This window comes from Parabacteroides sp. AF17-3 (assembly GCF_003635445.1).
Lineage (GTDB): Bacteria > Bacteroidota > Bacteroidia > Bacteroidales > Tannerellaceae > Parabacteroides > Parabacteroides goldsteinii.
In genome coordinates this window covers 293,201-408,543 of record NZ_QTMM01000001.1, presented here as the reverse complement: position 1 = coordinate 408,543, position 115,343 = coordinate 293,201, and the positions used below count along the sequence as shown (strand labels likewise).

Below are 115,343 nucleotides of genomic sequence, written 5' to 3'. Positions count from 1 at the left end.
CCATGCCGGTACAGGAAGAAGTGATTCCTTTCTTGCTGGGAGAAGACAACGACGTAATTGCATTGGCACAAACAGGAACAGGAAAAACAGCCGCTTTCGGTCTGCCCATCCTGCAGAAGATCGATGTGACAAGATATCAGCCTCAAGCACTCATACTTTGTCCCACCAGGGAACTTTGTCTGCAAATTGCCGACGACCTGAATGATTACTCCAAATATATCGACAACCTGAAGGTGTTGCCGGTATACGGAGGTTCCAGCATTGAAAGTCAGATCAAGACGTTGAAACGTGGCGTACATGTAGTGGTAGCGACACCGGGACGCCTGCTCGACCTGATGAACCGTAAGACAGTCGATCTGGGTACGATCCGGAACGTTATTATGGACGAAGCGGACGAAATGCTGAACATGGGATTCACCGACAGCATCAATGCGATTCTGGCTGAGGTTCCCCCCGCACGTAACATGTTACTCTTCTCCGCTACAATGCCGCAGGGTATTGCCAGCATCATGAAGAAGTACATGAAGAATCCGAAAGAGATCGTTATCGGGAACAAAAACGAAGGTAACAAGAATATCAAGGATATCTACTATATGGTTCGTGCACAGGATAAATACCTGGCATTGAAGCGTATTGCCGACTTCTATCCGAACATCTACGGTATCGTTTTTTGCCGTACCCGTAAGGAAACACAGGAAATTGCCGACAAACTGATACAGGACGGTTACAACGCCGATTCGCTGCATGGCGAACTGAGCCAGGCGCAGCGCGACTATGTGATGCAGAAGTTCCGTGTTAAAAACATTCAGTTGTTGGTTGCTACCGATGTCGCTGCCCGCGGACTGGACGTGGATGACCTGACTCACGTAATTAACTACGGTTTACCTGATGAAGTAGAATCTTATACTCACCGCCGTGGCCGTACAGGTCGTGCCGGCAAGACTGGTATTTCTATTTCCATCTGCCACGTAAAGGAAAAAGGTAAGATACGTCTGATCGAGAATATCATCAAGAAGAAATTCGAAAAAGGTGAAATGCCGACCGGACACGACATCTGTGAAAAGCAGCTTTTCAACCTCGTCGACCAGATCGAAAAAGTGAAGGTGGACGAAGAAGAGATCGCAACACTGATGCCGCAGATCTATCGTAAACTGGAATGGCTGGACAAGGAAGACATCATCAAACGTGTTGTTTCGCTGGAATTCAACCGTATGATCGACTATTATAAAGATGCTGACGAGATACAGGAAGTAGACGAACGTTCGGCCCGTCTCGACCGTGCAGAACGCGGCGAACGCCGTGCCCACAATGCAGAAGAAGGTTTCTCACGCTTCTTCCTGAACTTCGGCAAATCAGACGGCTTATATCCGAACCAACTGATCGAACTTGTCAACAAATGCGTACCGGGTAAGGTTCGCATCGGCAAGATCGACCTGCGCGACAACTTCTCATTCTTCGAAGTAGAGGAAGGCGAAGCACAGCGCGTAATGGACAGCATGAACGGTTTCGAGATCGAAGGACGCCGCATCTCCGTTGAGCCTGCGCAGGGCAAAGGCGAAGGCAGAAGCAGCCGGGGTGGAGGATTCAGCCGTGGAGGAAATAACTCACGCGGTGGCAGTGGTTCCAGAGGCGGTTATAAGGGTGGCGGTGGCTATAAAGGCAAACGCGACGGTGGTTTCAGCGGCAGCACAACCGACAGACGCAACAGCGAAAAACCGTGGAGACGTGAAACGTCAGACCGCAATGCCCGTAAGAAAAGATATTAATCTATAATTATAGATAACAAAAAGAAGGGGCGGATCGTAATAGATTCCGTCCCTTCTTTTTATTTCAGATCAACCATTCTGCAACACATCTTCTTTTTCCGGAGCATTCGGCTCAGGAGTCGAAGCCGGATCAAACGGATTGAAGTAATAGATACCTAATGAATCCAGATATTGCAGGAAAACAGGCAACTTCTTCATAAAGAGACTGCATTCTTTTACCTTGGCAGGTGTCCAGCCATCTTCGGCAACAGCGACAAGGCGGGGGAAAGTCATAAAGTCCAGACGTTTCTCATCTGCCACACGTTCCGTCCACAATGAGAACTGTAAGCCCATCACCTGGTCTTCATAATCTTTCGTCAGGTGAATAATAGGTTCCGGGAAACGGTAGACATCTTCGATCGCATTATAACCGTTCCACAGACGGCCCACCTTATGTTCGCCATACTGGACAAAGTCTGCATAAAACGGACGGCGCGGTGTCATAATCACATTGTAACCATTCTCCAGCGCTTTTACCAGCTGGTGTTTACGGTCATGACGCCACCACATCACAATTGCTTTATCGGGAGAAACACCGGCATCGATGATTTCATCCCAACCGATCATGGTTTTACCTTTAGAGGCTACAATATCGGCTGCGCGTTTCACGAAATAGTGCTCCAGTCCGGTTTCATTCTGCAATCCTTTATCTTTGATGAACTGCTGGATTTCGGGATCGGTAAACCAGCTCTGGTTACCGTAATGAACCTCATCCCCACCGATATGGATATATGGAGAAGGGAATAAAGAGACGATTTCATCGAGAACATCGCTGATAAACTGGTAAGTCGTCTCCTTGCAGGGGTGGAAAGTAAAACCGTCCCATTTGCCTTCGCCGCCACCGGACAGTTCCGGATAAGAACGGCTGACAGCGGTAGCATGTCCGGGCATATCGAATTCCGGCACTACCATAATATGACGTTCTGCCGCATAAGCCACGATCTCCTTTATCTCTTCCTGGGTATAAAATTTAGCCGAGGCTTCCGGATCATGCCAGTTACCGATAGCACCGACAGAGGTCAGCTTCGGATATTTCCTGATCTCGATACGCCAGCCCGGTTCGTCGGTCAAATGCCAGTGGAAAATATTCATACGGAGGGAAGCCATAATATCCAGATATTGTTTCACCTTCTCCTTACCGAAGAAATGACGGCTTTCATCCAGCATAAAACCTCTCCAGCCATAACGGGGCTGATCTGTGATCTTACAAGCTCTCACTGTTCCTTTTCCAAAACGGGCCAGTTGTTTCAGGGCCTCTTTCGCATAGAAAAGGCCGGATTCCGAAGAGGCTTCCAGTAAAACGGATTCCTGACTGACTGTTAATGAATAAGCCTCATCCGGCATTTTCAGTTTTTCATCCAATACCAGTCGAACCGTGCCTTTGGAAGGTGTTCCTGATAAACCCAGTCCTTTTAGTTCAGACTGTAGTTTTTTAGCCAATTCATCGGCATATCCGCCATTCCCGCTGATCGGGGAAGCCGTGCCGATTGTAAACGATCCTTTGCCTCCCGAAACCTTCGCCGGTGTGGGGAACAAAGCAAGTTGTGCAAATGCCGGCAAAGCAAGAAAAGCCAGCAATACTACAATAGATAATAGTTTTCTCATGGGATTATAATTGTTATGTTATCGTACACACCTTAGATTTGGGCAAATATATGCAATTATTCCGATACAGTTTGTATCTTTAGCCATTAAATCAAATGACAAACACATGAACAGATTGTTTCTCTTTACTCTTACACTTATCTGCCACTGTCTGATCACAACTGCGCAGGAGATTGAATATGCCCAACCGGTCAACACACCGGAAAGTTGCACTAGTATTATGGTCGGCAAGAAAGCCTCTGCCGACGGCTCGGTAATGACCAGCCACACTTGCGACGGAAATTACCGTACCTGGATGGATATTGTTCCGGCCGCCACCTATGACCGCGACACGACCGTCGCCATCCGGAACGGACGGATGCATACGGAATATCCGGGCGACCAGACCAACGTCGAGTTAAAAGGAACCATCCCGCAGGCCCGTTCCACCTATCAGTTTTTGAATACCTCCTACCCTTGCCTCAACGAAAAACAACTGGGCATCGGCGAAACGACCATTTCCGGACGGAAAGAACTGATTAACAAGAAAGGCATGTTCATGATCGAAGAGTTGGAAAAGATCGCTCTTCAACGCTGCACGACTGCCCGCGATGCCATTCGCCTGATCGGTGAACTGGTCAAAGAACACGGCTATGGCGATTCCGGCGAATGTCTGACAATTGCCGACCCGGATGAAGTCTGGATATTTGAAGTCTTCGGTGAAGGGCCGGACAAAATCGGCGGTGTCTGGGCAGCTGTCCGCATTCCGGACGACCATGTCAGTGTATCGGCTAATATCTCCCGCATATCTACTTTGGATTTAAAGGATAAAGACAATTATATGGCGTCCGCCAATGTCTTCGATGTTGCCAAAAAGATGGGATTCTGGGATGGGAAGGAACCGTTCCGTTTCTGGAAGGCTTACAGCGGAGGGAATTATTTCGGCGAACCGAAATCGTTTAGCCTGCGTGAGTTCTTTATCCTGAACAGCCTTGCTCCTTCCCTGAAGCTATCGTATGATTCGGAAGAACTGCCATTGAGCGTAAAACCGGATAAGCAGGTAGCCGTAACCGATGTAATGGCGCTTTTGCGTGCAACCTATGAAGGGACAGACTGGGATACAACCAAAAATCTGAAAGTCCCATCCAAAAAGAAAGACAGTTCGGATAAAGATTCTATCACCAGTCCGGCAGCCAATCCCTGGATGACGACCGATATGATCAATATGTTGAATGAAGTAAAACCCAGGACGGTCGACCGCAACCGTTTGGTAGCCGTTCCCCAATGTTCTTACTCCCATGTTATCCAGTTACGAAACTGGCTGCCTGATGCAGTCGGAGGGGTTGCCTGGTTGTCTTTCGACAATCCGGGACAGAGCCCGCGTATTCCTATTTTCTCCGGTTCCACCGCACTTCCTCCGAGTTTCGGTATCTGCGGACAGCATCGCCATCGTACCGATGCCGCCATCTGGTCGTTCCGCGAAGCCAATAAACTGGCAACTGTACGCTGGGGACTGACAAAAGAGAAAATGCAAACAGCCATCGCCCATTTCGAAGAAAAAGGACAAACAGAATTACCTTTTGTTGAAGCTCAATACAAACAAATCCAACAAACGAAAGGCGATGAAGCTGCAAATGCTTATCTGACCGGCTATACTTCCGACTTTGCCGGCGCCGCCATGCAACGCTGGCGCGAAATGGCTGACGAGTTCTGGAAAATGTTTGCACGAGGTTTCTAAATAACGATTACAAACTATTAAATCATATTTTATGAAAGCATTATTCATATCCTGCGCCTTGCTACTTTCCGCACTCAGCGCATTCGCCCAAGGCTATCAGTTTACCGAAGTCGTGACAGTTCCGGCTACCCCGGTAAAAAATCAGGCAGCCACCGGTACTTGCTGGTGTTTCGCCACCACCTCATTTATGGAATCGGAGTTATTACGCATGGGAAAGGGAGAATACGACCTCTCTGAAATGTTCATCGTACGCCAGAAATATATGAACCAGTTACAGGATAATTACCTGCGACGTGGCGAAGGAAATATCGGACAAGGCAGTCTGGCACATACTTTTAAAAATGCATACCGTCAGGTAGGAATCGTTCCCGAAGAGGTTTACAAAGGGATCAACTACAATTCCGAACGCCACAATCACAGCGAAATGGCTCAATATATGAAAGCTATCGCTGATGTTGCGGTAAAAAATAAGAAACGCAGCCCTGAATACGACAAACTGATACAAAACCTGTTCGATACCTACCTGGGACAGCTTCCGGCTACATTCACTTACAAAGGGAAAGAATATACTCCCAAGACATTTGCTGAATCCCTGGGACTGAATATGGACGATTACATCGAACTGACGAGCTTCACCCATCATCCGTATTACGTAAAATTCGACATCGAAGTACCGGACAATTGGGAACATCAGCTTATGTACAACCTGCCACTCGACGAAATGATCGAGACAGTCGATTATGCCCTGAACAACGGTTTCACCGTATGCTGGGACGGTGATGTCAGCGAAAAAGGCTTCTCCTTTAAGAATGGCGTAGCCATCAACCCGGAAGTAAAGAAGGTGGAAGACCTTTCGAATACCGACCGTGCCCGTTTCGAAAAGATGGACGAGAAAGAGCGCCTGGAAGAAGTATACAAGTTCGAACAGCCGTATCCGGAAGTAAAAGTAACCCCAGAAGTCCGTCAGGAAGGTTTCGAAGCATTCGTGACTACCGATGACCATCTGATGCATCTGACCGGTATCGCCAAGGACCAGAACGGCACCAAGTACTACATCACCAAAAATTCATGGGGCACAGACCGTAACAAATTCGGTGGCTACCTGAATATGTCGGAAAGCTTCGTCCGCGCCAAAACCATTTATGTAATGGTTCATAAAGACGCGATCCCGAAGGCTATCAAAACAAAATTAGGCTTATAAAAACAATTAGGGAACGCGGAAGCTCGCGTCATCCGCGTTCCTTAATAGCCATATACGACTCAATATAAGCAGACAACATACCTGTTAGACAATACGGCATATTTATAAGAGTAAAACTCTTGCTTTCGGAAATCTTAATTTCTTCCTGGTGATAAGGTCCTGCATACAAACGAATCGCCAAAGATGCTCCGGATAAATCCATATACATCAGCAATGATTTCAAATGTCCGGTAGCTCCCGCTTTCACTTCCACAGGTATATGGCCATAAGCAGAAGGATATAAGAAATCAACCTCTGCATTGGAAGTTTTTTGCTCTCTTATCCAAAACTGAAGAGGTTGCAGATAATTATCAGAGTGAGCAATCAGTTCCTGCCCTACGATATGCTCGGCAATCCTTCCTTTATAAAGATTATTCAAGTCTTTAGAAGTAAACACTTCTTTCTGTATATTAGAGAAATAGTTAAGCATGCCGGTATCCAATACCTGTAAACGAGGTGACCGTTTAATATCAGGGGTAAAAGGAAGCATCGTCTGCGTTGTCGGATAAGTAAGATGCAGAATTAACGCCTTACGCAAAGTACGCATCGCTTCTCCTACTTCTTTCGAAGAATAAGCCGATTCCCCGAATCCGGCAAACTTGATGCGCTCACCCGCTTCCGCAAAACAAGAACGGATACAATGGCGCATCACCTGCATCTGATTCGTTGTTTTCGCATACTTCTCCACATCATCCAGGTAAGACAGAAGAAGCGAATCATATACAGGTTTGACCTGCGATAAATCCTTTGTGACTACATAACGATACACCGCTTCAGGCATTCCTCCTACCAGCGTATAGGTATGAAATAGCTGCATCAATTTATCAACCGCATAATCAGGAACCGGAACTTGACGATAGGCATTCAATGCATTCCTTTCGCCCAAAGCTTCCAAAAATTCACCGAACGTAAACGGATACATATAAAGATAATCCACACGCCCTACCGGAAAACTGACATCCCGATCGAAAAGCGATTCCAACAAAGAACCGGCAGCAATCACATGATATTCCGGATATTCTTCATAAAAATAGCGCAGCATATTCAAAGCAGACGGGACTTCCTGAATTTCATCTATAAAGATTAATGTATCAGCCTTCCCCTTTTCGCCATCTTTCAAGAAAAAGATCCGATCAACTATTTTGTGTATATCACGCTCTCCCTCAAACGATTTTGCATCATCCGTTTCCAGATTCAGGTAAATAAACTGTTCGTAATTGACAGCGAACTGCTTCACAGCCGTAGTCTTTCCTACCTGTCGGGCTCCCCGCAAAACCAACGGTTTCCGGAAAGGTGACTGGCTCCATGCCTTTAACTTATCTTCTATGTTTCTTCGAAATTCCATATATCATACTGTTATACAATGACAAAGATAACAATTATATTCAGCAAAGGCACAAAGTAAGGGTAAATTATGCGCTCAAATGGAACAAAGTAGGGGTAAATTTGCTCTGATAAAGAAACAAAGTAAGGGTAAATTTCAATCCGAAAGAAAACAATACTCAGTGATATGCCGGTACTTTTCCACTTTATCAATCAAGATAGAGAAGAAAGACGGCTGGTTCGGAGCATCCGGATATCCCTGGGTTTCGATAGCGATACCGGCACTGGCATAATAAGGAGTACCCCCCTTTCCAATATCCGTTCCGTCCATAAAATAACCGTTATATACCTGCACAGATTGTTGATTTGTATAAATATCCATCTTTCTTCCGCTGATTTCATCTGATAAACAAGCAGCAAAATTCAATTCTCCACCACTTTCTCCGTCCAGAGCATACGCCAGGGAAAAACCTTTGCCTTTTTGTATTTGTGAATGTTCTTCTGTCAAAGACGAAGCAATAGTGTGGGGCAAACGGAAATCCAGCAAGGTACCGTTTACAGGTAATAACCGGCCCGTAGGGATTAATTCATTATCACATTCAATGATAGCGGAAGCATTCAGGGTTAGATTGTGAGATAAAACATTCTTTTTATCCGTAATACCAGAAGATGATTGCAGGTTAAAGAAAGCATGATTCGTGAGATTGACAGGTGTTAGGCGGTCGGTTGTTGCTTCGCACTCCATCCGCAGGGTATTATTATCTTTCAGCAAGTAAGTCACCTTTACTTCGAGGTTTCCCGGATAGCCTTCTTCCCCGTTTGGGGAACAGGTTGTAAATTCAACAGCTTCCTCTCCGGAAGGAGTGACAAACAGGCGGGATTTCCAGAAACGATTGTGAAAAGCGGCCATTCCACCGTGCAAATGATTGCGGACAGGTTTTCCATAGGCATCATTGGAAGCCAGTAAAAACTCTTGTCCCTCTAAGGTAAAACGGGCATTATTAATTCGTCCGCAGACACGGCCCACTATCGCACCATGATATTGCTCGCCTGCCGTCAAATAGCCGTCGAGCGTATCGAAACCAAGGAGAATATCCCCCATACAGCCATCACGGTCGGGTGTCCACATACTCACCCTACGGGCACCATAATTGGTGAATTGGGCGACAAGGCCATTACGGTTCTTTAGTGTAACCAGTTCAGCGGAAGAGGTTGAACCCTCTCCGCTGAATGCTGATGCAGACAATAAATTCATCTGACAAACCATGTATTATTGTTTTACAATCTTAAATATACGGCTTTTGAATGCTCCGTACAAGGGAAATTCCACTCCGATATTCATCAACTGACGACCGGCATAAAGACCATCCATACCTTCAATCCGGTAAGAGGTATCAGGTTCCAGACCACGCAGCTTTACCTTTTTAGAACGTTTGGTTTCCGGTATGGCATTATCCGGATATTCCGCCAGATTATATACAAATACAACTGATTCGGATTTTGGTTTATTGACGAACTGGAGTACGCTCCGGTTATGTTCGTAAGGCGATATCAGACGGTAATGATCACCTTTGTGAACTGTTTCACGGATTTCTTTATAAAGAGCAATCTTCTCACGGGCAACCTCTTTTTCCTTATCAGACCATTTCGTAATATCATAACCAACACCCAGGACACCGCACAGGGATACATCGAACTTAAATTCAAGCGGATGCCTCTGGTTATGCCAATCTTCCTGCGTCACCCAGCTAATCATTGAATTAGACGGGAAAGCATTCAGGAAAGAATACTGGATAAACGTACGTTCCACCGGGTCGGTATTGTCGCTTGCCCAGCAGAAATCGGTACGGGCCATCATACCCAAGTCTACCCTGCCGCCACCTCCGGCACAGTTTTCAAACCATACTTCCGGGAATTCCGCACGCAATGTTTCAAACAAACGGTACAGGTTCTCAATGTATTTAATACGAACGGCCCGCTGTTCATCGGTCGGAGCCGACAGAAATCCAGGTTCCGTCACCCCTCTGTTCATATCCCATTTGATAAACTTGATATTGTTTTCACGTAACAACGTAGAGAAGCAGCTATATAAATACTGATAGACATCTTCACGTGCCAGATTCAGCATCAACTGGTTACGGGTTTCATGCCGGGTGCGGTTCGGATAATGGAACACCCAGTCGGGATGCTGGCGGTACAGGTCACTGTTCGGATTTACCATTTCCGGCTCTATCCAGATACCGAAATCCAGTCCCAGAGCATTGATTTTCTCGATCATCGGTTGCAAACCGTTAGGGAATTTATTCTTATCGACCGTCCAGTCACCCAGACCGCCTTTATCGTTGATACGCCCTTTAAACCAACCGTCGTCAATAACAAAGACTTCAACGCCCAAATCTTTTGCGATCTTTGCCAAAGCCAGCTGATGTTCTTCATTCACATCAAAAGTGGTAGCATACCAGCTGTTATATAAAACCGGACGAACCTGATCGCGATGAGAAGGATACAGAACTTTCTCACGGGTAAACGAAGCCAGGTTCTGCGAAACACCTTCCATCCCCCGGTTGGTATATCCGATCATCATTTTAGGAGTGGTAAAACTCTTTCCGGGCTGTAGAACCAACAACTGGTCCCAGAAATTTATTCCTCCGGTAACCTGAACTTCGCCGGGAGCATATTTCTCAAAGTCCATCCGCCAGTTGCCACTATATTGTAACGAGCCGAACCATACTTCGCCGCAAGTCTCCTCCTGTTCGCCTTCGGGTCTGATTGCAAAGAAAGAAGAACCGTACGAACGCAGGTCTTTTGTCTGAATCGTCTTCAATCCCTGTGTCAGTTTGGTTACATTCATTTGATATTCATAGCCCCATCTGCCGGACAGATGCGTCAGCTCATAAGCGTTCTTCGGAAGAAAGAACGTTCCGGACTGGGCATTTTCTATTTTAATATTCCCTTTCTTTCCGGTATTCTTTATTTCTACCCATTTCTCAAGCAAATCGTATTCCGGCAGAACACGGATATATTCGGTAACAGCCAACGGATAATAGTTATCCTTCTGACGGATAACCAATGTGGCATACCCATCCTGCGTCAGCATTTCCGACCCTTCGTAAGTGAGTTCTATATCCCTTACCCGGTCTTTAAAAACGGCTTCCAGCATCGGTGTCGTAGCAGAATAACCGCCACGGACAGTTATTTCTTCTCCCAGCGGATTCCGTAGCATGTCCGGATTCTGACTTTTATCGCCAAAATAGAACATATTCACCTTTCCCTGATCCGAAACACGGATCTGATAGATAAAAGAACGTGTTGCCAATGTCCACGACTTTCCGTCGCTGCCGGCAGTAACAGGAGATTGCTGTGCCCAAGTCATCCCTGCCATTAAAGCAAATAATACGATAAACAGCTTCTTCATAAGTTACATCTTTACATTAATCAATAAATATCTTCCGGATTACTTGCTCCCGAAGAGAGGCCGGATTTAAACAATTGAGCCAAAACATCCGATTCCATCGCACTTGACGGATCAAACGAATCACTTTTCATATATTCAAGCAAACTAAAATACAACTGCCGGGCTTCCGGACGCTGTTCCCAGTCCGACAATATATCCATTGAGCAGAAAAGCAATTTTCCTTCACCTACTTTTGCTTCAAACAGGTTTGACAAACGGCGGTTATTAGCAAAGTTATCGACAACTTCCACCAAAGGAGTCACGGACGGCAAAGTATCCATAACAATCGTTTTTGATTGCTTCAGCAGCGACCACCATTGCCAATCGGTATAATTGCCTGTCGGGAAATGGGCGAATGCCGGATGGGACGCATCACAAAGGATTCCCATCGAACCTGCCTGCTTCGGAAAATGAACCGGACTCCAGAATACAGGGACAAATTTACCTTCCAACCCTTCTATCTTTTTATAGTCCGGATTATATAAAACCTTCTTTCCATCGGCAAGCGCCTTCTGAGTTTCCCGTAAATCACGGGTAACAACGACATCATCCTTCACCGGATTCAATTGGGACGGATATACCCAAATACTCCATTCATTCTTATATGGAGTATTATCCAAAGCAACGGACAGGAGTAACCGAGCTGCTTCCTGCTGCGCCAACGGACAGGTAATCGCTTCCGGCAATCTATTCAACCCGATTGACAGCGAAGGGCAGGACATCATGCCTTTTCCTATTTCTTTTCCTTTTTCATCTTTCAGTATCCAGGAAACAGACTGATCTTTCAGTTCTTTATCTGTGAAATTAGCAACTTCGACAGACGCCGTAAAAGATTCCCCACTCGTATAAACTGCTTTCGGGAAACGAACCAGAGGTGTTACCGGCGAACAGGCCTGACGGAATGTTTCTGCATCAGTTACACCTTTGCTATCCCAAAAGGCATCCAGCAATCCGACTAAAGCAGTTCCCTGCCCCGGGAAGTCATGCAGGTCCAATAACTGGAAACCGCTGCAACCTGCCGTTTTCATCGCACGTTCAATCTCTTCTTTATATAAGATAGCCGCCAGATAACCGGATGCTTTCAGGTAATCGTCAGCCTTATCCAATAAGCCTTTTTTCTCCAGTTCCTGCTTTACGCCTTTAAAGTTTAAAGGATCCAGGACTCCGGTATATTTATCTATCTCTTTCAGGTTAGGAAAAACAGAATATTGCCCGATCTCATGAGTAACAAGCGGAACATTCATTCCTTCGACAGAAGCGATATAGTCCTTGTCGAACGAAGGAGACTGGGAATCGAATACCCCCTGGCCACGTACCCAACCTTTCTTAGTCCATTGCGTGATAAAGAAATCGTCATCCGGTTCAGGCCAGTCACCATGTCCTCTTTCAAATGTAAAAGAAGTGGTTGTATATAAATGTCTCGGGTCCTGTTCTTTGGTATGCTTCAACAATCGGGATAAGAATTCAAAATCCGGTTGCAGTTCATTCCCCAGGCTGAAGAAACAGAAAGAGGGATGATTGCCATACTCTGCAAGTATACGGTCAGCTTCAGCATACAGGAAGTCGTTTGTATGAGAATCTTCTCCCACTTTTACCGACCATAGGGGAAGCTCTACCTGCAAATAGAATCCCAATGAATCTGCCACCTGGAAAGCGGCTTCGGGCGGACACCAGGAATGGAAACGCAGATGGTTCAATCCCCATTCGCGAGCCGTAAGGAACACTTTCTTCCATCCTTCCGGTTCCATCGGAGGACGTCCGGTCAGCGGGAAGATACAACATTCGAGTGTTCCTCGCAGAAAGACCTTATTTCCGTTCAATAGCAGGTCCGATTGATTCCGGCTGAATTCGCGCATGCCAAACTTTGTACTCCTTTCCGTTTTAACCGAACCTGCATTTACCTCTAAATCCACTTTATATAAAACGGGGTTAAACTCATTCCACATTTCTATCGAGTCCCCCATTGAACAGGTTAGATTTACAAGGTTTTCGCCTGATTGAAAATCCACTTTTTGTTTAAGGACAGATACGACCAATCCACTTTTTTGATTTTCCACCTTTACCGAGAGCAAACCTTCTGTAGCTTCACCCGTATTGGAAACTTTTCCCTTTATACGGATTTGTTTACCTGATACGTCCGGATAAACCTGCAAATCTTCGATGGAAAGGGCTTCTTTTGCTATCAGAGAGATATCGCCGATTATACCGTTCCACATAATCTGTGTTTCGTTGGTATAAGCATGTGCCATATCGTTTACAGTAATATCATGTTGTTTCCTGTTGTCCACACGAATCGTCAGTTTGTGTTTACCGGGCGTCAGATAACCGGTCAGATCGAATCGATGCGGACTTATCAGGCTTTCACAACTTCCCTGCACAGGGTTATCATCTACCCAAACAGAAGTTTGCCAGATAACACGTTCGAGTTTTAGTTCTATAGACTTCCCCTCCCAATCCGATGGAATGGATACTTCCCGCGAATACCAGGCCGGACCGACATAACTGTTTTTACGAGTCAGATGAAGAATCTGCGGCTTCTCCACTGAAGGGGGAAGCGTATTCGGAATGCCGTATCCCGCTTCATCGGTCGTTCCCGGCAGCTGTATTTTATCAGCAAATGAACGTTCAAACCATTTCTCCGTTATCCCGACATCCGTACTGTCCATGGCAAACTGCCACTTGCCTGCCAAAGAAATCTCTGACGATGGCTTTTGGCAAGAAGTCAGCAACATCAGTGTTATACATATAGATAAAAAAAACTTCAACATATTTATTATTTCTTCTTTAAATGAGTATCTCCGAAAATGCCATAAAAAACCAGTTTTTTCAAGAGGCATGAACAATGCTGTTCCGATAGCACGAACAACGTTGTTCATATACCGTGAACAGTACTGTTCATACACTATGAAAAGCACTGTTCATGCCATCGGAAAAGATCAGATCATCTTCTGATGTATCTGAACTCCCTGATGGTTATTATCCATTTCAGCAGCGATATTGAAATATTTCATTGCTTTCTCGTTATTACCTAATCCCAAGTGGCCTAATGCCATCAGGTAATTACAATGGATACGGTTCTTTTTATTCATATCATCTTCCCATATCTGTAAATCAGGTAAGGATACAGCGAAATAATCCATCTTAAATACATCATACAGATGCTTTTCGCCATAAGAAATCAGGTTATTAAAGCGTCCGCGAGCTTCTTCTTCACGTTCCAACTTACGTAAAGCCAGTCCCTGATAGAATATCTTATCCGGTTTCTGATCGTTATAATACATAGCGGCAGCCGGTTGGCTGTTTCCGATGCTGGCGGCCAGGAATAATTCCATCGCTTCTTCTTTACGTCCCAAGCCGGACAGAGCACAGGCTTTATAATAATTAAAGTCGTTTTCCTGTGCACCATATAGTTTGCCTTCGCCCAGATTATGCGGATAGATGAAACATTCCTCAATCAAGGCCAGAGCTTCTTCATATTTCTTTTCAGCTAATAACTGCTTTACTAATTCTACACGAGCCAGCTGGTATTGTGCCGGGACCTTGCCTTCTCCCCCTTCCCACGGATGGAACTTACGGGCATCGATCATACGGATTGCTTCTTCATATTGTCCGAGTTGATTCAGTAAGGTGACATATTCCAGATACAGGTCATCACGCTGGAAAGCTATGTCTTTATGCTTTTTAAGGAAAGCCAGACGATCTTCATGCGAACGATTCAGGCGTTTATACAACTGATCGAGCTCCATCAGGATACGGGCATCCGTCATATCGAGCGCAAAAGCCTTTTCAAGCAGAGTAACCGCCTCTTCCTGCCTATTCAGCTTATTGAAATAAGCCAGGGAAAGGTTACGCAAGACGGTCGGGAAGGTATCATCCTGCTGCATGGAAGTCTCCCAGCAGGTGATTGCTTCCGGATACTGACGCTTGTCGTACCACAAATTACCCAGATAATACAAGGCTTTCGGAGTTTCTGTTGCAAACCCGATAACAGACTGTAGAGCAAGAATTGCCTCCAATACATTGGGGAAACAACAATCAGGCAATTGCTGTTCCGCTTCACGGATAGCTGCCAAGGCCTCTTCTTTACGATCCAGTTGAATCAGGAACCAGCTTTTATAATAATGAAGCATAGTCTGTCCCGAAACATTTTGGCCGATAGCCGTTTCAGCCGCCATCAATGCTTCCTCCCAACAGCCGGCAGATGCATAATCCAAGGCCAGTTCTTCATAATTATGGGCCTCCGGACGCATCAGAGCGAGCAATTCTTTCAGGTCAGCCTCAACTCCGGTAATCAGATATTTTTCAAAACCACAACCGAAATTAAAACGGTCGATATGCAGGGAATCCTCAATCAAAGCCAGTGCCTCATCCTTCCGTCCCAGATGGCGAAGGATAGCCGCTTTCAAATGGCGTCCCCGCAGATTATGCCAGTTGCGAAGTAAGGATTTATCTATTTCATAGAGAGCCTCTTCCCAATCCCCGCGTGCTGCCGATAACTGAGCCAGGGAATAGTAGCCGGCATCCTGCCAGGCTGCATTCCAACAGGCTTTATAGAAAGAGTCATATGCTTCTTCTGTTTTCCCCTGATATTTCAAAGAAAGACCCAGATTATATAATGGCTCGCCATCATAAGGATTCGGATTACGTTCCGTCAGTGTTTTCACCGCCTGTCGCAGATAAGGTTCTGCCTTGGCAAACTGACCTTTACGAATCAACCACAATCCCATCGCATTATTATTACGTACATCGGTCGCATCACGGCGAAGTGCTTCTTCATAATAATCGGTTGCCGAATAAGTGGCATGGCGGTATTGTTCCAGATGTAAGCCTGTCAGATACAGCTGTTCGGTGGTACGCACATCTTTCGGGTCAAGAGCCGCTTTGGCGGGTTCGGGTACTTCCTTAATCACATCGGGTTCCGGTTCCCAGTATAACATCTGCTTCCCTTTTGCGTTACGGATACAGACTTTCACATCGCACAAATCTGCAACCGGAACAAATTCCTCCAGTATATTTTCGGGAGTAATATCACGGGTAATATCCAGACAAACCTCTCCGGATTTCTCCACGACAATATGCAAATCATTCTGCACGGACGTAGCGAAAACTTTTAATAAAGCGCCCTTTCCATCGGGTTCCAGGTTCATCAGAAGGTCGGAAGAGGCATTCTTCACCACACCCAGTTCGCGATAAGGCATGAAGTATTGGGTAAACGTTTTTTCTTCATAAGGCTGAAGCCAGGTGAAGTCAGGCTGGTTGTCGGTATAGACACCGGTCATCAGTTCGATATAAGGGCCGTCGGAATCTGTCAGGTTACGATCCCAGGCCTGTCCGAAATCGCCATTACCCCAGGTCCATTGCTTCTTACCCGGCGAGATATGATGGTTTGCCACATGAAGCACACCGGCACGTGTATCATTCTCATATCCCCCCACAAAATTATAGTTGGAACGGATTGCCATATAAGAGGTAGGAACAGGGATATTCTTATAACGGGAAATATCCACTCCTGCCGAATAATCCATCTTATAGTAAGTACCGGTAGCAATCGGATAGCGTGACACATCACGTTTACCATGATCGAACACGGCATTTACATCGGCAGGGAACACCGATTGATAGGCATCATTTACGGCCACAGCCGGATTCGCCCACCAAAGGAAAGTCTGCGGTATCGGTGTCGGGTTATACAGTTTTCCCTGAATCTCCAGGACAGCCCGTCCCGGACGAAGGGTAAAACCGACCATCCCTTTCTGATGGAACATACGTTCACGCTCGCTCACCCAAACGATGGCACTGCCGTCGGCACAACGTTCGATCGTATAATCGATCGGCAGGAACGTACTCGGACGATGATGTTGCGGCCAATTGAACTCGATTCCACCAGAAATCCACGGACCGGTCAAACCGACCAAAGCCGGTTTAATCACATGGTTATAATAGATGAAATGGCGGTTTTTGATTTTATCGTATGCCATCTGTACACGTCCGCCCAGTTCCGGGAGGATCATAACTTTGATATATTCGTTTTCAAGATAAACAGCATGATAACTCTTTTCTTCGCAGGTATCTTCAATCTTTTCCACTACCGGATAAGGATACACAACTCCGCTACTTCCCTGGTAAACACGCTTCTCCAGGAACATCGGATTCTTTTCGGCTTTGCCAATACCGTAAGTAGGAAGAAGGATATCTTCTTCCCACACTTTCACATTTTCACTCATTTCAGTATATTTATTTTGTTAATTCTTTTTCCAGTTCTTCCAATGTTTTTCCTTTTGTTTCAGGAAGTTTTGCACGTATAAAGAAGAATCCGCTCAAACAGATGGCACCATACAACCAGAAGGTTCCGGAAGCACCCACCGCTTCATTCAATATCGGGAAAGTATAAGTCAGCAGGAAGCAGGCCGCCCACAGGAAGAATGTGGAGATAGCCATTGCCATCCCGCGTATCCTTACAGGGAATATCTCGGAAAGAACCACCCAAACCACCGGTGCAAGAGACATAGCATAGCAGGCAATCGCCATCACTACCAGCAGAAGCATCGGCCAACCGCTTACTTCAAAGAAATAGCAGGTTCCCAATATTCCATAGATAACAGCTAGTCCTGCCGAACCGACGAACATCAGGCTTCGTCTACCCCATTTGTCAACCGTATAGATGGCAACAAAAGTAAAGATCACATTAGTCACCCCTGTCACTACAATATTCATCAAGACATCCGACACCGCATAACCGGCTTCCGAAAATATCTCATGAGCATAATTAAAGATCACGTTGATACCGCACCATTGCTGGAAGATCGCTAATACGATTCCGATAATGAGCACGTTCCGGACACCCGGCTTTAACAGAGCTCCCCAGTTTACTTTTTCTTCTTTCTTATCGGTCAGTTGCGCCAGTTCATCCAACGTCTGATCGGCATATTGTTCTCCGCCGATACGTAACAGGATAGCCCGTGCCTGAGTCGTCTTTTGCACGGTTGCCAACCAACGCGGACTTTCAGGAATAATAAAAGAAAGGATAAAGAACAATCCGGCCGGAATCAGTTCTGCCCAAAACATCCATCGCCAGGCCCACTCGATGCTGTTGGCACTCAGCGTTTCACCTCCCTGTGTAAAGTACTCTCCGATTTGCCAGTTAGCCAGCTGCGCCATCAGGATACCCAAAACAATCGTCAGCTGATTCAGGGAAACAAACTTTCCCCGGACAGAGGCCGGAGCGACCTCAGCAATATATACCGGTGAAATGTTCGAAGCGATACCGATACCGAACCCACCGACTATACGATAAATGATAAACCAGTTAAAACTATTGACCGCCCCCGTCCCGTAGGCAGACAGTACAAAAAGGAAAGAAGCGATAATCAACATCTTTTTTCGCCCGTACTTATCACTCCATTCACCGGAAAGCAACGCACCGGCCAGACAACCGATCAGGGCGCTACTCATCGCCCACCCACGAAGGGCAGCAGAGCCTTCAAGTCCGAAAAAGGGTTCATAAAATATCTTGGCACCTCCGATCACTACCCAGTCGTAACCGAATAATAATCCGCCCATAGCTGAGACCAGGCAAATAAGTAATAAGTAAGCTGTTGTTCGCTTCATGACATTAGTATTAAAGTTATGGTGCAAAGAAACAGGTTTCCGGCTAATAGTGAAATAGATAAAACCGGCTTAGGGATGGACAATCTTTCGATTTACATTCCAAAAATAACAAGATATAATATAAATAACATATCTTTGTGCACATCTATAAATCCAGTATCATGATCAAACTCAAAGACGGTTTTAGCGGAGAACGGGCCCTTGTATTACCTCAGTCTATCGTACAAGAGATGGAGAAAGACGCGCTTTCATCGATCCTGCACATTACGGACATCGGTTATTACCCGAAGGCCCTGCATCATTTCCGTGAACGGAAAGAGCCGATCTGCCAGTTCGTCTTCATTTATTGTATAGAGGGAGCCGGATGGTTCCGTTGCGGCGACCAGGAATATAGGGTCACAGCCAACCAGTATTTTATCCTGCCAGCCGGAGTTACGCATGCCTACGGTTCGGATGATACGAATCCCTGGACCATTTACTGGATACATTTCAAGGGGAAGCTGGCCTCTTACTTTGCCGGTCAGGCCAGCCGTCCGATCGAAATAAAACCGAGCGTCCAATCCCGGATCAGTAACCGAAACGATCTTTTCGAAGAGATATTCCGCACATTGGAGATGGGATACAGCCATGAAAACTTATTGTATGCCTGTTCTGCTTTTCATTATTACTTAGGTTCTTTACGCTATCTCCAACAATATCGTGAAGCAGCCCGTAACGAATCGGATCAGAACGATATCGTTACCGCTGCCATCCACTATATGAAAGAAAACCTGGAAAAGAAAATAACATTAGCAGACCTGGCTACCCATATAGGCTATTCCCCTTCCCATTTTTCCGTCCTGTTCAGCAAGCGTACCGGATATGCCCCCCTGACTTATTTCAACCAACTGAAAATACAACAGGCTTGCCAGCTACTGGACTTTACGGATATGAAGGTAAACCAGATCTGTTATAAAATAGGGATAGAAGATACCTATTACTTCTCCCGATTATTCAGCAAGGTGATGGGGATGTCACCGAGGGAATATAAGAAGCAGAAGAAAGGATAGATTAATCTTCAACGCTACTACCCCACCAATCTTTATTGGGTATGAACGTTTTAGACAACTGTTGTTTTCGCTGATCTTCCAGATGTTGCAACGTCACTGTTTGTTGCTTCAGTTTATATTCAGCTTCTTTTACCGGATTATATTGGGGATCTGCAACCGGATACCTGGCTCCGGCTTCTGTCAGCCATACAGATAACTTCTGACTCAAAAACTCCACTTTATCCGGATATTGTGCATTCAATGGTTCCGATTCCGTTTCATCTATCTTCAGATTATACAATTCGTTTCTCCCGTCTTCATAATAATGAATCAGTTTCCAATCACCGTCACGAATTACGGAAGAGGGTTCACCACCTTGGTTCCCATAATGAGGATAATGCCAATACAGTGCCCTCGACGGAAGTTCTGATCCTTCCAATACAGGTATCAGACTCCGCCCATCGACATGTTGCTCTGGTAATAACGGCAAACCTGCATACTCAAGGATAGTTGGATAAAAATCCGTACCGATAGCAGGAACATCGGTCGTTGTTCCGTGAAGCGGACAGTCCGGATCCTGAATAATAAACGGGACACGCAAACCGCCTTCCCATTGACGACCTTTTCCACCACGCAACGGCAAACACGATGTCGAATAATTATCGCCGGAAGACACGCCTCCATTATCACCGGTGAAAATAATCAATGTATTTTCCATCAATCCCAATTCTTCCAGTTTATCCAATACCACACCTACCGCGTCATCCATTTGTTTGATCAGACCGGCATAAATCGGATTATCCTGTCTCTGCCGAACCGGTAATGTGCGGTCTACCTTAAAACCTTCCGGAGCTATCCCCATCGAGTCGGCTTTATTCCGAAAGTAATTCCAGTTTTCTTCCGTGGTCTGGATAGGACCGTGCACGGCATAAAAAGACAAATAAGCAAAGAAAGGCTGCTTTTTGTTTTTCTTCGTTTGTTCTCCTATAAATTTAGATGTTTCTTGTGCCAACCTCATGGAAAGATTTTCTCCTTTCGGACCATCCGGCAATTTAGGATTCTTATAAGGAGAGAAGTAACCTCCGACAGGACTACCGGCTTCGAAACCACCGATATTGATTTCAAAGCCATGATCTTCCGGAGTAGATCCTTCCCCTCCGATATGCCACTTGCCTGCCATAAAGGTTTTATAACCATGTTGTTTTAATGTTTCCGGCAATGTCTGTTCTTCCTGGGACATTTTCCAGGCATACTCAGCCGGAAGCAGTTTGGAATGGCGGCCCATTTTACGCCATGCCTCTCCCGAAGCTTCTCCGATCCAGTTGGTGATACCGTGGCGGGCTGGCGATTTACCGGTCATGATACTGGCACGTGACGGGCTGGACACCTGGCAGGCAGCATAGCCCTGCGTAAACATCACTCCCTGCCGGGCAATCCGGTCGATATTCGGAGTTTCGTAAAACCGACTGCCCCCACAGGAGGTATCATTCCAACCGTAATCGTCTACAAGAATAAACAAGACATTACGAGGTTTCTCTTTGGCTTGCATAACAGATGCCGACAGAAGTCCGACACCTGTACAACATAAAACGAATAAATTGTTTTTCATGACATTCATTATATTTTTCAGAATAAGACGTTAGTATGAATAAATGGAAAAATCGGCAATGACAGGAAGATCCAATGATTCTCCGATTTGTAATCTGAGAGCAGAAACCTCTACGGGGTCTATCTCCTCGATCCGTTTATGTCCGATACAACTTCCCGTAGCCAAAGTTTTCCATTTTCCGTTCACTTTTCCTTCCACCTTATAGCTACGGACACGTTCACCTTGGCGAATGTCTTCTGCAATGACAATGGCATTGATCTTTGTCGTTGCAGGCAATTTCAACTGTAAACGCTTCCCTTCTCCTTGGGTTGTAGCTATCGGGTTCCCAAAACGACGTTGTATTTCTTCACCAAACTCTTTCAGGCGAGCCACATCCACATCCGGAAGCAATCCTCTGTCATCCGGCGTTACTCCTAAAATCAATGTCGAATTACGGCCCACCGAACCATGATACATTTTCATCAGATGCTCCAACGGAAAGACATGTGCATCGTCTCCCGGCTCCCAGAACCACTCATGACGGCCGTTATAACCTCTCAACGGGGCATCCGACATGGCAGGCATATAGTATTTACCCTCCGGATCACCTGTTTTCAACAACTTAAAATTATCCTTGAAGATTATATCCTGGCTTTTGGAATGGGAATAAGGAAATGGAAATGTTCCCCAGCAAGGATAAGAAACCGTTCCCGACTCGGAACCTCCCCAGCGGATATCGGCACGTTGGCTATTGTGATAGAAGATTATATTCTTTTGGTATTTCTCTACAATCGGAAGGATATCTGCTCCTCCCAACTCCGGACCATGACCTCCACCATCATACCAAACGATAACCAAGTCACCATAACGGGACATCAACTCTTCCGTCATACCTTCACACATTTTATTATAGAAGGCCTGTCGGTTTTCCTGAAATTTAGTACCGTCTTTAGGCATCATGAAATCATGTACTCCCAGAAAAGAATTCCAACGGATACCGATATAGATACCCGGCCGAACGCCATATTTCCGGCAAGAATTGACGAAATCACGAACAATATCCCCCTTGCCGTCTTTCCACTTTAAAGCTTTCATGCAATACGGGTTCACATCCGACTGGTAAAGGGCAAAACCGGTTTCATGGGTTGCCGTAAGAATAGCTATTCCGGCCCCCATTGCTTTTACCGAACGAATCCACTGATCCGTATCCAACTGTTCCGGATTGAAGATATTTATATCAGGAATCGGGGTGATACGGTTATAAGCCTGGTTATATTTGACTCCGTCGAACACATGCAAGTCGTAAGAAACAAGAACCGCTAATTCTGCGTCTTGCCAATCCAATTGGGCTTGGGTCGGCAATGGAAGCATTCTTTCTTTCACTTGCCCGTTTACAGACAAAACCAAGAACAACAACAAGAACAATAATTCAATTTTCTTCATATACTATTTATCTGTTTTTTATTTCATCTATATCTTTCATAATTAAGGCATCCCCAAAGACTTATTGGCCGACTTCGACAAGGGGATAGAGGCATTCACTGATTGCAGGTATTCACGCAACTCTTTCCGCAAAACCTCCGCTTTCGCCGGTTCCTTTTCTATCAAATCGGTCGTTTCACCTATATCCTCTTTCAAGTTAAATAACTCCGCCCGTTGGTCGGCATAATGCCAGATCAGTTTCCAATCCCCTTTACGGATGACACTGTACGGATCGTTTATGTCATAAATATGCGGATAATGCCAGAAGAAAGACCGGTTCTTGTCCATAGACTTCTTCCCTTTCAATAAAGGAGAGAAATCACGACCGTCTACCGTTTCCATATTTTCTGCAAATTCCGTTGCCGAAGCCAAAGATAAAATAGTGGGATAAATATCTTCTATGATAACCGGAACGTCACAAACCGACCCCGCCTTCGTCATTCCCGGCACCTTTACCAACATCGGCACACGGATACCGCCTTCGTAAGGCGTTATCTTATGTCCCCTGAGCGGGGGATATTTTTTAGCTTGGCGCGGTTGCCCGTTGTCCGACATAAATATGATTATCGTATTGTCTTCAATCCCCAAACGACGGACATGTTGCATCAGGTCACCCAAAGACTTATCCATGCTTTCCAACATAGAGGCATAAATAGCTTCGAAATCCGTCAGACCCATCTGCTTGTATTTATCCAGAAAACGGCTGTCTTCTTCCCACGGGGCATGAATAGCATAGTGGGACATATAAAGATAAAACGGCTTTTTCTCATCTACCGCCTTTTCCATCTCACGGGTAGCCTCCAAAGTCAATGCTTCAGTGAGATTAATATCTTTGCCATGATACTTTTCCAATCCCGGAACATCCCATTCAGCACCTCCTTTTCGAAAAGCGGCACTGAAATTACGTGTCCCATGATAACTACCCGGACCTCCGGCTGCATGCCCTGCTATATTGACATCGAATCCCAGGTTCAACGGTTCTTCGCCCGGTGTCCCGATAGCCCCCCAATGGGCTTTCCCGACATGTATCGTTTTATAACCTGCCTTTTTTAAGACGGAAGGCAGTGTTTCACGCACATATAAAGCATGTTTAACGCCGGGTTCCATGGACATGCCGTTTACGTTCCATTCCGAAACGGCCACCTCTTCATTCTTTGTATGCCGGTCGGGAGATTTATCCTTAAACAATGTCCAGTTCGTCACTTTATGCCGGGCAGCATTCTGCCCGGTCATCAAACTTATGCGGCTAGGTGAAGACAGAGGACAAGCATACGCTTGGGTAAACTTTACTCCCTGCAACTCCAGACGCTCCATATTGGGCGTATTGTAATGGTTGTTCAACCAAGTTCTTTCCGTATGGAAGGCGACAGAGGTCTCCTGCCATCCCATATCATCTACCAGAAAGAAGATGATATTAGGCTTCTCCTGAGCCATCAAAGGGGAAACTCCCATCATCGAAAACATCAATCTTGTGCAAATTTTCTTCATATTTTATCTTGTTTATCTTTTATACATCAGATCTATACCTACCGGATAATGATCCGACAAATAATCCGTATCTTCTTCATTATAAATAAACGCATCTGTCACCTCTTTGGCAATCAAAGGCGTTGCAAGTATAAAATCTAACCGTTCACCTACTCGTTTTCGGACTTCTTGATGTCGAGACAAATACATCAATATAGCAGTTGGAAATGTTGTTCGCTTATCTTCGGGAACATAACGTCGGCAAACATCAATGAATGGCAATGACAAAAGTCTTGAAATAACAGAATAATCAAAATTTCCATCCAATAAATTATGACTTTGTTTTCCTCCGTATTTCATTAACAACTCAATAGCATTCGCTTCCATATAATCTGCATCAAATGGAGAATGTGCATTCATATCTCCCATCAAAAAGCATTTATCTAATGCCTTTTCTTTTATATATTGAACAATAAACCCAGCTTCTGCACGACGTTTATCTGTATCTCCCGGATTCAAATGAGTAACCAAAATATCATATCCATAAGTTTCCACATGCAATAAACCATGTCCACAGTTTTCTAGCAATTTTGCTTTAAGATTTATCGGTTTTTTTGAAGTAATCCCGACCGGATAACCATCCTCCTTCAATATAACAGCATAAGGGTGTCCCCATTGTTGTGCCATTACCAATAAACTTTCTTGAGTAAAGCCACACAATTCCTGTAATGCTAATATCTCAGGATCTTGTTTTCTGATCCATTCCACAAAACGGTTCTGACGGTCTTTGTCTTTTTTCCAATCAAAACCATTAAACACATTGTATGAAATAATCCTTATTTTTTCATACCCTTGTTCCCAATGCCGCTCATAAGTCCGTTGAATTTCATTTTGAGCTTTTAGTGATATTCCCAAAAAGATATTTAAAAAAAAGATACAAATGATATTTTTCATAAACATAATTATTTCAATTTCAACACATGTACAATTGTATGATCATCTCCATTCATGTTGAAGCCGGAAGGGACATACAACCAGGCAGGTTCTCCATTTTCCATTAACGCCTGCGGGCGTTCAAATTTAGGCATTTTTCCATAAATACCTTTCGCATTTTTCAATCGGTCTTTCCCTACATAATATTCGAACGGATAAAAACCGGCTTCTTTTCTGTCAAAAGTAATGCCGTCATCCGAACTCCACAAGATACCTCCTCCTTCATTCAGTATACCATGGTTGTCGGTAGTCAGTAAACAGATCTTGTCTTTCCAGATAAAGGCATATCCGTCTTCTATGGCTAAATTGTTACGGGTGACAGGTTCGGGATACATCACATAGGGACCTTCGATATGTTCAGCAAAAGCGACCCCCATTTTAGCTTTATTCGATTTGAAGTAAAGCAAGTATCCCCCTTTGGGGTGTACCAGCAGGGCGGGATTGACAACACCGTTACCGGCATTATTAGTCCAATGATCCGGGTTAGAAGAGGGAGAAAGGATACAACCATCTTTTCCAACCTTCTTCCACGGACCGTTCAAGTTATCAGCTATCAACATGCCTATCTTTTGATTTTTAGGATGAGGCGGTTGTTTGTAATTATCGTTAGAAATGTAGAGTAAAGCATATTTGTCTCCCACTTTATGGATGGCCGGGTTATGTATGCCGCATTTATCCCAAGTTTTTTTCCCTGTCCCGGTAAGCACGACATTCAAAAAGCGAAAAGGACCTTCCGGTTTATCGGCTATGTAATGAGCTATTTCGCTATGCGAACGCCACCCGGGATCGAACTTGTGCTCTATTTTCCAACGGGTAGCAAACAGATGTATCTTACCGTCTTCACCTTTAATGGGCGATGAGCCCCATACGTGGTAACCGGGTTCGTCAATGGCTATCCCTCGAAACTCCCATCGGTCAGCCAAAACCTTCTGTTTCTCTTTTGGCTCCGTTAATTTAAAGAATACGATAAATGCATCATTTCCTTTCTTGACACCGAAACTAAGCAACGTCGGTACTCCGTTTTCCACATACACAAAAGGACGTTCCATCCGGTCCACTTTCATGACTGTACCATCTTTCAACGGGACTTCTTTTTTACAGACCTCGTAATGTTTAGCTTTTTGCCAGTTGACACCGTCTTCAGAAGTTATCAATCCGATAAAATTACCTCCATGCGCATGAAAAATGGCATAATAGCGTTTCCTGTTTTTGTCGTACCACATGGATACATCTTCGGTGGGTATATCGGCAAAAGCCGGTTTATCTTCCAATCGGAATGGACCGGTAGGACTATCGGAAGTTCCTATCGCCTGTATTAAACGAGGTTTACTGGATTTTACATCGTCACCTTTAATAATCAGGTAATACTTACTATCTTCTCCCCGACATATTGCGGGATTGACCGTTACGGTTCCGATAGGACCGTGAGGTTCTATCATAGGTTTGTCCATTCTTTCCCAAGGCCCTTCCAGCGATTGTGCCATAGCGACACCAGTCCGTTGATTAGAACGCAACAAAGGCCAGTATTTGTGTGAATATCCTGTTTTAGCAGCTTCGACCAGATCGTTTTCCGACAACTTTTCTTTACCGGTATTGGTGGAAGTATAATACATATAATAATTATCGTCGAATTTCTTTACTTTTACATTATGGGCCGTGACGCTATCCCAATATCCTTTTCGGGCTTTCAGGACGGTTTTGCCCATTCTGTAAGGTCCCTCCGGTTTGGAAGCTGTAGCATGTGCTATTTCAGAGTGTGTCAACCAAGAGTAAAAACCGATGGATTTAGGCCATCGTGAATAGAACAGATGGTAAGTTCCGTCATCGTCTTTGATGATAGAATTACACCAGTTATAGTACGTGGAATCATGCACGAACAACGCTGGGTCGGCAGGTTGTATCATGGCCGACAGGTTGAGGTCGTCGGTTGATTGGGCAAAAGCCGAGATGTTTAGCATAGAAGCTAAAATAGTTAATATCAGATATTTTCTTTTCATGGTAGAGATGAATTTGTTTTTATTGTTTTAAAGGAACTATCACTATATAAGCATCGTTATCTTTTTTTACGGCAAGCGATAAAGCTATAGGCTTGTTATTTTCGTTGAAAACAAAAGGACGTTCCATCCTATCGGGAAGGATATCCGGATTTCCTCCGGTTTGGGCGATACGTTTGTTCATGACTGTAAAATCGATGGCCTTTTGCCAATTTACTCCATTGATTGATGTCATCATTCCTATATAAGTGTGCGCATGAAAAATGGCATAAAAACGTGCAGAAAACTGGTCGTACCACATAGACACATCTTCGGTATCCCAATCTTGGATAACAGGTTCTGGCTGTATCTTAAAATCACGGTCCGGATAATCAGAGACAGCAACAGCCTGGTTACGTTCAAATTTAGTAGAACCAGGCTTATCTCCTTTGATAATAAGATAATAACGCTTATCAGGGCCTTGAGTGATAGCCGGATTTACAACTAACGTTTCGATGGGACCGTTTGGTTCCAACAATGGTTCTTTGTTTATGATCCATTTTCCATTTAAAGAAGAAGCTGAAGCGACGAATGTACGTTGATTGACACGTAAAGGTTTCCAATTCGGATGAGAGTATCCTGTCCGGGCTGTTTCTGTCATTTCTTTGTCTGTTACATCACGTTCCATTTTTGTACTACAAAAATAGAGATAATATTTCCCATTAAAATATTTAATTTTAGGGTTGTGGGCGGTTATCATATCTCCGGCTTTGTATTGCTTTTTATCCAGATCGATAACCGTATTCACATATTTGTAAGGTCCTTCCGGGCGGTCGGCTATCGCATGGGCTACTTTAGAATGTGTCAACCAAGCATTAAATGTTTTCGAACGTTCCCAACGAGAATAAAACAGATGATACTTTCCATCGTCCCCTTTTATAATAGAACTGCACCAGTTATAATAATCAGGATCGCGGAAGATGTTATCTTCGCTGACAGGAGTTGTTTTGTCAGATAGCGTTACTTCTGCTTTAACCGTTTCATCTGGCCAAAGAGCTTCTCGTCCGGTTTCTTTAAAATAAGGCCGTTGTGCATTCACTTCGCGTAAATAAGTACCTAACTCTTTGGATAACGTTTCAACCAATTCAGGTTCTTGTCCGGCCAAATTATATTTTTCACCGATATCTTTCCTAATATTGAACAGCTCTTTCCGAGCATCTTCATAATAATAAATCAGTTTCCAGTCGCCTTTACGTATGGTACAAGTAGCCCCGATACCTGGTCCTGTTGGTCCCCAATTATTTGGAAAATTCCAATAAAGCGATCTACCTATACTAGGGTTAGGCCCTTTTCTTGTGAGCAAAGGAACAAAACTTCTTCCGTCTATCGTTTGCGGGACATCGGGAGTTTTAAGTTGTGCCATTTCCAACAAAGTAGGATAAAAGTCTTCTATGATCAGATAATCGTCGCAACATGTCCCAGGTTTGACAACTCCCGGCCATGAAACAATCATCGGTTCACGGATACCCCCCTCATAGGCCGAACCTTTGCCACTGTTGAGCGGGCGATTATGGGTATGTAATTTCCCTCCCAAGGCGTTAGTCGCACTCAATCCTCCGTTGTCTGACATAAAAAGAATGATGGTATTTTCGTCCAAATTATTCTTTTCCAAATAATCCATCAAATCACCTAAACTTTTATCCATACCTTCCACCAATGCTGCGTAGGCAGCTTCTTTTTCATCAAGACCCAGATCTAAGTATTTCTGGTAGAAACGTTTATCTTTTGCAACCGGAACATGCACTGCATAGTGTGACATGTACAGGAAAAATGGTTTTTCCTGTTCCCGTTTATCCAACTGATCGATAGCTTCACGCGTAAGAGCTTCTGTCAAGAAAACATCGGTTCCATGATATTTTTCAAGGCCGGGAACTCCCCACACGCTTTTCTTGCCATCAACCAGTTTGTTCCCATAATTTTCTTCAGCGAGATAAGAACCGGGACCTCCGCAGGCATGTCCGGCGATATTCACATCAAATCCGATGGCAAGCGGATTCTCCGCAGGTGTACCGATGGCCCCGAAATGAGCTTTTCCGCAATGAATGGTATAGTATCCACCATCTTTTAATGCTTGTGCAAGTGATAAAGCATAACAAGTTCTTTCTGTTTCTTTAACTGGAGAAAGACCATTTACATTCCAATCCGGATAACCCAACAAATGATGTTTACTGTCTACCTCCTGATTCTTATAAAGTGTCCAATTAGTTACTCTATGTCGGGCAGCATTCATACCTGTGAATAAACTCACCCGCGAAGGGGAACTTACACTGCAAGCATAAGCCGAGGTAAACTTCATTCCTTGTTTAGCCAGCCGTTCCATATTAGGAGTATGGTAACGGCGGTTCAATTCGGTTTGTTCTTTCCAAAAAGGCAGCGAAGTATCTTGCCATCCCATGTCATCTACTAAAAAAAGGACGATATTGGGTTGTTTTTGTTGTGCTTCCATGCTTATACTTCCGGCAAGGAGAAGGGAAGTGGTTATAAAGGAACATTTGTTCATAATAAAACGATGTTTAATTGAATGTTTGATGTGTATTTTGTAACGAACCTCGTTACAGCCCTATAACGAGGTTCGTTAAGGAGCGGTAACTCGATTAATTAAGGGGAAGTAATCAATCGAGTTACTGCACTATAACCAATCGAGTTACTCAATAACTATTTTCCAATCATGTTTCGAACCGTCTGCAGAAGAGATACGATAAGTAAACTCTTTGGCTGACAGATCTGTTACGATACCAGCTTTAGGTGTACCGTTGATAGGTTCGACTAAAGTTCCTTTGTGATAAATGCGGAATCCAGCATATTTCAAATCTTCACCAGCTTTTAACTTCACCTTCGCCACGAAATCAACAGAATCAATAACGGCCGTTCCATTGGAAATCGTGATATTGCGGACTCCAGTGACAGCCAACGGGGTTTCGTTCTGATAATATTCCTGCAATTTAACCTCATCGTCTGTTTCCAACTTTATTATTTCTACATTATCAATGTAAGCATGGTCACCCCATTGGCTCATATCCATTTCAATACGCGGTTCGCAAGAGAAAAGGAATGTAGAACATGTAATGATACAAGCAAATAATATCTTTTTCATACTGTTATCTTTATTAGTTATCAATACCATCCCGGGTTCTGTTCAAGCGTAACCCCGGCTTTTTCTTCATATAATAAAATTTCACTTCTCGGGATAGAACTCAGATAGTCCCTGTCCGGATCGATGTAATACCCTCTTCCGCTATTCGCTTTAAAATCTGCGTTTTTGTAGAGAGGGTTAATCCATCCGTCAATTGCATCGAAGTTTTTTCCTTGAGCAAGGAGAACTTCTTCCGGTTTTTTCCAGTCAAAACCGTCGGCTAATACTTTTTCTGCATCATTCCAGTAATCAAGATATTCCTGAGCGTGCGCTCCAACAGGTTTCCATCCGTTGAATACATCGTCAAACATGGCCCAACGTTTGATATCTGCCAACCGGAACCCTTCCAACATAAGTTCTACACGGCGTTCACGGCGGATTTCATTGACAATATTGGGTGCTCCGGTGTCATATCCTTCCTGCTTCTTGTATGCTATATTCCAACTGTTTATTTCCGACAGGTTCATGCCCGGCATGCCGACTCTGGCACGGATATAGTTAACCGATTTATTGAGATCCTCCTGTGTGATTGTCCCCAAGATGGCTTTTGCTTCTGCAAAATTGAGTAATCCCTCTTCGTAACGTATGATCAGGTCGTCCACCTCCCCGTTATCAAATTCGGCAGCATCGAAAGAGACCCCTTTCCATATCCGGTATCCTGAGTAACATGGATTACGTTGTTGATTTTGAATCAAACCCGGATATCTTGTTTTGTACGCATTGGGAATAGTCGGCAAATAATCGTAAAATCGTCCTTTTTGGGGTGTCCAAATTGTTTGAGCTAGACGTGGATCTTTATTTTCGGCCAAACTATTCATCAATTTGGGATCGAAAATGACACTGGATATTTCTGCCGGTTTCCCGTCTCTCATTAAATAGGAATCAACTGCACTTTTAGTAAGACTTCCCATACCTTCTGCATAAGAACGGCACCATGTCTGTATGACTGCCAAAGAGCGTGAATAGCATTTGTACAAAAAAGCTCCGGGAATATTGGAATAATCCATTTGATTGAAGTATTCAAAATACTCATTTCCTTCGCTACCCTTGTATAGATTGCCTCCATGTTTTTGTATCAACATTTCGCCGGCTTCTACTGCTTTTTTTAAAAAAGTTGTCCCATCTTGGCCACTTACTTGAAACTTCGTTCCTTTCCGTCCATGATAATATTCCCACGAACCTTCGTAAAGAGCAACACGGGTTTGCAAAACCAATGCAGCTTCTTTGTTTATACGACCGGCCTTCGCTTTGCCTTCGCCTTTCCACTGTAGATACATAACGGCAGAATCCAAATCTGCAATTATACGTTCCGCAACAAATTGGCGACTATCACGTGGCTTATATAACTCTTCACTTTCGGTATTTAATACTTTATCTATATAAGGTACCCCACCAAATGTTTGTAACAAATCGAAATATTTGGCAGCCCTGCAATAAAAGCCTTCTCCAAGAAAATGCTTACCTACAGCAGACATGTTGCCAACCTTGTGTGCGTTTGCTAAAAAGTAATTGGCTTTGCGGATATAATCATAAGAGTTATTCCAAGTATCATTCTTTTCACTAGCCACTCCCGATGTCGAATGCTTCATTAGGGCATCCGCCGGACTACCGCCAACAACATCGTCATTTGCATTATTCAAGCTGTTCCAACGATAAGCATTTTGTTTCCGAATAATATTCTCATTATACAAACCGTTCATATAATATTCAAGGTCTGTTTCGCTAGTGAAAAATGATTGGTCGCTCATGGCATCTTGCGGATAACGATCCAGAAAGTCCGAACATCCGGTCAGACTACAGAGTCCTATTAGACCTGCAATATAATATTTTACTGTTTTCATATTCTTTCGTTTTATGTTATTAAATACCGACTTTAACTCCTATAGAATAAGTTCTCTGGATAGGATATCCGTTACCGCTCTGACGAATCATTTGCGGATCCAGATCCAGCCAGGATTTATTGTAGATAAAGCCTAAATTCTCAACACTTAAATTGAATGACAGACGGCTGATCTTCAATTTACTGATCAATGATGCCGGAACCGTATATCCCAGACTGATATTTTTGACTCTTAAATGGGCCAAATCTATCATATATTGATTATTCGCACTTGCAAAGTTTTTACCCCCTGTATATGAACGAGGGAAGAAAGCCCCTGTTGAATATTCGGACCAATAGCCTAAATCGACATGCTGCTGGAACATTCTTCTGGAAGAATGATCGCCCGTCGCTCCAAATGTATTGAAGTTATTAATATATCTGACCTCTTTTCCGACCCCGTCCAAAAACATGGAAAAAGAGAAGTTATTCCAATCAACTCCGAGATTGATAGCATATTTCATGCGAGGATAGGTATATCCTAATTCTTTCAGATCGCCCATGGAATACCAGGTCTCTCCTGTTCCGGTATTAATACGTCCGTCTCCGTTCAAATCCTGGAAAAGCAGGTCTCCGGTATAATACCAACCATTACCGGGTAATACATTGCCCTGTAACTGGTTTTTATCTGTTGCAATTCCGGCAGATTGGTAACCATACAATTTTCCGAAGACTTGTCCGGGAGTCCATGAATTTCTCGAACCTGTTACATTATCCGGATAACTTACAACATAACCTATATAATCAGATAAAATAAACCGCACGTTATAATTCAAGGGAGAACCGGCCAATACACAAGCTTGGTCTCTCCATGACAATGACATTTCCCACCCCCTTGTTTCAGATACGGCATTATTAGTTTGCGGAGGATTGGTTCCCAAAACTTCCGGCAAAGTACTAGCCGGTCCTAATTGGTCGTAAACAGTGCGCTGATACCAATAATATTCACCTCTCAGTCTATTATCTAAAGCGGCAGCTTCCACTCCAAACCCTAATGTTTGTGGTTTTGCCCATGTTATCTGGTTAGCAATAATTCCAGGCATAGAAACATATTTGGGAGCATTGCCATCAAGCACCATTCCACCAACAGTACCTGTCCCCATAGTCGGAATGTATAAATAATTACCCCCGGCTTGATCTCCCAGTTTTCCGAAAGAACCAGTTACTTTCAACGTTGATATTTGCTCGATTGGCCAAAAAGCTTCACGAGCAATATTCCAACCGGCAGAAACGGAAGGGAAGAAAGCCCAACGGGTATCAGCAGGATATTTGGAAGCTGCGTCATAACGTCCGTTTACATCCAACAAATAGCGGCTGTCATAATTATAACTTAGCCTGAAGAATGTACCCATAGTAGACCAATGATTTTTTTCATCTGTCAGCTTCATGTTATCTCCCCACGAAACATTAAAAGATGGTATATTCTGTGTATATAAACCGGTGAGAGTACCTATCATATTATGATTTTGCTTGTATTCTGTTTGTAAACCCACCAATACGCTAAAATCATGTTTTCCGAACGCTTTATGATAGTCGGCAGTCAAGTCCATGGTGTAGTAATTGCTTCTGAATGATTTTTTCCACAATTTGTCTACCGTAGAAGAACGTGCTGAACGAACTTTATCTCCATTTGGTTCATCAACATAAACAACCAGTGTGGAACGGTCATCCAAAGCACTTTGTATATTCCATGAAAAATCACCTTTTACCGTCAGTCCTTCAACTGGTGTTAATTTCAATCCCCCAGATAACCAAAAATCATCTATCGTTTTATCCATACGTCCTTGCGCTCCTGTTAAAGCAGGCATAGCAGAGAGACGATGCCATGACCCATCTGGATTTTTAATTGGTATATTGGGGAAATAAGCTAAGCTATTTAAGAAATTACTATCAGAATTGGAAGAACTATCGGCTCCTCTATAGTTCGGACGAACCGTTTCCTGACGGACATAACGAGTATTCATATTAAACGACAACCAGTCTGCTATTTCAGTGTCAACCTTCAATATAGCTGAATATTTTTTGTATTTATCTATATCCGAATTATAAATACCTTGCTTGTAGTTATACCCTAGACCAGCATAATAAGAGGATTTGGTTGTTCCACCTGAAACACTTAAATCGTGCGTCGTACTATGAGCTACATCACGAAAAGCATAATCGTAATAATCCGTATTAGCATAAGCATCCCAATGTTCGCCCCACCAGCCGTTAGGTTGAATCTCATTATACGTAGCCAGTTTACCATCGATGTAATCCTGCATTTTCTGAATTACATTTTCCGAATAGGGACCTTCCTGTAAACTATTCCTAAACGAACGATTATGAATGTTTGCAAAATCGACAGAGGATGCAGATTTAGGTAACATAGACGGTTGGCTTATCTGATATGTACCGGAATATTGTATAGAGGCTTTTTTGCCTTTTTCCCCTGTTTTAGTAGTGATAAGAACAACACCGTAAGGAGCTCGTGAACCGTAGATGGCAGAAGCTGCCGCATCTTTTAATACGGAAATAGTTTCTATATCGTTGGGATTCACAAAATCCATGTCTTGTTCTACTCCGTCAACCAATACCAATGGTGAACCACTTTCAGTTTTAAGATTTTTACCATCAACCGTCATCCCCGTAAAACCTCGAATATTTAAAGACGAACTTGCATCGGGAGCACCTGATGTAGTAGAAATGTTCAAGTTAGGAACAACACCTTCTAGCATTTCCGCAGTTGTTCTTACTGGACGGTTTTCCAGGACTTTGTTGTTTACAGTCTCTACGGCAGCTGTCAAGTTTACTTTCTTCTGAGTACCGTAAGCGACCACCACAACTTCATCCAGAGCCTGAGTATCTTCTTTCATAACGATCCTTAAAACAGAATCTTTCCCCGTCTGTAATTCTATTGGATTATACCCGATATAAGAAACAAGAAGAATTGCATTATTTGAAACTTCCAAACTGAACTTCCCTTCGACATCCGTTATCGTCCCATTCGTAGTTCCTTTTTCAACCACGTTGGCACCGATAACCGGTTCGCCATTCTGGTCCAAAACAGTTCCCGTTACTTTCTTTCCGGTTTGTTGTTCTACCATATTTTCCGGGGCAACAGCACCTTTCACTAAAGTGATATTCTTACCTACCACCTTATAAGATACACCTGTACCTTCAAAAACTCTGTTAAGAACTTCTGATACCGATTCATTATTCACATCAACTGAAACTCTTCTATTTACATCGACTTCATTCTTGTCATACACAAACAAATAATCGGTCTGTCTCTCTATCTCGCGCATCACTTTCTGGATGGAAAAACCATTCGCCTGTATGGATACTTTCGCATTTTGCGAATCGGCTTCAACCGCAAAAAGCGTATAAATACAAGTAAATAAGGCAACAACTGTGATCCTCATAATTCGAAATATATGTTTAAATTTAAGTATAGATTGCCTGTACAAAATATAATTCATAATTTTGTAATTAATAATTAGTTAGTACTTCGATAAATATCCCAATTCGGGGTTCTGACCCACAACCGGTAAGCGTTGCCGCGCTTGCCGGTTTTCTCATATCTTTACGTTTGTATCATAGGCTATTAGAATTTAAAAGGTTATACATCAAAATCAGTTAATAGTTATCAGATTCTTTTCCTCGTCTTTCTTATAAGTAAAATGATTGGTCAATTGCAGCACACTCAGGATATGATCCAGACCATCCCTTGTCCGGAACTTACCCGTACAATGCCGCTTGTTTTCCAATACGGATTTATTATTCACATGGATATTTACATCGAAATATAATTCCAGCTTTTCCAGAACTTCTGTCAATGGTTCATCAAAATAAAGAATACCTTCACGCCACAAGAAATAGTCCGCACTTTCGATAGGTATAACCGACAATCCATCATCTCCAATCACAACCCGGTTGTTCGGTGTCAGAGATATGGAATGATTGGTCATGCGATCTGAAATTTCGACTTTCCCTGTTAACAATGCTGTCTCAAATTCTTTTGATTGATTATAGGCATGTACATTAAAAGAAGTACCCAATGCCTTAATATCATAAGTAGATGTCGAAACAATAAACGGCTTTTCCTTATTAGCCTTTACTTCAAAAAAACCTTCACCTTCCAGGGTTACCTGCCGTTTTCCCTCAACGAAGCGAGTAGGAAAATTCAGTGTACTTCCGGCATTCAGCCAGACTTTTGAACCATCCGCTAAAGTCAACTGTGCATTCTGTCCTGCCGGGACATGTATGGTTTGCATGGCAATATTTTCTTCCATATCCGGATTGAGCCAATAGTTCAATGCAAATCCCAACATAAAAACAGCAGCGATCTTCACCACCTCCCGCATAATACTCCACCACCTGAATTTTTCTTTCAACGGCAGTGTGACAGTTTCCGGTTTTTCATGCCAAAAACCAATTTCATACAAGCGGCACAGTTGCTGATAATGCTTCATGTTTGCCGCATCAGCATCCAACCATTCCGTAATCAGACGTGATTGCTCCTCTGTTGTACGTCCTTCAAAATATAATTGCAATAGTTTATCGTCCATATTTTATCTCTTTACATATATAAGACGACAACCGGAGAAAGTTCACTAGTCCCGAATGAAAAAAAAATTTCCATCCGAATGAAACTTTTTTCTCCTTTCGGATAAAACAGGAAATCAATAAAACAGAAAATAGAGGATAGGTAAATAATCTTTCAACGAAATTCTCAAGGCTTTTAAGGCTTTGCCCATATGATAATCCACTCCTTTAACAGTAATACCCAATATGTCGGCTATTTCTTTACCCGACTTATTCTCAAAACGGCTCATAATAAAGATTCTCCGGGTCTGCTCCGGAAGCTTTTTTAACGTATCAGCCATGATCGAACGTATCTCGTCTGAAAAAATATAATCCGGATCGCACGCCTCCAAAGTCGAGATACGAATTGCCAGTTCACGACTGCGCCACTCCTGCATAGCATCGAATGCCTCTTGTTCGTGAGCACGCGCCTTCAAATAATCCAATGATTTATGCTTCAAAATAGTCAATAACAATGCCTGTGGTTTTTCCACAGATTCTTTTTTCATCGTTTCCCATAATTTGAGCAACGATTCCGTCACAATATCTTCCGCAGCCAGATCATTCCGGACATACAAATTTGCAAACCGGAACGATTTGGCATAATATTGTGCATATATACTATTGAATAACGTGGTTACAGGCATATTTATAACATCTCCTCCTGGGGCAAAAATAAAAAGAATATTCGGTATATATAAATATTCGGATAGAAATAGAAGACACCTATTATTTCTCCCGGCTATTCAGCAAGGTGATGGGGATGTCGTCAAGGGAGAATAAGAAGCGGAAGAAAGGGTAAGTCTTTTTCAAGTTACAGCATTTGATTATTTCATAGAACAATTACAAAGAAAGCGGAAATATGGAATTTAATGAACCATACTTCCGCCTTTAATAACAAAAGACTTATGTCTGGGAAATAAAGTCTAGAAAACCTTCATTCCAAATTCACTCCATACGAAGAAATTACCTCCTGTCGCATTTTCCGGAACAGAGAAACGAATAATCTTAAACAGCTTTCCTACTATAATCTTCGAATTATAAGTTTCTTTACCACCAGTCGGCAGTCCGTCGATCAGCGTACTTATCTTATTAAAAGATACACCATCCAGACTACCTTCAATAATGATCTTTGCCGGTGCGGCACTGCCATTTGCTGAACGTGTCGTATAATAGAAATTAAACGCAGTAGTCTCTGTCGGTAATGCTACCTGAAGGTAATGAGAACCTTCCACAGCAACGCTCCAGGCAGAATGGAAGTAAGTTTCCACATCTCCATCCAACAGATTTGCCAATGAACCTTCCGACGGCTCAACGGCATTTGAAGAAAGCATACCGGCTGTCAATTCCACTTTTTTCAATTTACTTTCGTCCGGTACATATGAAATACCATATAAACAAGCGTTTTTAGCAGCATCGATCACAAATCCGTCTTTCGAACAATCAGTCAATCGTAACGGCAAAACAAAGTTTCCATACTCCAGCTTCGTACGGTCTACCGTTATCTCAAGATCTTTCGAATTCTCTTCCGGAACAAACGACACGGCTCCATCATCGCTTAATGAATATGCATTCGGAGGTAATATCGAATAATTGGTATCATTCTTCTTGTTATATTCCTCCAGCAAAGATTCGTCTATCGCAACCGTGCAATCGAATGTCCATTTACTCGCCATCGGTATAGAGACCGGTAATGTAAACTTAGCCTGTGCATCTCCTTCGTCAGTAAACGTATTCGAAACAAAACCAGTCTGATCGAAATAGACGGAAGGTATCGTTACTGAAGGTATCAAAATAATCTTATCTTTTTCCGAATTGATAGAATCGACTGAATTCACTAAAGAAACGGGTAACACATATTTCGTACCGGCCGGCAAATTATAGATCAGATCTGTCTTAAAAAGAATGTTTGCCATTTTATACAAATTGTCCGAACCGAATGCCAATCGGTTATCTGCAATTTGGTAACAATTCTCCGGCAGTTTAACGAAAGAAGTTCCGTTCTGTGCGTTATATGCATCCAGAACCGAATCATCCAAAACCGCAACCTCTACATCCGTCACACTTGACCGGTCTGAGCCCGATTTATTTACCGTTAGTTGATACTCTGTATCTTCGCCGGTTTTATATAATGTCAACGGCACTTCTCCGCTGTTCCTAAAATAGAGGATCGTACTATAGTCGCTCAGAAATTCATCTTTATTGTCATCACATGCCATGAAGCTGGCTGTCAAAGAGAATAAAAGCGATATCATTAAAATCTTTTTCATAAATAATTCTTTTTAGATTCGTAAGAATTGGTTCTATTACCAACCATAATTCTGGATTAACAACTTATTTCTATCAAGTTCCCGCTGTGAGAAAGGATAGAGATAATGATTGTCTTCAAACACACGTGTTTCGAAAACTGTTCTTTTCCAGAACCCGTCAGGTGTTTCATCTCCGCTACCGGGGAATTGTGTATTCATACCATACATCGGACCTCCGTCTACCTCTTTAGCAATCATCCATGTACGGGTATCGAAATAGCGATGGTTTTCGAAAGCAAGTTCCAATCGGCGTTCAATGCGACAATATTTGATCAACTCATCTGTCGACGCAGTGGGATAAACATCTGTAATGGATGGCAATCCGACACGGTCGCGCAAGTCCGCCCACAGTTCCATCGCCTGCATCTCATATCCGGCAGGCATAGCCACATTCCGTTTCTTGCATTCAAGCACCGCTTCAATAAAATTAAGATACATTTCGGCAAGACGGAAAGTAGGAAATACGATATTTCCCCATTGACCGCTGGCTGAGTTGAGCGTATGATCATAAAAACGATTGACCAGGTAACCAGATTTAGGATAATCATGCGACTTATTGCTGTTAGCACCTTTAGCAAATGAAATCAATGTTCGCCCAGTACCATGATGCCACCAGTTACCTCCAAAAAAGACGGATACATAAAAACGGGGTTCACGGTCTTTATACATATTCGGTGCAGTCAGATCGTATTCACCGGCTCCTGCCCAGGCCGGATATTTCCAGGTAGTCTTTTCAAACTCATCCTCGTGATAACCGGATTGTTTATCGATCACCGGAACGTCTCCGTTATATCCCGTAATCGGATAACGACCATTCGCCATTGCATAGGCATCCACTTGTTGCTGTGTCGGTCCAACACCACCGTAAGCAGTCCCCGAAATACCGGTTGGAACCGTATGTACTCCTACCTGATAACGTCCTTTATATCCGGTAGACCAGATAAGTTCAGAATTCCAATATTCTTGTATAATACCATTATAATTGGCATACGGATCGGAACCATCACCGGCACGATACAATTTATACATCGGATTATCGATCAGCACCTTAGCTGCTTTGGCAGCTTCCAGCCATTTGTTTGCATCATAATTCTGGGGAAACAGGGTAGCACCCGACAACTCCGGAAATTGTTCGCTTACAGGATTCTTCAACGATGCGTAAAGTTTATTTCCATTAAACAGATCACGTGCCGAATAAAGTTTCAACCGGGCAATGACGGCTTGGCAAGCACCTTTCGTAGCCAATCCTTTTTCCGCATCTGCATATTCAGCTTGCATGGCCGGATCGTCGATACATGCTTCCATTTCACTGACCACATAATTCACACATTCTTCCCACGTATTACGGGGACGATAAAGCGCTTCGGTAGATGCCGTAAAGTCAAGCAATTCGTCACCTAACAGAAAGACTGGTCCGTAGATACGCATCATCAGAAAATAATAGTACGAACGGGCAAACCGGCTCTGCACTTTCCACTGGGCCAGCTCTTCTTTCGTAATGATCGGATCGGAACAACGATCTACATTCTGCATAAAAATATTACATTCACGAATTCCTTTATAATAGAAATCCATTTTATAAACAGGCACATTACTAGCATTCCATGAACCGAAATTAATCCAACGCGACTCACGGTTGTAAGTAACCGTACCTTCATCGGAAGCGCCGAGCCAAGGCGTATTGGTAAAATCACCGGTATCATCGGGCAGAAAACTCATGGAATTCAGCCAATACTTTTGAGTATCGTTCCGGGTCTCCCATATCTTATCGAAGGTCAATTTTTCATCTTCCTGCCTGTCCAGAAAATCTTCACAAGAGGAAAAGAGCATTGCTCCCACCGCCAAACAAATGAGTTGAAAAGAAGTTTTTATCGAGACTTTCATAATATATATCGTTATTAAAATGGATTAGAAATTAGCATTTAAACCTACGGTAACAACCCGGTTAGGAGGATAACCGGAGCCATCACCATTTCCTTTTTCAGGATCCCACAGTTTGAATTTACTAAATGTCAGCAGGTTGTTACCCGAAAGATAAAAACGCAACGATTTTATAAACGTTTTGTTCATCAATCCTTTCGGCATTGTATATCCTACTTCGAAATTCTTCAGGCGCAAAAAACTACCGTTACGCATCCACCAATCGGAAGTCTGGGAGTTATTGGATGATCCGGCGGCACCACTCCAACTCAACCGGGGATAGATCGAACCAGCATTTTGTTCGGCCGTATTTCCAAGGCGCCACACATTGTCGTAAACATCTTCATTGATAGCAGAACGCTCCATATTACCTTCACTGAAAGGCGATTTAATGGTAGAACCACTTAAATAGAAATTCACATGGCTCACTCCCTGGAAAAATACATTCACATCCCAATTCTTCCATTGCGCAGTAGCACCAAAACCATATACTATTTCCGGAAGATTCGTGTAACCCATGGCTATCTGGTCTTGCGAATCGATCTGACCATCCCCGTTGACATCCTGATATTTGATATCTCCTACCCGATATTCTCCGAAGGATTGTTTTGGACTATTGTCTATCTCTTCCTGGCTTTCGAAAAGCCCCAAGGCTACCAATCCGAAGGGTTGTAAATTTCCACCCGAACCGAATGGTTTTCCGACACGATTCTGATACTTATATTCCCAATCCGGTTCGTCGTTATTCAGCAACTCATTCCGGTTGTAAGTAAAGTTAGCTCGTCCCGTCAAATATACATTCCCAACCTTCTGCGAATACTCAGCCGTACCATCGAACCCCTGATTCATTGTTTCTCCGATGTTGGTATAAGGAATGACCGATAAACCGACAATAGCCGGTAAGCCGGCACGCTGAAGAAAGATTCCTGTACGTTTCTCATGGAAGTAATCAGCTTGTACTCTCAACCTGTTAAACAATGAAAATTCAACACCGACGTTCATCTTAGCCGCTTCTTCCCAGGAGGCGGATAAGTTTTCCACATCCCCCACACGGATTCCTTCACCTCCGTTAGCTCCGGCAGAGCCATAATTCCATTGGCCTGCTCCGGCATCTTTCCCGACAAGAATAGTCGATTCGTATACCCAGCGGCGTGCTCCACCAATATCATCGTTTCCGACTATACCATACGAACCTTTCAATTTCAACATATCGACTACTTTAGTCAGCGGCTGGAACCATTTCTCGTTCGAAACCATCCATCCGATAGCGCCGGCAGGGAAGAAACCGAACCGATGCCCGCGGGCAAAATTCTCCGAACCATTGTAACCGATATTCACTTCACCAAAATAAGTGTCATTGAAAGCGTAGGTCACACGCCCGGCAATACCTTGGTTTTTATAAGGTAAAGACTTGAATTTGTCTTTTTCCTGCGTACGTGTATGTATTTTATGGTTATAAAGGAACAAAGCTCCTACACGATGTTTCTCAGCAAACAAATGGTCATAATTCAAAGATGCCTCCATATAAGTAGTCATTGTACCATCGCGGTCGATCGCATAAGCCAACTCCCCGCTACCAGTACGGATAGGCGAACCGAAAATAAGATTTCCATCGGCATCTCTTCCGGTTGCATGATACTGGGTCGGTTCTTTACTTCTGCGCTGTATCGTCGTATTCCATGCATCCCATGAGAATTTGAAATTACCAGTCAACCCTTCCAATGGTTCCCACAAAGCACCGATATCTTGGGTCAGTCCAATCAGGGATTGCGAAGAGTTCCAGAATTGTTCGCGATATCCTGAATGCACTAGCATGTTCCACGGGTTATATCCCGAATCGGTAGACGGAGCGGCAATCGTCCCATCCGAATATTCAACAGGAAACGCATTGGGCGATGTCTGATAAGTATACGACCAGATCCGATCGTTGTTATTTTTATCATTATCACCAGGAGCGAACCGCTTTTCATATATATTAGCCAAATTAAGGTTCAGCGTCGTACTTTTGGTTAATGCCAGATCCACATTGGCACGGAAGTTGAACTTGTCATAATGGACAGATGAATTATAATCATACAAATTGCCCGCACTTTTGAAAATAGAACTTTCATTATAAAAAGAACCTGAAATATAATACTTCACAATATCGGTTCCTCCCGTAATACTCAGGTTAACCCGCTGGTTGGATGCCAGATCATTATATAAAGCATCGAGCCAGTCGACATTCGGATAAAGGTCAGGATCGGCACCGGTACGATATTTCTCAATCGCCTCCGGTGAATAATAACCCGGTTGAATATCATTGTACAAATCGGCCCATTGTGCAGAGTTGACCATCTTAGGCATTTTCGTCGGGCTGGTGATACCAGCTTCGGCACGCACGTTGATAACCGGCTTCCCTACATTCCCTTTTTTTGTCGTAATAAGAATTACACCATTTGCTCCACGTACACCATAAACAGCAGATGCAGATGCATCTTTCAGAATGGAAAAAGAAGAAATATCGTCAGTATCCACCAAATCCAACTCACGTTCGATACCATCTACCAACACTAAAGGAGTAGAAGTTCCTTTAAATGAAGATACACCACGAATATAAAAATCGGCAGCGCTGTTCTTACCGGGTTCTCCCGACCGACTCATTGCAACAACACCAGCCAACTGTCCGGCCAGCACATTCGAAATAGATGATCCCGGCACTTTCAGGTTCGACACATCCACTGTGGAAATAGCTCCGACAACACTTTCTTTCTTCTGACGGCCATAACCGACAACCACCACTTCATCCAGCACTTCGTCGTCGGCAACTAATGTTACATTAATAGTCGTCTGGTTACCTATGGCAATGTCCACACTCTTCATCCCCATATAAGAAAAGGTAAGAACTCCGCCGACTCCATCTACTTTAATCGTATATTTACCATCGATATCGGTCACAGCTCCGGTAGAGCTGTTTTTCAACCAGATATTGGCACCGATCAAAGGTTCACCGGTTTCATCAGTAATAACTCCGGTTACCGTTATACTTTTCTTTTGCGAAACCGAAGGCAAAGAAACAGGACCGGAAACCGCTTTTCTTTTTACCACCACCTGGTTACCATTTATCTGATAAGTTAGTTCTGTCTTCTCAAACAGCGGATTAAGAATTTCTTGTATAGAACCTTTCACTACTCCAGTTTGCGCATTTCTATTCAACTCGCTTTTGATCTCATCGGAATAGAAAAACACATAACCGGTCTCGGTTTCTATGAATTTAAGAACGTCCAGCATAGTGGACTGTTTTTGTTCCAGTATTTGTTCTATCGAAATAAACGACTCATTATTTGCATAAGCACAGGTTATACCCATACTCAGCAGTAATACAATAATATGTCTGATTTTTTTCATACATTTGTATGTCTTTAGGTTTTTCATTTTTAATTGGAAAATTTAAATTTCTGACAAGTCCGGACGATCTTGCCCATCGTTCGGGCTTTTAATTTCAAGCGTTTTTCATATTCTATATTCCATAGGCAATTCTTTTTAAGTTATTATTCTATTAGTAATGTATTTGATTCAAAGCGATAATGAACATTATAAAGCATTGAAAAAGTTTCCATGACCTGCTCTATGTTATCAAACAAGACGAGTTTACCGGAACTTGTCCGCTGGGCAATACCAGGAGCACATTCAATTTGCACATTATAATAACGACTTAAACGCATCAGGATATTTTCCATTGTTTCTCCTTTAAAAATAAGTACGCCATCTTTCCAGGAGATATAGTCTAAAACATCTACCTCATTAATTTCGTGTTTATCAGGCTGAAGGGTCAACTTATGATTTGGAGTTAATTGTATATTTTCTTCTTCCTTTGTGTCAACCATCACGCTACCTTCTACTAAAACAACTGATTGTGCCTGCTCGTCACCATAAGCGGAAAGATTGAATTTAGTCCCCAACACATTGACTGTAAAACTAGCCGTTTTCACATGAAAAGGTTTGCCACTTTTTACGACCTCGATATAAATCTCCCCCTCCGCTTCGATAGTACGATCGTCACCTTCAAACCGGGAAGGGAAACGCAACACGCTCCCTGAGTTTATCCAAATTTTAGAACCGTCAGCCAGTAATAATGAAGAACGGCGCCCTTTAGGTACGACCAACGTATTCATCACTGTCTCATCAATATTCTTTTCAATCCCTTCAGCCTCAATCTTTTTTACAACGAGTTCTTCATCCGGAGAATTTTTCATCGTTACATCAGAGTTGAAAGAGATCAAGGTATTGTCCTCCACATTTATGACTTTGTGATCCTTTGTTATCAATGTAACCTCCGTATGAACCGTGTCAATAGCCATACCGATACCTGTCATCAGATTATTTCCTGAAAATAGACCTCTATCCATTAACCAGTATCCTGCCAAACTAACTGTTACAAAAACAGCACAAGCCGCTGCATATCTCATAAATAGATTATGCTTTTTAAAACGCTTTTGCTGCATTTCGTTTTGTAACCTCAGCCAAATTTGTTCTGATTTTTCATCCGGAATAGAATACTCGTTCAACCGTACTGATCTTAATATTAAACGTGCTTCGTCAATAGCCCGCTGGTTTTCCGGATGTTCTTTTATCCAAACATGCCATTTAATATCCAACTCTTGGGTCGGTACCATACACCACATGACAAAACTATGGTCATGCAACAATCTATGTACTATTTCTGGTATTTGTTTATCGCTCATTCCTTACTTTTATGAGTATTCATTTAAATAAATACGCACAAAGAAGAAATATGACCCCATTAAAATGGAAAAAAATGATCGGAAAGAAAAAAATAAAATAAAACAGGACCATATTGCTCACGCATACGTTCGATTGCGCGATATATTAATTTGCGTGTCCCCTTAGTCGTAAGATTCAGTAATACAGCAATTTCATCATACTCTAATTCTTGCATATAGCGTAAATAAATGGCTTCTCTTTGTCGTCCCGTAAGACTGCATAACATATTTTCAATTTGTTCGGCAATTTCCTTTCGCTCCTCCTCTTCTTCTATATAATCCAGTCCGGACACAGTTATAGAAAACAGATAATCATCTGATTCATCGATATCTTCCATAGTAACTTCCTTCCGCTTTTCAGAAATCATTCGATTTTTTAAACACCGGAAAAGATAATATTTTACATTATCATTATCGACAATCTCATTCTGATGTTCAAAAAAATGTAGGAATACATCATGAATCAAATCATACAACGCATCATCATCAACACCGAGTGCCTTACCATATGAATACATCTGACCTACATATTTTTCATATAGTCTTTTATAGTCACATTGTTTTGTTTTCAACATTTTTCCTAATTTATTATGCAATGGACCATTATTCCATAGTTCTTGTAGAACAAATGCATTTTTATTAGCAATTGACCAAAGATGTATGAGATATTATTGATTCGGGTAAAAAAATCAAGCCTAAGAGGTCACTTTTTTGTGCCAAATCTCTTTTTTCATACAATATCATTCCTTTATAAAGGGATATAATACTTTTTTACCCTATTTTTGTATTTATTATTCCATCGTTCTACAAGAACTACGTTGATTATTACAAACAAACTCTTTGGCAGGAACAATGTGAGATAAAAGAATCAGGACCTATCTGGTTATTTTATAAAAAAAGCGTCCAAACCTAATCTTTTTGCCTTTATTCCCCAGATTGTTAACAGAAAACAGTACGTAATTAAATTTACCCACAATTAAGGTTTCCGGAATATATCCAAAACACCGGCTATCCCTTGAATCGGCTGAGTTATCTCCCTCAACATAATAATAAGTACGTTTGAGCCTATAAATAGAATCGCAAATACCATTTATATAGACAGAACGTTTTCTCATCCTCACATCACATCCTTCCTCTGCAATTAATTTTCTCAGGAACAAATAATTGTCCCGTCTGACATGCAAAGTATCATTCTTCTTCTTTATCCGAGTGATTCGCTTTACTAATAATTGGTCCGTACTTTCCGGACTGTTGAAAACCACTATATCACCCACTTCCGGATAGCCTATTCCAGGAAGTCGCCTGTACTTCCAATGAGTGTTCCTGTCCATTTTCCGCAACGGGCGTATCCATGTAAAAACATTAATAACCGGAATATCCGCCCATCTAGCAGGGAAACGTGCTCCATACGTAATCTTATCTATCCAAACCCTGTCACCGCAAAGGAGTGTCGGTTCCATACTACCGGAAGGTACTATACATAACTCTCCTACTGCAATCCGGATAAAAAGACAAAAAAGTATGAATAAAATAACAGCAATGACCTTTTTCATCAAAATATGACTTTACCACTTATTTTTCAGTATATTACCTTATACTTAAAGAATCGTACGATCGCATCATAAAATTCCGAATTAAAATGTTTGGTATGGCTATCAGTCACACAAGAGCTGACTATAAACAAATCATCTGTAATCATCCATGTTATCGCCGCCGGATGATTTTTGCTGAACTCCTCCAACACAGATACATACTTGTCATCCATATAAAATACCGGTATTTCCGATTTCAATCGTAGCAGTTCATTTTGCACATCTTTTCGTGGCAAATGCGATATGATCAGCATCCTCCCTCCGATTATTTTTTTCAGTTTTTCCAATGAATTCAGCTGTTCCATAATACAAGAGGAGCATGATAAGTCCGAAAAATAGAAAACGACATTATAGCCTCTTATCAATGTTTCCAGTCCCATGCGTCCTATCATTTTATCCTGATACCCCAATGTCCCTGTTACATTCTCAAACTTTTTCCCGTTCAGTTTTAAATAAGAATAGGCCTTCCCCAACTCTTCATTCAAATACTCATCGGAAACTATTTCATTCTGTGAAACGACTTTATTGTCATTCTTTTTCATGGCAAAATTTAAAAATATATTCGCTACCACGGAAATCAGAATAGCAATATACAAATAGATTCTTTTCATATAGATTCAATTTTATAGTTGTTACTTCTTTACTTTCAATAAAAAGATCATCGGATTAGTTTCCCCGATATTATTCCGATCCGGAAAACGTTCCTCAATCATCGCTGTTAATTCTTTTGCTCTTTTAGCAGTCAGAAGTCCTTCTTCCTGCCAAACCTTAAAACCTATATTAATAGCTGCCTGCAACCTTTCTTGCGGACCTACCGATATCAAATAATCTTTATATTGGCCAATTGGATGAGAAAGACCTATAAACAAAAAATCATTCAATATATGGCTAAAGGTTTTGACTTTTTGTGTCTTTTTGTCGTAAACCGTAAACTGGGGAATAACTATATGCTTATTTTTAATAAAGACCTTGTCATTTATTTCAAATATATCCTTAATCCCTGCCATTTTCTTACACTCTAATAGAACTGTCAGAGGAAGAGGAGTTCTTTTAAGAATACTCTCACGGTCGACCTTACTCATTGATTTATCTTTATAATCAATAAAATATTTTGGAGTTAACTCTCCACTTCTTACACTAAAAACAGAATCACGCATGTATTCTGCAAAAAGAATTTCATTATCGAGTTTTCGGAAAATGCAATCATGAATATATGGAGATTTATTAATAAGCGGATAATACTTATTAATCGTTTTTCCTTTATCATCTTTGATTACCAAAGAATAAGCAGGATCACCCATAACCGGACTTTCCCTATATAGGTAAAATAAGTTATCTTGATACTCAAACTTATCTGCGTAATAATTCATCTGTATATCCTTTATAAAATCTCCTTCAAAAGAAAAAATAAGAACTTTCTTTCTCATTATGTCATACAAATAAATAAGTTGTTGCTCTTCATTCAACGAAAAATCAGATAAATCAACAAATTCGTCAGGTCCCTGTCCACAATTTCCAACCCTATATAAATATTTTCCACTATGATCGAAAACGTAAATACCCTTTTGATTATATCTTTCCATTATGAAAATACAACTGTCAGACATCACAATCTTTTCAACTTTGTCCAATATACAATCACCCGAAAATTCAAGAGGAATCATTTTTATATCCTCTGCAAAATCGGATAATTTACCGTAATCAGTTTCCATTTCCGTTATCGGTATAGAAACGATATCTCCTCTCACAGTATTTTTCTTATCTTCTTTTGTTAAATCACACGCAATAAATATAAAAATCAACAATACATACAATATATTTTTCTTCATACTTTTACTATTTAGCATTTATACCAATAAATACTGCTCTAAAATGATCAGTTCTATAAAACCGATTTGCTTTCAGAGCAGTATCTTTCCTAAGTTACTGCGTAGCAGGTGTACCATACATTTCAGTCATTTGTTTCCAAAAGTCCGCACAAAAGAAAGGAGTACATTGTGCATTACCTCCACGTTGACATTTTACTGAAGCATCACTAACAATTATAGGAGCAATCCCATCAGCTCTAATTTTAACTTTTATTCCAAAAACAGAAACCTCAGAACCAGGTTCCCCTTCAACATCCATTGTACATGATGATGCTAGCCGTGACCAAAGAGGATGTGTCTCAATATCACCACTCGTTCCGGTATCATTACTCTGCCCCAACACTTCTAAATGAAGCGGATGATCCTTAACACCATAGCCACTCCAGGCGTATTGGATGTTTAACACAATTGACAAAAGGAGCATTGCTCCACCGATTTTCAGAAAGCTTTTCTTTGTCATGCTTACCTCCAACTTTAATTGTTATTACTTATTGATTACGCATGAGTTGCTGTAACTCCTGCATATTTTTTATATCCTCTCGCTCGTTTATCAACTCCCGAAGTTCCTTTTTCACACTATCGCTATTTTTCCATTGCCTGACATAATAATTCGTGTAACAGCCCAAATAACACAAATAGAGAATCAACCCTACAATCATCATGAACTGAATACGTTTCACTTTTAAATGTATGATCGTCACAAACAAATAGGCCATAAGAAGACAAACGCCAACACCCGGCAAATAGAGGTATCGATCAGCCACAATCGCAAATCGTGATATAGGTATAATATGAAGTACAAATAACAGATGTATCAGGAAAAATAACGAAGTAAAAATAATGATCCTTTTTTGTCGTAACAGATAAATGCAACAAACGACAAAAACAACGACTACCGGATAAAACCAATAATGGAAAGGCATAGCGTATCCCGGTAAGATCGGGAAAGGATACAAATAAGACAATTTAATGGGTATCAAACATTTTGTCAAATATTCGATTAAGGAATAAGCCGCAAAGACAACCCGGTCAATCAATGGATAATCCAGCTCTTCCCGCCGGAACCCTTGTGCTAGCATGGGGATGGTTCCCATATAAAGAGACAGCAGCAGAAATGGCAGTTTCTCTTCCCATGTCTTCAGACGAAGCAGTCCTCTGTCTGTTACAAAATCGACCAGTAATAAACATAATGGAAATACCACAGCCTGTTCTTTCCCTAAACAGGAACAAAGAGCTAAAGCCAGAGTTACCACATAATAACTTAACTTTTCCGTACGGATAAATTTTAAGTAGCATAAAAGTCCCGTTAAATAAAATGATGTATAAACAAGAACTTTGGATGCGCTTATCCAGGCAACCGGTTCTACGTTGACCGGATGGATTGCCCATAACAAAGTAGCCAGAAAAACGATTTGTTTGTTATACATCGTCGTAAGCCGGGATGATTGAGTCAATAGACCGGAAAGAAAAAAATAAAGCAACACGACATTCAACAGATGTACTCCCAAACCGGTCAAATGAAATATCACCGGAGAGTACCCGAATAATGAATAAATAAGTACATAGCCTATTTCATTCAGGGGCGAATACTGACCACCATGAGTTTCTGTGAAAATTCGGTACAGATTCTCCCAGGTAAGTCCCCCGGAAGTATACGGATTAATCACACACCATTGATCATCCCAATAATACAGAAAATCATTTTCTGACAAAGGATAATAAACGATATACGTCATCACCAGTATAAAAAACAGGGGGCAATACCTTTTTATCCTTGTTGGCATATTCATAGTATTTATATTTAGCCGGTTACACATTAAAAGATGACGAACAATTTCCCGACCGTACAATATATTCAGGACGGTTCTTGCACTGCATAAACATTTTACCCAAATACTCTCCTATAATACCGAGCATTAATAAGATTACTGCCCCCAACACAGAAATCAGTATAGCCAGAGACGCCCAGCCTGTCACAGCCTGCCCCGAAATAAAAACAGCATATAATACATAAATAATTTCCACAACGGAAAGTGATGCGAAAAAAGCAGCAAAAAGAACAGCCAAGCGTAACGGACGGATGCTGAAAGAGGTTATCCCGCAAACAGCAAACAAGACCATTTTCTTAAAAGAGTATTTTGTTGTTCCAGCATAGCGTATCCCTGCCTGATAAGGTATCTGTATCCGGCGAAAACCAACCCATGAAACCATCCCCCGCAAAAACAGGTATTCTTCACGGCAATCTCGCAAAACCTTGACAACTTTCTTGTCGAGTAGACGGAAATCTGCACCGTTTTCTGTTATCGCAATATCAGACAAAAAATCCATCAGACGATAAAAAAAACGGGAAGTAATCGTTTTGAAATAACTGCACTGTTTGTTATCTATTCTAATCGTATCCACGATATCATATCCATCCGCCCAATAAGTTAACATAGTAGAGATCAGAGATGAGGGGTGTTGCATATCCGCATCCATAGTAATAACGACGTCACCCTGTGCATAATCCAAACCGGCTTTCAATGCTTTCTGATGTCCAAAGTTCCGGGAAAAACTTAACCAACGAACATGAGGGTTCTGCTCTGATAGAGACAATAAGATCTCTAAAGTGCGGTCTGTACTTCCATCATCAACAAATATTAATTCATAAGGGAAAAGTAATTTATCCAATACTGGATGCAAATTCCGATATAGCATATCGATGCATTCCTCTTCATTGAAGCAAGGGATTATAATGGATATATTCCGGGGTGATTTTTTCATAAGCATTAAATATAATTATCCGTATACCATCCGTAAAAGAACTAACACTACACAGATGCTTTTTTAATACAAACGCATGAAAAAGGATAAATGACCCCATTAAAAATAAAAAAAATGCTTCGACAAGAATAAATAAAATAATACCGGGGCATATTTTTCACGGATACGGTCAATCGCACGATAGATCAGTTTACGGGTTCCCTCCCCAACATGTCAAACCCGTTCCGACCTAGCGTTCTTTGACATGTTGGGGAGAAAATAATAAGGATAAAGGTTTGTATATCCATTGAAATGAATGGATATACAGGAATTGCTGAGTCGGTTATAGAAAAAGGTGAAACCTTCAGAGAAAAAGCTTACGTCTTTTTATCGAAAAGTTTACGTTTTTTTCAGAATGGGTAGGCAGCCATTTCAAATAAGTGCCGCAGTGATTTTTCATAACCGCGGCAACTACTGCAAATGACTGTAGCTGGTATTTAAAATGGCTCCTACAAGCGGGATCCATATATTTATCTTTCAGCCTTCAGCCACTTCAAGGCGTTGATTTATAAAGTATTATCCTGAAATGATAATAAAACGTGTCATTGAGGTAAAATATGTACTGTAGCGTCCTGAAAATAGTTGTCAGATTGTATTTCTGCCAACTATTTTCATCCTTCAGGATTATGATCTGATTATCAAAGGGAGGAAGCTCCTGAAGGCTGAAACGTGTATAATGAATAGATAGTTATATATGTGACGTTACATAGTTATCTATATGCAATTACATAGTGACTAAAATCCGGCCTATAGGGAAACAACTACTACCTTCAAGGGAATAAGCAGGCAGGATATAAAGAAACGGCAGCTGCCCTTTAGGGAAAAAACAGGTACATTTCCGGAGAATAAAGTCTGCTTGACCAGAATAGCAATGTATAAATAAATCCTTTTCATATATTTTCGATTTTATAATTATTATTTCTTTACTTTCAACAAAAAGAGTACAGGATTTGTCTCACCAATGTTATTTCGGTCAGGGAATTGTTCCTCAATCATATTCTTTAATTCTTCGGCTCTTTCAGCAGTAAGAAGTCCTTCTTTCTGCCAATATTTAAATCCCTTATCAATAGCTGATTGTAAATTTTCTTGTTGAACAATAAGAGGTTCCCTAGTTCGTTTTAAAATACTCTTACGATCTACCTTACTCATTGATTTATCCTTATAATCAACAAAATATCTCGGAGTTAATTTATCTCCTCTCAAAGAAAAAATAGAATCACGCATATCTTCTACAAAAAGAATCTCGTTATCAAGTTTTCGAAAAATACAATCATTGATATATGACAATTTTTCAACAAGAGGATAATATTTATTTACGATTTCTCCTTTCTCATCCTTAATAACCAAGGAACAGGAAGGATCTCCAATAATCGGACATTCTCGATATAGATAAACATACTACTTTTACTTTTAGCATTTTTTATGAAAAAGCTGTTCTAATATAGATAACGCTCTAAAATCAAGCTCTATCAGAACAGCCTTTCCCCTAATTATTATTTAGCTGGTGCACCATGGACTTGAGCCATTTTGATCCAAAATTCTCCACAGTCCATTGAAGAACATTGTTCTTTCCCTCCATCTTCACATCTTGTTGAAGCTTCAGTCATAGTTAAAGAACCAACATTACACAGATCCTTTTAATACAAACGCATGAAAAAAATAAATGCCCCCACTAAAAATAGAGAAAATGCTTCGATAAGAATAAATGCATGATACAGACAAACCTATCGGTTGTAATATCCTCGGCAGCCAAATCATTCCGGACATACAGGTTTGCAAACCGGAATGATTTAGCGTAATATTGCGTATATATAGTATTAAACAACTCTTTAACAGTCATATTATGATATCTTCCACTTATCCATGCTTCGGGTTCGGGAATCAAAATTCACTCCTATCTTTACCAACTTCCGTCTATCCATTTCAAACGGACGGGCATACCCTTGGCTTTCTATTTGTTGCAACGCCTCTTCCACCGAACCATCCAACTTAAATTCAAAGATATAGATATAATCCTTCGTCTGCAAAATCATATCCGCACGACCATAAGAGGTGTGGTATTCCGCCTGGACATAAAGACCCATCAGTCTACAGACTATAAAAAGAACATTCTGATAGTACCGCTCTACCCCACCGGTCAATTCATACGGTACACCATAGAAAAACGTCTGCAAGCGACGAAGGAAACCCTCCGGATTGCCTTTGCGGAGATCCGTTACAAAGTTCTTCAGTTGAAAAGCTGTCTCACCCTCTTTTACGGTAGTATAAAAAGGAAGCAGATAACGCATAAAACCTTCTTCCACCTCTTTATTGGGGAAGCCGAGCGTGTACATACCGAATTCCTCATCATACCCTTTGATGGTCAGGTAACCGCTTTGGTAGATGACAGGTATCGGGTTATAAGAGGCTATATCAATACTGTTCAATACATCCGCATCTATCTCTTCCCTGCCTATTTCTGACAAATCGTATTCTGCCCGTTTCAACAATTCGACCAGATAGGTAGGAGTTCCCGTCTCAAACCAGTAACTGCCAAATTTCAATGTCTTAAACGTATTCAACAGACTAAAAGGATTATAGATTCCTATACTATTTTCAACAAAATGATACCCATCATAATTCAGCTCCAGTCTTTGGCAAATTTCCTCATACGTCTGCTTATTAGCTTTAGCAAGCTCATGCAACTGAGGTTCCAGATAATCATGAATTTCTTTTTCCGAAATCCCACAAACATCTACATAACGTTTATCCATGCTGATATCCTGCAGATTATTCAAATCGCTGAACACACTTACCTTTCCGAATTTCGTCACTCCGGTCAAGAAGGCAAAACGGATATATTTGTCCATGGTCTTCATGACCGAATAAAATGACTTCAACGTACTTCTGTAAGCCGCCTGCAATTCTTCATTCCCGATTGCCTGGAGCATCGGTTTGTCGTATTCATCGATCAGGATCACGACACGCTGACCGGTTTGTTCAACCGCACGCTCAACAATTCCCCGGAAACGCAGAGCAAGAGAAGTCTCACCGGCTCCGGTCCCATACAGCTTTTCCCACTTCAACAAAGTAAAGTTCAATATCCGCTCCAGACTTTCCGGAGTATTGTATTTTTCCGTATTCAGGTCTATATGCAAAATCGGATGTTTTATCCAATCCTTTTCCAGATTTTCCAATGCCAGCCCTTCAAAAAGCTCCTTCTTACCTTCAAAGTAAGCTTCCAGCGTTGAGATCAGCAGGCTTTTGCCGAAACGTCTTGGACGGCTCAGAAAGTAGTAACTCCCTGTCGTAGCCAATTCATGTACAAAAGCAGTTTTATCAATATAAAGATATCCATCTTTACGTAGCTTCTCAAAATTCTGAATTCCAATCGGATAAATAACAGCCATAATTGTATGTTTTACTTTGTCATGATAAACAAAGGTAAAAATATTTACCGAATACAAGACATTCTGACTGATAATTCCATTCCTTTTGTACACAACGACCACACTAGCATATAGGGCAAATGAAATCATCCAATTGTTTTTACGAATCTCTTCGGATATATTAATAATATTTATTTTTCACTACAGCTATTCCTAACATATAAGTATAAAAACCTGTAATTTCAGTACAAACCCTATGTAAAATCATACACTTGTATTTTTGTTACAAGTTAAATATCAATTAATAACAACTCCATTTCCTATTCCAGGCATACATTGCAACGTTTTAAAAAACGTTTGTTAATTATATGTCTAATTAAATTAATTGTTATGTTTAAGATCTACAGACCTATCAGCGCATTATTGCTGGTGGCCTCATTAGGATCTGCCTGGAATGCCTTCGCATCCGAAGGGACAATAGGAGAAACTTCTGAAGTTAATCAGCAATCAGGGAAAGTTACAGGTATCGTCGCAGACGATCTTGGACCGGTAGCCGGAGCATCAGTTGCAGTAAAAGGTACCTCTAAAGGAACCATAACAGACAGCGATGGAAAATTCGTCCTGAATGGAGTCAAAAAAGGCGAAATAATACAAATTTCATTTCTGGGTTATACGACACAGGAAATCGCCTATAAAGGACAGGAAAATCTGGATATCAAATTGGTGGAAGACTCACAAGCTATCGATGAAGTCGTTGTTACCGCCCTCGGAATGAAACGTTCTCATAAAAGCCTTGGTTATGCATTAACAACCATCAAAGGAGATGAATTCACTCTTGCCGGTAAGGCAGCAAACCCCTTAACATCTCTATATGGTAAAGCTGCCGGTGTTGGTATCCAGTCGAGTGCAGCAGGTCCGACCGGAGGTGTAAACATTAAGATTCGTGGAGCTGCCAGCCTGGAATCATCCTCCAAGACACGCCCGTTGTTCGTTGTAGACGGTGTGCCCATTCATGACCAAGAATCATCTATGGCAACCCGTGGTTATGACCCGTTGAACTCTTTCGACTATGGTGCAGGTATCAATGATATTAACCCGGAAGATATCGAATCAATGGAAATCCTGAAAGGAGCGAAAGCATCCGTTCTATATGGTAGTGAAGGAGCCAACGGCGTTGTATTGATCACAACCAAAAAAGGGGCCAATACCAGAGGTTTAGGAGTAACGGCCTCTTTCCAGTATACCGTTGAACAACCGGTTTCTTATATTGATTTTCAGAATGAATTCGGTACGGGAACAAGTGTTTATGATGAACTGACTGGTAAATTGCCCGATGGAACCTCCATGAGAAGACTGGGTACTTCCCGCTTCAACTTCGGACCCGCTTTTGATGGTAAACCGATCATGGATATAGACGGTAATATTATCAACTACGAAGCACAGCCGGATAACTTTATGGATTTCTTCCGTAAAGGCTATTCAGACAACGTCAACGTCGCCATTGCCGGAGGTAATGAAATGGGAAATATGCGTGTTTCCTATACCAATTATAAATATCAGGGTATTCTGGATAATTTTGAACAGAAAAAGAATATCCTCAGTTTCTCCGGAAAAATGAACGCATCAAAGTTTGCTACTTTCGAAATCAATTCAAACATTTATAACATTGTCACCCAAAACCGTTATCCTAATATCGGAGGTCTCGTTTCATACGGTATCAACAGAGACCAACCATTTTCAACGCTGGAACGACTATATAAAGATGATTCCGGATACAAACGGAACAAGGAAGATCTGACTATGAGCAGTTATGCTTCCAATATCATGGATTTGCTGTGGCACCAACGCGAAAACAGAAATGTGGATGATAAATTTCACATGATCACATCATTAAAAGGTAAATTCGATTTCCATAAAAATGTATTCCTTGTGCTACAGGGAGGTATCGACTATACGGATATTGAATATAACCAGAAAGCCAGAGTTACTCAGGCTGAACCCAATGTGGTCGGTGGTAAATATTCCAGAAAAGAAGAACGTTATGTAGTACAAAACTACGATGCAATGTTGAATTTCGACAAGAATTTCATGAAAGACCGTTTAAATGTACTGGCTTTCTTCGGTGGAGGTTACCGCAGCAATGAAGATAAGAGCATTAACGTTTCAACATACGGTGACATGCTTTATCCGGATTGGTACTCATTGAATAATGAAGGCTCATGGCCGGGCGCTGGCGACAAAGGGAAGGTTAGAGGTATGTCGCGCGGTTCCGACTTCCTCTACAGTCTTTACGGCGGTGTGACTCTCTCCCTGGACGAACGTTATTATGTAGAAATTACCGGAAGAAATGACTGGGCTTCTACTTTACCCGCAGGAAACAACTCCTACTTCTATCCGGGTATCTCATTCAACTGGAACTTCAAAGACCAGATTCCAATCCCGCAATTGCAGTTCGGTAAGATACGTATGGCCTGGGCCGATGCCGGTCGTCCCGCTTCCCGCTACTTTGCAAACAACGTCTTCAGCCTGGGACAGATTGCAGAAACCGAAGCTTCGATCGTAACACCTCCAAGTGCCCTATTCTCAGGTTTATTGAAACCAGAACGCAAAAGAGAATATGAAATCGGTATGGACTTACGCTTTTTCGATCAGAACAGACTTGAATTCGACTTCTCTTACTATACGAATAATGTATACGACCAAATCATGTCCGTTCCCCTGTCATCCACTTCCGGATACAGCGAAATCAGGATTAATGCCGGTAACGTGCATAACTACGGTTATGAAATCTTCCTGAAAGGGACTCCGCTGGTAGGCAAAGATTTCCGTTGGGATGTATCATTCACGGCAGCAAATCAGTATGCAAAGGTGAAGAAGTTATATCCGGGTATTACACAGAAATTAATCGGTGGCGGAACAGGATACAAAGTTGTGGCCGAAGTAGGTGAGCCAATGGGTGAATTACTTACCTATGATTATAAGAAAGATGAACATGGCAACCGTGTTGTAAGCTCGAATGGTTTCTATGTACTGGATTATGATGCCGGTTTCAAGAAAAACTCCAACATCAATCCATCTTTCATCGGTGGTTTCAATACATCGTTCTACTATAAGAACTTCAATATCAACCTGGGATTTGACTACAAATTCGGTGGAGCTCTGTTATCTATGTCCAACTACTACCTTATCGGTAACGGTCTGTCAAAGGAATCTTTGCCTTATCGTGACGAGAAACATGGCGGTTTGGCTTACTACATCAACGAACAGAACGTAAAGGTTCCCTGTGAACACAACACAACAGCCCCTGCCGGAGCCAAGGATAACCGGGTATATCATGATGGTCTTATCCTCAACGGTGTGAAGGAAGACGGCAGTAAGAATGATATCATCCTAAGTGCCTACGAATACTATTCTACATTCATCCATGACATGTCGGCCGATCTGCAACCGGATAATATCTATAAGAATGACTATATCAAGTTCCGCGAAATCGGTATTTCCTATACCATTCCGAAAAGAATCGTAGAAAAGGCTAAACTGCAAAAAGTGACTTTGACAGCTACAGCACGTAACCTGTTCTACCTCTATAAGGCTATTCCGAATATTGATGCAGAATCAACGCTCGGTACGAACTCTTACGAAGAATATTCATTCTTCCCCTCTACCCGAAGTTTCGGTATCGGTGTTTCAGTTAGTTTCTAAATACACAATTTAATGCAAGGAATTATGAAAAATATATTATTAACGGGTTTGGCGGCAGCCTCACTATTATTGTCCGGCTGCCAGGACAAACTGGAAGAAGATTTCTACAACCCTGAAAACTACCAGGCGCCGGAAGACAAACTGGCTGCCGGCCTGTTCACAAAAACGCTTTACGAATGGCAAGTCTATGTACAGGACTACGGAGAATGGTGGTGGTCATTGACAGGTGCCGGTGTTACAGCTTATGCCCAGGTCGGTGTTCGACCTACTACACAAAATTATGCCGGTATTTACCAGGATTTTGAAGATGTAACCACCGGTAACGGATTCTCGGCAGACAACGGTATACGTAATTATTTTAATAATATGTATACCAAAATGAAAACCTGGTCAATCTTCAAGCAATTAGTCGAAGAAGAATATACGGGAGAAACATTAACGAACAGCTACGTATATTACCAGTTGACTACTGTTATGAAAGACTATACCATGCTCCGCAATATTGACTTTTTCAACAGTATTCCTTATTACAACGCCATTCAGGGAAACAAGGGAATTTTGTTTGCAGAGTATGACGATCCTCTGGAAGTTACCAAAACAATTCTCGATGAATTGAAAGAAATATCGGAAAGTATAGTTGCCGATTATGATAAAATGTCTCCGGATGCAAAAGCTACTTTTGCCAAACAAGATGTCGCCTTTAAAGGAGACATTCAGTTATGGAAACAATATATCAATGCATTGAGATTGAAATTTGCAGTCCGCATGTCTGCTGCCGACGAAGCCTACGCAAAAACTCAGATTGCATCAGCGATACAGGACGGACTTCCCACCAAAGATATGATCTGGCTTTTGCCTACCAATCCGGCCAAAGATTTACCGGGAGGCGGTACTATCAACCGTGGATGGTTCGAACGCTTTACTTCGTTATTCATCCCCAATGTGATTCTCGAAAGAATGAACCATAACAGATTGAAATATGAACCGGGAATCGATGACCCGCGTCTGCCGGCCATAGCCGCTCCGACACGTTACAACGACTATCGTGGTATCCGCATGGACAACCTATACCACCAGCCGGCTTACGACTCTATTGCCGCCGGTAGTGAAGAAAACATGCGCCCGGATTATATCGACGAAGGAACATGGGAACGTCATAAATCCTATATCAATAACAATACTGCATACCGCGATGCCAAAGGTACACTGAGTTACTACGATATAAACTGCGTATCCATGTATAACCCGGCTACTTATTACTACGCTAATTTCCCGGTTTATATGTTCTCGCTGGCTGAAACAGAATTGCTCCTGGCAGAAGTAGCTGCCAGAAACTATGCTTCAACCGGTAAAACAGCCGGTGAACATATAAGTGATGCTATGACTCATTCAACAGACTTATGGTATTATATAAACTCCCTGTCAGTATCAAGTGCGACAGATTATCCGCGTTATTTCCCGGAAAAACCATCTGCCGAAATTGTTCAGACATATGGAGATTTCCTGAAAGCAGAATACCAGAAAGCTAAAACATTGGATGATCAGATAGAAATTATCATGCAGCAGAAGTATATCCACCTGAATCTGATGGCTCCTAACGAATGCTGGACAGAGTTGCGCAGAACCCGCCATCCGAAACTGGAACCGGTTAACTTCCCGCCGTATTTCACAAATATCAAACCGCAGGTTGAACGTATAAAATATCCGGATTCCGAAGAATTGAACAATACAGAGAACTTTGCTAAAGTAAAAGCAGAGAACAACTATTCTTCGCCCATTTATTATGTACCACAAGACAAAAGATCTGAATCTTACTATCGAGACACTTTCATCGAGATAGAAAAAGAGTAATAGGGAGTTGAAAAGAGGAGAGCTCGCCATATGGCGGGCTTTCTGTTTTTTTAGGATACTTCCTCTTTCTGCGACACCAGCATATTTTTTCTGTACTGCATGGGGGATACCCCTACATGCTTCTTAAAGGTACGGCTGAAATAAATCGGATCAGAATACCCGAGACGATAAGCAACTTCCGCTATAGGACAACAAACATCATCTGATAACAAAAGTTTAGCCCGATCCATTTTAAAGGAAACAATATAATCATTCGGAGTCATTCCCGTAACCATCTTAATCTGGTTGAACAAACTGGTCCTCCCCATTCCCATACATTTAGCCCAGTGAGCTATATCGAAATCCGGATCTTCCAGATGTTCCTCCAAAACATGGGTAGCCGTATCCAACAGTCTTTTTTCCTGTACGTTAGTTGCCAATAGCGGCACGTAATCCTGCTCCTCTTTCTGCTTGATATACCTTGACAAAATACGTTTACTGTTTCTTACCAGAGAATTACATCTATGCTGAAGTAAATCCATAAAAAAAGGCTTGACCACATAATCGTCAGCACCGGAACGAATACTTTGAATCTGTTGTTCCGGAGATGGCTGGTAAGTCATCAGAATAACAGGAATATGTAATGTATCTACATGCGACTTAATCATCCGGCACAATTCTATCCCGGAACCGTCCGCCATATCGATCTCACTCAAAATAATATCCGGGAGTTCTCTCAATGCGATCAAATAACCCTCCTTTATATCCTCCGCCTCAATCAAACGATAGGCAAACGAAAATGTCTCTTTCAGCGAAGCCCTTATCTCGCAGTCACTGTCTACTATCAACATCGTATAAAGAGTGTTATCTTCTGTTTCAATTACCTCTTCCACAGGTGATTCCGCATCATAGACAGGATTTCCGAAACTAAATACAACGTCTTCCTGCTCCTCTCTGTTGAACGTCTGTAACCGGGTAATTAACCCTTGCAAATAAACGACCTGCTTCAATACTTTCCCGATTCGGTTTTTACCGGCTACAACTGCCGCATCAGCAATAATATTATTCAATATGGCAATAATTACAGTCAGAGGTTTTCTGAACTCATTGGAAATATTAGTCAGGAATTGCTGATTATCCCGGTTCAATTTATCCATTTGCTCCACCTCCCTCTTTTTCATCTCCAGGGAAAGCATCAGTCGAGTCTTTGTTTTATTGAACCAAACCAGCCAGGCTATAATAGAAATCGTTCCACAAACATACAGCAATATCATTGGCCACGAAAGCCAGAACGGATACATAATTATAATTTCCAGCTGGACTTCATTCTGAGGATTATCCAGCTCGCGGACAATCAGACTATACTTGCCCGGGCGCAGGGAAGAATAAGTAATCGTCCTGTTGGAAGTCGTTATCCACAATTCATCCAGACCTTCCATCTTATATTCATATTGCCCGTAATTTGATAGCAGATAGTTACTTGTCGAAAAGGTAAGACTAATTGTATTCAGGTTATAAGGCAACTCTATTTTGGAGGAAAAGGTGATATCCTGTTGAAGAAATTCCGAATCAGCAGGTGTCAGCAACTGATTATTCACTGAGATAGAAGAGAAAAACAAAGAGTAATTCCTACCCGGACGATTTAAATTCTGCTCATTAAAAGAAAATAATCCACATATGGTACCCACATAAACATTCCGGTCCATCGGTGAGACATAAATGCCACAATCACCACTGAGAGAAAGCGGGGCTGGCAGATTACTTAAAGGAATATGAAATGCAGAAAGAGGTTTCTTTTTTACCGACATGTCCAAAATAGAAACTCCTTTGTCTGTCGTCACGACCAGGTTCCTGTAAAACGAACGGGTTACGCTATAACATACGTCACTCAGCAAAAAATGGTCATGCTCCCTATAAGATGAAAAATCATTCCTTTCCTCATTATACAATAAAAGCCCTGAATTCAGGGTAGACATGAATATACCATTTCTGGAATCACCACAAATCGAATTAACGGCACTGGGAATACGGCTCCCTTTTTGCAAGCCATCCCCATAGACAGACAGTATCTTTTGCGATTTCAGATCTACTGAAAACAAACCTTCTTCCAGCGAAGACACCCATAACCGGTCCTTGTCATCAATGTATACGGTACGGATATTCCCGGAACATTTTTGTTGCAGCAACGAATCATCCAACAGATAAGAGGCATGCAGATTCTCCCTGTCAAGTTTAAAAATACCCTGAATAGAGGCCAACACCAGCATATCCCGGTAAGGCACAATTTCTTCTATTATCAACTGAGAGGTCGAATCGATAAACGAGAAATCGATCTGCCTGACACGGTCTGTTTTCCTGTCATATACATAAAGCCCGTTTTTATAGACACTGACAAACAAATTGTCGGTCTGCTCGTCATACCACAGCGCACGAATCTTATTATCCGGCAATCGGTGGGTAACCTTGGTGATGTGTCGGATTACTTCCCTGTTCTTGTTCAATACGTTTATGCCACTGCCCTCGGATGCGACATACAAATTACCCTCTTTATCTTCGGCCATAGAACCGATAACGGTTCCATGCAGACGATCCTCAACTTTTTCGTCGCTATAAAAACATTTGAAATCATCCAAATCTATATTTCCATACCGGATATCACCATAATAGGGTCCAATCCATAAATTTCCTTGCCGGTCAGCAAGCAAAGCAGTAATCGAAGTCTCCGCCATATACGGCTGGTTACCTATTATTTTCGGAACACCATTTGTTTTCATCTCTATCCGATAAAGACCGGCCAAAGTTCCCACCCATATTATCCCCCGAGTATCCTCAGTAAAGCAATGGATATAGGGTATGGAAGAACCTCCCGGATCATTAAAAACGACAGCTTCGCCATTTAATGAAACAACAGCAGCTAAACCAGATTTAGCCGACAGCCACAAACGAGATTCCGAGTCCAGGAACTGAGTAGTTATGTTCTCTTCCTGAAAACAGGTGGTTATAATCCGTTTTTCCGTCAGATCAACTTTCAATACACCGGTAGTCGTCCCTATCCAAAACTGATTATCGTCAATAGGAGTTATGAGAGTAAAAACATATCTTTCATCGGAAAACAAAATCTCTTTTTCTCCCGACCGGACATTACATCTATAAAGTGAATGCCCTTCAACAGCATAAAGCTGATCATCCGAATAACAAATAGCCGTTGCTGTAATCTCCGGCATGAAAGGTTGCCTCATCTGTAAATCAATACAGATTATATTGTTTTCCGCTAAAAGACATAATGTAGAATCATTTCCACAGAAATTATGAATATTGGCATCTTCGAGAGACGGGAAATATTCAGACAAACGAATTACTTTAGTAGAAATGCCATCATAACAATTTACAGCATTATTACCGAGCCATATTCTCCCCAGCCGATCCTGCCATATTGCTATAGAGGAAGGCTGAGACAATCCGTCTTTTACACCCAAAGACCGGAAATAGATTTCATCTCCCCATATAGTAACAGAGAATAAGAGAAGCATAAAAGTCCAAATAGCCAAACGGATTCTATCCATCAAATCTGCTTAATATTAATACAGCGAACAAGTTAACAAAGCTCCATATCATCATCCTCTCCCGTATCTTAAAAACATCTAATATCTTGAAGCCCAATATTATACATTATTTAACTAACATAGTCCTAGCAGAACTCATGCCTAAAAAGAAAAAAGGATGAATAAACAAGAAAAAAATAACACCGCTTATGGCTAAGTTTGGTTCACATATTAAATTTTAGACTACAATATGAATGAATTTAAACGTATTTTTAAATAATCTTATTATATTTGTGTATTATTTATACATAGTTCTGCTAGGACTGTGTCAAAATTCCGGATATATAATTAATCAAGATGCTGAAGAAATACTAAGCACTTTCTTATAATCCTCCACCCCCATCTCTTCCTTCAGCGGATATGAAATATCCGGACAGATATACCCATCCTCAAATAAAGTTTCCGGTTCATGAAAACCCTCTGTTGAAGGTACCTGATATATTATCTTCGAGTTAGGTAAAGTCCCTTTGATAACGTTTCCACAAATCGGATAATATTGACCTGCCTTTTCCCCTACTAATATGGCTGCATTCGACAATTTTATTGTCAAACAAAAATCAGCTCCGGCAGAATACGTTCTATTTCCCATAATCACAAAAACATTTCCATCATAACCGGATTCCCTGCCTGGCGTATATTCTTCCAGAAACGCAACACCCTTTTCCATAATAGGATTCCCAAATGTCTCCATCCAGTAATTCTTTTCTTCTTGATTCTCATTAAAGAACTTCTTGATTAGATCTGAATTGATGAATTCCTCCACCCCTGCTTTCTTACCCATCATTCTTACTTTGGAAGTAAACGCATCTGCCTTTAAATGATTTATTATGACAGAATTATTACCATCCGATCCGCCTCCATTATGCGTGACATCTATAAACAACGTTTTTATCCCCTTACTTTTCAGTTCGTCAAAAAAGGTGTCCACGTATTCCTTATAACGCTTCACATCTTCTTCGCCATAAATCATACAACTATTATAATAAAGAACCGCTATTGAATCTTCCGGATAAACTTTTGAAGAATAAGGCTGGGTATAAATAGGATTCTTCTTTACCCTACGGGTATCCACACAAATAAGCGTATCGCGAGTTCCATTCGCAGTCTTTAATACGCCGGTATAGGTCATTGTACTCTTATTTGCTGGAGACAATAACAAATTCAACAACAAATTCATATTCTCATTTCGGATTTTCGAAGGCTGGTCCCACGGAATCATAGAATCTACATCCAGGGCTGTATAAGAAGCGAAAGAATCTCTCACAGCCAATAAAGTATCATTCCCTAACAACATCAGATTTCCCTGAAATTCTACAGTCGGAAAATGATAGCGCCCCGGAGGAGAAAAGAAATCGAAAACCCCGACATGCCCGTCCAGGAATTTACGGGTCTTCATCAACCTGAATCCAAAATCCTCTCTCGCCATAGGCTCAGAACAAGACTCTATCATCTCAGCCTCCAACCTGACAAAAGTCAGCGAATCATAACGTTGATAGGGATCCGGATGAATATCCCTGATCATATGAAAATAGAACCGGATATCCTCTTTCATCTCTGCCGGACTTAACAAACCATCCTTATCAGAACATCCTATAAAGGATAACCACATCAAAATACTTATTATCAAGTTTCTCATAATAACACCGGATTTACAGTCATGTTTTGAATCTCATCAAATATAGGCATTAATTCTATAATCCGACAGTATATCTTATTAATTCATTTCGTCGAAAGTTCCCCGAAGATAATCCCAATTACCCGCCGGGAATAAAAAATTACCTGCCGGACAGAGTGATTTTCCCGAGATATATTATACATTTGTACAAATCCTCTTTTCATATCACAGTTGTGAAACAAAAGAAATCCATCTGTGAAACAAACGGAATCCAACTGTGATATGAAAGGAAGACAACTGTGATATGCAATACTAAACTGAAATTTACCTTTTTACAACGACTATTATGGGAGCAAAATATGCGTTATATGAGAATCCGAACCCCAAAGGCGACGGAAAGAAGCAACCTTTACATGCCCGGATTGTACCCAGAGGAACGATCCATACACAGGAGATTGCAGAAGAGATAGCCGATAGTTGCGGCTATTCCACGGCCACCACCAAAGGAATGCTGGATGCGCTGGCCAAAGTTATTTCGAAAAATCTGCGGTACGGATATACTGTCGAGTTAGATGACCTGGGGTCATTTTCCATCTCCCTGAAAAGTCGCCCGGTGATGGATAAAAAAGAAATACGTTCCTGGTCCGTAAATTTCGGGAATGTGCATTTCAAAGGGAGTAAAAAATTAAAAAATCGTTTGAAGTCTATAGACCTGGAAAGGGACTCCGATGCCTGTGCTACAAGCTATTCTCCTGAACAACGGAAAGGCCGTATGCTGATCGCATCGGAAGAAAAAGAGTTTTTCACTGCGGCACAATACATGCGGTTAAACGGATGTAACCGGTCCACAGCCGTGCGCGACCTGAAAGAGCTGATCGAAGACGGCAGAATAAAAAAGCTGGGATATGGAAAGGCTGTATTATATGTGCCCATTAATAAACAGGAAAAAATATGAATAACTTTTCAGGGACAGAGAAACATGCCTTTTCGAAAATATATCTGATATATTTTCCTAAATTGGTACGGTTCGCACGCGAATATGTTGTATCCATCGAAGATGCCGAAAACATCGTACAGGATATTTTCATGTATTTGTGGGAACACCGCGATATGCTGGAGTCCCTGACCAACCTCAACGCTTTCCTGTTCACACTGGCTAAAAACAGATGCATCGACTTTTATCGCCATAAAACATTAATAGACAGTAAAAAAGAATCACTGGACAGTCTACAGGACAGAGAACTGAAACTGAAAATGGAAGCCTTGATGCAATTCGATGAAAACATTTTTACCGAAAAAGAAATAGAAAATTTATTAGCCCAGGCAATTGAACACCTGCCGGAGAAATGCCGGCAGGTGTTCATTCTGAGCAGAATGAACGGATTAAAGCATGAGGAAATAGCCACGCAACTGAATATCTCTGTCCATACCGTACAAAATCACATCGTAACCGCTATACGTAAATTAAAGGTTGAATTGAAAGACTACCTCCCTCTCTTTATTTTCATTATCTAAAATCTTTTCCAAAAAAAATTTATTTTTTTTCTGTTTCCGACTAGTAGATGGTCGGAAGTATTTCGTCATACTAATAGAAAGAGTAATAAAGTATCATGAACGAACAACTAGATAAATATTTCCTTGGGGAACTTTCAGACACAGAAAAGAAAGATCTCTTCGACCAGATAGAATCCAGTCCGGAAAAGAAAGCTGAATTTATCCGTATGCAAAATACGGTAACTATTTCAAAACTGGGAGAACAGAATGGAGACGATAAATGGGCTTCACTCAAAATAGAAGAACTGGGAAGTCGCATCAACCGGAAACAGGCTCGCCGGCTTTATCTCAATCTGGCAAAATATGCCGCTGTTGTAGCCATCTTACTGATTAACATCTGGCTGCTTACCGACAAATTCATTCCGGAAGAAAAAGCACCGCTCTATACAAAGATAGAAGTCCCTAAAGGTCAACGTATCTTTATGACCCTACAAGACGGGACAGAAGCCTGGTTAAGCCCCCGCTCCGTTATCAAAATACCGAATGAATTCAGCAAGGATGAACGTTCGGTAGAACTGGATGGTGAAGGATTTTTCTCGGTAACAAAAGATGCCAAACGACCTTTTATCGTGAAAACACAACGTTATGATATAAAGGTACTCGGAACCCGCTTCAATGTATTTGCTTATTCGGAAAGCGAACGATTTGAAACAAACCTGGTAAAGGGGAGTGTACAAGTCACAAACAACAGTAAGCCAGAGGAAAACATTATACTGAAACCCAACGAGATGGTATCCTTGTCGAATGGGAATCTGATAAAAACAGCCGCTTCATTCAACAACGAAGAATATCTGAAAAGCGGAATATTCTATTTCAGCAACAAGAAATTCTCGGAAATACTGGATTATCTCACGTTATGGTATAACGTAAAATTCGATGTGAAATCATCTGCCCGGATCGACCAGTATGTATCTGGTAAGTTCCGCCAGAGTGATGAAATTGAAAGGATCCTGAAAGCGTTACAAGGGGTGCATCATTTCCAGTATAAGATAATCAATAACGAAGAGATCGAAATATATTAAATACAACATATTCACCTAAAAATAGAATGCCTATGAAGTAAAGCCAGATCATTACACAGGAATGGTATAAAAAAGGGGCAAGTGTTACCAGCACTCACCCCAAGTCAATACCTTCCTTCTTTCATGTATTCCACAAACATTCAAAAACAGTATTAACTTTTAAAGCTATGAGCAAAGTTATGAAAAAAAACTTATTGCTATTGTTCAATTGTGTCAATTATATTGAATTAAAGCATACAATTCGTATTATGAAAATAACAACAGTTCTCACGTTAATTGCAATTTTCCAGCTTAGTGCAACCTCTTTGCATTCGCAAAATGCAAAAGTGAGCATCAGCAGGAATAATCTGCCACTCAAAGAATTTATCAATGAGATAGAAAGGCAGACCGATTATCTTTTCATGTACAGCGAAAAAGAGATCGACCTGCAGGAACAAATTCAGGTCAATGCAAAGAATAAGCCCGTCTCACAGGTATTGGAAGAGGCTTTCGACAACAGTCCAATCAAATATAATTTTAACGAAGGATATATTTCCCTGAGGAAAGCGGAAAAAGGTTCGATCAATCAGAATAAGAGAAAAATATCAGGAACCGTTAAAGATGCGACCGGCACTCCTGTTATCGGAGCCAATGTCGTAGTAAAAGGAACCACTATCGGTAATGTCACAGACATAGACGGTCGTTTCAATCTGGAGATTCCGGAAAACGCAACCCTGACAATTTCTTATATAGGTTATCTGACGCAAGAAATCGCTGTTGGAAACAGGTCTGATCTTTCTATCCAGTTAAAAGAAGATAGCGAGACATTGGATGAAGTTGTCGTAATTGGTTACGGAACCACTTCGGCTAAGAAAATGGTCTCTGCCGTTACAGCTGTAAAAGGCGAAAAACTGCAAGACCTGCCATTCCCGAACGTTGCATCCACCCTACAAGGACGGGCCTCAGGTGTTATCGTTCAGAACCAGGGAGGGGAACCGGGTAGCGAACCTAAAATATCCATCCGTGGTGGCGGCGATCCGCTATATGTTATCGACGGCATAATTACCACAGACTGGGAGTTCAAAACTTTAAATTCCGAGGATATAGAGAGTATCTCCATTTTAAAAGATGCAGCTTCACTGGCTGTTTACGGCTCACGGGCAGCAGATGGTATTGTTTTGGTTAAAACAAAAGAGGGCCGTAAGGGGAAAAGATCTATTGTCTACTCTTTCAACGCACAGTATAGTCAGCCGACCGTCTTACCGAAAAAACTGGATTCTTATACCTATGCAGACGTTCAAAACCAGGCAGCAATCTCGGACGGATATGGTGAATACCATCAATTCAGTAAAGAGGAAATGGATGCTATCAGAAACCAATCTGACCCATACTTATACCCGAATACGGATTGGTATTCTTTGGGATTAAACAATTTCGCTCCGGAATACAGACATTCTTTGTCTATGACAGGCAATCAGAAAGATATAAACTATTACCTGTCTTTAGGCTTATTCGACCAGGGTAGTTTATATACCTCTGATGCCCTGAATTATTCAAGATACAATCTCCGCAGTAATGTGAACACCACCTTTGATGAGATCGGACTAAAAGTATCTCTAAACATTAATGCAGCCATGGAGAAGAAAAAATATCCTTCATTTGCCGCTAATTCTATCTGGGATCACCTGAATGCGAAATCACCGCTGGATCTAGCTTATAATGAAGACGGAACTTTAAGTACGGTATCAGACAATCCGCTGATGGAAATGGACGAACGTTCCGGATATGATAAAAACGACGGAATGTATCTGAATACTCAATTTGTTGCAGACTGGGCATTACCCTGGGTAAAAGGGTTGTCACTCGGTACCATGCTTTACTATCGCGTAAATTCTAGCCATTTAAAAAAACTTTCGGCTCGTGCGCCTCAATATGGCAAAGATGGAACATTATTAGATGTAACAAAACCTTCATTAAAAGAAGAGGCTTATTTCGGCGAATCTTATCAGTTCGAACTAAGCGCTGCATTCTTACGGACGTTTGCCGATGTTCATTCAATCGATGCTAAATTCGTTTTCACTGCCGCAGAAAACACCGGTCATAATTTCTGGGCTTCACGCAGAGATTATCTTTCAACCACCGTCGATCAGCTGTTTGCCGGTTCCAGTACGACCATGCAAAATGCAGGAAACTCGGAAGAAGGCGGACGAATGGGATTGGTCGGACGTTTGAAATATGATTATGCAAACCGTTATTATATCGAAGGTAGCTTCCGCTACGACGGTTCGGATAACTTTGCTCCGGGACATCGCTGGGGATTCTTTCCGTCTGTCGCACTGGGATGGGATATTACAGAAGAACCTTTCTTCAAAAGCTGGAATCGGGGAAACATTGACCTGCTAAAGCTACGCGGATCCTACGGACAAATGGGAACAGAATCAGGAGTAAACAAGTTCGGTTATTTGTCAACTTATAACATGGTCGAAAATTCAATTTGTATCGGTGGAAATTTGCTATCCGGATTTAATGAAGGCGAATTGACTTCTCCCGAATTACTAAGTTGGTATACACGTAATTCGTTAAACTATGGTATTGATGTTGCATTCTTCAACTATCGTTTAAAAGGTTCTGCCGACTATTTCTATTATGTGACCAAAGGTGGTTTGGTAAGTCCGGCAGACCGTTACACTACTCCGCTGGGAACAAAGTTGCCACAGATCAAATCGAAGAATGAACATCGTCGTGAAGGTTTTGAGTTGTCTATGAGATGGGGTGACAATATCGGTTCGGATTTCCATTATGAAGTCGGAACAAACATGACCTATTATAACAATCTGTATGTGGTAAAGCAGGAAGAAGCTCTGTCTACCCTAATGAATCCGTATAAACGTAGCACACATCAAACAGACTATTATGATGTCATACTTATCGACAATGGTTTGTATCAATCCCCGGAACAAGTGTTGGGCGTCCCCCGCAGATTGTCTTCTTCTGAAACAAAGTTAGGTGACATTGTTTATCAGGATCTTAATGGCGATGGTAAAATCGATGCCGAAGATCAAGTCCGTTACGGAATGCCTACCGCTCCTCATTTTACCTATGGTGTGGATTTTGCCTTCTCTTATAAAGGATTTTCTCTTTCCGGTCTGTTTTATGGGACAGGTAAACGCAATATGGAGTTTGGGGTCAATAACAAAAAAGACGAATCTGTCCACGTGAAAAACGAATATCAGTTAGATTACTGGAGAGAGGACAACAGAGATGCAACCTTCCCGAGAAAATCATTATCCTCAAGTGTAAACGGAGGAAACAACCAGGAAAAATCCAGCTTTTGGGTAAAGAATGCATCTTTCTTGCGTTTAAAGAACTTATCACTTGCTTACGACTTCAAATATAAGTTGTTGAAAAATGCCAACTGGCTCAGCATGTGTAAAGTGAATGTAACCGGGGCCAACCTATTCACAATATCGGGAGTTTCAGACTATTTCGATCCGGAAACGACTTCTACGAACGGGGGGTACCCGGTACAACGTGTTTATTCAGTAGGTGTAACAGTCGGATTTTAATAATGGTGTAACAATTGAATTTTAATAATATGAAAAATATAAGTATCAAAACAATATCATTGGCATTGGTAATGGGATGTACAGCTTGCAGCGACGTTCTGGATAAAGGCCCGTTAGACAAATTTTCGGAAAATGATGTATGGGAAAGTGCAGAACTGGCACAGGCTTTCTTATATCCTTCGCTGAGTTATGCTACCGGACAATTAGTCTGGAATGATAAATGGACAGATAATGATGTTATCCAGGATGATGGAGGCGCTTCCAATGTGAATAAAGAACAGATCGACCGCTACTACGATGTAGGATGGAATCCTTATCCAGGTGGAGATAGTAAAAAAGCTGGGGAAGTTTATGCAAACATCCGAAAATGCAATCTTCTGCTTCAGAAAATGGAAGAAAACACTTCCTTTTTGGAACAGGAAAAAAGTTATCTGATCGCACAGGCCAAAATGCAACGTGCCATGATTTATTTTAGCCGTGCCCGTTTATTCGGGAAACTGATGATTGTAGACCGCGTACTCGATCCGGAAGAAAAGATGGAACTGCCACGAACAGAAACGATCAAGGATACCTACGATTTTATTCTAAAAGATTTGCAGGATGCAGTCGTCAACCTACCTGTTTCCATAAAAAGCTCTGAAACTGGTATGCTGACTCAAGGGGCAGCCTATGCACTAATGGCAGAAGTAGCACTTCACGGCGCTGCCTATATCGAATCGGGACAGGATGAATACTATAACATTGCAAAGAAAGCCAGCGAAGACCTTTTCGCTCTCGGACAATATAGTCTGGATACCGATTACGAGAAGATGTTCAACGAATTCGATTATGCGTTAAGTTCCAAAGAAATTATCCTGGCACAGTTCAGACATGAGAACAACACAAAATTCGGAGATACATGGATGCAGTATCTTGTTCCAAACGTTAACAACGATAAACTGAAAGACATCGCTAACCCTAAACTAAATGATAGCTTTGAAGGTTGGATCGGAATGTTCCCTTCTGTCGATTTGGTCAACGACTACGAAGTCAAAGATGTAGACGGAACGGCCAAAGACTGGGATCAAAGCAGTTTCTATAAGGCTTATCAACAGAACGGTGGCTATGTCTCAACTGCCATTTATCAGAACCGTGACAATCGCTTCTATGCGACTGTCGTGCAGGATTCGAGCCGATATTTCAACAGCCTCGTAACTATGCGTACCAAAGGGAATATGCATTGGGACAGTAAAGCAGGTGGCGATTGGGGAATGGCCCTGAGCGGCTATCTTTACCGCAAAGGTGTATATACGGCAAAACCGCTATTAAATTCAGATCCGACTTACTATCATTATATAGTTCTGCGCCTGGGACGTTCTTATCTGAATTATGCGGAAGTAATGTTGCGTCAAGGCAATATCAGCACGGCAATCGAATATATCAATAAAACCCGTACCGTGCACGGCGGAATGCCTGAGTTGCCATTGAATCTCTCTTCTGATGCGGCCTGGAAAGCCTATAAACGCGAACGTCGCATCGACCTTGTGCATGAAGGTGACAGGTACTGGAGTTTATTACGATGGGGAAAAGCCGATGGAAAAGACAAAGTGGAAGAGTTGACAAAAGTACATCATTCTATCAGTATTTCCGAAGACGGAAAAAGTTTTGAAATCATACCTTTGCCTTACCAAACTTCTTTCAACGAACGTGTCTTTACAAAGAAAAGATATTTGTTCCCTGTTCCGGAAGGCGAAAGAGTAAACAACCCGTCTCTCGATCAAAACGAAGGTTGGTAACCGATTATAAATGTCTTATAAAAATAACAAGAAAATGAAAGCACTGTATAATTATTTAGTTCTACTTTTATTGATTGCGCTGAACACATCTTGTCTGAAAGCCGGTTTGGATGATCTGGAAACGTACAACCAGAATGACATCACAAATGTCCGTTTCGAATACAGATGGTGGGATGAAAGTGGTCAAAGACTGCGTGTAATGGAAATGACTACGGAGAAAACGATTGATAATAAAGCAAAAGAAATCGTTTGTACGATCAAAGTGCCTGAAGCCACACAGACATTTACAACTGAAATCAGAAATCAGGTTTCATTAAGTACATTAGCGATCAACGTTGACGCATCGACCTCCGCCCGCATTAGCCCGGTAGGTAATGCTCCCGCAATGGGGATTTTCCCGTCAGACTTTTCCGCAAAGGAATTTGTATATAAAGTAACGGCAGGAAACGGGGACGATGCTAACTGGACGATCAGGATCACTGACTTAAATAAGTAGTACGCACATAAAAATACGACTTATAAATGAGAAAAGAAATTCTATTATCTGCGCTACTCTTTGCCGCGGGAAGTATCTTTGCCCAGTACAAAATAGATTTGGGTAAAGTAACTCCTCCCACTGTGAAATACCTCCAACTGGGCCATTTCGGCCCAGTTGGAAAAGAAATCCGCATTAATAACCTGTATCTGGAAGAAGGTGGCATTCCTCAACTCCCCGTAATGGGAGAAATTCATTATAACCGGATGGATTCGAGATACTGGCGCGATGCCTTATTGAAAATGAAAGCATCCGGCATTGACATTGTGGCCACTTATTGTATCTGGTCGCTGCACGAGGAATTTGAAGGTGAACTATCCTGGGAAGGTCATCTCAATCTCCGCCGTTTTATCGAATTGTGCAAGGAACTGGACATGAAAGTGCACTTGCGTTTCGGTCCTTACTGTAATGCGGAAATCAAAAACGGAGGATTACCTGACTGGATCGTCAATAATAAAAATCTGATAACCCGCTCAAACGATCCTTTGTATCTCGAATATACACGGCGTTGGTATCAGGCTGTATACGACCAGGTAAAAGGATTATTATGGAAAGACGGAGGCCCCGTCATGGCTCTTCAACTGGAAAACGAATACGTACGCCCGGGAATGATCGTCTCGCATCTTCTCAACCTGAAAAAGATGGCAGTAGAAATAGGATTCGATGTTCCTCTTTATTCGATGACCCACTGGATGGACAGCGAGTATCCGAAAGGGGAAATCGTGCCCTATGCCGGGTTCTATATCGAGGCTCCATGGACTGCATCTGGAAAGGATGAAATACCGACATCCAACTTTGAGTTTTTCACTTACAACCGTCTTTCTGACAATATTGGTACCGATATTATCAAGATCGAAGGAGATGTAGAATCTTTAAGCGGAGAAAATAATGACTCCCCTTTCTTCACCTGTGAAATAGGCGTTGGAACCACAGCATTCTACCAACGTCGTGCCGTCGTACCGGAAGAAATGGCGGGAGAAAACATCAATCTACGCTTGGGGTGCGGAGCCAATATGATGGGATATTATATGTACACCGGTGGTACTAATCCTGTCGGGAAAATAAGTACATACCAATCATCCGGTCCTCGCATCAGTTACGACTACCAGGCCCCCATCCGTGAATTCGGAACTTTGGGTACAGTCATGCAGGAAACGAAGAAATATAACTATTTCATGAATGATTTCGGAACAGCGCTGGCTCCGGCTGTCGCTTACCTGCCTACCACTAACCAGGATAGAGACAACTTGCAATGGGCCGTCCGGTTAAACGGGAATACCGGTTATCTATTCTGTTCCAATTATTTATACAAACATAGCCGGAAAGACTATAAAAATGTTCAGTTCTCCATAAAGTTGAAAGACGAGACAATCCGTATACCACGTCAGAAAGTAACGGTAAAAAACGGAACTTACTTTCTCTGGCCGTTCAATCAGGAACTAAGTAATGTACTGTTGAAATATTCAACAACCCAACCTGTTTGTTCCTTAAAAGAAGGCAACAACCATACCTATTTCTTCTTTGAAGACGATGCCATACCGGGAGAATATTTAATTGAAAATAAAGACATCCGGAATATCGAAGTAAAGAATGGCTCTTACCGGAAAGAGAAAGACAGATATTTCATCAACCAACTAACTCCGGGGAAAGAATGTATCATAAAGATTACAAAAGAAAATGGTTCCACAGTACGCTTTGTCACGCTGACTGAAGAAGAATCGGATCATATCTGGAAAGGTACGATAAAAGGTAAAAAGTTTGTTGCTATTACTAATTCCTCATTAATCTACGATAACGATAAGATCACTCTAATCGACGATCAACCGTCAACAGAGATATGGACATATGAGGACGGTAATTTCAAGCAACAAACATTCCAAAGCAGCGCGCATAATCTGCAAGCAGAATTCCGTCCGATCACTCCGATGGAAAAAAGCCTGTGGATACGTCCAACAGAAGGTAATATAGCAAAACGTCAGTTCTCATTGAGCACATTCTCAAAAGTAGAACGCACCTATTTACGTTATGTATCATCCGATCCAATCAGTTGTATGATCAACGGAAAAGAAACAAAAACGACATCTATGGACAGTTATTCCTATGCTAATGTAACCGACTTCATTCAAAACGGCAACAATACGATCGAATTTAATCTTTCTAATGATAAAGAGATCACAGCGGAAATAGAAGTTCTTTTGAAGAATGGTAAACGTATCCTCTGGAATACAGATGCAACCTGGTTATCGGCAGACAACAAACCTGTTGCAACAACTACCGGAAAGAACAAGCCTTCCGCCTTTGCTCCCGAAGAACATATAGGCCTTTATGAAGTAAAAGCTCCGGCTGCGACTTGTGGCAACGAGGAAACACGTATGTATATTTCTTATAAAGGAGATGTAGCCAACGCTTACCTGAACGGAAATCTGATCGGCGACTCCTTCTATGATGGCACAGAGTGGATTCTCAGCTTAAGCCGCCTGAAAGAATCTATCGATACCAATCCGATGGTGATCCGCATCGACGGGCTGAAATCGGCTGATGTTCCTATTTATTTCGAGAAAAATGTCGTTCCGGCAGATTGTGTCGTTCCGACTATTTCTGATATACTGGTAAAACAGGAATATCGATTCGAACTAAATAATCAATAAATCATAGATATCTATAACTGCTCTCCCGTAAAGAACAAAGTAAAAAGAATTCTGTAAGTACCACCATACCTCGCGATACTTACAGAATTCTTTACTTTTGTTCCTAAATCTCCAACAATATTTCGAAGAAGTTCCATTTTAATAAAACATTGAATATACACCAAAAAAAAACAAAAATCGAAGTTATCGTAACAATCGAGTCGAATGGAAAGCAACATTTCAGAGCTTGGGTTTTACCCGATGCTATATCCTTCCTGGTTGCCAATTATTCTGATGCAGGTAATGAGTTCTACTTTAATTACGACTCCAACAGGACAAGATATCTGGATTCATATATCGCCGAAGACGAAGACGGAGACGTAGCCGGATGGATACAGCTTAATTTCAACTAGCACTCTATACAATAATAAAATAAAACAACTATCATTATCCTGATAATATCGAATTATGCAAAGTATTCATCTCATTTTATCAACTATAATAGAAGTCTGTTCCTTAATTTTACACAGTCTTTATTTTACTTTCTCCGTACAGAAGTAATATTAAAGACTGTGAAGAAATTCCACCGATTATATTTATAAGAACTTATAAGTCATGAAAAAACAAATTAGAAGCATAGTTTCTGTTATAGGCCTCTTTTCTTTATGTTTTACCGCCTGTTCCGTAGAACATAAAGAAGTACCATTAACATTATGGTACAATACTCCCGCCGACGCAACCGCCACGGATAATCCGAATAAAGGATATGACGATGATGCAGAGTGGCTGAAAGCCTTACCTTTAGGAAACGGTTCACTCGGTGCTATGGTCTTTGGAGATGTACACAAAGAACGTATCCAACTAAATGAAGAGACCATGTGGTCAGGAAGCATACAGGATAGCGACAATCCGGAAGCGGCCAAACATATAGAAGAAATCAAACAACTATTGTTTGACGGTAAATATAAAGAAGCCACAGACCTGACAAACCGTACACAAATATGTACCGGAAAAGGTTCCGGGTACGGACAAGGCAGCAACGCCCCTTTCGGATGTTATCAAACGATGGGCGACTTGTGGATCGACTTCGATAATAAATCGCCCTACACCGATTATCGCAGGGAACTGAATCTGGACGATGCGACAGCCAGAGTTTCCTACAAACAAGGAGATGTAAATTTCAAACGTGAAATCTTTATCAGCCACCCGGATCAGTCCATGGTCATGAGAATATCTGCGGATAAAAAGCAGCAACTCTCTTTTACTTGCCGGATGAACCGGCCGGAACGCTACTCTACCTATACGGAAAACGAGCAACTGATCATGGCCGGGGCACTTTCGGACGGTAAAGGAGGTGACGGACTTCAATACATGACAAGGTTAAAAGCTGTACCGATGAATGGCTCCGTCACGTATTCTGATTCTACTTTGACAGTGAAAGATGCGGATGAAGTTCTTCTGTTTTTAACCGCATCGACAGATTATAAGCTGGAATATCCCATCTACAAAGGACGGGATTTCAGCAGTATTACCGAAGTTTCTTTAAATAAAGCCATAAACAAATCTTACAATCAGCTTTATGAAACACATGTAAAAGAATATACCGGCTATTTCCAAAGAGCAAATCTGCAACTGACAAATACGCCTGATACGATCCCTACCGACATTAAGGTTATGAATGCCCGAAAAGGCATGATAGACCCTCACCTATATAAACAAATGTTCCAATATGGCCGTTACCTCCTGATCTCGTCGTCGCGACCGGGTACTATGCCCGCCAACCTGCAAGGTATCTGGGCAAACAAGCTTCAGACCGCCTGGAACGGCGATTATCATACCGACGTCAATATCGAAATGAACTACTGGCCTGCGGAAGTAACCAACCTGTCGGAAATGCATCTGCCAATGTTCGACCTGATTGCTTCGCTAGTTGAACCAGGGAGCAAGACCGCACAAATCCAATACAATAAGAAGGGCTGGGTAGTACACCCTATCACGAACGTATGGGGATATACCTCTCCGGGCGAAGCAGCTTCCTGGGGTATGCACACCGGTGCTCCGGCATGGATTTGCCAACATATCGGTGAACACTATCGGTTTACAGGCGATAAAGACTTTTTACGCAAAACATATCCTGTACTGAAAGGAGCTATCGAATTTTATATGGATTGGCTGACAGAGAACCCGAAAACCAAAGAACTAGTTTCCGGTCCTGCTGTTTCTCCGGAAAATACGTTTGTCGCTCCCGACGGCAGCCATAGCCAGATCAGCATGGGACCGGCACACGACCAGCAAACTATCTGGCAACTGTTTGACGACTTCGCCATGATATCCAGCGAATTATCCATCGACGATGATTTTACACGCCAGGTTGCTGATGCAAAAGATCGTTTGGCCGATACGAAAATTGGTTCTGACGGACGCATCATGGAATGGGCCGACGAGTTCCCTGAAGTTGAACCTGGTCACCGTCATATCTCCCACCTGTTCGCCATCCATCCGGGATCGCAGATCAATATGTTGCAAACTCCCGACCTGATCGAGGCTGCCAACAAATCGCTGGACTACCGCATCCAGCATCGCAGAGGCTATGTCGGTTGGAGTTCGGCATGGGCCATCAGCCAATATGCCCGCTTGCATCAGGCCGAAAAAGCAAAAGAGAATCTGGACGATGTCATGAAGAAATGCATCAACCCGAACCTCTTCACAATATGTCCTCCTTTCCAGATCGACGCTAACTTCGGAACAACGGCAGGGATAGCCGAAATGTTGTTACAGAGTCATGTGTACGATCAGGGAGGTTATATCATTCAATTACTTCCCTCCCTTCCTGCCGATTGGAAAAAAGGAGAATTCTCAGGCTTAAAAGCCCGGGGAGGATTTGAAGTGGCGGTAAAATGGGAAAACGGACAAATAGTCGATGCTTCCGTTAAATCGCTACAGGGGAATAAATTCCGTATCTGGTATAACGGTAATTATTTGCAGGCAAACGGTTTGAAAAAAGGGGAAATCTGGAAATGGAATAAATAGTTACTGAAAGCGCAAACCTTTGCGTACTTTTTACGAAAAGAATCAGTCTTCAAAATAACATTTTCCACTACCTTTGAAGACTGATCTTCTTACTTATACTTATAAACACAGCATGGAAAATATGAAAAACTCAAGAAGAAACTTCTTCAAAAAAGGACTGGCGGGAGCTGTCGCATTAGGAACTGCCTCCATTACCCAACCTGTATCGGCAGTTACTGCCAAAGTAAATGCGCCTACTGCAAAACGTATTGTTTTAATATCACTCGACGGAATCTGTGTAGACGGATACCTGAAGGCAAAAACTCCGAATCTGGATGCCTTGATGGCCGAAGGTTCACTCTCGCTGGATACACGTGTGGTCATGCCTTCGGTGACATTGCCTAACTGGACCAGCCATCTTTGCGGAAGCGGCCCCGAACAGCATGGTGTAGTCGATAATAGCTGGGAAATCTCCAAATTCGTATTACCTGCGATTGAAACAGATAGCAAAGGATATTACCCTTCCGTATTCAAAGTATTGAAAGAGGCACTTCCACAGGCAAAAACAGCTTTCTATTATAACTGGATCAACCTGTTCTACCCATACAATAAACAGTATCTGGATGAAGTCAGCTACCTGGAAGAAGATGCCTACGTGCCGAACTACGAGAAAGCGCTTTCTTTTCTGATGGAGAACCGGAAAAACCCGACACTGGCATTCCTCTATTCCGTACATACCGACCATGCCGGGCACAAACATAAATGGATGTCTCCGGAATACATACAATCCATCGAGGAGGCGGATGTGGAAATCGGCAAATTCATCGACAAGATGAAACAGGAAGGATTATACAAAGATACCCATTTCATGTTCCTGACAGATCATGGCGGTATCGAATACGGGCATGGCGGAGTAAATACGGACGAAATGATTGTCCCCTGGGGTATCACCGGGCCGGGAATAAAGAGAGGATTCAAGATCACGGAAGCTAATAACACGGTAAACACAGCAGCCATCATCCTGCACCTGTTCAAAGTAAAACAACCCTTATCCTGGACAGGCGAGGTGATAGAGACAATATTCAAATAATTCTATAACAAAAACTATGACAACACTCAAAAGTTTTCTACTTCTTTTGTGTATCGGCTTCTCTTTGCAGGCTTATGCACAGGAAAAAGTAACCACCCGCGAAGTCCTGTCTTTAGACAAAGGATGGAGTTTCCATAAGGGAGATATCCCCTACCCGATTATTAAAGGACATAACGCGACTTACCGGAACGCTAAAGCCGGATACGTGAGTGGAGCCGCCTCCCCGAACTACGATGATTCCTCCTGGCGTATCGTAGACATCCCCCATGACTGGGCGATCGAAGGACGGGTAAACCCGGAAGCCAACCTTTCGCAGGGTTACTACGACCGCGGTTTCGGCTGGTACCGCCGTAAATTCAAACTGTCTCCCGAAGATAAAGGGAAGCACCTGGAATTACAGTTCGACGGTATTGCCACACATGCCACGATCTGGGTTAACGGAACCGTACTGCATCGCAACTGGTGCGGTTATACATCCATGTATATCGACATCACGCCGTATGCAACATATGGTGACGATGTGAATACCATTGCCGTACGCGTAGATGCAGAAGCCCAGGAAGGCTGGTGGTATGAAGGAGCAGGAATTTACCGCCACACCTGGCTGGTAAAACGCTCGCCGCTGCATATTATCACAGATGGTGTCTTTGCCAATCCTGTAAAGAAGACCGAAAGCCAGTGGGAAATACCTGTAGAGGTTTCCTTATATAACTCAGGTAAACTACCTGCCAATAGTGAAGTAGAAGTTTCTTTGTTTGCCCCGGATGGCAAATCGATCACGACACAAACCCAGAAACTCTCTGTCAGAGCATTGGGAGAAGGGATTGCAAACTTATCAATGACAGTTTCAGACCCTCAACTCTGGTCACCGGACAGTCCCGCACTTTATAAAGTCAAAACCATTGTAAAGCAAAACGGTACTGTAACGGACGAAGTCGAAACCAAATGTGGTTTCCGCACGATCCGTTTCGATAATAACACCGGTTTCTGGCTGAACGGAGAGAATATCAAGATAAAAGGCGTTTGTAACCATCAGGATCATGCCGGTGTGGGTGTCGCCGTTCCGGATGCTTTGTGGGAATTCCGCCTGCGCAAACTAAAAGAGATGGGAGTCAATGCCTATCGTGTTGCTCATAATCCGGTTGCCAAAGAATTTATGGCTGCTTGCGACAGCATGGGTATCATGGTACTGGATGAAAACAGATTGTTCAACACTTCACCCGAATATGTTCGTCAACTGGAGTGGCAAGTACGCCGCGACCGTAACTGTCCGAGCGTAATCCTCTGGTCCGTTTTCAACGAAGAACCGATGCAGGGCACGGAAAACGGGGTTGAAATGGTTCGCCGCATGTACGACGTAGTGAAGAAGATGGACCCGACACGCCCTATAACAGCTGCGATGAACGGAGGATTCTTCTCTGAATATAATGTATCGCAGGCGGTAGATGTCGGAGGATTCAATTATCAGATCGAAAGTTACGACCGTTTCCACGAAGAAAACCCGGACCTGCCTCTGACCAGTTCAGAAGATGGTTCCGCCTTTATGATCCGGGGTGAATATGTAACAGACAGGTCGAAAAACCTGATGGATTCATACGATACACAATGTGCGGACTGGGGAGCTACCCACCGCAGAGCCTGGAAAGCCGTGGCTGAACGCCCCTGGATGGCAGGGTGCTTCTACTGGACCGGATTCGATTATCATGGCGAACCGACTCCGCATCGCTGGCCTACAGTCAGCTCTTTCTTCGGTATCATGGATTTATGCGGATTCCCCAAAATGGCTTATTACCTGCATCAGGCACAATGGGTAAAGGATAAAGATGTCTTGGAACTGGTGCCTCACTGGAACTGGCCTGCCGACTCCATCGGAAAGCCTATCAAGGTGATGGCATTAAGCAATGCAGATAAAGTAAAGCTCTTATTGAACGGTAAAGTAATATCCGAACAAGTGGTAGATCCGTACGAAATGAATACTTGGTCTGTTCCTTATAAACCTGGCAAGCTGGAAGCCATCGGCTACAAGAACGGAAAGATCGTCTCACGTACCAAAGTAGAGACAACTAAAGACCCCGTCCAGGTTCGCCTGACGCCTGACCGTAACAGCCTGGCTGGCGATGGCCGGGACGCTATGCCGATAACCGTGGAGGTTGTAGACTCCAAAGGTCGTCACGTACCGACAGCCAATAACATGATGGAATTCACCCTGACAGGCCCTGCCGAAATCATCGGTGTAGGAAACGGTAATCCGAACTGTCACGAGCCGGAAAAGGGAAATAAACGTAGTCTGTTCTACGGACTGGCACAGGTCATCATACAGAGCAAAGAAGGTTCGGGTCCAATCACCCTGACAGCCTCTACTCCGGGATTAAAACCGGCTACGATCACGATCAATGCTGAGCAGGTACCCCCTATCCCCTCCATTGCGGCAGAAAATCCACCGATGTTACTGAATAGATGGGTAGCTTCTCCCCTTTCCACCGAGAAACCCGACGCCACCCGTCAGATAGCCGATAATGATATGAACAGTTGGCAACCCGTTTCAGGCGGCAACCTGATCAAACTGGAGAATGCCAATTTCGTTATTTTACGTGCGACATTCAATCCTTACCAGGCTCATCAGGAAGAAGGCGGAAGTATCCTCTTCAAACAACTGACAGGAAAAGCCGAAATCTGGCTCAACGGTCAACTGATCGGTTCAAAAACGACAGATAAGGAAGAGGATTTCACTGTTGAATTTCCTGCCGCAAAAGAGAGATGTGACCTGCGCGTTCTGCTGAACGGCACGACAGGCGAAGCCGTCGGTCTAAAAGGTAACGTGACGGTACGTACCAAACGAATGATTCCGTAATCAAGATCATCCGGGTTACGCCCGATAGTTCCGGAATTGATCATGACAGAGGAGGACGATCGCCATATGGCCGTGCGTATCCATCCACAATCAAAATATCTTATGTTACGTCAGAAAATGTACATCTGGTATTCTTGGGTAATTTCGGACTCGCAGGTCAGATGTCAGGATGCAAAGAAAGAAACACAAAAACGGGGCTGTCTCAAATGAAAACCAGCCCCGTTATAGAAAACGTTATTTAATTTATCCCATCTTCCTTTTTAAAACATACTCCAACATTATTATTGTCCACGGAAAGGATTCTGATCCTTTGAAGCATCTATTGCGTCATTATTAGTAAACTCTAACTGAGGAATCTGACAAAGAAAACGATAATCATTTGACGGCAGATATCCATAAGGTTCAGCATCTGCTGCATTATAGTTATCCAAATAAGTCATACCTAAAGAAAAATGCCCGGCCGGATTTGAAGCTGTTGCACCATAGCGATACAAAGGTTTTTGTAAACGCAACAAATCATACATACCAGTCACCCCTTCGCCCAACAATTCTTTACGGCGTTCTACATATATACTTTCCAACAACTCTGTTTTAGCCGTTGTAGTTGTTGGCTTCGCAACGTTACGTGCACTCTGCAGTGTATTCAAATAAGTTAATGCATTTGCCGTATTATTGAGATTCGCTTCCGCTTCTGCCATAATCAATAACATTTCAGCAGAACGCATTAATGAAAACTCCGGATAAGTATGTCCCTGCGGAGCACCATTGGCATCTCCATAATATTTAAATTTATTGTAAGCCCATTTAGCAGCAATCTCTTTGTCTCCATTAGCTGTACGGTGCCAGAACATTACCGACTTAACATCATCGTCCGTTACGCTTTCGGTCTTTGTACATTTACTACCACGAAAATCTGTTTCATCAAACAATTGAACGAATTTATCGTCTACAAACAAATTGATAAAACTATAAATCGGACCGTCTGTCATACCTTCTCCATAACTCGGATCCTGATTATACCAGTAATTGAATTCAGTATTCGAACTAATATTCGACAAATTAGTAAAATTCAGCCCCCAAATAACTTCTTTACAACCATCCGATAACAAATTATCGAATCCGCTGCACCATTCCTCTTTGCTCATCAACGTATTATACTTGTCATAAACACTTTTAGCCTCAGCCAAAGCTTTATCCCAATCACCCATTACCTGATAAACACGAGCCAAATAACCGGAAACCACATCCACATTAAGTTTCCATTGTTCCTCCCGGTCATATGAAGCAAGCAAGCTTTTGGCTGCCGTCAAGTCATCAAGCACTTGCTTATAACATTCTTCCACAGTCGAGAACCCTTTGGAATCAGGCTCGTTGGAAGAAGTCCGCAAGATAACTCCTCTTTTATCCTTGGCTATCGCATAAGTCTGCTGATAATTTAACAACAGGTTAAAATAAGAAATTCCACGCATGGCCAAACACTGTCCTTTGATAACCGGCTTTTCCGATTCATCACCCGAAGCCTCCGGAAGTGCATCGATAATAATATTCGCCTGGTTGATAATCTTATACATATTCGTCCAAATACGTTTAGAATAATCTCCTGCGGCCTGTGTACGTCCTTCCGTCAAGCGATAGCTATCCTCAACCGAACCGCCATAGTTCTTCGTACTCATAATATCCGCACCAGGCAAATCGTAATACATGCACAGACCGGTTACGCCAGCATAACAAGCATCGTTCTGGCTACTTCCACCTTGTTCACCCATCAACAAATATTTATAAGCCGAATTCAAAGCCATGTTCAGCCCCGTAGTGCTTCCCAAAATCGTATTCTCATCTATATCAGTCGATGAATTTGTTGTCAATTCATCATTGCAATTACTCAAAGAAAAAGCCAACAGAGCAACAGCAACAAACTTCATATTTTTATATATTCTTTTCATATCAAACTCTTATTAAAATGAAACCTGAATACCACACATATAAACTCGTCTTGACCCCTGGATACCGTTGTCTGTTTCGGTATTACCATTATAGTTGTTACCCATAACACCTGTTTCCGGTTCCGAATGACGTTTTGCGGCAGGACCAAACGTCAACAGGTTATCGCCTGAAATATATACGCGGGCATTTGAAACCCCGACTTTTTTGGTCAAAGCCTTCGGTAAGGTATATCCTAAATTGAGGTTTCTCAAACGCAAGAAATCATTATTATGAATAAAGAAATCCGTTCTTTTTACGTTCAAAGAGGCATTCGCAGAAGACAAACGAGGGAATTCTGCCACATCACCCGGCTTTTCCCATCTGCTTTCCACCTGATCCATAATCATGCCTACTCCATCCAAACCGGCAGTACGTTCCAACCATACATAATCGTACATTTTCGACCCCAAAGAAGCATACCACATAAAAGAAAGATCAAATCCCTTATATGTAAACGTATTAGTCAAAGAACCGAATGCCTTCGGTATCGCAGAGCCGCACCATTGATAATCGTCCATCGTGACGTCTGAATAATTTTCCGTAGTTTTCCAACCACCATTATCGTCTTTAATCAGATAGACTCTGTTACCATTATCCGGATTTACTCCGGCATGTTTCGGCATATAAAATTCATATAAAGAACGTCCTTCTTCCAATTTATATGTTGCACCACGGTTCGCATACGTATAAGAGCCACCCGGCAGATATGTCACCTCGTTCTTCAAGGTAGACATATTAAAATCAATGTTCCACTGAAAATCGTTGGTCTTGACGGCTACTGCACTCAGTGTCAATTCCAAACCACTGTTACGCACATTTCCCATATTGGTGTTATAACCGGCAGCATCACCTACCTGTGCGGATAACGGCAAATTCCTGTAATACAACAAATCTTTCGAACTACGGGAATAATACTCAATCGTTCCGCTCAAACGACTTAAGACACTGAAATCTAACGCTATATTATACTGTTCGTTGCGTTCCCACTTCAAATTAGGTGTAGCAATCGTACGCGGCTTATATCCGGCAGCACCATAAAAATCAGCAGAAGTATAATAGGCTTGATAAGCATATAAAATTTCATCTCCTGCAGTACCGCTACTTGTATTACGAGGCACCAACTTATCGTTACCGGAAGTACCATAACTACCACGTAACGCCAAATTATCAACCCAATCGATATCTTCCATAAAATTCTCCTTCGAAATTCTCCAAGAAGCACCTACGGAGAAGAAGTTACCCCAACGACTGTCTTTACTGAAGCGTGAAGAGCCGTCGCGACGAATAGAACCGGACAAATAATATTTGTTTTGGAAATTATAATCTATCTTGCCAAAAACAGACAACAAAGAATAACGATTACGGTAAGAACTTACGCTCCAGTTTGCAGTCGTTGATTCCAGTTCATACTGTCCCATTTGCATGATGCCCTCACCATAACCATAATTATATTGCTGGTTATAAGAATATAACTCATGCCCCAACAATACATCCAAATTATGTTCGCCGAAAGACCGATTCCAAGTCAGCAAGTTATTCCATGTAACAGAAGTTGTTTTCCAGTTTTCACGTGTGGCATCTCCACCATTGGTCATAACCGTCACGCCAAAAGGCTTCTGTTGCCCCGAACCATGCACGGCCGAGCTATACCCGTAGCCATTCTCCTGAATATCGTCAAGATTCACATTCGTCTTAAACTTAATATCGAACGGCAAAGAAAATTCGGCAAAATAATGAGCCGTCAACATACCTCCCTCTTTATTGCTGAAATTATCATCATTGGGGTTATTCCAATAATCGCCGGCCCCGTTTAAGACATGGATTCCGAAGAAATTACGACTGTTCACACCGTAATCGTTCATACGCATACCGGTCTTCTCCGAACGATACCAATCCGTATTGTCTTCATTTCTTAACCAAGGCGAATTCAACGTGTTTGAATAAACCAACGCACGGTTTGCCCCTGAAACGTTCTGACGAGAATAGCTATAGGCCAAGTTTCCTCCCATCTGCAACCAATCCATCACTTGCGAAGTCACACTCGCACGGAATGAGTAACGCTTGTAATACTGGTTATTAGCATACCCTTTATCGTTCAAATAAGAAATAGAAGTATAATAGTTTGTTTTCCCGTTATCGCTCGAACCACTGACATCCAGCCCGTAATCCTGGCGCAACTTACGTGAGAAAACAGCCCCGTACCAGTCATAATCGCTTTCATCCCAAACCATTTCCAAATTAGGATTAGCCCAACAGTTGCCATTTCCATCATGCAATACATAATTCGAAGCATCGCCGGTCCATTTGAACGGGGTTACATAAACCGTTTCGCCTTTTGAATTTACACGTGGATTTACAGCACGCGACAACAAGTTTGCCGACGCATAATCGCCTGCATCCTGCTTACTCATCCCTTCCACGTAATACTTATCATTATATAAGGCACGCCACAAATTGGTCATTTGCTGGTAAGGATCTGCCTTTTTAGGGTTAGCCACCGCATTATCGGAAGTACCCCACGCTCCTCTGAAATTGATAACAGGCTTACCCGATTTACCTTTCTTTGTCGTAATTACCACTACCCCATTCGCTGCACGCGAACCATACAACGAAGCTGCCGCGGCATCTTTCAATACCGTCATCGACTCTATATCCGAAGGCGAAATAGAGGTCAACTTACCATCATAAGGCATGCCGTCTACCACATACAAAGGTGTCGACTTTCCGGACATGGAAGCTATACCGCGAATCTGAATACGCGTTTCGCCCCCCGGGTTACCCTCATTATTAGAGACATTCACACCGGCCGACATACCTTGCAAAGCTTCCGCAAAACCGGCCCCTGAAATCTTTTCCAACTGGTCGGATTTGACTATTGAGGCAGAACCGGTAAACGACGATTTCTTTGCCGTACCATAGGCAACGACAACCACCTCGTCCAAATCCTGCGTATCGCTCAGTAGTTTTACATTCACGGCACTATGTCCATCCCAAGTAATCTGCTGTGTAGCCATTCCGACAAACGAAATAACCAATACCGCTCCTTTTTGTACTCCATCTAAAACAAAGCGACCATCCTGGTCGGTAATCGTACCGTTTGAAGTACCTTTCACAGAAATGGAAGCACCGGCTACAGGTCCCATTTCGTCTACAACACTACCTGTAACTTTGTTTTTCTGCTGTGTAATCATAGTTCCTTCGGAGGAAGGGATTACGGCTGCATGGATAGTTCCGCCCATACCGAATACGGTTGCCAGAACCAAAGCTTTAACCAGTTTCGAATTTGTCAACATAAAATAAATTTAAAAGTTAAACAATTCTGTTTTTTCATATTAAAAATATATAGAAGAGCGCAAGCTCTTTTAATATCAACAACTTCGACCACAGCTAATCGCATAGAGAAATACTCGTAGGTTTTTCATTCGTTTGTTTAAACTCATTAAAAAGACCATTGTCTTTGAAGAACTATGGTGACAATAGTTATCAAAAAAACAGAAATGATTACATATGTTTCTTTTTGAATAAAATACAAACTAAGTGTTAAGCAACCCCCCTCTGTGGCGGATATATACTAAATAACCATAAATAAAATGAACAATGGATGATCTTGTTTTTTTTGATACCTTAACAGTGTAAAGCCTATCTGAACCCGTTTTGACCCCGGTTTCCCTCCACTCTGCCTTCGTTCTGACTCCGTTGTGAGTCCGTTCTGACTCCGTTCCAAGCATCGAAAACAGATGGGAATTTGAACGAGAAAGGTGTTTTGAATCGACTGGTTTTCAACATTATATGCGTTTTTTGAGAATAGCGTTGTCGCTTATTTCTATACTTTCAATATAGTAAATAAATGTTAATAAACTTTTGGTTGTTTCGTTTGTTATCTAATTGTATTCCGTTAATAGTATATAATTGTAAATCAGACATTATGGTAGTGGCTATCTCTATGTTAAAATTTAATCTATATGTGAAAATAATAAGGGTGTATTATTAATTTATTAGAAAATTACATTATATTTGCATCGATTTTATACCATAGTTCTTCAAAAACTATGTCATTACAATCATTATTTAACATTTTGGAAGTGCATTAGAGAAAAAAAACTGTGCCAAAAGTCTATTTCCGGAACCGGCCTATCAATCACAGACCAGCCAAAGACTTTTAGCACAGTTTCATGCTTTTTCAGTACGTTGATCTTTCAATATTATCTGACCAACTGCAATTCCTTGATCAGTCGCGGGCATTTACCCCACTTGTCGATCATATAAAGTACATAACGGATATCTACTGCAATACAACGCTGCAAGTCGGGTTCGAAAGCGATGTCACCGCTCATGGCTTCCCAGTTTCCGTCGAAAGCAAGACCGATCAGACGAGCATTTTTATCGAATACAGGGCTACCGGAGTTACCACCGGTAATATCGTTATTTGTCAGGAAGCAAAGCTGCAACTGTCCGTTTTCATTGGCATACTGACCAAAGTCCTTGCTACGGATCAGGTCCAGGATTTCCGGTTGAACCCAGAACTCATCATCTTCCGGATTTTCTTTTTCCAGGATACCTTTCTCCGTTGAATAATAGTCATACCAGGCTGCATCATACGGATGATACCCTCCGATAGAACCATAGCTTAAACGCATCGTGAAGTTCGCATCCGAAGAAAGGGGCTTTTCCGGATACATTTCCTTCAGTCCGGCAAAATACAGGCGTTCGCCTTTGGCAATATCGTAATGAGCATCGCCCATAAACTGCTGCAACTCGAACAAAGAGATCAGCGTGGACAAACTCAGTTCGGCTGCCGGATCTTTTTTCAATTTCGCATACAGTTTCGGATCTTTCAGCATCTTCTCGATCTTGTCGTATGACAAAAGTGAAGTCTTCTTAAAGACGTCTGCTGCATATTTTGCATAGTCACCTTTATACTTCTTATCCACTTTCTGATAGATATCCGGAAGATATTGAGCCGGAACACGTTCTTTCACCACTTTCATCATGGCAGCCAATACCTTTTGGTCAAGGGAGGCATCGTAATCTTTAAAGAACGGCTGGATCTTATCTTTCAGGACCATGTCTATTTCTTCCGGAGTAGAACCGTTTATATCCACACCCTGTACCATACGCGCCAGGCGCACAATTTCAGTACCGCTGACAAATGCTTCTGACAGATAAGTGGAAACTTTCCGGTATTCATCCGTCGAAGTATATCCTTTTTCCAACAGGTTCAGCACTTCGCCGTATTTGGCTTTACGTTCAGGTGTCTGACCGGCCCAGGCGGCAAAAGCAGCTTCCTCTTCCTTCTTACGCTCTATCACGTTCAGATTAGCCAGACCGCGGTTCATACCGATAGAATTCTTCCAGTAGTTAGAGCTACCGGCATATTTGGAGGCATATTTGATACGGACTTCATCGCTTGCCGACATAGCATCTTTCCAGATAGCTTGTTTGATGCCGCGTACCTCGATACGAGGCTTGTTGCTGTCTTCAATACGCTGTTTCACACCCCAGGAAGATAAATAACGGTCTGTGCTGCCCGGGAAACCAATTGTCATCGCGTAATCTTTATCCTGGTATCCCTGAAGGGAAACTTCTGCTACATATTTAGGGCTGTAAGGCTTGTTGTCTTTGCTGTATTCCGCCGGTTTGTTATCAGCATCGGCATACACACGAAATACGGAAAAGTCGCCTGTATGACGCGGCCACATCCAGTTATCCGTGTCACCACCGAACTTTCCGACTGAACTGGGCGGAGCAAATACCATACGAACGTCGTTGAACACATCGTAAACAACCAGGAAATACTTGTTATTATTATAGAAAGGAACTACATCCGCAGCCTGGAATTCCGTATTGCCGATCGAGTCGCAGATGACTTGTCCGATAGAATCGGCAGCAGCCAAACGCAGATATTCTTCTTCAATACCGGCGATTTCACCGTTGATACGGTCGCTTACGTCAACCGTTTCACGCAGGTAGCGCACGCTCAGTCCCGGGACAGGTAATTCTTCTTCCTTACTCTGAGAAACGAAACCGTCTTTCAGATAATCATGTTCAACGCTACTCAACTGCTGGATAGAACCGAAACCACAATGGTGATTAGTAAAGATCAATCCTTCTTCCGATACGGTAATACCGGTACATCCGCCACCGAAAATAACAACAGCATTGGCCACACACGGGTCGGTTTCACTGTAGAGTTGCTGATAGGACGGGACAAATCCCAATTCCTTGATTCGAGCCAGATTTTGTTTGTTAAGTTCCTTCAGAACCCACATGCCCTCGTCGGCATATACCTGGCCTGCAGCAACAAGAAGCAGTAAAACTGCCCACACCTTCTTCATAAAATTCATTCTTTTTTATTCTATTAGTAATTTAATATTTTTCGCATCTACGCGTGCACCGAGCCACTCACGGATCTTTAACTGTTCTTTTTCATTGATACGCTCTTTGCTTTTTAGGTAAACCAACATGACTGTGTCCTGTTTCATGCTGTCAGTACTTACAATATAGGTATTCGAACAAGAGGCTTCAAGAACAGACGGGAATAAAACTTTCATCTCCGGAATCAACTCCGAAGTCATACGCGAAGCACTCTTATACCGGTCTACCGTCTTTTTCAAGGAATCGATCTGTATGGATTGTACCCGAAGAACTTCTTCACTATTTTTATATAGATCCTGCATCAGCATGCTTTTCAGTTCGTTTATATCGGTAGCTTCCTGTCCGAAACCTTGCTGGACGACCAGAGAGACATCTTTCAAACCATATTTGCGAAGCCGGGTCCGGGCAATTTCGATCATGGGTTCCGGCACATTTTCACCGATCATTACGACTTTCACTTCTTTCTTCTCGCTCGTATCCGTCACTGTTTTACTCAATATCTGTGTATTCGGAAAAGCCAGTTCTTCCGTCACAAAATTAGCGACCCGGTCATTGAAATAACTGGTACGGATCAGGTTATAGCTCAGGAAAAGACTCGGTACGATCGTGAAAAAAACAATCACCCCGACATAGCGTGTTACCACCTTTTCCCGTTGTTTATCCAGGAATATCTTCTTTGGATATTTCAGTACACGGACCACCAGGAAAGTTGCCAGACTGATAAACACCGTATTGATAAAATAGAGATAAAAAGCACCGAAGAAATAATAAAGATTCCCGCTTGCCAATCCGAAACCGGCCGTACAGAGCGGTGGCATCAACGCCGTAGCGATAGCCACACCCGGAATCACATTTCCTTTACTTTTGGTTGAACTGGCAACAATACCGGCCAATCCACCGAAGAAAGCGATCAGGACATCATAGACGGTCGGCTGCGTACGCGCCAACAATTCACTTTGCGCCTCACTGATCGGAGAGATCAAAAAGAACAGGGTTGAAGTGATCACACTGAACACCGTTGCCGTCGCAAAATTACGGAAAGACCGCTTGATCAGGTCATAATCATAGATGCCCAATCCGAGACCGAACCCCATGATAGGTCCCATCAGCGGAGAGATTAACATCGCACCGATAATCACCGCCGTAGAGTTTGTATTCAAACCCAACGAAGCGACAAATGTTGCAAAGATCAAAACCCAAAGATTAGTACCTTTAAACTCAATACCTTTTCTTATAGACTCAACCGTTTCGAGTTCATCTTCCTTCTCCTGGCGAACGTCAAAATTACGAACAAAGAAGTCTCTTATTTGCTTGTGTAACACTCCTTTTTCCATCCCACTATCTTGTATTGATAAATACTCCGACTAATAGCCACACCTTAATCGTGCAAAGATAGAAATAGTATCCCTAAATAAAAAATAAGAAGTGTGAACAAGAATAACCGGCATAAAATTCGAAGTCTTATTGATTTTCAATTAACTTTGCACAAAGAAGAATATTATTTTGAAAAGGAGTCCATCTAAATGTTTATATAAATAATGAAACGCTACTTAATTCTGATATACATGCTTGGCAATATACTCTTTGCTGCTGCCGACAACACGGCTACCAAAGAGGCTTTAAGCGTTGCTTTAAAATCAATATCCTCCCCGGAAGAAAAGCTGGAGACATTGACAAACCTGATGGATATCTCCCGGCAGGAAGAACAGGTTGACTATGCCAAACAGCTGTATAAGGAAGCACTGGCCAACGATAACGATTATTATAAAGAAGCTGCCCTGACCGAAATTCTCCGCTTTTATGTCAACAACGACATCAAAGACAGCACAAACGTTTACATGGAAGAAGCAAAACGCGAGCTGAAAGGCAAAGCACGCGATTTTCTGGTAACTTATATGCAGACAATCATCGACGTACGCGTGGTTTTCTATACCGAAGGAGAAGACAGGAAGAAACTGATCGAGCAATACCGGCTTAAACTGGAAACAGACAAAAATCTTTCGGTCCTCGAAAAAATATCGATCAATTATGTGCTCGGAATGGCTTACGGCAACCGGGTTGAACCGGGTAACGAAGAGGAATGGAACAAGCGTATATGCACACGTTTTAAAGCGATCATCGACTTGTCGGAAAATATCCCGCTACAATATTCTTACTTATTCCGCTTAAATACGTTCAGTATTCTGACCCTCTATTCAGGTGAATCGAATTATTCAGGCGCGATGAATGACCAGGCGACTTATGCGCTTCGCTATCTGGAAATGCAAAAAGAATATGCAGAAACGAAAGAGATGAAAAAGCGTCCTTACATCAGCAAACGGCATTTACTGAACGCCTATTCTTCTCTGGCCGTTACGGCAAAGACGCTTGGAAAAGACCTAGCCTCTTCTTATTTCCAGCACTTTATGGAACTGAACAGGAAATATCCGGAAGACGCTGCTTTCTCTGCCGAATATGACCGTTTCTTCACAGCTCTGAATTTTTACCGTACAACCAACGATTATCCGATGGCCATACGATATTGCGACTCCGTTATTCATTATTTCCGCAATGCCGACTTTAAAATCGATTTATCAGACCATGTCGTTTCGACGCTCAAAGAAAAGATAGATATGCTCGACAGCCTGCATCTATATAAGGAAGCTTATGAATCCCACAAAGAATACGCAGCTTTGGTGGATTCGGCACGACTCAAAAACATGAAAGACAAACTGGAAGACCTGGAAATCAATAAACGGGTAGACGAACTGGTTATTGAGAAGAAAGCACTGGAAGTGGACTTACAGAAAAGCCGTAGCCAGCTATATATATTCCTGGCCTTGTTTATCTTGGCTATCAGTTTCGCAGTCTTTGTTGCGTTCCGCTTATGGAAAATCAATTCATTGTATAAGAAATTACAGGAGTCGAACCGCCTGGTCATCCTCGCCAGCGAGAAAGCACAGGAAAGTGAAAAGATGAAGAATGCCTTCATTAAGAACATGTGTCACGAAGTCCGCACACCCCTGAACGCGATCAACGGGTTTGCCGACCTGATTACGACAGAAGACATTACGCCTGAAGAAAAGCAGGAATTCAGCAAGATCATTTTCGAGAACTGCAACCATATCACTTCCATGATGAACAGCGTACTCGAAATTGCCCAACTGGACAGCAACAAGGAGGATTTGCCCTTATCACCAGTAAATATCCATCTGCTCTGTTCCTGTGAAATGGAACAACTCAAAAGACTCAACAGCAAACCAGACATCGATTACCAAATAGAAGGCGACCGGAACAAGGATATTGCTTTTACCAATTCAAGCCATTTCAGCCTGATCCTGGCCCACTTGCTGAACAATGCAAACAAATTCACCGAACGGGGAAGTATTGTCCTTTCCTATAAAGCGGAAGAAGAACAAAACCGGATGATCGTCAGCATCACAGATACCGGTTGCGGTATTTCGCCCGATAAACGTGAATGGATATTCGAACGGTTCACCAAAGCGGATGATTTCGTTCCCGGTTCAGGATTGGGATTATATCTTTGCCGCCAGATTGCAGAGCGTATGAAAGGCCAGATCTACGTAGACCCGGATTATACAACCGGACTACGCATTACGCTGATCATCCCGATCAAACCGGAATAAAATTATTTCTTTTTAGCGAAATAACGCCCTACATAAGGTAACTCTCCCAATGGCAGATCGCGTTTTACAACGATACCGACAAAGAGGCAAAGCAGCAATGTGCGGTAACCCAGACGCAGGATTTCCGACTCTATCGTCGGCAACATGCCGGCCAGATAAAATACGGTTGCCAATACAGAATAAGTGATCACCGATTTAAGATCATATTGGATCGGGAATTTCTTTTGTCCGATAAAATAGGATAACAACATCATAACCAGGTTACTAACAAAAGAAGCCCAGGCACAAGCCATATATCCGTATGTCGGAGCAAATAAAACAATGATCAGAATCGTCGCAACACATCCTATCGTCGAGAAATAAGCACCCCACTGTGTCTGATCAATCAGTTTGTACCAGAACGAGAGATTAAAATATATTCCGAAGAACAATTCTCCCAACATAACAATAGGAACAACGCGCAAACCCGGATAATAGGAAGCAGGGACAATATGTTTAAATATATCGATATAAAACATCACTGCCAGAAAAATAAGCAAAGCGAATATAATGAAATATTTCATCGCCTCCGAATATGACTTTTTACTGTCATCATCCTTATTCTTTGCAAAAATAAATGGCTCGTAAGCGTAGCGAAATGCCTGTGTAAACATTACCAGCACAACTGCTATTTTAAAACAAGCGCCATATATCCCCAATTGGGTATTAGCCATTTCCTTATCTTCGAATAGGAAAGGAAATAGTATTTTATCGGCTGTCTGATTAAAAATACCTGCAATCCCCAAAATCAGGATCGGAAAAGAATAAGCAAGCATCTGTTTAAGTAAAACAAAACTGGCTTTTTCCCGTAAACCCGGAATCATATCGGGAAACAATAACACAAGTGTTACAAGCGATGTTATTACATTTGCCACAAAAATATATCCAACCTGATAATCAGGGATATAAAACCAATCGACCAATGCAGGGGCATGATCATAGAGCCATGGACAAGCTATCAGAAAGAAAAGAACTAAAACAATATTCAGAAAAATATTAAACAGCTTAATAGAAGCGAAACGAACCGCTTTCCCCTGATACCGGAGAAATGCAAACGGTATACAACAAAAGGCATCGACTGCCACAATTCCCGACATCATCCCTACAAACTCAGGATTCGAACCATACCCCAAAGAATTACTAATTGGAGTCAGCGCACTGAATATCAACACCACAAACAGAACAGAAGTAAGAGCAATGCTAAATAATGTAGTAGCATAAACCCGCATCGGAAGCGCAATTTCTTTCTTATTCATAAAACGGAAAAATCCCGTTTCCATCCCATAAGTCAGAATAACCATCAGCAATGCCGTCCAGGCATACAAATTGGTCACGATTCCATAATCGCTTTCCGTCGCCAGCACACGCGTATACATCGGCACCAACATCCAGTTCAGGAACTTCCCTACGATACTACTAACACCATAAATCGCAGTCTCTCCTGCGAGCCGCTTCATTCCTCCAGCCATAACTATTTTCAGTCAAATAAAAACCCTTGTTCTTCGCCCCTTTTACGTCCCAGATGGGTATAAGCCAGATCCGTAACCTCACGTCCCCGAGGTGTGCGTTTGATAAATCCTTCTTTGATAAGGAAAGGTTCATACACTTCTTCCAGCGTTCCGGGGTCTTCTCCCAAAGCCGTAGCAATCGTAGTCAGTCCGACCGGACCACCGCCGAATTTATCTATAATTGTAGTCAGCAACTTATTATCAACCTGATCCAGGCCATATCGGTCAATATTTAGTGCCTCCAGCGCATAGCAGGAAATTGCCTTATCTATTTCACCGGAACCTTTTACCTGTGCAAAATCACGTACACGCCTCAACAGCGCATTGGCAATACGAGGCGTACCGCGGCTCCGGGAAGCGATCTCACGGGCAGCTGTCAGTTCACATTTTACATTCAGAATATCGGCACTACGCAACACGATCTTCGTCAATGTCTCCATCTCGTAATATTCCAGATGCATATTGATACCGAAACGGGCACGCAGCGGACTGGTCAGCAAACCACTACGGGTTGTCGCCCCAACCAGTGTAAAAGGAGCCAGGTCTATTTGAATGGAACGTGCGCTCGGTCCTTTATCGATCATAATATCGATCCGGTAATCTTCCATAGCCGAGTAAAGATATTCTTCCACGATCGGACTCAACCGGTGGATTTCATCAATAAAAAGCACATCATTCTTTTCCAGCGAAGTAAGTACCCCCGCCAGATCACCGGGCTTATCCAGAACCGGCCCGGAAGTTACTTTAAAACCAACTCCCAGCTCATTGGCTATAATATTCGACAACGTTGTTTTACCTAATCCGGGAGGGCCATGCAGCAACACATGATCCAATGCTTCTTTACGCATACGGGCAGCCATCACGAATATTTTCAGGTTCTCGACCACCTTGGCCTGTCCGCTGAAATCATGAAAAGAAAGCGGTCGGAGCGCATTCTCATACTCTCGTTCACTTTCCGGCATACGGGTGTCCCTTATATCAAAATCGTCTTCCATATTTTTGCTCATTGACTTGCAAAGATAGTAAATATATTTGCTTTATACCGTCTGGCTCCCGTTCATAACTTACGTAGCGGTCTATCCTCAGAAAGAGCTATCTGAAACAATCTACGGATAGTTTATTCACAATTTGCACTAAAAAAAACACAAATACAGGCCATATTTGCACTTCCCGAAGTGCAAATTAGTATATTTGCAGAAAACACATAGCATATGGAAAAGTTACAAGCTAGTTTTGACGCAATGTTACGTAGTATATCCACTACGTTTCATCGATACATGTTCAACCGCATTAATTGGGATAATCGTCTGTTAGGCTTGGTTGGTCCACGTGGCATAGGTAAAACAACATTGATGTTACAATATGCCAAAGAAAAACTAAATCGAAATACAACACTATTCGTCAATGCTGACGATTTATATTTTTCCGCGCATCACCTCGTTGATCTGGCCGATGAATTTGTGAAGCGAGGCGGAACACATCTCATTATTGATGAAATCCACAAATACAAAGACTGGGCACGCGAATTAAAACTAATATATGACTATCATGCAGACTTAAAAGTTTTCTTTACAGGTTCTTCCATTCTTGATATCCACAAAGGATCAACAGATCTGAGCCGACGCGCTATTGTCTATTCCATGCAAGGACTTTCATTCCGTGAATATCTAGAGATGTTTCATCATATAAAGATTCCCGCCTATTCATTGACAGATATCATACAACATCGTGCAGAACTCCCTGATAAATTCCGCCCTTACGCTTATTTCCAATCTTATTTAGAACAAGGATATTATCCATTCTCTAAAGAAGATCAATTCAATATTCGTTTGCAACAAGTGATAAACAAAACACTGGAAGTTGACATTCCACAATATGCAGAAATGAGTATATCGACAACTCGAAAGTTAAAACAATTGCTTATAATCATAGCCCAAAGTGTACCATTCAAACCCAATATGAGTAGTATTGCTACCATATTAGGAGTAAGTCGCAACAATTTATCAGACTATTTTCTTTACCTGGAAGAAGCCGGGTTAATAGCACAACTACGTGACGGAACAGGCGGTATCAGAGGACTTGGAAAAGTGGATAAAGTCTATTTAGATAATCCAACTCTCATGTATAGTTTAGGTCAGGAAACTTCAGAGATTGGTAACATAAGAGAAACATTTTTTCTAAACCAAACGAGAGTAGAACAAAAAGTTATCACGTCAGCTATTTCCGATTTTCAAATAGCTAACTATATTTTTGAAGTTGGTGGCAAAAATAAAAAACAAAAACAATTACAAGGTTCTGAGAATGGTTTTATTGTAAAGGATAACATTGAACAGGGATATATGAACGTAATTCCTTTGTGGCAATTCGGACTTAATTATTAGCCCCTTTCCTATATTTGAAAAGGGGCAGTCAAACAAGTCGAAGACACAACAGCCTATCCTCTGATAACATAAGAGAAACATCTTTCCTGACCAAATGAGAGTAGAGCAAAAATTGTTACGTCAGCTATTTCCGATTTTCAAATAGCTGACTATATTTTCAAATTAGTTATTCCAAATCAAAACTGACTAAATAAAAACCTTTTTCCTGAGAAATAGCTATTGCATATAATCTATTTGTGTCGGTATCAGATGCACAAAGATTAAAAACAAGGCAATCTGTTTGATATTTAGCAATTTCATTACCTTTCCAATCAAAAGAACAAATCTTATTAAACTGATTCGGATCTTTATCGGCAATCAACACACTATATAATAAAGCATCTGTTGCGCACAAAGCAGAAAAACCATATACAGTTTGATCTGTAGGAAGTAATGAACCACCACTAAAATTAACCTCAGGAGAATAAAAATAACGTGTGGAAGATATATTTATATCATCAGATAATTGAAAAAACTCCAATATACCACCAAATAAAGTTCCCACAGCCATTTTCCTTTTATCCGGAGAAACTGAAACTGAAGCTGTTATAAAAACCGGATTCTTTTCAGTTTCCGAAACAGGGAAACGATTATATTCTGCCTCAATATTCCCTTTTGAAAAAAGTTGAAATCGTTTCAACCCTATAGTATCCTTTCCTAATTGTCCATCTATGAGATATCATTCTTCCAAATAGAAAAAAGACATATTCTGGAAAAGTCTGTCACCCTGTTTAAAGAATCGGTCAAAGAAGATTTTCATAACAGATCTCAGGGATTAACAGAAAAAGTATCTTTGATGGATGTACCGTCAGCTATAACCACTCCCGACAGTTGTATTTTCAAATCTGAAACAATTGAGGTAAAAGCACCTGCTTTATCTAATCAGTCATTAGACGAAAAACTAACCGCTTTCCTCCAATCTATATTATCTTTCAAAAATCCAATAAACATTTATCAATTGGATACGATTTTCCAACAAAAATTGAAAAAAGAGAATATACATATAACTACTGCTGTATGTATGACCGACACGATCAATAAAAAGAGCCAAAAGTGTACTCGTTTTAATATAACCTCTTTCGACCCGTTATTTACAGAACCTTATATAGTTAGTTCCACAGGAATCACTTTGAATGCTTATATAAAAATATCCGGATTTACATTAGGATACCGTATGCCTACCTCATATTGGGTTGCCTTAGTCGGTTGGGTTTTATTCACATTGTCTATGGGGTATGCCTGGTACAATCTAAGAAAAAAGATCCCAATCCTTATTAATAATTTTACAGAAAGAGAAAATTCTCTGCAAAATGAGTTGATCCAAACGGAAGAGAAACTAGAAATACTCAAACAACTGGAAAAACAGAGCAATGATCCTGATATTCATATCTTCTCTCCTCATCTACTATTTGAAAAAAGCACAAAGACATTAAAGTACAATGGAGAAACTATAAAACTAACCCGCCAACAACAACAATTATTAGTCGCGTTTTGCAATGCACCTGAAAATACCTGTTCAATAAATGACTTATGCAATCTGGTCTGGAAAGGATGTACAGTAGAAGAGAACACAATCCAACAGGCTATCTCGCGTTTAAATATAACCTTAAAACCACTGGGATTATATATCCAATATGAATTTAAAGATAGTTACAAACTTATGTTTATAGAAAACTAACAATTAGCTCCCGATCAAACTTCTATTTCTTCCCTATCCTTTTATAATTACCATACGTACTAACTCCAATTTCCCCGGCAGGAAATCAGCGGTTGATAACCATCAGCCGATTGGCCGACAATTATGAGCCGTTTGGTTGATAATTATGAGCCAAGCGGCTCACAATTATCGGCCGCTAAAATGTATGGGATGTCAGCAAGAGAAGTATGGAATAAGCGTTGATAATGAAAGGTATGGTTTGATAGCCGAAAGATAGGGATAATATCCGTCGGATACAACAAAAAACAGAACTTGGCGTTTAAAGAAACAATAAAATGCCGGGTACCAGAAATCGGATGACGAAAGAAGCGGTATTTTCCGCCTGAGTTTTGATGCTGGAATCCGCTTTTATTTTTAGCAGAACAAATAAAATTACCTACATTTGTCCGGAACACTAAATTACGTATAATATGAACAGCGCATTCCTCCGTTTCCGGCTCCGCCAGGCAGGAAAGTTTATTCGTGAAATACCTGTTATCTATCTGGTTATACTGACAGGTATTTTACTGATAGCCGGGATTGCACTGTATCAGTTTACAAAAGATTTACATGGGAGCCTGATTATAGCGGGTATCCTGCTTGTTTTCCTTTCATTGATTCAATTACGGAGAAAAGACTATCATTTTATCTATCTTGCAGAGGAGAAAGCCTGGAAAGTATTCAGTATGGATTATCTCTTACTGTCCTTGCCGGTCCTTATCATCATATCGGTAAATTCATTCTGGTATGTATCGCTGGCAATTATAGCCGGATGCATAAGTCTTGGTTTCATAAAACAGCCTTTCCACCGGACAAAAAAAGGAATGAACTCCCCTAAATGGATACCGGCGGAAGCCTTTGAACTGCGGTCAGGGATACGGCAATACGGCGGTTTATTACTGATCCTTTATGTGAGTGCATGGATAGGCCTGTTGTTGCCTTTTGCTTCTTTGGCATCGCTCTGGTTCTTCACAGTCATAGTATCCGATATATTCAGATTTTCAGAACCGGTACAGATACTTTGCTCACAGGAGCGTCCGGTCAACAGGTTCCTGCACGGAAAGCTTCGTTTAAATTTGAAGTTATTCTTATGTGCAACAACTCCTGTTTGCGCAATATATACACTTTTATATCCGGAGCATTGGTGGTTCATCCTCACCTTTCTGGCTGCGGTTTCCCTGAACATAACACTGTTTATTATAAATAAATATGCCCATTATCTGCCGAATATAAAAATAACAGGAGGACAGGTCCCCATAACAATAGCCGTAATAAGCATTTTCTTTCCGGTTCTTTTACCGGTAGTCTTGTTTTTCCTGGTCAAAAACTATCTGGCTGCGCGCCGGAATCTAACAACTTATTTATATGCTTACAATCCGGAATCTACAAGTAGAATATAAAAAAGAATTTCCTGTACTGAAAGGGATCGACTTATCGATGGAATCAGGGAAAATACATGGTCTGGTCGGCCTGAACGGTGCCGGAAAAACGACTTTGCTGAATACGCTGTATTCTTTCATCCGTCCATCCGCAGGCTCGGTCAGCTATAACGACAGATCTCTGAAAAGGCAGGATATTGCCTATCTGGAAGCAGAGAACTACTTTTATCCTTATATGACAGGGCGCGAATATCTGGATCTTTTCCCGGCCGGCAAAAACGGCTTTAAAACAGACAACTGGCAACAACTTTTCCATATTCCGTTAGACGATATAACGGAGAACTATTCAACCGGGATGAGAAAGAAACTCGCTCTGCTGGCCATTCTGAAGCTGGATAAACCAATCGTTGTCCTGGATGAACCGTTCAACGGCCTGGATCTGGAAAGTGCCCATATCCTCACCCTCATCCTGCAACAACTCCGGAAAGGGGGCAAAACAGTGCTGGTCACCTCACATGTTTTCGAAACACTGACTTCCTGTTGCGATTATATCCACCATATCGATCACGGGGCAATTGACCACAGCTATTCCAAGGACCAGTTCGAAATGCTTCAAAAACGGCTCTATTCAACCATAGAAGATCAGGCTTCCGATCAGATAAAGAGACTTATTTAGTCCTTCAATCCGATAGGCATGTACTAAACAAATTAGGGGGCTTTGAAACACCCCCTAATTCGAATAGAAAAACGTTTTATATATTTATTCAGTAGTAATCGTCAGTTGTTTTCCTTGTTTCAACAGGTCATGTGAAATAAACCAACCTTTGATTTTCTGACCGTCGTAAGAGATATCCGTAATCTTCCGCCCATTGCCGTTCTTTACGATCGCGAACTGATTATTATCGCCTAAAGTGAATTTCACCTGATCGAACAAAGGTACGGTTACAATATATTCCGGATCAGCCGGAGAATAGGTATATAAACCAATGGCATTGAATACATACCAGGCAGACATTTCACCGGCATCATCCATTCCCGAATAGGCGAGCTTCTCTTTACCCATATCGTAATAATGGTTCATGATGCTATCCAGCACACATTGCGCTTTCTCCTGTTTACCGATGAAATAATAAGTATAGGGAACACTGTGGTCCGGTTGATTACCATGGCAATAATTTCCGATGAAACCGGTCATATTATGCGCTTCATAGTTTCTCCACGGTTCAGTGAACAGTGAATCCAGCTTCTGTTCGACCGCTTTTTCACCGGGATAAAGGGCAATCATGCCTTCCGGATCATGGGGAGCAAAGAACAGTGACTGCCAGGCATTAGCCTCACGATACATATAGGCATAATAAGGATAGTAAGGATCGAAATCCTTGATCCAGCTGCCATCGGCAATCTTTCCGCGCCAAAAGCCCGTACCCGGGTCAAACAGATTCTTATAATTGCCGGAACGTTCCATCAATGTTTTATAAATACTTTCATCTCCCAACTCCTTAGCCAACAAAGCGGTCGCATAATCATCGTATGCATATTCCACAGTCTTTGTTACAGCGGCTTTGTATTCATCCCAGGTCGGGACATTGGTGGTATCCTTTTCTGCAATCCATCCTTGTTCGATGTATTCATCCAGATATGGCCTGCCGCCTTTTCCCGGGACAGTGGCATTATTCACCAACAGTTTATAAGCCCGGTTCAGATCGAAGTCCTTCAATCCGCGTAAATAGTTACCGGCAACAAATACAGAGGCATGGTCACCATGGAAGAAGGTCGGCATATAACCATTTCGCTTTTCGCCTTTATCCGTGATGGACTTGATCACATCGGTCGTTACATCCGGAGAAATCATTCCCAATAAAATCAACTTATTGCGATAATCGTCCCAGAATGACGGATCGGTATAATAACGGAAACCATTATTTACCACATTGCCTTTGGCATCCGTATATTCCCCGTTCACGTCGCTACGCAACGCCGGCCATAAGAACGAACGGTACAGGCAGGAATAGAAAATGCCTTTCTCACGTTCTGTTCCGCCGGTTACTTCTATTTTGGATAACAAATTCTCCCAGGTCTTATCAGCCTCCTTACGAACCTGCGCAAAACTCTTATCCTTCATTTCCTGCTCCAGGTTCATCTTTGCATTATCAATACTTACGAAAGAAAAACCGATCTTTAATTCCAGCGGTTTACTTCCTTTGCTATCGGCAAAACTGACAACCGAAACTTCATGTTCACCATCTTTCAACTGTCTGATATCCTCAATCTTATAATTGGAAACAGCATAGAAACGGATATTTCCTTCCGCATCCTGATTACCGGAAAAAGTATAATCGTCGACTTTTTGAATACTCCAGTCTCTTACTCCATTGTTTGTCCGTGTGATATCCACTAATACTTTCTTGTCGTCATCCGGCCGGAAAGTATATTTATGATAAGCACAGCGGAGCGTGGAAGTCAGTTCGGCATTGACCCCGTACCTTTCCAGAAACACCTGGTAATAACCCGGACGGGCCGATTCGTTCGAATGACTGTATGTTGAAGCATAATCACCGGAGGAAACATTTCCTGTCACCGGAAGGACAGGGAGATGCAGCAAATTCCAATGTCCTTTGTTGGTATGCGAAAAACCATAGATGACCGTATCTTCATACTGATAACCGGCCCCACTCCGGAACTGAGTCACCGGACTCAGCTGTACCATCGCATTCGGGACGGAAGAACCGGGAAAGACTTCTGCCCCCCAGGTCCTTGTCTTCAAATGACGCTCATAACCCAGATCTTTCGTTTCCCATAGCGTAGCTGTCCCCAAAAGAGGATTCACATAATTCGTAAGTTGTTTATCCGGCTGGCAACTTATCATTATGGTTAATGACAGCAAACCTGCAAAAAAAGAGTTTTTCATGCTAAATTAATTATTAGAATATGATAATGATCAAGAATTAAAAACTATATCTGTCTGAAATTAAAAACACGTATAACTTATAATAGATCCAAATCGTCCAGCAACGCAACCGCTTCGATCAACATACAACCGCTCAGTTGTTCGGTCAGTCCTGTAGATGCTCCCGGGGCGTTCCGCCAGTAAGTACCGAATAAGACATTCGATTTATTGGTTCCCTGCGTCCATAATGTCTCGGCATTGGTTTTCAGGAACTGCACATAACGTCGTTTAGCACCTGCATCCAGGCGGTCCTGTTGGATCAGATCCGTAAAATAACGGATAAAAATACCTTTGAATAATCCACCGTCTCCAGTTCCTTCATCTTTCAGGATGGAATTGTTGACCAATGTACTGATGGTATAATCAGCGGCCAAAACGGCATCGTTCAGATAGGCTTTTTCTCCCAATATCTTATACAATTCAACAGCCGATCCGACAAATGTTCCTTCATTGTAAGTAAATATCCAGTCTTTCTGTATTTCTCCTGTATTACTGTTTATATTGTCATACACCATTCCGTTATTACTATTGAATAATGTACTTTTCTCCCAGTTATATATCTTGAGAGCCCATTCTTTATAGGTCTCATCTCCAAACTCACGATACAGGCGGGCTGCCAGAATACAAGCCGGACCGTTTGAACAGGCATTTTTGCTATACTCCTGCCCTTTTACCCAGGTGATACCTCCACCTGCATTCTCATTCCAACCCACTTTGATATAATCCCATATCTGCAATGCCGCCTCTTTATATTTCTGTTCTTTGGTTGCTTGGTAAGCACGAAGAATAGCGAGGGCATTCCATTCCATATCATCGTAATAGTCATTCCGGAACGAATTACCGTTCTTGATCTTCACGCCTTCAAACCATTGGTCGAAATAGGTTTTATATTTTGCATCTTCCGTACGCAAATAAGCATCCGTCAAAACATCCAGCGCATGTGCCTGAGGCCAGTAATGGAACGTCGTATTTCCGTTGCTATCATAATTAAAATATTTTCCTCCTGCATTCCAGAATGAATTTACCAATGCTGTCGTACTGCTATCGGCAGCGGCATACCAATTAATATTATCATTTTCATCCGGTCCGTTCAGAGTATTATCATCATCGCCACAAGCCCCCAGGAAAAGGGGGAGAAACAGGAAAAGGAGTATATTCTTCATGACATTATTTTTAGCTGTTAAAAAAGAAGGACCCGGAATAAGATCCATTTTTCTCGAAATATACAATTCCGGGGCCTTCTTACCAAATATTTGTAATAAACTATTTAACGATTGTATGTGTGTAAGGCTGGTCTGCCGTCAGATAGACGGTATAAGTAGCCGGAACACCATCAAAATCGCCCATCAGCTTCCATTTATTATCCCACTGGGATACCTCGGTAAACAGTTGCAGGTAATAATAAGATTCCGGACTACTTGCCGTCGGACGGGAGTCTGTCTGGTTCAATGTTCCCCATTCGACTTCCTTTTCTGCATCGGCACCTCCATTTTCCCGGATAGTCATTCTGAACTTATAGCGTTCGTCCCTACCCCAGCTCTCTTGCTTGAAAGTTACCGTTTCCTTCGCCTGGAATACACCATAACCTACATAAGGCAGTTCAAACAGAGATTCTCCGTCCGGACAGAAATAGAAAGTTATTTTGTTTACCAGCGTATAGGTACAGGCTCCGGTATTAAAGTCTAATGTAATACGGTAAACACCGTCTTTAGCGACCGTTGTCGTTCCGTTCTCTTTCACCATGCCGTCCGCTGTATAGAACTCTCTCGGAGTACCGGTCTTTCCATCCGTAAAATAGAATGGTTTGCCTGCCGCTAGTTTTGTATACACTTCAAATTCACCACCGGCAACAGCTTTCATTTTATGTGCCTTTGCCAGGTCAGCCCCACCTTCAGAAGCCTCTCCGGTCACATAGACATCGATCGGAACATCTTCGAAACCTGCCAGGCGGGTTACCGTAATCTTATTTTCAACACCGGCTTTTACGCTCTGCAAACTCTTTGAAGAGAATATAGTCCACTTGAATGTACCCGTATCAGACGGTTTTATGCCGACCTTACCTGCAATCTGATTCAACTGTTTATGCGTAACGGATACATAATTGCCAAATCCGTTATTATTGGCACACATCACATACACCGGTTTTGAGAAATCACCGTCTACCTTATCAAAAGCAATCTGGTAAAGAGCAGTACCTGTTTCCTCTACACTCGGTGTTTGCCATTCAAAATAAACACTGGATGATGCGGACGGTTCAAGAACAACGGATTTTCCATCCGCCGGTTCAAGTAATGTACTGACACTTGCCAAACGGTTATCCGTGTCACCCATATTATCATTACATCCCATGAAGGCCAACACGGCAGAGGTGATGAACATCAGTTTTATAAATATCGCTTTCATAATTCCTCCTTTTTATTTGATTACTAAATTATGAGTATATTCACCCTGCGTATTCAAAGAGAATGTAACATCATACGCCTTATCGCTCCAGCCATCGGTAGCCGGGCTCTTCCAGACTTCGTTGTTTGTCCACTGTTCTACATTCGTCTTTTCAGCCATGTAGTAATACTCATCATTGCCGGTCGGTTTGCTATCATTATTGATGGCGGCTCTCCATTCGGTCTCTCCGTCAGAACTTTCCATTCTGAACTTATAACGGTCGTCCGAATTATCGCTATCCGTCAATCCCGTTACTGTATAGTTGCTGATAGCCCAGACACCGAGACCCTGGTAATCCAGTTCTATCTCTTTCTGTGACCAGTTCAGGAACCATTTCACTTTAGTCACCTCTTTGGAAGTAAACGATCCGGCATTAAAATCAATATAATATTTATAGATACCGGTTTTGGTTGCTGTCGTAGTACCGCCTTCTACCAGTTTTTCACCATTCAACGAGTATTCAGTCGGAGTACCGGTATTGGCACTGACAAACTTGAAGGACTTGCCCTCCGTCAGTTTCATGAAAACTTCAAATTCGCCGTCAGCCACTTTCTTCATGATCATGGCATTCTCCAGGTCAGCTCCTACTTCCGTGGCTTCACCGATGATATACAACTGGCTCGGAACTTCTGCGAATCCTGCCAAACGGGTAAGCGTCAGCGTACGTTCTTCTTCAGCCTTGACCGGATTAATACCTTTGGAGGCATACACCGTCCATTTCAGAGTCCCTTCTTCCGCAGATCCGATCCCTGCTGAAGCGGCGATCTGGTTCAACTGTTTATGTGTGATCGTTGCATGATTAGTTCCGCCATTGTTGTCGGCAGTAACTATAGAAACAGGATCGGAAAAATCACCATCCGCCTTATCGAAAACAACTTCGTACAACACAGCACCACCATCTTCGGCTAACGACGGCTCCCATTCAAAATACAAAGAAGCCGATGCCGATGCTTGCAGGACAACGGCTTTCCCATTATCCGGTTCATATAACGCTTTAACGGCAGTCACGCCCAAATGCCTCACTTCCCCGTCACTGCTACATGCCGCAAAGACCATAGCAAAAGCGAACAGCATCATATATTTTATAGATATTATTTTCATATCTCTTAGATTTTTTGGATTTAAAATTTTAATCAATATCCCGGATTCTGAGTCAGATTCTTATTGATATCCCGTTGTGACTGCGGAATAGCGAACAAGTAATCTCTATCTTTATTGAAAGATCTCTTATCCAATTGGATATACTGTGTATTATCCGCAGCAAATTTAGCTCCGCGAGGATTGCCATTTAGTGCCGTCTCGATCGTTTTCCAACGACGGATATCATAGAGTCTTGTCCCCTCAATAGCCAATTCACAACGGCGTTCGCGGCGTACAATAGTCTGCATATCACCTGAAGCCGGGTAATTCAAAGCAGAAGCGTCTGTGAAACCGGCACGTTCGCGGATCGGACGGATCGTCTTGTTCCAAACGGTTTCGTTCATCTCACCCAGTTCTGTTTTTGCTTCAGCATACATCAATAAGACATCGGCATAGCGCATCAGAATCAGATTCAAGCCGGAAGCAAGACCTGCCGGAGCGGTCGGATCAAACCATTTACGGAGATAATAACCTGTAGCGGTGGAGTTCTGTCCCGGACCGATATATTCATCCAGATTAGCAGCACCTGCATCGGCAGAAGAACCCGGTTTGATATAAATTGTGGACGTTTTGCCGTTACCGTCTGTCCACTGGTAGCCATGATAAACGATAGTAGCCTGCAATCTGGGATCTCTGTTTATGTAGGGATCTTCTTCTTTATAGCCGGAACCGCTTTCATGAATCGACCGGCCATTTTTCATGATATAATCGTCCACCAGTTCCTGTGTCGGAGCAAAACCGTTTACACGTCCGCCCACAGACAAGGGAATCCCATCGTACATTTCACTCCAGGTTCTCAGATTCAGCAGATATCCCATATCCAGGATCACTTCGCTGTTGTATTCGTTTTCCGGCAAGAACAGACCTGCATAGCTTGAAAATAATGCATATTCACCATATTCGCCATTGATTATTTTCTCGCAGACAGACAAAACATTCTGCCAGTCGTTCTCATACAGATAAGTACGGGCGAGCAGAGTCATAGCAGCCCCTTTTGTGATCCGGCCGTTATCAGCTGCCGCATATTCCTGTCTTGTCGGCAATGTACCGACAATATCATTCAGTTCGTCACGGACAAACTTGATAACATCCGCTTTCGGCGAGCGGGCAATCGTATTAGCCTCTTCGATTGTCAGTGTATAGTCAAACAAAGGAACATCGCCATAATTATTAGCCAGGCGGAAGAACAGCATGGCGCGAATGAAACGTGCTTCTGCCTTCATCCTGTTTTTTAATGTTTCATCCATGTCGGGGACACGATCAACATTTTCCAGGAATGTGTGGCATGTTTTAATGCCTTCAAAACATTTTTTCCAATCTTCAGAGAATCGTCCCAAAGCGGCGTTTGCCTGACCCGAAGTAATCAGTTTCTCATCCGTACTACCACGCCCTTCGTATAAGTTGTCCGATAACCGTTCGTCTGCGAAGAAATAGCCAGAACTCATCATCTGACTGTAAGCCATGCTCAATACGGAAGAAGCCTTTGCCTCGGAAGTCCAGTAATTCAAATCCGTAAACTTATTGGTAGGAGCCAGATCCAAATCATTACAAGATACGAATGATGCAAGTATAGCGCATGCTATACTTGGCAAATATTTCAAAATATTCATTTTCATAACAAAGTCTATGTCTTAAAATTCTATATCCAAACCAAATCCATAATAAGTCAGTGTCGGGTAGTTACGTCCGCTGTTTGCCCCAATGCCACCGATGCCCCCCATATCGCTGCCGAATTCAGAAGATTCCGGATCGATAAATGAGTTCTTGGTAAATGTCAACGGATTTTCGGTATTTACGCTGACACGTAATTTCTGTACACCAAACTTCTGAGTCAGTGCCTTCGGTAAGGTATATCCGATCTGGATATTCTTTACACGTAAGTAAGCTGCATTCAACAAATAAATATCTGATCCGGCCATACCCCAGTTGTTCGTAGAAGAAGATGAACCCGGGGCAACTAAACGAGGCCATTGGGCATCCGGATTTGTCGGAGTCCAGAAATCCAACTGATGTTGATAAATACAATAGGAATAGTTTGAATGGAATGGTTCTATCAACTCACCACGCAGATACATGGAACGTTTGCCCACACCTTGCAGCATGACGTTCAAGTCAAAACCTTTCCATGTCATATTATAAGTGAAACCGAATGTATAGCGCGGAAATGCATTACCCAATATCACACGGTCTTTCTCATCGATGACACCATCGTTGTTCTGGTCGACATACTTCACATCACCGGGTTGAACGGAAGCTCCTACCGGCAGCGCACTGTTCGCAATCTCATCGTAACTCTGGAACAATCCGTCTGTTTTATAACCGAAATATGAACCTAACGGCTGCCCTTCACGAATCAATTTATACAACTGGTCATTCTGGTCGATACGTTCTTTTCCTCCGAAATCAGTCACTTTATTCTTTGAGTCGGAAATATTGAAATTGAAGTTATGCTGGAAATCGCCAGAATTTAATTTGTAGTTGATCGTTAATTCCCAACCTCTGTTTTTCATTTCGCCAGCATTCTCTTTGGCTGCAGAACCGCCATAGATAGACGAAACTTCCGGTGTTAACAATATATTAGATGTCTTCTTATCAAAATAGTCTACGGATAAGAATAAATTCCCATTCAGGAAAGTGGCATCGGCACCGATATTAAAGTTAGCAGATTTTTCCCATGTCAGGAAGGCATTACCATCCGTATAGCTCGTTCCCGGGACAGATATGCCATTGAATACATAGCCGTTGTTGTTCATCTGATAGACAGTCTGGTAAGAATAATTGTCCACATTCTGATTTCCTAGTACACCGTACGATGCTCTCAGTTTCAAATCGCCGATGTTACTCTTATACGTATCCATAAAGGCTTCTTCAGACAAACGCCAGCCGGCAGAGAACGAAGGGAAGAACCCCCAGCGCTGATCTTTGGCAAATTTTGAAGAACCGTCATAACGGAAAGAGACATCTCCATAATACTTATCCATATAATTATAGCCTACACGACCAAATACGGAAGTAATGCTTGTCTGGTCCGTATCATTGTTCGAGTTTTTGTTATCTTTATTCTGGATGGATTCGTCTGTTGTCGGCAATCCCAGGTCTTCATCCGTGTATTCCCAGGCAATACGGCTTGCTTGTTTTGTGTAAGATTCGTTTGAAACACCGACCAATGCGCTTACGTTATGGGCATTATTAAATGTACGGTTAAAATCCAATAAGAATTGTGTACTCAGAGTATAACGCTTTTCATTATAATCTTCAGTCATTGTATTGGAGTGCATGTACAGTACCGGATTCTCCAAATCGGCAGAAGAATACAACGGCACTTTCTTGTCGCGCCGATAACGATGATGCTGAGTCAAATCCAGACCTACCAAACCGGTTGCTTTCAAACCATCGATGATCTTAACATCGAGGTTCATACTTCCGATGAAATTGTCTTCGTCTTTCTTCTCATAACCGCCGTCCTGCAACAATGCCAACGGGTTGTCATCGCCGACTATATCATTGACCAGATATTTGTCGCCTTCCATAAATTTGTAGTAATAATAAGAAGGGACACGGGATGAGTTGATGATCGTGTTTCCTGTACCACCGGCCACAGTTCTGTCTTTACGACGGTTATAAGCCATCAAGGATGTCAACTTAAAGCGTCCATATTCCGTACTCAGATTACTACGGAAGTTATAACGTTCCATACCGAAGCTACCCTGGAAGTTACTCTCCTGGTTATAGTAACTGGCGGATACCATGTAGGTCGTATTTTCACTACCCCCGGACACATTTATATTATAGTTCTGTTGGAGACCGGATTTGATGATTTGGTCATACAACCATTCTTCTTCATTACGGTGATCATACAAATCGCGAATCTGGGTTGGTGTGAACTGGGGGGCACTACCCACATTCATATTTGCCTGGTTTCTCAACATGGCGTTTTGCCAGCCTTCGACCGGTGAAAATAAAATATGCGGGTCCTGGATACCGACCTGTCCATTGAACGCCACAACAGGTTTACTGCCTTTGGAACCTTTTTTAGTCGTTACCAGAATAACGCCATTTGCAGAACGGGAACCATAGATGGCTGCACTACCTGCATCTTTCAGGACAGATACATTATCAATATCGTTCGGGTTCAGATTGTTCAGAGTCGATGAACTCGATACCAATCCGTCGATAACGATCAGCGGGTCATTGTTCCCCATCGTACTGACACCACGGATGTTGATGTTCATACTGTTATCGTTCGGATTCGCATTTTTGCTCTGGATAATAAGGTTGGCAGAAGCTCCCTGCAACGCTTGAGTCGCATTGGTTACCGGACGATTTTCAAAAATCTCGCTGTTCACCTGGTCCACAGATCCGGTAATACTCTTACGGGAACGGGTACCATAACCGACAACCACTACTTCGTCCAGTTTCTGGGTGTCTTCTTTCAATGTAATACGAAAATCACTTTTCCCTTTCAGAGACACCGATTGTGTCAGATAACCGATGAAAGAAACGTCCAATGTGCCATTTTCCGGAACTTCTAACGAGAAATTACCGTTAAAATCAGTAACCGTACCGTTCGTTGTTCCTGAAACAACGACGTTTGCACCGATAACAGGCTCGCCTGTTTCATCGACAATAACACCTTTTACGTTCTTTACTTTCTGATTGACCGCATTTTGGGAGGGAGAGGTAATGACGAGATAGTCACCTTTTACCAAATAAGTATAGCCTGTACCAGCCAGCACCTGACTCAATACATCCAATACTTCCGCATTTTTCTGATTAAGCACAACTTTCTTGTTTACATCCAACTGTGTGCCATTATAGGCGATTTTGTACTTGGATGAAGCTTCAATCTTTTGGAATGCTTCCTTTAAAGAAACAGTCCCTTCACTAAAGGAGACCTTTTGCGCATTGATCTGCAGGCAACCTGCGATCAAAAAGCTCAGACAATAGGTTCCAATTCGTCTGGATTTGTGTTTGTTCTTCATATGTAATTAAAATAGTTAAACAATTGCACCGATTTGAGTACGTACTCATCTATAATGACAGATGGAAAAAACGTTGCACCCAATCAATCGTAAAACTTTTTCAAATTACATGTGATTTTTTTATTGTTTCCTATTTCAGATAAATACTTTTCCCGTCAATTTTATATTCCAGACCGGGTATCAACTCTTTCAGAAGCATGAATATATTTTCTACCGATTCATTTTTATTAAAATGAACTGTCAGCAGATTCTTATTATAGGCAGATGTCTGCAAATGTATATCCAATCCATATGTACGTTGCAGGATACGAATAATATCAGTGAATGAATAATTATCAAACAGCAAACCTCCCTCACGCCAATCAGAATAATCGGCAGAAACAACCTTTCTCACATCAACGCTTCCGGATTCTATATAATAGACCAATTGTTCATCAGGCACCAGGTGAAAAGTTTTCCCCTCTTCATCCTGCAAACGGACCTGTACAGCCCCTTCTTCAAGCGTA

68 protein-coding genes and 2 pseudogenes (2 of these 70 running past the window's edge) are annotated in these 115,343 nt (G+C 42.1%); 23 read left to right on the top strand and 47 right to left on the bottom strand.

Annotation, left to right across the window (positions count from 1 at the left end; translation table 11 throughout):
- Positions 1 to 1,766, top strand: partial view of a DEAD/DEAH box helicase gene (locus DWW91_RS01295; RefSeq protein ID WP_122326834.1) — the 3' portion only. 16 nt of this gene lie to the left of the window's left edge; only the last 1,766 of its 1,782 coding nucleotides appear in the window; the start codon falls outside the window, past its left edge; it ends in the stop codon at positions 1,764 to 1,766.
- 69 nt (positions 1,767 to 1,835) lie between these two features.
- Here the strand turns inward: DWW91_RS01295 and DWW91_RS01290 are convergent, their stop codons facing one another.
- The gene (locus DWW91_RS01290) at positions 1,836 to 3,410 is read right to left on the bottom strand and encodes a beta-N-acetylhexosaminidase (RefSeq protein WP_122326712.1); all 1,575 of its coding nucleotides are present in this window, start codon (positions 3,408 to 3,410) and stop codon (positions 1,836 to 1,838) included.
- 106 nt (positions 3,411 to 3,516) lie between these two features.
- Here DWW91_RS01290 and DWW91_RS01285 point away from each other — a divergent pair, with 106 nt between their 5' ends.
- Together DWW91_RS01285 and DWW91_RS01280 are read left to right on the top strand one after the other, a co-directional pair.
- Positions 3,517 to 5,127, top strand: coding sequence for a dipeptidase (locus DWW91_RS01285; RefSeq protein ID WP_122326711.1), 1,611 nt, complete (start codon positions 3,517 to 3,519; stop codon positions 5,125 to 5,127).
- 31 nt (positions 5,128 to 5,158) lie between these two features.
- Positions 5,159 to 6,328 carry an aminopeptidase C gene (locus tag DWW91_RS01280; protein ID WP_046145769.1) on the top strand — a complete coding sequence of 390 codons (1,170 nt, stop codon included), beginning with the start codon at positions 5,159 to 5,161 and terminating at the stop codon, positions 6,326 to 6,328.
- Between the two features lie 28 nt (positions 6,329 to 6,356).
- Here the strand turns inward: DWW91_RS01280 and DWW91_RS01275 are convergent, their stop codons facing one another.
- The 6 genes from DWW91_RS01275 to DWW91_RS01250 all read right to left on the bottom strand — a co-directional run bounded on the left by DWW91_RS01275 (position 6,357) and on the right by DWW91_RS01250 (position 18,752).
- Entirely contained in the window at positions 6,357 to 7,712 is a 1,356-nt protein-coding gene (locus DWW91_RS01275) for an ATP-binding protein (protein ID WP_009860599.1), read from the bottom strand.
- Between the two features lie 135 nt (positions 7,713 to 7,847).
- Entirely contained in the window at positions 7,848 to 8,945 is a 1,098-nt protein-coding gene (locus DWW91_RS01270) for an aldose epimerase family protein (protein WP_233584375.1), read from the bottom strand.
- A gap of 15 nt (positions 8,946 to 8,960) precedes the next feature.
- On the bottom strand, positions 8,961 to 11,105 hold the full coding sequence (locus tag DWW91_RS01265; RefSeq protein ID WP_122326709.1) for an alpha-galactosidase: 2,145 nt from the start codon (positions 11,103 to 11,105) through the stop codon (positions 8,961 to 8,963).
- A gap of 20 nt (positions 11,106 to 11,125) precedes the next feature.
- Positions 11,126 to 13,912: a glycoside hydrolase family 2 protein gene (locus tag DWW91_RS01260; RefSeq protein ID WP_122326833.1), complete on the bottom strand. Its 2,787-nt coding sequence runs from the start codon at positions 13,910 to 13,912 to the stop codon at positions 11,126 to 11,128.
- Positions 13,913 to 14,080: 168 nt separating this feature from the next.
- On the bottom strand, positions 14,081 to 17,368 hold the full coding sequence (locus DWW91_RS01255; protein ID WP_122326708.1) for a DUF5107 domain-containing protein: 3,288 nt from the start codon (positions 17,366 to 17,368) through the stop codon (positions 14,081 to 14,083).
- Between the two features lie 10 nt (positions 17,369 to 17,378).
- Positions 17,379 to 18,752, bottom strand: a complete 1,374-nt coding sequence (locus DWW91_RS01250) for a sugar porter family MFS transporter (RefSeq protein WP_048316868.1) — start codon at positions 18,750 to 18,752, stop codon at positions 17,379 to 17,381.
- Between the two features lie 161 nt (positions 18,753 to 18,913).
- On the opposite strand from DWW91_RS01250, the gene DWW91_RS01245 reads away from it, so the two are divergent.
- Complete coding sequence (locus tag DWW91_RS01245; RefSeq protein ID WP_199722534.1) at positions 18,914 to 19,801, top strand: AraC family transcriptional regulator; 888 nt, start codon at positions 18,914 to 18,916, stop codon at positions 19,799 to 19,801.
- A gap of 1 nt (position 19,802) precedes the next feature.
- On the opposite strand, the gene DWW91_RS01240 is transcribed toward DWW91_RS01245, so the two are convergent.
- From DWW91_RS01240 to DWW91_RS01190, 11 genes and pseudogenes are all read right to left on the bottom strand, one after another.
- The gene (locus tag DWW91_RS01240) at positions 19,803 to 21,389 is read right to left on the bottom strand and encodes a sulfatase (RefSeq protein ID WP_122326832.1); all 1,587 of its coding nucleotides are present in this window, start codon (positions 21,387 to 21,389) and stop codon (positions 19,803 to 19,805) included.
- Positions 21,390 to 21,419: 30 nt separating this feature from the next.
- Positions 21,420 to 22,811 (bottom strand): alpha-L-fucosidase, encoded by a 1,392-nt coding sequence (locus DWW91_RS01235; RefSeq protein WP_122326706.1) that lies wholly within the window; start codon positions 22,809 to 22,811, stop codon positions 21,420 to 21,422.
- 42 nt (positions 22,812 to 22,853) lie between these two features.
- A complete protein-coding gene (locus DWW91_RS01230) occupies positions 22,854 to 24,338 on the bottom strand; it encodes a sulfatase (protein WP_122326705.1) in 1,485 nt (494 codons plus the stop codon).
- 12 nt (positions 24,339 to 24,350) lie between these two features.
- Positions 24,351 to 25,271, bottom strand: a complete 921-nt coding sequence (locus tag DWW91_RS01225) for an endonuclease/exonuclease/phosphatase family protein (RefSeq protein ID WP_158579654.1) — start codon at positions 25,269 to 25,271, stop codon at positions 24,351 to 24,353.
- An 8-nt stretch (positions 25,272 to 25,279) separates the two neighbouring features.
- Positions 25,280 to 27,307 carry a glycoside hydrolase family protein gene (locus tag DWW91_RS01220; RefSeq protein ID WP_122326703.1) on the bottom strand — a complete coding sequence of 676 codons (2,028 nt, stop codon included), beginning with the start codon at positions 27,305 to 27,307 and terminating at the stop codon, positions 25,280 to 25,282.
- A gap of 1,015 nt (positions 27,308 to 28,322) precedes the next feature.
- Positions 28,323 to 29,843, bottom strand: a pseudogene (locus DWW91_RS01215) (sulfatase); the annotation flags it as partial.
- Between the two features lie 144 nt (positions 29,844 to 29,987).
- Positions 29,988 to 30,437, bottom strand: a complete 450-nt coding sequence (locus tag DWW91_RS01210) for a hypothetical protein (RefSeq protein WP_128134118.1) — start codon at positions 30,435 to 30,437, stop codon at positions 29,988 to 29,990.
- Positions 30,438 to 30,457: 20 nt separating this feature from the next.
- The gene (locus DWW91_RS01205; protein ID WP_122326701.1) at positions 30,458 to 32,317 is read right to left on the bottom strand and encodes a RagB/SusD family nutrient uptake outer membrane protein; all 1,860 of its coding nucleotides are present in this window, start codon (positions 32,315 to 32,317) and stop codon (positions 30,458 to 30,460) included.
- 19 nt (positions 32,318 to 32,336) lie between these two features.
- Positions 32,337 to 35,759, bottom strand: a complete 3,423-nt coding sequence (locus DWW91_RS01200; RefSeq protein ID WP_158599424.1) for a TonB-dependent receptor — start codon at positions 35,757 to 35,759, stop codon at positions 32,337 to 32,339.
- A gap of 210 nt (positions 35,760 to 35,969) precedes the next feature.
- Entirely contained in the window at positions 35,970 to 36,905 is a 936-nt protein-coding gene (locus DWW91_RS01195; RefSeq protein ID WP_122326699.1) for a FecR family protein, read from the bottom strand.
- A gap of 114 nt (positions 36,906 to 37,019) precedes the next feature.
- A complete protein-coding gene (locus DWW91_RS01190) occupies positions 37,020 to 37,568 on the bottom strand; it encodes an RNA polymerase sigma-70 factor (protein WP_122326698.1) in 549 nt (182 codons plus the stop codon).
- Between the two features lie 59 nt (positions 37,569 to 37,627).
- Here DWW91_RS01190 and DWW91_RS01185 point away from each other — a divergent pair.
- Positions 37,628 to 37,723: pseudogene (locus tag DWW91_RS01185) on the top strand (AraC family transcriptional regulator); the annotation flags it as partial.
- Between the two features lie 124 nt (positions 37,724 to 37,847).
- On the opposite strand, the gene DWW91_RS01180 reads toward DWW91_RS01185, so the two are convergent.
- The 13 genes from DWW91_RS01180 to DWW91_RS01115 all read right to left on the bottom strand — a co-directional run bounded on the left by DWW91_RS01180 (position 37,848) and on the right by DWW91_RS01115 (position 55,564).
- Positions 37,848 to 39,191, bottom strand: coding sequence for a BT_3987 domain-containing protein (locus DWW91_RS01180; RefSeq protein WP_122326697.1), 1,344 nt, complete (start codon positions 39,189 to 39,191; stop codon positions 37,848 to 37,850).
- 36 nt (positions 39,192 to 39,227) lie between these two features.
- Positions 39,228 to 41,114, bottom strand: coding sequence for a RagB/SusD family nutrient uptake outer membrane protein (locus DWW91_RS01175; RefSeq protein WP_122326696.1), 1,887 nt, complete (start codon positions 41,112 to 41,114; stop codon positions 39,228 to 39,230).
- Between the two features lie 24 nt (positions 41,115 to 41,138).
- Positions 41,139 to 44,537, bottom strand: coding sequence for a TonB-dependent receptor (locus DWW91_RS01170; protein WP_122326695.1), 3,399 nt, complete (start codon positions 44,535 to 44,537; stop codon positions 41,139 to 41,141).
- Between the two features lie 143 nt (positions 44,538 to 44,680).
- Positions 44,681 to 45,874: a FecR family protein gene (locus tag DWW91_RS01165; RefSeq protein ID WP_122326694.1), complete on the bottom strand. Its 1,194-nt coding sequence runs from the start codon at positions 45,872 to 45,874 to the stop codon at positions 44,681 to 44,683.
- Positions 45,875 to 45,933: 59 nt separating this feature from the next.
- Positions 45,934 to 46,488: an RNA polymerase sigma factor gene (locus tag DWW91_RS01160; RefSeq protein WP_010801278.1), complete on the bottom strand. Its 555-nt coding sequence runs from the start codon at positions 46,486 to 46,488 to the stop codon at positions 45,934 to 45,936.
- 300 nt (positions 46,489 to 46,788) lie between these two features.
- Positions 46,789 to 47,466, bottom strand: a complete 678-nt coding sequence (gene lepB, locus DWW91_RS01155) for a signal peptidase I (protein ID WP_010801277.1) — start codon at positions 47,464 to 47,466, stop codon at positions 46,789 to 46,791.
- A gap of 26 nt (positions 47,467 to 47,492) precedes the next feature.
- The gene (locus tag DWW91_RS01150; protein ID WP_009860586.1) at positions 47,493 to 48,116 is read right to left on the bottom strand and encodes a hypothetical protein; all 624 of its coding nucleotides are present in this window, start codon (positions 48,114 to 48,116) and stop codon (positions 47,493 to 47,495) included.
- Between the two features lie 21 nt (positions 48,117 to 48,137).
- Positions 48,138 to 49,334 carry a 6-bladed beta-propeller gene (locus DWW91_RS01145; protein WP_122326693.1) on the bottom strand — a complete coding sequence of 399 codons (1,197 nt, stop codon included), beginning with the start codon at positions 49,332 to 49,334 and terminating at the stop codon, positions 48,138 to 48,140.
- A gap of 94 nt (positions 49,335 to 49,428) precedes the next feature.
- The gene (locus DWW91_RS01140) at positions 49,429 to 49,833 is read right to left on the bottom strand and encodes a hypothetical protein (RefSeq protein ID WP_009860583.1); all 405 of its coding nucleotides are present in this window, start codon (positions 49,831 to 49,833) and stop codon (positions 49,429 to 49,431) included.
- 28 nt (positions 49,834 to 49,861) lie between these two features.
- Positions 49,862 to 51,157: a hypothetical protein gene (locus tag DWW91_RS01135; protein ID WP_009860582.1), complete on the bottom strand. Its 1,296-nt coding sequence runs from the start codon at positions 51,155 to 51,157 to the stop codon at positions 49,862 to 49,864.
- 25 nt (positions 51,158 to 51,182) lie between these two features.
- On the bottom strand, positions 51,183 to 52,136 hold the full coding sequence (locus DWW91_RS01130; RefSeq protein ID WP_009860581.1) for a glycosyltransferase family 2 protein: 954 nt from the start codon (positions 52,134 to 52,136) through the stop codon (positions 51,183 to 51,185).
- A 954-nt stretch (positions 52,137 to 53,090) separates the two neighbouring features.
- The gene (locus DWW91_RS01120; protein ID WP_044215021.1) at positions 53,091 to 53,522 is read right to left on the bottom strand and encodes a 6-bladed beta-propeller; all 432 of its coding nucleotides are present in this window, start codon (positions 53,520 to 53,522) and stop codon (positions 53,091 to 53,093) included.
- 494 nt (positions 53,523 to 54,016) lie between these two features.
- A complete protein-coding gene (locus DWW91_RS01115; RefSeq protein ID WP_044215109.1) occupies positions 54,017 to 55,564 on the bottom strand; it encodes an ATP-binding protein in 1,548 nt (515 codons plus the stop codon).
- A 369-nt stretch (positions 55,565 to 55,933) separates the two neighbouring features.
- Between DWW91_RS01115 and DWW91_RS01110 the strand changes: the two genes are divergently transcribed.
- A complete protein-coding gene (locus DWW91_RS01110; RefSeq protein WP_009860577.1) occupies positions 55,934 to 59,245 on the top strand; it encodes a SusC/RagA family TonB-linked outer membrane protein in 3,312 nt (1,103 codons plus the stop codon).
- A 24-nt stretch (positions 59,246 to 59,269) separates the two neighbouring features.
- Positions 59,270 to 61,096, top strand: a complete 1,827-nt coding sequence (locus DWW91_RS01105; RefSeq protein WP_229102463.1) for a SusD/RagB family nutrient-binding outer membrane lipoprotein — start codon at positions 59,270 to 59,272, stop codon at positions 61,094 to 61,096.
- A gap of 50 nt (positions 61,097 to 61,146) precedes the next feature.
- Here DWW91_RS01105 and DWW91_RS01100 read toward each other — a convergent pair whose 3' ends face one another.
- Positions 61,147 to 64,638, bottom strand: a complete 3,492-nt coding sequence (locus tag DWW91_RS01100) for a helix-turn-helix domain-containing protein (protein ID WP_122326691.1) — start codon at positions 64,636 to 64,638, stop codon at positions 61,147 to 61,149.
- A gap of 331 nt (positions 64,639 to 64,969) precedes the next feature.
- The gene (locus tag DWW91_RS01095) at positions 64,970 to 66,313 is read right to left on the bottom strand and encodes a S41 family peptidase (RefSeq protein ID WP_122326690.1); all 1,344 of its coding nucleotides are present in this window, start codon (positions 66,311 to 66,313) and stop codon (positions 64,970 to 64,972) included.
- Positions 66,314 to 66,638: 325 nt separating this feature from the next.
- Here DWW91_RS01095 and DWW91_RS01090 point away from each other — a divergent pair, with 325 nt between their 5' ends.
- The 11 genes from DWW91_RS01090 to galA all read left to right on the top strand — a co-directional run bounded on the left by DWW91_RS01090 (position 66,639) and on the right by galA (position 84,300).
- Entirely contained in the window at positions 66,639 to 67,247 is a 609-nt protein-coding gene (locus tag DWW91_RS01090) for an HU family DNA-binding protein (RefSeq protein WP_009860572.1), read from the top strand.
- Positions 67,244 to 67,807: an RNA polymerase sigma-70 factor gene (locus DWW91_RS01085; protein ID WP_046145791.1), complete on the top strand. Its 564-nt coding sequence runs from the start codon at positions 67,244 to 67,246 to the stop codon at positions 67,805 to 67,807. Before DWW91_RS01090 ends, DWW91_RS01085 begins: the two co-directional genes overlap by 4 nt.
- 95 nt (positions 67,808 to 67,902) lie before the next feature.
- Positions 67,903 to 68,868: a FecR family protein gene (locus DWW91_RS01080; protein ID WP_122326689.1), complete on the top strand. Its 966-nt coding sequence runs from the start codon at positions 67,903 to 67,905 to the stop codon at positions 68,866 to 68,868.
- Between the two features lie 167 nt (positions 68,869 to 69,035).
- On the top strand, positions 69,036 to 72,413 hold the full coding sequence (locus DWW91_RS01075; RefSeq protein ID WP_010801267.1) for a TonB-dependent receptor: 3,378 nt from the start codon (positions 69,036 to 69,038) through the stop codon (positions 72,411 to 72,413).
- 29 nt (positions 72,414 to 72,442) lie between these two features.
- Positions 72,443 to 74,188 carry a RagB/SusD family nutrient uptake outer membrane protein gene (locus DWW91_RS01070; RefSeq protein ID WP_010801266.1) on the top strand — a complete coding sequence of 582 codons (1,746 nt, stop codon included), beginning with the start codon at positions 72,443 to 72,445 and terminating at the stop codon, positions 74,186 to 74,188.
- Between the two features lie 34 nt (positions 74,189 to 74,222).
- A complete protein-coding gene (locus tag DWW91_RS01065; protein ID WP_010801265.1) occupies positions 74,223 to 74,684 on the top strand; it encodes a hypothetical protein in 462 nt (153 codons plus the stop codon).
- Between the two features lie 26 nt (positions 74,685 to 74,710).
- Positions 74,711 to 77,371 carry a beta-galactosidase gene (locus tag DWW91_RS01060; RefSeq protein WP_122326688.1) on the top strand — a complete coding sequence of 887 codons (2,661 nt, stop codon included), beginning with the start codon at positions 74,711 to 74,713 and terminating at the stop codon, positions 77,369 to 77,371.
- 149 nt (positions 77,372 to 77,520) lie between these two features.
- A complete protein-coding gene (locus DWW91_RS01055) occupies positions 77,521 to 77,763 on the top strand; it encodes a hypothetical protein (protein WP_046145796.1) in 243 nt (80 codons plus the stop codon).
- 202 nt (positions 77,764 to 77,965) lie between these two features.
- On the top strand, positions 77,966 to 80,380 hold the full coding sequence (locus DWW91_RS01050; RefSeq protein WP_122326687.1) for a glycoside hydrolase N-terminal domain-containing protein: 2,415 nt from the start codon (positions 77,966 to 77,968) through the stop codon (positions 80,378 to 80,380).
- A 121-nt stretch (positions 80,381 to 80,501) separates the two neighbouring features.
- Positions 80,502 to 81,449: an alkaline phosphatase family protein gene (locus DWW91_RS01045; protein ID WP_009860564.1), complete on the top strand. Its 948-nt coding sequence runs from the start codon at positions 80,502 to 80,504 to the stop codon at positions 81,447 to 81,449.
- 16 nt (positions 81,450 to 81,465) lie between these two features.
- On the top strand, positions 81,466 to 84,300 hold the full coding sequence (galA, locus tag DWW91_RS01040; RefSeq protein ID WP_122326686.1) for a beta-galactosidase GalA: 2,835 nt from the start codon (positions 81,466 to 81,468) through the stop codon (positions 84,298 to 84,300).
- 281 nt (positions 84,301 to 84,581) lie between these two features.
- Here galA and DWW91_RS01035 read toward each other — a convergent pair whose 3' ends face one another.
- The 4 genes from DWW91_RS01035 to DWW91_RS01020 form a co-directional block, all read right to left on the bottom strand.
- Entirely contained in the window at positions 84,582 to 86,243 is a 1,662-nt protein-coding gene (locus DWW91_RS01035; RefSeq protein WP_009860562.1) for a RagB/SusD family nutrient uptake outer membrane protein, read from the bottom strand.
- Between the two features lie 12 nt (positions 86,244 to 86,255).
- Positions 86,256 to 89,576: a TonB-dependent receptor gene (locus tag DWW91_RS01030; RefSeq protein WP_010801259.1), complete on the bottom strand. Its 3,321-nt coding sequence runs from the start codon at positions 89,574 to 89,576 to the stop codon at positions 86,256 to 86,258.
- A gap of 909 nt (positions 89,577 to 90,485) precedes the next feature.
- A complete protein-coding gene (locus DWW91_RS01025) occupies positions 90,486 to 92,618 on the bottom strand; it encodes a S46 family peptidase (RefSeq protein WP_370449547.1) in 2,133 nt (710 codons plus the stop codon).
- A gap of 15 nt (positions 92,619 to 92,633) precedes the next feature.
- Complete coding sequence (locus tag DWW91_RS01020; protein WP_122326684.1) at positions 92,634 to 93,992, bottom strand: TIGR00341 family protein; 1,359 nt, start codon at positions 93,990 to 93,992, stop codon at positions 92,634 to 92,636.
- A 231-nt stretch (positions 93,993 to 94,223) separates the two neighbouring features.
- Here DWW91_RS01020 and DWW91_RS01015 point away from each other — a divergent pair, with 231 nt between their 5' ends.
- Entirely contained in the window at positions 94,224 to 96,284 is a 2,061-nt protein-coding gene (locus DWW91_RS01015) for a sensor histidine kinase KdpD (RefSeq protein ID WP_122326683.1), read from the top strand.
- A 2-nt stretch (positions 96,285 to 96,286) separates the two neighbouring features.
- Here the strand turns inward: DWW91_RS01015 and DWW91_RS01010 are convergent, their stop codons facing one another.
- Together DWW91_RS01010 and ruvB are read right to left on the bottom strand one after the other, a co-directional pair.
- On the bottom strand, positions 96,287 to 97,792 hold the full coding sequence (locus DWW91_RS01010) for a lipopolysaccharide biosynthesis protein (protein ID WP_122326682.1): 1,506 nt from the start codon (positions 97,790 to 97,792) through the stop codon (positions 96,287 to 96,289).
- An 8-nt stretch (positions 97,793 to 97,800) separates the two neighbouring features.
- Positions 97,801 to 98,826, bottom strand: a complete 1,026-nt coding sequence (gene ruvB, locus DWW91_RS01005; protein ID WP_044215110.1) for a Holliday junction branch migration DNA helicase RuvB — start codon at positions 98,824 to 98,826, stop codon at positions 97,801 to 97,803.
- Positions 98,827 to 99,042: 216 nt separating this feature from the next.
- On the opposite strand from ruvB, the gene DWW91_RS01000 reads away from it, so the two are divergent.
- Positions 99,043 to 100,212 carry an ATP-binding protein gene (locus DWW91_RS01000; RefSeq protein ID WP_122326681.1) on the top strand — a complete coding sequence of 390 codons (1,170 nt, stop codon included), beginning with the start codon at positions 99,043 to 99,045 and terminating at the stop codon, positions 100,210 to 100,212.
- Positions 100,213 to 100,378: 166 nt separating this feature from the next.
- Here the strand turns inward: DWW91_RS01000 and DWW91_RS00995 are convergent, their stop codons facing one another.
- Complete coding sequence (locus DWW91_RS00995; protein WP_224263886.1) at positions 100,379 to 100,891, bottom strand: hypothetical protein; 513 nt, start codon at positions 100,889 to 100,891, stop codon at positions 100,379 to 100,381.
- Between the two features lie 156 nt (positions 100,892 to 101,047).
- Here DWW91_RS00995 and DWW91_RS00990 point away from each other — a divergent pair, with 156 nt between their 5' ends.
- From DWW91_RS00990 to DWW91_RS00980, 3 genes are all read left to right on the top strand, one after another.
- Positions 101,048 to 101,929, top strand: coding sequence for a winged helix-turn-helix domain-containing protein (locus tag DWW91_RS00990; RefSeq protein WP_122326680.1), 882 nt, complete (start codon positions 101,048 to 101,050; stop codon positions 101,927 to 101,929).
- 449 nt (positions 101,930 to 102,378) lie between these two features.
- The gene (locus DWW91_RS00985) at positions 102,379 to 103,347 is read left to right on the top strand and encodes a hypothetical protein (protein ID WP_122326679.1); all 969 of its coding nucleotides are present in this window, start codon (positions 102,379 to 102,381) and stop codon (positions 103,345 to 103,347) included.
- Positions 103,313 to 104,002, top strand: coding sequence for an ATP-binding cassette domain-containing protein (locus DWW91_RS00980; RefSeq protein ID WP_122326678.1), 690 nt, complete (start codon positions 103,313 to 103,315; stop codon positions 104,000 to 104,002). Before DWW91_RS00985 ends, DWW91_RS00980 begins: the two co-directional genes overlap by 35 nt.
- A gap of 84 nt (positions 104,003 to 104,086) precedes the next feature.
- Here DWW91_RS00980 and DWW91_RS00975 read toward each other — a convergent pair whose 3' ends face one another.
- The 7 genes from DWW91_RS00975 to DWW91_RS00945 form a co-directional block, all read right to left on the bottom strand.
- The gene (locus DWW91_RS00975; RefSeq protein WP_122326677.1) at positions 104,087 to 106,234 is read right to left on the bottom strand and encodes a GH92 family glycosyl hydrolase; all 2,148 of its coding nucleotides are present in this window, start codon (positions 106,232 to 106,234) and stop codon (positions 104,087 to 104,089) included.
- Positions 106,235 to 106,311: 77 nt separating this feature from the next.
- The gene (locus DWW91_RS00970) at positions 106,312 to 107,436 is read right to left on the bottom strand and encodes a glycoside hydrolase family 76 protein (RefSeq protein WP_122326831.1); all 1,125 of its coding nucleotides are present in this window, start codon (positions 107,434 to 107,436) and stop codon (positions 106,312 to 106,314) included.
- A 100-nt stretch (positions 107,437 to 107,536) separates the two neighbouring features.
- Complete coding sequence (locus DWW91_RS00965; RefSeq protein WP_122326676.1) at positions 107,537 to 108,676, bottom strand: SusE domain-containing protein; 1,140 nt, start codon at positions 108,674 to 108,676, stop codon at positions 107,537 to 107,539.
- A 12-nt stretch (positions 108,677 to 108,688) separates the two neighbouring features.
- A complete protein-coding gene (locus DWW91_RS00960; protein ID WP_122326675.1) occupies positions 108,689 to 109,816 on the bottom strand; it encodes a SusE domain-containing protein in 1,128 nt (375 codons plus the stop codon).
- Between the two features lie 32 nt (positions 109,817 to 109,848).
- Positions 109,849 to 111,471, bottom strand: a complete 1,623-nt coding sequence (locus DWW91_RS00955; RefSeq protein ID WP_122326674.1) for a RagB/SusD family nutrient uptake outer membrane protein — start codon at positions 111,469 to 111,471, stop codon at positions 109,849 to 109,851.
- A 15-nt stretch (positions 111,472 to 111,486) separates the two neighbouring features.
- Entirely contained in the window at positions 111,487 to 114,837 is a 3,351-nt protein-coding gene (locus DWW91_RS00950) for a TonB-dependent receptor (RefSeq protein WP_122326673.1), read from the bottom strand.
- A 130-nt stretch (positions 114,838 to 114,967) separates the two neighbouring features.
- Positions 114,968 to 115,343: the end of a FecR family protein gene (locus DWW91_RS00945; protein WP_010801245.1), read on the bottom strand. 638 nt of this gene lie beyond the right edge of the window; 376 of the gene's 1,014 nt are visible here — the last part of the coding sequence; its start codon lies beyond the right edge, outside the window; its stop codon occupies positions 114,968 to 114,970.

Excerpts from the sequence above, each read along its gene's own strand:
- DWW91_RS01150 (WP_009860586.1), bottom strand. The coding sequence starts at position 48,116 with ATGAAAAGAATCTATTTGTATATTGCTATTCTGATTTCCGTGGTAGCG.
- DWW91_RS01000 (WP_122326681.1), top strand. The coding sequence starts at position 99,043 with ATGGAAAAGTTACAAGCTAGTTTTGACGCAATGTTACGTAGTATATCC.
- DWW91_RS01175 (WP_122326696.1), bottom strand. The coding sequence starts at position 41,114 with ATGAAAGTCTCGATAAAAACTTCTTTTCAACTCATTTGTTTGGCGGTG.
- DWW91_RS01205 (WP_122326701.1), bottom strand. The coding sequence starts at position 32,317 with ATGAAAACAGTAAAATATTATATTGCAGGTCTAATAGGACTCTGTAGT.
- DWW91_RS00950 (WP_122326673.1), bottom strand. The coding sequence starts at position 114,837 with ATGAAGAACAAACACAAATCCAGACGAATTGGAACCTATTGTCTGAGC.
- DWW91_RS01280 (WP_046145769.1), top strand. The coding sequence starts at position 5,159 with ATGAAAGCATTATTCATATCCTGCGCCTTGCTACTTTCCGCACTCAGC.
- DWW91_RS01290 (WP_122326712.1), bottom strand. The coding sequence starts at position 3,410 with ATGAGAAAACTATTATCTATTGTAGTATTGCTGGCTTTTCTTGCTTTG.
- DWW91_RS01115 (WP_044215109.1), bottom strand. The coding sequence starts at position 55,564 with ATGGCTGTTATTTATCCGATTGGAATTCAGAATTTTGAGAAGCTACGT.
- DWW91_RS01195 (WP_122326699.1), bottom strand. The coding sequence starts at position 36,905 with ATGGACGATAAACTATTGCAATTATATTTTGAAGGACGTACAACAGAG.
- DWW91_RS01110 (WP_009860577.1), top strand. The coding sequence starts at position 55,934 with ATGTTTAAGATCTACAGACCTATCAGCGCATTATTGCTGGTGGCCTCA.
- DWW91_RS01025 (WP_370449547.1), bottom strand. The coding sequence starts at position 92,618 with ATGAAGAAGGTGTGGGCAGTTTTACTGCTTCTTGTTGCTGCAGGCCAG.
- DWW91_RS00960 (WP_122326675.1), bottom strand. The coding sequence starts at position 109,816 with ATGAAAATAATATCTATAAAATATATGATGCTGTTCGCTTTTGCTATG.
- DWW91_RS01130 (WP_009860581.1), bottom strand. The coding sequence starts at position 52,136 with ATGAAAAAATCACCCCGGAATATATCCATTATAATCCCTTGCTTCAAT.
- DWW91_RS01270 (WP_233584375.1), bottom strand. The coding sequence starts at position 8,945 with ATGAATTTATTGTCTGCATCAGCATTCAGCGGAGAGGGTTCAACCTCT.
- DWW91_RS01085 (WP_046145791.1), top strand. The coding sequence starts at position 67,244 with ATGAATAACTTTTCAGGGACAGAGAAACATGCCTTTTCGAAAATATAT.
- DWW91_RS01275 (WP_009860599.1), bottom strand. The coding sequence starts at position 7,712 with ATGGAATTTCGAAGAAACATAGAAGATAAGTTAAAGGCATGGAGCCAG.
- DWW91_RS01045 (WP_009860564.1), top strand. The coding sequence starts at position 80,502 with ATGAAAAACTCAAGAAGAAACTTCTTCAAAAAAGGACTGGCGGGAGCT.
- DWW91_RS01020 (WP_122326684.1), bottom strand. The coding sequence starts at position 93,992 with ATGGAAAAAGGAGTGTTACACAAGCAAATAAGAGACTTCTTTGTTCGT.
- DWW91_RS01010 (WP_122326682.1), bottom strand. The coding sequence starts at position 97,792 with ATGGCTGGAGGAATGAAGCGGCTCGCAGGAGAGACTGCGATTTATGGT.
- DWW91_RS01180 (WP_122326697.1), bottom strand. The coding sequence starts at position 39,191 with ATGAAAAAGATTTTAATGATATCGCTTTTATTCTCTTTGACAGCCAGC.
- DWW91_RS01160 (WP_010801278.1), bottom strand. The coding sequence starts at position 46,488 with ATGTTGAAAACAAAACAATGTGACTATAAAAGACTATATGAAAAATAT.
- DWW91_RS01190 (WP_122326698.1), bottom strand. The coding sequence starts at position 37,568 with ATGCCTGTAACCACGTTATTCAATAGTATATATGCACAATATTATGCC.
- DWW91_RS00980 (WP_122326678.1), top strand. The coding sequence starts at position 103,313 with ATGCTTACAATCCGGAATCTACAAGTAGAATATAAAAAAGAATTTCCT.
- DWW91_RS00990 (WP_122326680.1), top strand. The coding sequence starts at position 101,048 with ATGGATGTACCGTCAGCTATAACCACTCCCGACAGTTGTATTTTCAAA.
- DWW91_RS01145 (WP_122326693.1), bottom strand. The coding sequence starts at position 49,334 with ATGAAGAAAAATATATTGTATGTATTGTTGATTTTTATATTTATTGCG.
- DWW91_RS01070 (WP_010801266.1), top strand. The coding sequence starts at position 72,443 with ATGAAAAATATAAGTATCAAAACAATATCATTGGCATTGGTAATGGGA.
- DWW91_RS01105 (WP_229102463.1), top strand. The coding sequence starts at position 59,270 with ATGAAAAATATATTATTAACGGGTTTGGCGGCAGCCTCACTATTATTG.
- DWW91_RS00970 (WP_122326831.1), bottom strand. The coding sequence starts at position 107,436 with ATGAAGAATATACTCCTTTTCCTGTTTCTCCCCCTTTTCCTGGGGGCT.
- DWW91_RS01240 (WP_122326832.1), bottom strand. The coding sequence starts at position 21,389 with ATGAAAAACAATTTATTCGTTTTATGTTGTACAGGTGTCGGACTTCTG.
- DWW91_RS00965 (WP_122326676.1), bottom strand. The coding sequence starts at position 108,676 with ATGAAAGCGATATTTATAAAACTGATGTTCATCACCTCTGCCGTGTTG.
- DWW91_RS01080 (WP_122326689.1), top strand. The coding sequence starts at position 67,903 with ATGAACGAACAACTAGATAAATATTTCCTTGGGGAACTTTCAGACACA.
- DWW91_RS01090 (WP_009860572.1), top strand. The coding sequence starts at position 66,639 with ATGGGAGCAAAATATGCGTTATATGAGAATCCGAACCCCAAAGGCGAC.
- DWW91_RS01140 (WP_009860583.1), bottom strand. The coding sequence starts at position 49,833 with ATGACAAAGAAAAGCTTTCTGAAAATCGGTGGAGCAATGCTCCTTTTG.
- DWW91_RS00955 (WP_122326674.1), bottom strand. The coding sequence starts at position 111,471 with ATGAAAATGAATATTTTGAAATATTTGCCAAGTATAGCATGCGCTATA.
- DWW91_RS01135 (WP_009860582.1), bottom strand. The coding sequence starts at position 51,157 with ATGCCAACAAGGATAAAAAGGTATTGCCCCCTGTTTTTTATACTGGTG.
- ruvB (WP_044215110.1), bottom strand. The coding sequence starts at position 98,826 with ATGGAAGACGATTTTGATATAAGGGACACCCGTATGCCGGAAAGTGAA.
- DWW91_RS01200 (WP_158599424.1), bottom strand. The coding sequence starts at position 35,759 with ATGAGGATCACAGTTGTTGCCTTATTTACTTGTATTTATACGCTTTTT.
- DWW91_RS01170 (WP_122326695.1), bottom strand. The coding sequence starts at position 44,537 with ATGAAAAAAATCAGACATATTATTGTATTACTGCTGAGTATGGGTATA.
- DWW91_RS01015 (WP_122326683.1), top strand. The coding sequence starts at position 94,224 with ATGCTTGGCAATATACTCTTTGCTGCTGCCGACAACACGGCTACCAAA.
- DWW91_RS01235 (WP_122326706.1), bottom strand. The coding sequence starts at position 22,811 with ATGAAGAAAATTGAATTATTGTTCTTGTTGTTGTTCTTGGTTTTGTCT.
- DWW91_RS01220 (WP_122326703.1), bottom strand. The coding sequence starts at position 27,307 with ATGAAAAGAAAATATCTGATATTAACTATTTTAGCTTCTATGCTAAAC.
- DWW91_RS01035 (WP_009860562.1), bottom strand. The coding sequence starts at position 86,243 with ATGAAAAGAATATATAAAAATATGAAGTTTGTTGCTGTTGCTCTGTTG.
- DWW91_RS01060 (WP_122326688.1), top strand. The coding sequence starts at position 74,711 with ATGAGAAAAGAAATTCTATTATCTGCGCTACTCTTTGCCGCGGGAAGT.
- DWW91_RS01250 (WP_048316868.1), bottom strand. The coding sequence starts at position 18,752 with ATGAAGCGAACAACAGCTTACTTATTACTTATTTGCCTGGTCTCAGCT.
- DWW91_RS00985 (WP_122326679.1), top strand. The coding sequence starts at position 102,379 with ATGAACAGCGCATTCCTCCGTTTCCGGCTCCGCCAGGCAGGAAAGTTT.
- DWW91_RS01095 (WP_122326690.1), bottom strand. The coding sequence starts at position 66,313 with ATGAGAAACTTGATAATAAGTATTTTGATGTGGTTATCCTTTATAGGA.
- DWW91_RS00975 (WP_122326677.1), bottom strand. The coding sequence starts at position 106,234 with ATGAAAAACTCTTTTTTTGCAGGTTTGCTGTCATTAACCATAATGATA.
- DWW91_RS01210 (WP_128134118.1), bottom strand. The coding sequence starts at position 30,437 with ATGAAAAAGATATTATTTGCTTGTATCATTACATGTTCTACATTCCTT.
- DWW91_RS01255 (WP_122326708.1), bottom strand. The coding sequence starts at position 17,368 with ATGAGTGAAAATGTGAAAGTGTGGGAAGAAGATATCCTTCTTCCTACT.
- DWW91_RS01285 (WP_122326711.1), top strand. The coding sequence starts at position 3,517 with ATGAACAGATTGTTTCTCTTTACTCTTACACTTATCTGCCACTGTCTG.
- DWW91_RS01065 (WP_010801265.1), top strand. The coding sequence starts at position 74,223 with ATGAAAGCACTGTATAATTATTTAGTTCTACTTTTATTGATTGCGCTG.
- DWW91_RS01050 (WP_122326687.1), top strand. The coding sequence starts at position 77,966 with ATGAAAAAACAAATTAGAAGCATAGTTTCTGTTATAGGCCTCTTTTCT.
- DWW91_RS01265 (WP_122326709.1), bottom strand. The coding sequence starts at position 11,105 with ATGAAGAAGCTGTTTATCGTATTATTTGCTTTAATGGCAGGGATGACT.
- DWW91_RS01030 (WP_010801259.1), bottom strand. The coding sequence starts at position 89,576 with ATGTTGACAAATTCGAAACTGGTTAAAGCTTTGGTTCTGGCAACCGTA.
- DWW91_RS01165 (WP_122326694.1), bottom strand. The coding sequence starts at position 45,874 with ATGAGCGATAAACAAATACCAGAAATAGTACATAGATTGTTGCATGAC.
- DWW91_RS01230 (WP_122326705.1), bottom strand. The coding sequence starts at position 24,338 with ATGAAGAAAATTTGCACAAGATTGATGTTTTCGATGATGGGAGTTTCC.
- DWW91_RS01225 (WP_158579654.1), bottom strand. The coding sequence starts at position 25,271 with ATGAAAAATATCATTTGTATCTTTTTTTTAAATATCTTTTTGGGAATA.
- DWW91_RS01100 (WP_122326691.1), bottom strand. The coding sequence starts at position 64,638 with ATGGATAGAATCCGTTTGGCTATTTGGACTTTTATGCTTCTCTTATTC.
- DWW91_RS01260 (WP_122326833.1), bottom strand. The coding sequence starts at position 13,912 with ATGTTGAAGTTTTTTTTATCTATATGTATAACACTGATGTTGCTGACT.
- DWW91_RS01245 (WP_199722534.1), top strand. The coding sequence starts at position 18,914 with ATGATCAAACTCAAAGACGGTTTTAGCGGAGAACGGGCCCTTGTATTA.
- lepB (WP_010801277.1), bottom strand. The coding sequence starts at position 47,466 with ATGAAAAAGGTCATTGCTGTTATTTTATTCATACTTTTTTGTCTTTTT.
- DWW91_RS01075 (WP_010801267.1), top strand. The coding sequence starts at position 69,036 with ATGAGCAAAGTTATGAAAAAAAACTTATTGCTATTGTTCAATTGTGTC.
- galA (WP_122326686.1), top strand. The coding sequence starts at position 81,466 with ATGACAACACTCAAAAGTTTTCTACTTCTTTTGTGTATCGGCTTCTCT.